This is a genomic window from Allobosea sp. FBZP-16, from assembly GCF_002831785.1.
Classification (GTDB): domain Bacteria; phylum Pseudomonadota; class Alphaproteobacteria; order Rhizobiales; family Beijerinckiaceae; genus Allobosea; species Allobosea lupini.
In genome coordinates this window covers 82,531-191,265 of the sequence record NZ_LNCQ01000048.1, presented here as the reverse complement: position 1 = coordinate 191,265, position 108,735 = coordinate 82,531, and the positions used below count along the sequence as shown (strand labels likewise).

The window sequence follows — 108,735 nt, the reverse complement described above, 5'->3', positions numbered from 1 at the left end:
GAGCGAGGTCTTGTAGCCGGCGAAGTCGGGCTCCTGCGGCAGATAGCGGATGGTCGCGCCGGGCTGGACGAACCGCTCGGCGCTGTCGGGCTCGACAATGCCGGCCACGATCTTGAGCAGGGTCGACTTGCCGGAGCCGTTGCGGCCGACCAGGCAGACCCGCTCGCCGGCCGAGACGGCGATTTCCGCGCCCTCCAGCAAGGGTTGGCCGCCGAAGGTGAGCGCGACGTCGCGAAGGTGGAGCAAAGGAGCCATGGCGGGCGGGATATCGCATCGGGCCGAAAAGTGGAAACCACTTTTCGGAAGAGCCCGATGCGAAACGAAATCGATAGATCACGGTTGCCGCGTCCGGTCGAACGCACGGCGATCTTTTGCGGCCGCCGCCTCTCACCCCGCCGGGGCTTGCGGTGCGACCAAGTTCGATCCACTATGAGATACGTTTTGTATCTCATATGAGATAATGGCCATGAGACAGCCGGCCCTGCGCAAGCCCAGAACCGCCCGCATCGGCGATAATGGCGGCCCGCCTCTGGAGGAGAAGAAGCGCAAGCCCGCGGCCGACAAAGGCGAGATCGGCCGCACGTTCGACTGGCGCTTCGCCCATCGCAAGGCCTGGAAGAAGCCGCGCGAGATCGCGCTCAGGCGCCAGGAGCGGGCCGAGGCCCTCGGCCTGACCTATGAGGAATATACCCTCGAAGTGCTGGAGCGCGGCTATTTCCCGCAGGCCGAGCACGTCGAAACGATCGTCGCCAAGCGGTCGCAGCGCCGGCGCGATGGCGGCGTGGTCGGGCAATCGCTGAAGGGGATGCGGTTGAAGAAAAAGTGAGCGTCATTCTCGGACGAAGCGAAGCGCAGATCCGAGAATCTCAGGACCAGCTAGCTGGTTTCCGAGATGGTTGGGTCAAGCCCGACCATGACGAGTCTAAGCCCGCAGCGCCCGCCTAAAAACCTTCGTCATCGGCCGCTCGAACCAATGGTAGACGGCCAGCGCCGCGAGCACGGCGGCGACCAGCGCAAGCACGATGAAGAGGCCGGTCGCGCTCGGTGCGAGATGGGCGAAGACTTCGCGCAGCGCCCGCATCGCGAAGGGATGGACCAGGTAGAGCGCATAGGAGGCATCTCCCAGTGCCGCCAGCGAACGCACCAGCGCCGAAGGGGCGGTGACATTGCGCCCGCAGGCGGCGGCTCCGACGAGGAGCAGTGCACCGGTACCACGCAGGACAACCGCGCCCCAGGAAGTCTGGGCCCAGCCATCGCCGGCGGCGAGTACGAAAACGACGATCCCCACTGCCGCCATCAGCCAACGCAGGCGGCCGTCGAGCCTGAGGCCGTTCTGGCGGAGCAGGCCGACCACCATGCCGGCGGCGAATTCGAGCACGATCGGCTGGCCCCAGAAGCCGAAGGGCAGGGGAAGCGGCCCGGCCAGCGCCTGGGCCCCGACCAGCCCGGCGAGCGCCACGGTCACCAGAGGCACGACCAGCCGCCCCGGCGCGAGCAAGGCCGCGCCGAACAGGACGTAGAACAGCATCTCGTAATTCAGCGTCCAGCCGAGCGAATAGACCGGCTGCAGCTCGCCCGCGGCATTCGCCGTGGGCCAGAACAGATAGGAGGCGGCGATCTGCTGGAGGTTCGGAGCACCGGAATTGAGCAGGGCTGGCGAGGCGAGGAGCACGACGAGGAAGAGCGTGGTCGCAGCCCAGTAGAGCGGCACAATCCGGGCGATGCGCCGGGCGATGAACAGGCGCGCTCCCCCGGGCTTGTCGAACAGACCGGCCGAGGAATGCACCATGATGAAGCCGGAGATGACGAAGAACAGGTCGACGCCGGCGTTCCAAGGCAAGGCATGCGAAGGGATGAAGACGGTGCCGGCCCTGGCTGCGAGAAAGCCGGCTTCGGCCTGGACGTGATGGACTGCGACCATCAGCGCCGCGAGGGCGCGCAGGACCTGGATGCCGTAGAGCTGGGGCAAGGCTGGGAATCGTCTTCGAATGAGGTCAGGCGAGCGCCGCTGCGCCTAGGCAAACCACAAGCGCGCGGGATCGTCGAGGCCGAAGCGGCCGGGAGCCGCGGCGATGGCGGCGAGTCCCTGTTCGGCTGGATCATCGGCGGTGATCACGTTGAGCGCGAAACGGGCGGCGAGATCCTCGACCGGCGGCTTGCCGGCGAAGACGGCGTGGATCGTGGCCTTGTCGGCGAGCGGCAGGATGCGCGGCGCGATTCCGCCAGCCAGGTAGACGCCGCCCGTCGCCTTGAAGCCGAGCGCGAGATCGCCGGCGACGCGGGCCAGCAGCCGCCAGAAGCAGACCACGGCCATCAGTGCGCCGGGGTTGCCGTCGAGCGCCAGCGCGCTCACGTCGGCGGCGCTGACATCAGGCTCGGCGACGTCGGACTGGCGCATCACCGCGCGATGGAAGCGGATGAGACCGCTGCCGCTGAGCAGTTCCTCGACGGTGACGCGCGCGAGCCCATCGGACAGAGCCGGCCACAGCTTCACCTCGGTCGGGTCCTCCGGGCCGATGCCGATATGGCCGGATTCGGTCGGCACCAGCATGCCGGTGTCGCCGCGCCGCAAGAGAGCTGCAGCGCCAAAGCCCGTGCCGGGACCGAGCACGAGGCGCGGGCCCTCGGGTTCCGGCTGGCCGCGGACGAGCTTGAACAGATCGCGATCCCTGAGCACGGCCAGCGACGCCGCGAGCGCTTCGAAATCATTGACCAGCAACCCCTGCTCGAAGCCGAGGGCGCGGCCGAGCTCCGGCCCATCGAAATGCCAGCTGGCATTGGTGAGCTGCGCCTTGCGCCCATCCAGCGGGCCGGCGACGGCGAGGATGGCCGAGCGCGGCTTCACCGTCAGCGTCGACAATACAGAGCCGAGCGCGGCTTCGGGCGTCGGGTGCGCGCCGGTGCTGATCCGGGCGAGCGGCTCGTGCAGGGCGCCGGGGGTCGGCACCAGCGAGAGCCGGCAATTGGTGCCGCCGATATCCGCGACGAGCACCGGATGGGGAAAGCCCGCGCTCACGCGTGCTTCTTCCAGGGCGAGAACCAGCCGAGGCCTTCGAGCGTGCCGGCACGCGGACGATACTCGCAGCCGACGAAGCCGGGATAGCCGAGCGAATCGAGCTGGGCGAACAGCGCGGGATAGTCGGGCCGCGTGCCGTCGGGCTCGTGCCGGCCCTCGGCATTGGCGATCTGGACATGGCCGACCAGCGGGTAGAGCGCCTCCAGCCGCGTGCCGACATCGCCATGGATCAGCTCGCAATGATACATGTCGAACTGCAGCTTGACGTTCGGCCGGCCGGATTCGCGGACATACGTCGCAGCCTGGTCGAAATCATTGAGGAAATAGCCCGGCATGTCCTTGCCGTTGATCGGCTCGAGCAGGAGGTCGATGCCGTGCTCGCCGAGCTTGTCGGCGGCATAGGCGAGCGAGGCGCGATAGGCCTTCTGCGCGGCGGGATCGTTCGGGTCGGTCAGGCCCGCCATCATATGCACGCGCTTGACGCCGGTCTCGTGGACATAGGCCAGCGCCGTCTCGATGCCGGCGCGGAACTCCTCCTCGCGGCCGGGGAGGGCGGCCATGCCGCGCTCGCCCTTGGCCCAGTCGCCGGGCGGCAGGTTGAACAGAGCCTGCTCCAACTCGCCGCCGGCAAGCGCCAGGCCGACCTTCTCCGGTGCATGCTCATAGGGGAACAGGAACTCGACCGATTCGAATCCTGCCTCGGCCGCCGCCTTGAAGCGGTCGAGGAACTCCCACTCGTTGAACATCATCGAAAGATTGGCGGCAAAACGCGGCATTGGTCGGTCTCGTCAGTCGGATCGAGGCAGCAGGCTAGCCCGTTAGGACGGGCCCGTCATCGTTAACCTGCGCGGCGGGTGGGGGTTCCGCTCAGTCAGCCGCCGAGCAGACGGGGCAAGGACGAGGCCAGCAGTGCGATTCCGGACAGCGTCAGCAGGCTGAGCACGATGCGGCGAAAGGCCTGCTCGCTGATGCCGATATAGAGCTTTGCACCCAGCAGCGAGGGAATCAGCATCGCCGGTGCGACGATGGCGAAGGCCGGCCACATCTCGCGCGTGACGTTCCCGGCCAGCACATAACCGAGCATGGTCGCGGCGAGCGTGGCGAGGTTGAAGTTCTGGACGATCGAGCGCTGCGCGTCCTTGTCCATGCGCCGCAGCGAGCACCACAGTGTCGGCAGCACACCGGTGAAGCCGCCGAAGCCGCCCATGACGCCTCCTATCAAGCCGATCGCGCCGTCCGCCAGGGACCCGCCAGAGCGGACCGGCGGCAGATGCGGCGCGAACAGCATGATCGGGCACCAGACGGCGAGCAGGATGCCGAGCCCTGCCTTGAACATATCGGGCTCGACCAGCGGCAGGAGCAGGACGCCGACCGGTATGCCTGCGATTCCGCCGAGCAGGAAGGGCCAGAGCCGGGCGAAGTCGAAGCCGCGGCGCACCGTCACGGCCGCAATGGTCTGGCCGGTCAGCCCGCCGAACACGGCCATGACCGCTGCGAGCCTGGGGTCGATGGTCCAGGCCCAGACCGACATGGCGACGAGGCTAAAGGCGAAGCCGGAGAGACCCTGCACGAAGCCGGCCAGGGCGGCGCCGAGGACGAGGCTGAGGATGGCGCTGGTATCCATGGCCGGGCCTGTTCTTCGCACGCCTCGTCTTCAAAGGCTCTGGTCGTCCCGGGCGGAGCAAAGCGCAGACCCGGGACCCATTCCGGAACGGTTCAGGCATGGATCCGGATCGGCGCCGCTTCGCGGCTTGTCCGGGATGACTCGCGAGTGGTTATAGCGAAAGGCTACTTCTTCGCCTCCGGCTTGGCCGGCGGGTTCGGGTCCTTCGAGAAGGCGCGGAAGACCATGTCCGGCGAGGAGGTGTTGTGGCGCGAATGGGTGGTGCGCCCCATCCAGACATCTGTCGCCTTGCCGCCGGTGAAGGGCATCAGCGCCTCCTCGCGCCAGCCCTTGGCGCCGGGCTCGCGGATGGCGATGCGGGCGACGTCGTTGTTGAACTCGGTGACGTACATCGAACGCAGCGCGGCGAAGGCCTTGCCGCCGGTCACCGGCCTGTCGAGCACGGCGTCGAGCACCATGCGATTCTCATCGACGCTGTCGAGCTTGAGCGTGCCGGAGGAGCCGTCCTTGAAGGCGAGGTTGAAGGAGAGCGTCTTGGGATCGAAGGCGATCTCCCTGATGTTCACCACCGGCCGGGCGCCATCCTGCTCGATCGGTCCGAACAGGAAGGAGGAGCCATAGGCGGCGGCCGAGAGCTGCTGCGGCGGCAGCGGCCGGACGCGCCAGTAGCCGTCCTGCGGATAGACGACGAGGACCTCGTAGGAGCCGGTCTTGCCGAGCTTCCAGAGCTGGACGAGATGCAGGCCCTTCTCGACGCGGTCACCGACGCGGAAGGTCGTCTCGGCCGGACGCCAGAAGCTCTCGAAGGTGTAGCCGACCAGCCAGTATTCGATGCTCTCGTAGAAGGTGATGCGCTGCGGCGGCACCGGCGCCTTGTGGACGGGATCGCCGCTCATGTCACAATCGGTCCAGTCGGCGTCCCAGTTGTCGCGCAGCAGGCCGGCGATATAGGCCGGGTGCGCCGCCTCGATGCGGAAGCGCCGGACCTCGGGCGAGATCGCCTTGATGGTGACGTTGTCCTTCTCGGCGCAGGCGACCTGCTCCGACTCGTTCCTGACCTCGACGGCGACGTCGCCGGCTGCCCGGGCGGCGAGGGCGGTCAGCAGAAGCGCCGCGGAGATGGCGAGGGGGCGAACGAGAGCGAGCATGGTCATCCTTGGCCGGTTGCCTTCGTGGTCAGCCTGGACAGCGCAAGATGAACGCAGGCTGAGCCGGGTCATAAAGCCGATGCGCCCGAGACGGAAGCGCGACACCGTGGCAGCTTCCGCAATCGCTGCGGACTGGGTCAGATTGCCGTTGCGTGAGGCGCGTCCTGCCCCTTCACGGGCATGGACTGCCTTCGATGCAAAGCTATCTGCTGGCCGCCGGCGTGCTGATGATCCTGATCGGCGTGGCCCACTCCGTCATCGGCGAGATCCTGATCTTCCGGCAATTGCGGGCAGGAACGATCGTGCCGCTGCTCGCGCCGGCGCCGCTGCGCGAACGGCACCTGCGAATCCTCTGGGCGAACTGGCACCTGTGCTCGGTGCTGGGATGGGGGCTGGCGGCACTGCTGATCGTGATCGCTGGGTCCCCCGAACTGCCGACATACGCGCTTAACATCCGCATCATCGCGATCGCGACGCTAGCCGGCTCGCTCCTCGTGCTCTACGCGACCAGGGGCCGGCATCCCGGCTGGCTCGGCCTGCTGGTCGCGGCCGGGCTTGCCTGGCTCGGTCAGAGCGCCGCGTAAGCAGAACTCAGCGCGACAGCAGGGCGTAGACGTCGCCCGAATTGGCATCATGCGGGAGGTCGCGGAGGTGACCGCGCATCGCGTCGCCGTCGACTGGCTCAGGGAAGGCAAGCTGCTGGCTCTCGCCGAGCGCGACATTGAAGCGATAGGTCCCGAGCGCTGCGAGCCGGGCGAGGCAGGCTTCGGCGACATCGCGCTGGATCGTGGTGAACTCGAAGGAGAGGGCGGCCGGCGTCTGCGACAGGCCGGCAAGGACATGCGCCTCGAAGCCCTCGACATCGATCTTGATGAAGGCGGGCAGGCCGTGCTTGGCGATCAGCGCATCGAGCGTGGTGCAGGGCACGGTGAGTTCGCGATCCCAGACCTGCTCGCGCCAGCCTTCCTGGCCGTGGGCGGCATCGACGAACTCGCCCGAAAGCGTCGAGACGGTGGGGTTGGCGGTGTTGATGCGGAGCGTCGCGGTGCCCTCCCTGTCGCCGCAGGCGGCCGCGATCAGCCTCACCTTGGGATCGCGGCCATGGATCAGGCGCAGGGCCCTGGCCGGGCCGGGTTGCGGTTCCAGCGCCACGACGCGGGCGCCCAGCCGGCGGAAGGAGGAGATGCGGTCGCCGACATGGGCGCCGATGTCGAAGGCGAGATCACCGGCTCTGAGGAAGCGGGCATAGAGCGAATCCATCGCGACCTTGCGGACATGGTCGCCATGATAGACGCGCAGCGAGCGCGACAGGCTTTTCGCCGTGCCCTTGGGATAGGCGACCGGCTTCATCGCGCTGCGCCGCCCTGGATCGCGACGATCTCGGCCGGCGGGTGGAAATCCTCGGGGATGCCGCAAAGGCCGGTGCGGACGAAGAAGGCGCCCAGTGCCGGCGCAGCGGTCAGCATGGCGAAGGGAATCGCCAAGATGTAGCCGGCGGTCAGCGGCAGCGACCAGATCAGCACGGTCGGCGACAGCACCAGGAGCGTGCCGACGATGTAGAGGCCGAACAGCAGATGCGGCCAGAGGCCGGCGAAGGCGGTCGCGAAGGAGAGGGCGTGGGCGTCGCGCGCCTGGCCGTTCCAGCCGATCTTCGCCTTGCCGAAGGCGAGGCCGATCATGAACAGTGTCGTCCGGAAGGTCGAGACCGCGCCCTGCAGGAAGGCGAAGACGATCTCGATCAGCGAGGAGACGATGAAGCGCGCCGTGCCGCCATAACGCTGCGTCCCGCCCCTGGTCATGAGGATGTCGGCAAAGCCGGCGAGCTTCGGCGAGAGATACATCGCGAAGAACAGCACATAGAGGAAGGCGGCGGAGCCGGCCGGGTAGTCGGCGATGCCGCGATCCTCCAGCACCTTCAGTGGCAGGAGCGCGATCATCAGCGTCCAGGCCGGCAGGCCGATGAACATCAGGATCGCCCAGGCCAGCTGGAAGCGGCTCATCGCCTTCAGGCCGGGGATGTCCATGATCTTCAGGTACTGCAGATTGCCGAGGCACCAGCGCAGGTCGCGCCGGGCGAATTCGAGCATGGTCGGCGGGTTCTCCTCCCAGCTGCCGGCCTCGACCGGCAGCACCCGGACCTCGTAGCCGGCGCGGCGCATCAAGGTCGCCTCGACCTGGTCATGGCTCATGATCGGACCACCGAGCGGCGGCCCGCCCGGCACGGCCGGCAAATGGCAGTGATCGCGGAAGGGCGCGATCCGCACCATGGCGTTATGGCCCCAGAACGGGCCGCAATCGCCGATCCACCAGGCAGAGCCCATGGTGTAGGGCCGCATGCCGTGGCGCATGCCGAACTGGAAGATGCGCGCAAACGCCGACTTGCTCGGCATGCCCACGACCAGGCTCTGCAGGATGCCGAGCCTGGGATAGGCCTGCATCATCCGGGCGAGGGCGAGGATGGCTTGCCCCGACATTACGGAGTCGGCGTCGAGCGGCAGCATCAGCTCGTAGCGATCGCCCCAGCGCTCGCAGAATTCGCGGACATTGCCGGCCTTGTAGCCGGCATTGTCGCTGCGGCGGCGATAGGTCAGGCGACCTTGTTCCCCGATGCGCGCGGCGAAGGCGGCGGCGAGCTCTGCTTCGGCCGCGGCAACGCCCGGGTCATTGGTGTCTGAGAGGACGAAATAGTCGAACCAGGCGCCCTGGCCGGTGGCGTCGAGGCTCTGCTTGACGATCTCGAGCCGGCGGAAGGCGCGTGCGGGATCCTCATTGCGCAGGGTCATCAGCACGGCGGTGCGGATCGCGAGCGGTGTATCGGCCTCGCCGGCGGCGGCGAAGGGCGCGACCTGATCGAGCCCGTCCTTGCTGCCGTGCAGCAGCCAGAGCCCGATCGCGGCGTTCCAGAAACCGAGCACGGTCCAGGGCGCGCCGAACAGGAAGGCGACGAAGATCGCGATATCCGCGAGGCTCCAGCCACCGGCCGAGAGCACATGAGCGAGGCCCCAGAGCAGGGCCGCCAGCGTCACGAGGTTCAGGCCGGCGACGAGCCCGCGCCGCACCCGCAAGGTCGAAACCGACTGCAGTCCTGCCGGCGTCAGCCGCAAGTCCTCTTGCGCCGCCGCCTGGAACGTGGTCGGAGCGGGGCGCTGGTTCATGGCGGTTTCCGTCATGGGCTCATCAGGCTGGCGGGGAACGGCGCGGAGGGCGATGCGTGGTAAAGCCGGCAATTGCGAACGAAGCAAGCGCACAGGCGACGGCGCTCTGGTATGCCGCCGCGGGTGAATGTGTCCTGAACACCGAAGAATTGCCGGCGCCGGGACCGGGCGAATGCCTGGTCCGCACGCTCTGGAGCGGCATCAGCCGCGGCACCGAGCGGCTGGTCTTCGAGGGGCGCGTGCCCGAGAGCGAATATGAGCGCATGCGGGCGCCTCTCCAGCAGGGCGCTTTTCCGTTTCCGGTGAAATACGGCTACTGCGCCGTCGGGACGGTGGATGCGGGGCCAGAACGGCTGCTTGGCCGTACGGTGTTCTGCCTGCATCCGCATCAGGACCGCTTCGTCGTGTCGGCCGATCGCGTGACCCCGCTGCCTGAGGGGCTTTCGGCACGGCGCGCCGTGCTCGCCGCCAATATGGAAACCGTGCTCAATGCGCATTGGGATGCCGGCTCCGGCCCGGCCGACCGCATCGTCGTGGTCGGCGGCGGCGTGCTCGGGCTGCTCGTGGCGTATATCGCGGCCAGGCTGCCGGGCGCGGAGGTAACGCTGGTCGATCTCGACGATGGCCGTGCCGGGCTCGCGCGGGCGCTCGGCTGCCGCTTCGCGCTGCCGGCGGACTGTCCGCAGGATGCCGATCTTGTCTTCCACGCCAGTGCGAGCGCCGCCGGCCTCGCCACCGCGATAGGCGCAGCCGGGTTCGAGGCGAGGATCGTCGAGCTCAGCTGGTATGGCGAAGGCCGCGTCGCGGCCCCGCTCGGCGGCGCCTTCCACGCCCGTCGGCTGCAGCTCATCTCTTCGCAGGTCGGGCAGGTCTCGCCCTCGCGGCGGGCGCGCTTCGACTATGCCCGCCGCATGCAGGCGGCGCTGGTACTGCTGGAGGATGAGCGGCTCGATGCGCTGATCACCGACGAGATCGCCTTCGAGGATGCGCCGACACGCCTGCCTGCGTTATTCGCCGGCGCGGGGCTGACCGCCGTCCTGCGCTATTGACGCCGCGCCCCGGCCTTCGCCAAGACTGCGGCCGCTGAAGGAGACCGCCCCATGTTTTCCGTCGAAGTCCGTGACCGCATCATGATCGGCCATTCGTTGCCCGATCCGTTCTTCGGCCCGGCGCAGGCGATGCACGGCGCGACCTTCGTCGTCGACGTCGCCTTCTTCCGCGAGAGCCTCACGCGCCAGAACGTCGTGGTCGACATCGGCGCGGCGCTGACCGTGCTGAACGAGACGCTGAAGCCGCTGAACTACAAGAACCTCGACACGCTGCCGCAGTTCGAGGGCGTGCTGACCACCACCGAATTCCTGTGCAAGTACATCTTCGACGCGATGGCATTGGCGGCCCGCACCGGCAAGCTCGGGACGGATGCGGCCGATCTCGCGAAGATCCGCGTCACGCTGCATGAGACCGATCTCGCCAGGGCTAGCTATGAGGGCGCGCTCGCGTGAGCGAGATCGTCTTCGCCATTCCCGGCGATCTTTCGCTGCCGACCGGTGGCTACGGCTATGATCGGCGGCTGCTGGCGGAATGGCGCGAGATGGGCGTCGCGGCGCGGCACCTGCCGCTGCCGGGGAGTTTTCCCAATCCGGACGAGGCCGATCTGGCAGAGACCGGCCGGGCGATCCTGTCGCAGCCCTATGACAGTGTGCTGCTGATCGACGGGCTCGCCTATGGCGCCTTCCCGGAGAGCGTCGCGGCCGGGCTTGCAGGGCGCGTCGTCGCGCTGGTGCATCATCCGCTCGGCCTCGAGACCGGACTGTCGCCGGTGCAGGCGGCGGAGTTCGTCAGGCGCGAGGCGGCAGCCTTGCGTTATGCGGCTGCGGTCATCGCTACCAGCGAGACGACCAAGCGGCTGCTCGTCGCCGACTTTGCCGTCCCGGCGGAGAAGATCACTGTGGCGGAACCGGGTGTCGATTCGGCCGCGAGGGCGACTGGCTCTGATGGTGAGACCATCGCGTTGCTGGCGGTTGGCTCGCTCGTGCCGCGCAAGGGCTACGACGTCCTGATCGCAGCGCTTGAGGGGGTGGCCGACAGGCCATGGCGCCTGACCATCGTCGGTGCCGATGATCGGGCTCCCGGGACCGCGGCCTCCTTGAAGGCGCAGATTGCCGCTGCCGGGCTGGCGGAGCGGGTCAGGCTCGCCGGAGCTTTTGGACAGGCCGAACTCGACGCGGCCTATGCCAAGGCCGACCTCTTCGTCATGCCCTCCCTGTTCGAGGGCTATGGCATGGTGCTGACCGAGGCATTGGCGCGCGGGCTGCCGATCCTGTGCACGACCGGCGGCGCGGCAGCGCAGACGGCGCCGGACGCGGCTGCGCTGAAGGTGCAGCCGGGCGATGTCGCGGCACTGCGTGCCGGGCTGGTACGGCTGTTGGATGACAAGCAGGAGCGCGTGCAGCGCTCTGATGCAGCCTGGCAGGCAGCCGGCACATTGCCGCGCTGGCGCGGGACTGCGACGATCGTTGCTGAAGTCTGTGCGAAGGTTATCCCATGAGCGGATTCTCCCCCGATTGGCTCGCCTTGCGCGAACCGGCCGACCATGTAGCCCGCAATCCGCAGGTTCTGGCGGCGGTGGGCTCGACCTTTGCCGGCCGGCAATCGCTGTCGATCATCGATCTCGGCTGCGGCACCGGTTCGAACCTGCGCGGCAGCTACAGCGCATTGCCGGTGCGCCAGCACTGGACACTGGTCGATGCCGACAGCCGCCTGCTGTCGGTGGCGCGGCGCAAGCTCGCGCAATGGGCCGACGAGGCGCAGGAGCAGGGCGAGGAGCTCGTCCTGCGCAAGGGGGACAAGACGCTGACGGTCGATTTCCGGCAGGCCGACCTCAATAAGGAGCTCGAATGGGTGCTCGGCTGGCAGCCCGACCTGGTCACGGCCGCCGCATTGTTCGACCTTTCCTCGGTGCGCTGGCTTGAGCGCTTCGTCGCCTCGCTCGTCAGCATGCGGCTGCCGCTCTATACGGTGCTGACCTATGACGGGCGCGAGAGCTGGCAGCCGGCGCATCCTGACGACCAGCGCATGCTCGCCGCCTTCAACCATCACCAGCACACCGACAAGGGCTTTGGCCCCGCGGCCGGGCCCGAGGCCACGGAGGCTCTGGCGCAAGCCTTTCGCAAGGCCGGCACGGCGGTGACGGTCGGCGAGAGCCCATGGCAGCTTGGCGTGGATCATGCCGATCTCGTTCGCGAACTGGCGGCCGGGATCGCCGCTGCCGTTGCCGAGACCGGGCATGTCGCGCCGGCGGCGATCGCGAGCTGGCTGGAGGCGAAGCGGAGCGCGACCTCCGTCAGCGTCGGCCATCAGGACCTCTGGGCGCGGCCGGTCTGAAGCCATTGCCAACCGCGCCGAATTCGGCCATGCCGCGATCCCGACCATGACTTCGCTTCCCCTCACCATCCGCCAGGAGCTGCCGGGCGACGCCGCGGCGATCGAGCGCCTGCACGAGCGTGCCTTCGGGCCGGGCCGCTATGCCCGCACCGCCTCGCGCCTGCGCGAAGGCGCGCCGCATGATCCGGCGCTGTCCTTCGCCAGCCATGTCGGCACCTTCCTGGTCGGTTCGGTCCGGGTGACGCCGATCCTCGCCGGTGGCGGGCCGGGGCTGACGCTTGGGCCGTTGACCGTCGATCCGGCCTTCGAGGGCCGCGGCATCGGCGCTGCGCTGATGAATGCCGCGATCGAGGCAGCGCGCGAACGCGGCCACGAGCTGATCCTGCTGGTGGGCGACGCGCCCTATTACGCCCGCTTCGGCTTCAAGCCAGTGAAGCCCGGCCATCTCGTATTGCCCGGCCCGGCCGATCCCGGGCGCTTCCTGGCGCTGGAGCTCAAGGACGGGGTGCTGGCGCAGCGCAAGGGCGCGGTGGTGGCGCTGCGCTGATCAAGCCTCGCGCTTGAATCTCCGCCCGCTCTCGCCGATCCAGCCAGCGACCAGTGCGCCGAAGAGGATGGCAAGGCCGATCAGCCCGACGAAGAGCGGCGAGATCGAGACGCCGCGGACGATGCCGGAATCGCTGATGCGCAGGCCGATCCAGTCGGCACCGGCGAACTGCCGCCCGGAGCGGACCGGCACGATGCGCGGGATGGTGACGCCCGAGCCGTTCTCCTGCCCGATCCGGCGCGAGGAGCCGCCGGTCGCCTCGGCCAACGCCTGAAGCTTGCCGGGATCGCTGACCACCTCCATCAGTTCGCGCGGGTTCTCCGGGCCGATGCTGGCGAAGGCGGTCAGGTTCTCGGTGGTGACCTTGTGCAGGCCGAACTCGCTCGCAGCGGTGCGGGCGACGAAGAGGCCGGGGCGGCCGGGCTCGAAGGGCACGGTGCGGGTCGAGCCGTCGGGCGCGGTGATGATCGCAGGCGCGGGATTGTCGCCGAGCGTCTGGCGCTCGATCTCGATATTGCGGCCCCGCGCGCTGGCGCGCAGTGCCTCCTCCTCGAGGTCCGGCTCCTTCATCAGCCAGTGGCCGAGCCGGCGCAGCAGATCGAGATGCGGGCCGCCGTCGCGGAAGCCGCGGGCCCAGAGCCAGGCATGGTCGGAGAGGAAGAGCGCGACGCGGCCCTTCTGCTCGCGCGCCAGCAGCAAGAGCGGACGATCGCCGGGGCCGGTCATCACGGTCGAACCCGAGCGGGCGCGGGAGCCGACGAGGCGCAGCCATTCGCCCCAGCGCGGCGGCTCGACCTCCGAGCCCGGCAGGTCGCGCGTGACGGGGTGGCGCTTGCCGGGCTCGCTGACCCTTGCGCGATAGGCTTCGTCGAAGACGCTGCCATCGGGCTGCGCCGGCAGGATCTGGCCGAGCGGGGTGCGCGCCAGCGACTGGGCGCCGGAATATTCCGGCCCGGCCGCGATCAGCAGCGCGCCGCCATCGCGGACATAGCGGACGATATTGTCGAAATAGACCAGCGGCAGGATCGACTGGTTGGCGTAGCGGTCGAAGATGATCAGGTCGAAATCCTTGATCTTGACCTGGAACAGCTCGCGCGTCGGGAAGGCGATCAGCGAGAGCTCGTTGATTGGCGTGCCGTCCTGCTTCTCCGGCGGGCGCAGGATGGTGAAATGGACGAGATCGACATTGGCGTCGGCCTTGAGCAGGTTGCGCCAGGTGCGTTCGCCCGGATGCGGCTCGCCCGAGACGAGCAGTACGCGCAGCTTGTCGCGGACGCCGTCGATGGTGATGACGGCGCGGTTGTTGGCGAGCGTCAGCTCGTTGTCGAGCGGGGCGGCCTCGATCTCGATGACGTTCGGTCCGCCGCGGTCGATGCGAACGGGCACCTGGACGGTCTCACCGGCGATCGCCTCGCGCCGCGCGATGATCTCGCCATCGCGGCGCACCGTTATCGCGGCCCGGCCTGGGCCGCCCTTCTCGACGACGCGCAGGCGGACATTCTGCTCCTTGCCGACGATGCCGAAGCGCGGGGAATCGACCAGCACGATGCGCCGATCGATCTCGCGCTCGCGGCCGGTGGTCAGCACATGAAACGGGGCGCGCAGGCCGAGCGCCTCGGCCGTGGCAGGCGCGTCATGGGCAAGGCCGTCGCTCAGCACGATCGCACCGGCGACGCGCTCGGACGGGACGTCGGCAAGGCCGGAGGCGAGCGCCTCGAACAGGCGGGTGCCGTCGCCGGCGCCCTGCTGGTCGGTGACCTCGATCGTGCGGGCCTCGACACCCGCGATGCCGCGCAATTGCCGCTCGACCTCGGCCTGGGCCGCTTGCATCTGCTGCGAGCGGTCGGCGAGGCGGTTCGAGGCGGATCTGTCGACGACGACGGCGACGACGTCCTTGACCGGCTCGCGATCCTCGAAGACGAGCGAGGGGTCGGCCAGGGCAATGGCGAGCACAGTGAGCGCGAGCGCACGCAAGATCGCGCTGCGTCCAGCCAGCACGAGCGCCATGCCGGCGGCGACTGCGGCGAGGGCGGCAAGGCCGATCAGCAGCGGCAGCGGGACAAGCGGGGCGAAGGTCAGGCTCCACATCGGGCGGGATTTCCTTCGCTACTGACCGAGGCGTTCGAGCAGGGCCGGGACATGGACCTGATCGGCCTTGTAGTTGCCGGTCAGCGCGTACATCACCAGGTTGACGCCGGCGCGCAGCGCCATCTCGCGCTGGCGCGGATCGGAGCCGGACATCGGCACGAGCGCCTCGCCGCGCCGCCCGACGGCCCAGGCGGCGGCGAGATCGTTCGAGGTGATCACGATCGGCGAGACGTTGTCGCCGGCGCGGGCCGGGCGGCGGCCGTCCTCGCTGGCGGGCGGCAGCACCTCGACCCAGGTCGTGCCGCTGTCATAGCGGCCGACGAAGCCGTCGAGGATGTAGAAGGTTTTCGTCAGGACGTGGTCGCGCGGGATCGGCTCCAGCTCGGGAATGTCGAGCGTCTGCAGCATGCGACGCAATTGATCGCCCTCGGGCGTGGTACCGCCGCCCGGCCGGGTGCTCATCGCGTCGCGGGTGTCGAAGATCACCAGCCCGCCGCCCTTCATATAGGCCTCGACCTTGCGCAGCGTCTCTGCCGGAGGGATCGGCCGGCCGGCGACCACGGGCCAATAGAGGATCGGGTAGAGAGCAAGCTCGTCGCGGGAGACGTCGACGCCGGCGGCCTCGCCCGGCTCCAGCGCGGTGCGGGCGCCCAGGACGATGTTGAGACCGGCCATGCCGGCCTTTGACATGTCGTCGACCGTCCTGTCGCCGGTCAGGACATAGGCGAGGCGGGTCGCGCTCGCGGCAGTGACGAGATCGCGCGGCACCGGCGGCCGCTGATCGGCCGGCGGGGCAGGCGGGGCCGGCTGCTGCGCCTGTGCGGTATCCGGACCGGGCAGGGTCGCGAGGGCGACAGCGAGGAGCAGCGCAGCGGGCGCCGCCCGTCGGAAGCGGGCGAGGTTCATCCGGCCTCCGAGCCAGAGCGTGGCCAGCGTGTCGACGACGAGGAGGAGCAATGCCAGCACGAGGAGCTGCGGGCGGATATCGCGGGCGACGGGCTGGTCGATCGGCAGCATCGGCGCTCCCAGCGCGGCGAGATCGAGCGCCGCCAGCGTGTCGGCAGGGGCGAGTGTGTTGACCGCCATGGCGCCGTCGGTCGGGCCATAGATGCCGGGCGGATGCGCGAGCGTGGCGCGGCCGGTGAAGTTGCGGGCGACGGGTTGTGCGGTCGCAGGAGGCGAGCGAAAGGCGCCCTGACCGTCGAGCACACGGGTCGGCGACAGGGTCTCGACCTTGATCTCGCCGCCCTGGCTCTCGGCGGAGCTCGTGCCGGACATGGCTACGACCTTGCGCAGCATTTCGACGAACAGGCCGGAGAGCGGCAGGTTCGACCAGGTCGTGTCGGCGGTGACATGGACCATGGCGAGCACGCCGTCGCCGCGGCGCTCGCCGGTGACGACCGGCGTGCCGTCCTCCAGAGCCGCCCAGGTCTTGCGGGCGAGGTCGGGCTCCGGCTCAGCCAGGATCTGGCGGGTGACGCGGACGTCCTCGGCGAGGGACGAGCCGAAGAAAGGGCTCTCGCGGGTGAAGGGCGCGAGCTTGCGCGGCGCTTCCCAGGAGAGGCCGCCGCCAAGGGTGCGGCCGCCGCGGCGCAGGCGCACCGGCGTCAGCTCGTCGGAGGAGGCGGCAAGTCGGGCTCCGGCGAAGCGCAGCAGCACGCCGCCGCGCTCGACGAAGGTCGAGACTTTGGCGGCGGTGTCGCCGTCGAGCGCGCCGATATCGGCAAGGATCAGCACGGAGAGATTCTGCGCCAGCAATTCGCCGACCGGGTCGGTCGAGCCGGCGCGGGGCTCACGGATCTCGGCGAAGGGCGACAGAGCCCGCGAGACGTAATAGGTCGGCGACAGCAGCGGCTGGGCGGTGTCGGCGGTGGCGCCCGAGACGATGCCGACGCGGCGGCGCTTGGCACGGTCGTCGAGCAGAGCGACGGCGCCGGCGCTGCGCTCGCCGGTAATCTCCAGCCGCGAGACAGCGTTGCGGACCTCGATCGGCAAGGTCAGCCGCGCGGTGGTTTCGAGCTCGTTGCCGCCGAAGACGAAAGGCGCGTCGCCAAGTGGCAGGCCCTTGAGGTCGAGCGCGCGGACCTGGCCGCTCGCCGCAGCATTCGTCGTCGGGCGCAGGACCTTGACGGTCAGCGCGCCGGCGAGGTTCTCGGGCGCGGCGAGGGCGCGCTGATCGGCCGGGCCGGCATGGATCGAGAGGCGGCTCGCGCCAGCTTCCTGCTTCAGCCTGGCCAGGAAATCGGCGTCACCGCCGCCGACGCCGAGCCCGTCTGCGACCCAGACCGTCTCGGCCTGGGGCTGGGCCCGCCAGAAGGCTTCGAGCCGCTGGAGATGGGCGCTGCGATCTGGCGCGTGCGGCTGTAGGGCGAGTGCACGCAAGCGTTCGAGGGCGCCCTGCGGCTCGGCCAAGGCTATCTCGCTTGGCGCTTCGGCAAGGCCGACGACCGCGACGGGCCGGCCTTCGCGCCCGGCGGCCATGATGCGGCTCTCGGCGATGGCCTGGCGTTCCAGCCAGTCGGTCGCGGCGCCGAAGCCGTTGTCGACCAGGAGAAGCAGCGGGCCGCGCAGAGCGGCGGCGTCGCGCACCGGATTCCAGACCGGGCCGGCGACGGCGAGGATCGCCAGCGCCGCCACGGCCATGCGCAGCGCCAGCAGCCACCAGGGCGTATGGGCCGGCGTCTCGCGCTGCGGGATCAGGTCGCGCACGATCTTCAGCGGTGGGAAGTCGATGCGCTTCGGCCGCGGCGGCGTTACCCGCAGGATCAGCCAGAGCACGGGCAGCACGGCCAGCGCGATCAGGGCCAGCGGCGCGGAGAAGGCGATCGGCAGCGATGAGAGCATCGTCCGTTCTCCCTCAACCCGCCGGGCCGCCGCGCGAGGCGGCGATCAGGCTGGCGATGCGCAGCACGCCTTCGCTGGCCGGTCGGTCGGTGCGGTGCAGGGTCAGCGTCCAGCCGGCATGGCGGCAGGCTTCGCGGATGGCGTCGCGATGGGCCTGCAGCCGCTCGCGATAATCCTCGCCCCATTTGCCGGCATCGCCGACCCGCAATGACAGGCCGTCCTCGAGGTCGAACAATTCGGCCTGGCCGGAGAACGGGAAGGTCTCCTCGATCGGATCGGCGATCAGCAGGATATGCCCCCTGGCGCCGCTGCTCGCCAGCGTGGCGATGCGCTTGGCGAGGGCCGCCGCCGGCGTCAGGCCATCGGTGATCAGAATCGCGTCGGCCAGGCGCGGCAGCGGCTCGTCCGGCGGCAGGTCGGCCTCGCCATTGCGGCGATCGGCCAGGATCGCCTGAGCCAGCATTTCGACGATGCGGCGCGAGGCCATCGGACGGGTCAGGCCGAGATGGCCGACGCGCTCGCCGCCCTCGACCAGTGTCTCGGCCAGGGCGAAGCCGGCGATCAAGGCGCGGTCGACCTTGCTGACCTGGGCGAGCGAGGAGGAAAAGCCCATCGAGGCCGAGCGGTCGATCCAGAGCCAGATCGCGTGCGAGGCTTCCCATTCGCGCTCCCTGACGAAGAGATGGCCGTCGCGTGCAGAGCGACGCCAGTCGATGCGCGAGGCGGATTCGCCTGTCACCAGCGGCCGGTATTGCCAGAAGGTCTCGCCCGGGCCGGAGCGCCGGCGGCCATGGATGCCGTGCACGCTGGCCGAGACCCGCCGCGCCTCCAGCACCAGCCTGGGCAGGCGGGCGGCGAGATCGAGCGATGCCTTGAGGACCGGCTGGCCCGGCTGGCGCTCGGATTGGCCAAGGACGCGGGTGCGCAGCATCAGAATGCCCTCAACCCAGACGCTCCACGAGCTTGGCGACGACACCCTCGACCGTCTCGCCATCGGCGCGGGCGGCGAAGGTCAGTGCGATGCGGTGTTTCAGGACAGGGGCGGCGAGTGCCGCGACGTCGTCGACCGACGGCGCGAGCCGGCCTTCGACGAGGGCGCGGGCGCGGGCGGCGAGGGTCAGCGCCTGGCTGGCGCGCGGGCCGGGGCCCCAGGCGAGCTTGTCGGTGATCGCCTTCTCGCCGTCGCCGGGGCGGGCCGAGCGGACGAGGTCGAGGATCGCGTCGACCACCGCCTCGCCGACCGGCAGGCGGCGGACCAGGCGCTGCGTCGACATCAGGGTCTCGGCCGTCATCGCCTGCACCGGCTTGTGCTCGGCGGCGCCGGTGGTCTCGAGCAGAATGCGGCGCTCGGCCTCTCGGTCGGGATAGCCGACATCGATCTCCAGGAGGAAGCGATCGAGCTGGGCTTCCGGCAGCGGATAGGTGCCTTCCTGCTCGATCGGGTTCTGGGTCGCGAGGACGTGGAAGGGCGCCGGCAGGTCGTGACGCTCGCCGGCGACGGTGACGTGATGCTCCTGCATCGCCTGCAGCAGGGCCGACTGGGTGCGCGGCGAGGCGCGGTTGATCTCGTCCGCCATCAGCAGCTGGGCGAAGACGGGGCCCTTGATGAAGCGGAAGTGGCGCTTGCCGCCCTCGCTCTCGTCGAGCACTTCGGAGCCGAGGATGTCGGAGGGCATCAGGTCGGGCGTGAACTGGACGCGCCTTGCCGAGAGGCCGAGCACGGTGCCCATCGCTTCGACCAGCTTGGTCTTGGCGAGGCCGGGCACGCCGACGAGCAGGCCATGGCCGCCGGCGAGAAGGGTGATCAGCGAGAGATCGACGACCTTCTGCTGGCCGAAGATGACCTGGCCGATCTCGGTGCGGGCGGCGCCGATGGCGGCGAGGGCCGCTTCCGCCGCCTCGACGATGCCGGTGTCGAGGTTGATCGGGGCGTTGGCATCACGGGCTTGCGCCACCATGTCGATCTCCTTCAGCCTCGCGCTCGCGGGCCTTCCTGTCCGATTCCAAACTGTGACCCTCGCGGGGAGCATGCTCAAGGGGCAGAGAGCGGCGGTGCACAACAGTCCGCTTCACGATTATGTAGAGTTCAAGGCGAGAGAGCGATGCAACCGGCATGCCGATGACGAAAGCGCGAGGTGACATGACTGCCGAGGCCGCAGGCGCGATGAATCGCCTGCTGAGCGCGCTCGGCTCGGGCCCTGCCCGCGGACTGCCGCCGGTGGAGCGCTGGAACCCGCCCTTCTGCGGCGATCTCGACATGCGCATCGCCGCAGACGGTACCTGGTTCTATCTGGGCACGCCGATCGGCCGGCCGGCGCTGGTCAAGCTGTTCTCCTCGGTGCTGAAGCGCGAGGGCGACGATTACTTTCTCGTGACCCCGGTCGAGAAGGTCGGGATCAAGGTCGAGGATGCGCCGCTCCAGGCCGTCGAGATGGCGGTGGAGGGCGAGGGCGACCGGCGCAGCATCGCCTTCCGGACCCGTACCGACGATCTGGTTACGGTCGGGCCGGACAATGTCTTGCGCTTCGAAAGGGCTGCGAACGCGGGCGTGAAGCCCTATGTGCATGTCCGGCGCGGGCTCTGGGCCCGGCTCACGCGGGCGCTGACCTATGATCTGCTGGCGCTCGGCGAGATCAGGGAGGGCGACGGAGAGGAGCGGTTCGGCATCGCGGCCGGCGGCGTTTTCCACGTGGTCGCGCCGGCCAGCGAGATCGAGGGACTCTGATGCAGCAACTTGCCAAGCGGCTTGCCGAGACGGCGTTCTGGAACGGTGGCGATCTCGAAGCGCTGCTGCTGCGCGCCTTGAGACCCGAGCCGCCTGCCCATGGCGACCTGATCGCGCGGCCGCGCGGCGATCACGATCTCCAATCCGAGCCGATCGACATTCCGGACGAGGCCAGCGCGATCGAGGCTGCCGTGCTGATCCCGATCGTGCTGCATCCGGGCGAGCCGACCGTGCTCCTGACCCAGCGCGCCGCGGCCTTGCGCAAGCATTCCGCGCAGATCGCCTTCCCGGGCGGGCGCGTCGATGAAACCGACGGCTCGCCCTTGGTGGCGGCCTTGCGCGAGGCGGAGGAAGAGGTCGGGCTGTCCCCCGGCAAGGTCAGGGCGGTCGGCTATCTCGACGCCTATCTCACCGGCACCGGCTATCGCGTCACGCCGGTGGTCGGGCTGGTCGAGCCGCCGCTGACGCTGACGATCAACCCGCACGAGGTCGACGAGGCCTTCGAGACGCCACTCGCCTTCCTGCTCGATCCGGCCAATCACCAGCGCCATGGCCGGGAATTTCGCGGGCGTTATCGGACCTACTATGCGATGCCACATGGCGATCGCTATATCTGGGGAGCGACGGCCGGCATGATCCGCAATCTCTACGAGCGGCTCGCCGGCTGAAACGAGAGGCCGGGACAGATCATCCAATGCTGCGCACGCTGATCGAGGAGTTCCTGCTCTTCGTCCTGCCGTTCTGCCTGTTCGCGGGCTATCTCGTGGTCCGGCGGCGCAATCCGTTCGATGTCGAGCACTGGAGCCGCCATCTGTTCTGGCTGTCGGTGGTCGGCATCGTGCTGGGGATCGGCTCCTTCGTCTATGCCGGCCTGGTCGCGCCGCGACATACCGGGCCGTTCGTGCCGCCGCATGTCGAAAACGGCAGGGTGGTCCCCGGCGAGTTCGACGACCGGCCGAAGCGATGACCGGTGCCGAGCGCGAGCGGCTTGCCGGACTGCTGGCGCGCGCCGATGTCGCCGCGCTGCTTTCCGCGCTGAACCGGGACGGGGAGGAGGCCCGCATCGTCGGCGGCGCCGTGCGCAATGCGCTGCTGGGCGAGCCCGTCGCCGATATCGACGTCGCCACGACCTGGCTGCCTGACGAGACGATGCGGCGGGTACGCGCCGCCGGCTTCAAGGCGGTGCCGACCGGGGTCGAGCACGGCACGGTCACCGTCGTGATCGACGGCACGCCTTTCGAGGTCACGACGCTGCGGCGCGATGTCGAGACGGATGGCCGCCATGCCGTCGTCGCCTTCGGTAGCGACTTCCGCGAGGATGCGTTGCGCCGCGATTTCACGATCAACGCGCTCGGGCTCGATGCTGCCGGCGGGCTGCACGACTATGCCGATGGGCTCGCTGATCTTGCTGTGCGGCGGGTGCGCTTCATCGGTGCGGCCGGCGAGCGGATCGCCGAGGACTATCTGCGCATCCTGCGCTTCTTCCGCTTCCATGCCCGCTATGGCGTCGGTGAGCCGGATAGGACAGCGCTCGCTGCCTGCGTCGCCGGCCGTGGCGGCCTGGAGGGGCTGTCGCGCGAGCGGGTCTGGGCGGAGCTGCGCAAGCTCCTCACTGCGCCGCGTGCGGCGGAAACCCTGCAGGCGATGGCAGGTGCCGGGCTGCTGATGCCGGTGGTCGGCGGCGTACCCCGTCTCGCGCGCTTCGCCGCAATCGCCGATGGGCCGGGGGCGGGCGTGTATCCCGCCTTCCGGCTGGCGGCCCTGGCGGTCGCGGTCGGCGAGGATGCGCTCAGGCTGCGCGAGCGGCTGCGGCTCTCAAATGCGGAGTTTGAGCGGGTTTCCGGCATTGCCGCGGCACTGGAGGGGTTGTCGGGCAGAGAGGCGCTGCCGCAGATCGCGACGTTGCGCCGACTGGCCCATCGCCTCGGGACGGATGCAGTCGCGGGCGGGCTGGTGCTGCTGGGCACGCAGGGCGGAGCGGTCGAGGTTCAGGGTGTGATCGCCGATCTGGCGCGGACGCCGCCCTTCCTGCCGACAGGCAAGGATGTGCTGGCGCTCGGTGTCGGCGCCGGTCCGAAGGTCGGGCAGGTGCTCGAAGCGGCGCGGGAGGCCTGGATCGAGGCGGGCTGTCCGGCAGGGCGGGACGAGCAGATGGCGCTGCTGGCGAAGGCCGCCGGCGCCGAGGTCAAGGCGCGAACAGGCGGGACACCTCGGCGCTGATCTTGTCCTGGCCGGCGGCGACGGCCCGGATGTGCGCAGGATCGGAAACACGATGTTTCCTGATCATCGGGATTTCGATGATCCTGTCGGAACTCAGAGAAAGCTCCCTGATCGTCCGGTCGTTCGCTTCCGTCAGCTCGTCGTCTGTCAGCCCCGGGATCGAGCCATGCACCTCAGTTCCCGGCAGAAGCCCCATGGCGTTGACGTTGGGCGGTTTGCCGCGGAGCACTTCGTGGCCGAGTTGCTGGAAGGTGTTGAGGGTTTTGACGGCATTGATCCTGCCCGGCGCCTTGATCCGGGCCGGCGACAGGCCGACCACGTCGCCATCCTCGACGAAGAAGGCGCCGTCGGCGATGCCGACGAAATCGATGCGGATACCGAGACCAGTCAGCTTGGCGGCGGTGTGCAAGGCCGAAAACCCACCGGCGCTGAAGGCGACGACGACCGTGACCCCCTTGGGCGCGCGGCTGCGCACGGCCCTGACTCTCTTGACGACCTCTGCGGTCGGATCCTGCCCGCCCCGGCCACCGAAGAAGGTGGCGATCATCGGCTTCTCGTGAGTATTGAGATAGGCCGGGGTCACGAATGTCCTCTGAAAGAGGTTGTCGGTGACATGGTCCCACGAGCCCGGGGCGATGCCTTTGCCGAAGCCGCTGTATTTGATGAAGATATCCATCGGCTTCGCAACCTGCGGTTCCGGAGCCGGAGCAGGCTTGGCATCGGCGAGGTTGAGATCCGCATCGAGCGAGCGGATCGTCTGGATGCCGACGACCTTGTCCACGCCTGCCTGCGCCGAGCGTCGGATGTCCCTGGCCTTCTTGTAGGCGTAGACCAGAGCGAGCGTGGACGGGCCATAGCTGCCGCGCTTCAGCTCGTCGGGCGAGATCGGCGGCGTCGCCTTCAGCGCCTTGATCATCGCGTTGAAGCTCTCGCCCTCGACTTCGTCGAGGTTGAGATCCGGGCTCGCCGCGGAAGCTTCACGCAGCTTCATCAGGGCTCTGTGAACGATGCGGACATGCGGCCCGGGCGGCTTGCCCTGATGGATATTGGCTCCGTCGTTGACGGCGCATTGCTCCAGACGGTCGGTGACGTTGAGCGTCTTGGCGCGAATCTGCTGCTTTGTCTCGTTGTCGACCGCCGCGTCGCCGAGGGTGATCTCATTGGCCCGGACGAAAAGCTGGTGTGTCAGTCTCGCCATATCGTTCCCGCCGTGATCGACCGCTCCGTCACCGTGGCCTAAGGCAGGATTCTCCCGGACGCGTCCTTCATTTGGCGGAGGACGCGCAACGGGCCGGCGCTCACGTCACGGCCACCTGACCGTCGGCGGCATCGAGGACAGGATCGAGGCGACGTTGCCGCCGGTCATCAGGCCGAAGATGGTGCCGCGGTCGTAGAGCAGGTTGAACTCGACATAGCGGCCGCGGCGGACCTGCTGCTCATGGCGCTCGGCATCCGTCCAGGGCGTTGCCAGATTGCCGCGCAGGATGCGCGGGTAGATGTCGAGGAAGGCCTCGCCGACCGCCTTGGTGAAGGCGAGGTCGGCTTCCGGATCGCCGGTCCAGACATAGTCGTAGAAGATGCCGCCGATGCCGCGCCGCTCGTTGCGATGCTTGAGGTGGAAGTACTCGTCGCACCAGGCCTTGAAGCGCTCGTAGTCGGCGACGCCGGCATGGGCCTCGCAGGGGTTGCGCATCGCGGCATGGAAGGCCTGCGCATCGGGGTCGTCCTGGCTGCGCCGGCGGTCGAGCACCGGAGTGAGGTCGGCGCCGCCGCCGAACCAGGGCTTGGTCGTCACGACGAAGCGGGTGTTCATGTGCACGGTCGGCGCGTGCGGGTTCCAGGGATGGGCGATCAGCGAGATGCCGGTGGCGTGGAAACGCGGGTCCTCGGCCGCGCCCGGGATCTGCGCGGCGAATTCCGGGGCGAAGCTGCCATGCACGGTCGAGACGTGGACGCCGACCTTTTCGAAGACGCGGCCCGACATCAGCGCCATCACGCCGCCGCCGCCCGGCGCGCCGTCATGGTTGCTGCGCTGCCAGGGCGTGCGGACGAAGCGGCCGGGCTTGTCGGTCTCAGGGGGAAAAGGGCCGGCAGCCTCCTCCTCGACCTGCTCGAAGGCGGCGCAGATGCGGTCGCGCAGGCTCTCGAACCAGGCGGCGGCGCGTGGCTTCAGGGCTTCGACGACAGCGGGATCGACGGCTGCGGGTTGCGTGGCTTGTGCGGTCATGTGCGGTCTCTTCGTCAGGCGTCAGCCGGCGTGGGATAGGCACGCAGCTGGCGCAGCGCCTCGCCCACTACCATCGCCCCGGCCATGGCGACATTGAGCGAGCGCAAATCGCGGCGCATCGGGATGTGTACGCTGGCCTGCGCCGCAGCATAGACCTCGGGCGGCACGCCCGCGCTCTCGCGGCCGACCATGACGATGTCACCCGGGCGAAAGGCGAAGTCGGTGTGGGCGCAGGCGCCGTCGGTCTCGGCCAGGACGAGGCGGTGGCCGCCCTGCCGCCGCCAGTCCTCGAATGCGCGAAAGGAATCATGCCGGGTCACCGCGGCCCGCTCGATGTAATCCATGCCGGAGCGGCGGAAGTTGCGGTCGGACACGTCGAAGGCGGCCGGTTCGACGATGTCGACGGCGATGCCGAGGCACGCCGCCAGGCGGATCATGGTGCCGGCGTTCTGCGGAATGTCGGGCTGGTAGAGGGCGAGGCGCAGCATGGCGGGGTCATGCTGTCTGCGCAGGGCGCACGTCAAGCGGCAGTTCGGCCATGCTCTGGCCTTCATTTAGCAGTCGACCCATATAACGAAGCGTCGTCATTGCCAGCTGCCCGAGGAGGGCCACCCTAACTCCATGTTCGCCCCGCTTTTCCGTTTCCTTGAAAGCCGCATCGACGTGTTCGCGCCCTTCGACGAGCGGCAGACGCCGCCGACCGGCGTGTTCCGCTTCATGTGGCACCACATCAAGGGCGTGAAGGGCTGGATGGCCCTGATCATGCTGACCGGCCTCGGCTTCTCCGGCATCGAGGCGGCGATGTACCTGATGGTCGGCTGGTTCGTCGATCTTCTGACCAAGAACTCACCGGAACAGGTTTTCAGCGAGCATGGCTGGCTGCTGATCGGCGCGGCGCTCGTGGTCACCGTGGCGCGGCCGCTTATCTATTTCGCCAACCACGCCATCGTCGACCAGGTGGTGGTGCCGCAAATCACCAACCAGATCCGCTGGCGCAACCATGTCTACACGCTCGGCCACGCGCTCTCCTATTTCCAGAACGATTTCGCCGGCCGGCTCTCGTCGCGGGTGATCCAGGCCGGGCAGGCGATCCGCGGCGCGACGATCGAGGTGATCGACGACCTCTGGTACGCGCTGATCTTCGCCTCGGTCGCGATCGGCTTCTTCGGCTCGACCAGCCTGTGGCTCGCTATGCCGGTGATCGTCTGGCTGGCGGCCTATGTCGCCCTGCTGATCTATTTCGTGCCGCGGGCCAAGAAGCGCTCGGAGGCGAATTCGCTCGGTCGCTCGAGCACGACCGGGCGCATCGTCGACGCCTATACGAACATTCTGACGGTGAAGCTCTTCGCCCGTGCCGACGCCGAGCGCTCGGCCGTGCGCGACTCGTTGACGCGCTGGAACGCCTCCTTCCTCAACCTGTCGCGGCTGATCACCGGCGTCAGCGTCATCCTGCAGACGATGAACAGCCTGCTGGTCGTGGCGACCGCCTGGCTCTGTCTGCACCTCTGGAGCCAAGGCGAGATGACGCCGGGCGCGGTCGCCGCCTCGATCGGCCTGGTGCTGCGCCTCGTGCAGATGTCGAGCTGGCTGATCCACCTGGTGCGCGGCATCTTCGAGAATATCGGCTCGGTGCAGGAGAGCATGGAGACGATCGCCAAGCCGCACGACCTGCCGGATGCGCCGGACGCGGTGCCGCTCCAGGTGACGCAGGGCGGGGTGCGCTTCGAGCATGTCCGTTTCAATTACGGCAAGCCGCAGGGGCTGTTCGAGAATCTCGACCTCGAGATCAAGCCGGGCGAGAAGATCGGGCTGGTCGGCCCGTCCGGAGCCGGCAAGTCGACGCTGGTCAACCTGCTGCTGCGGCTCTACCAGCTCGATTCGGGCCGCATCCTGGTCGACGGGCAGGACATCGCCCATGTCACGCAGGAATCGCTGCGCAGCCAGATCGGCATGGTGACGCAGGACAATTCGCTGCTGCATCGCTCGATCGGCGACAATATCGCCTATGGCCGGACCGGCGCGACGCAGGACGAGATCGCGGCGGCGGCCAAGCGGGCGGCGGCGCACGACTTCGTTCTCGGACTTTCCGACCAGGATGGGCGCCAGGGTTTCGATTCGCGTGTCGGTGAACGCGGCGTGAAGCTCTCCGGTGGCCAGCGCCAGCGCATCGCGATCGCTCGCGTGCTGCTCAAGGACGCGCCGATCCTGATCCTGGACGAGGCGACCTCTGCGCTCGATTCGGAGGTCGAGGCCGAAATTCAGGCCCAGCTTTCCACATTGATGGAAGGAAAGACCGTGATCGCGATCGCGCACCGGCTCTCGACCATCGCCGCGCTCGACCGGCTGATCGTGCTCGACAAGGGCCGGATCGTCGACATGGGCAGCCATGACGAGCTGGTGCGGCGCGGCGGGCTCTATGCCCGCCTATGGGCCCGGCAGTCCGGTGGCTTCCTCGCATTGGCCGACAGCGAGCGGATTCCGGCCTGAGCCGGCTGCACGGCGGCATTGCTGCGATGCAGTGGGCTGCGGCACGCGCGACAGTAGACTTCGTCAAAACTGCATGCCAAAGAGCGCGGCAGGCGACGCGCCGCCGCAAGGCGGGCTGTGTGCCCGCGCCCCTGTGGGGCGCTTGATTTGTTTCAGCCGGCCAGGCCGGCCGCCGAGCAGGGAACTGGATCGTGGCGCACGCGACCGATACGACTGGCACCGAACCCACCCGCCGCGATTTTCTGATGCTGACGACCGGCGCTTTCGGCGCCGTCGGCGCCGCCGCCCTCGTCGTGCCTTTGCTCGGCCAGCTGGCTCCCGACGCGCAGGTCGTTGCCGCCGGCGCTCCGATCGATCTCGACCTCGCCCCGATCGCGGAAGGCCAGGCGATCAAGCTCTTTTGGCGCGGCAAGCTGATCTTCGTGCGCAATCGCACCAAGAAGGAGATCGACGAGGCCAAGGCCGTCGATGTCGCGACGCTGCGCGATCCGCAGACCGACGAACAGCGCACCAAGGCGGGCCATGAGCGCTATCTCGTCGTCTACGGCAACTGCACCCATCTCGGCTGCGTGCCGCTCGGCAACGCCGCCGGCGAGCCGAAGGGCGAGTTCGATGGCTGGTTCTGCCCCTGCCACGGCTCGCACTACGATTCCTCCGGCCGCATCCGCAAGGGTCCCGCGCCGCTGAACCTGCCGGTGCCGCCCTACGCGTTCACCGCGGATACCAAGATCAAGATCGGCTGAGCCTCCTGAAGGCGAGGACGGCATCGAGCGGATTTGAGAGAGCTTGAGGCGAGCATGAGCGGTCACAGCACCTACCAACCGAAGACCGGGATCGAGCGCTGGCTCGATGCACGGCTGCCGATCGTGCGGCTGATGCACGATTCCGCGGTTTCCTATCCGGTGCCGCGCAATCTCAACCTGCTGTGGACCTTCGGCGGCATCCTGGTGTTCATGCTGGTGGCGCAGATCATCACCGGCGTGATCCTGGCGATGCACTACACGCCGAACGCGACCATGGCGTTCAACTCCGTCGAGCACATCATGCGCGACGTGAACTTCGGCTGGCTGCTGCGCTACCTGCACTCCAACGGCGCCTCGATGTTCTTCGTGGCGGTCTACATCCACATCTTCCGCGGCCTGTACTACGGCTCGTACAAGGCGCCGCGCGAGGTGCTCTGGATTCTCGGCGTCATCATCTTCCTGCTGATGATGGCCACGGCATTCATGGGCTACGTGCTGCCCTGGGGCCAGATGTCCTTCTGGGGCGCGACCGTCATCACCAACCTGTTCTCGGCGCTGCCGGTGATCGGCGAGACGATCGTGACCTTCCTGTGGGGTGGCTACTCGGTCGACAACCCGACGCTGAACCGCTTCTTCTCGCTGCACTTCCTGCTGCCGTTCATGATCGCGGGCGTCGTCGTCCTGCACATCTGGGCGCTGCACCATGTCGGCCAGAACAACCCGACCGGCGTCGAGGTCAAGGACGTCAAGAAGGACACCGTTCCCTTCACGCCCTATGCGACCATCAAGGACCTGTTCGGCATGGTCTGCTTTATGCTGGTCTTCGCCTGGTTCGTCTTCTACCAGCCGAACTTCATGGGCCACGCCGACAACTACATCCCGGCCAACCCGGCCTCGACGCCTGCCCACATCGTGCCGGAATGGTACTTCCTGCCGTTCTACGCGATCCTGCGTGCCATTCCCGACAAGCTCGGCGGCGTGCTGGCGATGGGCGGCGCGATCGTGATCCTCGCCTTCCTGCCCTGGATCGACACCTCCAAGGTCAAGTCGATGACTTACCGCCCGATCGCGCGCCAGTTCTTCTGGATGTTCGTCCTGGTCTGCATCGGCCTCGGCTATCTCGGCGCCATGCCGGCGGACGAGCCCTATGTGACGATCTCGCGCATCCTGACGGTGCTGTATTTCGGCTTCTTCGTGGCGCTGGCGCTGATCGGCATCTTCGAACGGCCGGCCCCGCTGCCGACCTCCATCGCCGACTCGGTGCTCGGCGGCTCGGGCGCGCGCCTCGGCCACGCCACCGCCGCGGCACCGCAGGCCAAGGGCTGAACGAGACCATGAGCAAGATGTCCCTCCGCCTGTCGCTCGCCGGTCTCGTCACTGGCCTGACCCTTGCCGTGTCCGCGCCTGTCCTGGCTGCCGAAGGCGCTCCGAAGCCGCCGGCGCAGAGCTGGTCGTTCGCCGGTCCGTTCGGCAAGTTCGACCAGGCCCAGCTGCAGCGCGGCTTCAAGGTCGCCAAGGAAGTCTGCGCCAACTGCCACGCGATGAACCTGATCCGGTTCCGCAACCTGTCGCAGCCGGGCGGCCCTGGCTTCACCCCGTCGCAGGTCGCGGCGCTCGCCGCGAGCTATACGAACATCAAGGACGGCCCGAACGACGCGGGTGAGATGTTCGAGCGCCCCGGCCGTCCGGCCGACGCCTTCCCGGCGCCGTTCGCGAACGAGCAGGCGGCTCGTGCCGCCAATGGCGGCGCCTATCCGCCGCCGATCGACATGCTGGCCAAGGCGCGCACCTATACGCGCGGCTTCCCCACCTTCATCTTCGACATCTTCACCCAGTATCAGGAGCAGGGGCCGGACTATATCGTCGCGCTCCTGACCGGCTATGCCGAGCCGCCGGCCGGCGTGACGCTGCTGCCGGGGCAGAACTACAACAACTACATGCCCGGCCACCTGATCGCGATGCCGAAGCCGCTGAGCGACGGCCAGGTCGAGTACCCGAAGGGTGCGGACGGCAAGTCGCCGGTGCCGGAGACAGTCGAGCAGTACTCCAAGGACGTCGCCGCCTTCATGGTCTGGATGGCGGAGCCGCATCTCGAGGCGCGCAAGCGCATGGGCTTCCAGGTGATGATCTTCCTGGCGCTCTTCGCCGGCCTGCTCTACTTCACCAAGAAGAAGATCTGGTCGCGCCTGCCCGACCACGCCTCGGCGCACTGAGCGAGATCTGAGTTCGAAAGGGCCCCGGAGACGGGGCCCTTTTCGTTTATCGGCCACATTCGATCGTCTGCGCCGCCGTGTTACGGCTGTCACGAATCTCGATCCTTATCCGGGCAATCATCGGAGGCTGAGGCATGGCTGAAGCGGTTCTGGGCATCATCGGCGGGTCCGGCATCTATGACCTGCCGGGCCTGACAGATCTGCGCGAGGAGCGGATCGAGAGCCCCTGGGGCGAACCGTCCGACGTGCTCCGGATCGGGCGGATGGGAGAGACGAAAATCGTCTTCCTGCCCCGCCATGGCCGCGGCCATGCGATCCCGCCCTCGGAGATCAACTACCGCGCCAATATCGACGTGCTGAAGCGGGCAGGGGTGACCGATCTCGTCTCGCTCTCGGCCTGCGGCTCCTACAAGGCCGAGCTCTATCCCGGCCTGTTCGTGCTGGTCGACCAGTTCGTCGATCGCACGGCAGGTCGCGCCAGCTCCTTCTTCGGCAAGGGTTGCGTCGCCCATGTCTCGGTGGCGCATCCGGTCGGCCCGGCCTTGCAGGGGCGGATCGCCGCTGCGGCGACGGCGGAGGACCTGCCGTTCGTCAAGGGCGGTACGCTCGTCACCATGGAAGGCCCGCAATTCTCGACGCTGGCGGAATCGCTGACCTACAAAGACCTCGGTTACGACCTGATCGGCATGACGGCGATGCCGGAGGCCAAGCTCGCACGCGAGGCCGAGATCACCTACGCCACCGTCGCGATGGTGACCGACTATGATTGCTGGCATGAGGAGCATGGAGTGGTCGACGTCGCCTCCGTGATCGCAGTGCTGCACGCCAATGCCGACAAGGCCCGCCGGCTGGTGGCGCGGCTCGCCGCCGACTTCCCGCGCGAGCGCGAAGCCTGCCCGGCCGGCTCGCACAATGCGCTGGACTTCGCCATCGTCACGGCGCCGGAGCATCGCGACCCCAACCTCGTGGCCAAGCTCGACGCGGTGGCCGGGCGCGTGCTGACGGCGCAGGGCTGACGCTGCGCCGGCTTTCCCGGACCGGCCACCTCGGGTTAAGAGGAGCCGCCCCAGCCGATGGACTTTGTCATGGACCGCAGCGCGCTCGACGATCTGAAGAATGCGATCCGGACGATCCCCGACTATCCGGCGCCGGGAATCCAGTTCCGCGACATCACCACGCTGCTCGGCGATGCCCGTGCCTTCCGTCGTGCCGTAGACGAACTGGTGCAGCCTTTCGCCGGGCTGAAGATCGCCAAGATCGCCGGGATCGAAGCGCGCGGCTTCATCCTCGGCGGCGCCGTGGCGCACCAGCTCTCGGCCGGCTTCGTGCCGGTGCGCAAGAAGGGCAAGCTGCCGCATGAGACGGTCGGCATGCCGTATTCGCTCGAATATGGCGACGACGAGATCGAGGTACACAGAGACGCGGTCTCGCGCGGCGAGCGCGTGCTGCTGGTCGACGACCTCGTCGCCACCGGCGGCACGGCCGAGGCGGCGGTGAAGCTGCTCTCTTCGCTCGGGGCCGAGGTCGTCGCCGCCTGCTTCATCATCGACCTGCCGGACCTCGGCGGCGCCGACAGGGTCAGGCGGCTCGGCGTGCCGGTGCGCACGCTGGTCTCCTTCGCGGGGCATTGAGGCGATGAAGATCCACGGGCGGCATTACCGCACCATCTGGCTCGACGAGGACGGCTGGGGCGTTGTCGTTATCGACCAGACGCGGCTGCCCTTCCATTTCGAGACGGTGAGGCTGGCGACGGCCGAAGAAGCCGCGCATGCGATCCGCCACATGACGGTGCGGGGCGCCCCCCTCATCGGCGCGACCGCGGCCTACGGCGTCGCGCTGGCTTTGCGCGTCGATGCCTCCGACGCCTGCCTGGAGCAGGCGCTTGCATTGCTCGGCGCGACCCGGCCGACGGCGGTCAACCTGCACTGGGCACTGGCGCGGATGCGCCGGCGCCTGACCGGCCTGCCGCAAGCCGAGCGCGTCGCTGCGGCCTATGCCGAGGCGGGGGCGATCTGCGACGAGGATGTCGCGCTCTGCCATGCCATCGGCGAGCATGGCCTCGGCGTGATCCGCGAGATCGCGGCGAGAAAGCCGGCAGGCGAGCCGGTCAACATCCTGACCCATTGCAATGCCGGCTGGCTCGCCACCGTCGACTGGGGCACGGCGCTGGCGCCGATCTATCTGGCTCACGATGCCGGCATCCCCGTCCATGTCTGGGTCGACGAGACCCGGCCGCGCAACCAGGGCGCGGCGCTGACAGCCTATGAGCTCGGCAGCCATGGCGTGCCACATGCGGTGATCGTCGACAATGCCGGCGGCCATCTGATGCAGCACGGGCAGGTCGACATGGTGATCGTCGGCACCGACCGGACGACCGCCAGCGGCGACGTCGCCAACAAGATCGGCACCTATCTCAAGGCGCTGGCGGCCAAGGACAACGGCGTGCCGTTCTATGTGGCGCTGCCCTCACCGACGATCGACTGGACGCTGCAGGACGGGCTGCGGGAGATCCCGATCGAGGAACGCAGCCAGCGCGAGGTCACGCATCTGTTCGGCCAGGCTGAGGATGGTCGCACCGGCTTCTTCCAGGTCGCGGCGCCGGGCAGCGCGGCCTGCAACCCGGCTTTCGACGTGACGCCAGCGCGGCTCGTCACCGGGCTGATCACCGAGCGTGGCATCGCGCCGGCGAGTGCCGAGGGCCTGGCCCGGCTGTTTCCGGACCTCGCACAGGGACAAGCGGCATGAGCGAACAGGCATTGCGCGAGGAAATCGTCGCGGTCGCGCAGGCGATCGACAAGGCTGGCTTCTGCCCGTCGAAATCCGGCAATGTCTCCGCCCGCTTCGGCGACGGATTCCTCCTGACGCCGTCGGGCCTGCCCTATGCGCGAACCAAGCCGGAGGACCTGATCCACGTCGCCCTCGACGGGACGGTCCTGAGCGGCAGCCGAAAGCCGTCATCGGAATGGCCGTTCCATGTCGCGATCTACAAGGCGCGACCTGATGCGCAGGCGATCGTCCACACCCATTCGCCGCGCGCCACGGCGCTGTCCTGCGCGCGGCGCGGCATCCCTGCCTTCCATTACATGATCGCGCTTTGCGGCGGCGCCGACGTCCGCTGCGCCGACTACGCGACCTTCGGCTCGCCGGAACTGGCGGAGAATGCGGTCAGGGCGCTGGAGGGACGCAAGGCGGTGCTGCTCGCCAATCACGGCGTGATCGCGCTGGGCGCGAGCCTGGCGGGGGCGCACACCATCGTCGCCGAGGTCGAGAACCTCGCGGGGCAGTATCTCGATCTGCTCGCCTCGGGGCTCGAGCCGGTCATCCTCGATGCGGCGGAGATGGAGCGCGTCTCGGCGAAGTTCGCAGGTTACGGCAAGGTCGGCTGATCTTAAGGGCCGATCTCACCGGTTGTTAACGGCTCTGCGCTATAGGGGGCCGGATGAAGCTCTCGCGCTATCTGCTCGACTCGCTTGACGCCCTCGGTATCGGCGTTTGCGAATACGATGGCGAGATGCGGGCGCTGTGCTGGAACCAGACCTTCCTGCAGATATTCCCCGAGGACGTGGGCGAGATCTATGTCGGCGAGCCTTATGCCGACAATCTTCAGCGCTTCTATCGGCTCCGTCTCTCGCCCGAGGAGATGCCGGAGATCGCGCGGCATGTCGCCGAAGGCGTGACCCGCCACGAGAACCAGACACAGCCCTTCGAGTTCATTCACAACGGCCGCAAGCTGCGCGCCTCCTCGCTGCGGGCTCCGGATGGCGGCCGCGTGCGGCTCTGGCAGACGCTCGATGTCGAGACGCCTTCCGAGGCAGCCCCCGAACTGGTGTTGCCGGTCATTGACGCGCTTCGCTTCATCCCCGACGGCGCCACCATCCTCGATGCGAAGCAGCGGGTGATCGCGACCAACAACGCCTTCCGGCGGCTCTACGACCTGCCCAGCGGCACCCCTGTGGTCGGCCGCACGCTGGACGACATCATCGCCTGGTGCTGGCGCGGCGCCTCGCCCATGGGCGCCTGGCGCGCGGCGATCAGCAACGGTCTGCGCTATGACGGCGTGCCCTTCGAAATCGAGTTGCCGGGCCAGCGTTGGCTCCGGCTGATCGCGCGGCATGGCAAGGGCGGCGTCAGCTTCTTCACCCATGCCGACATCACCGTCGCCAAGCGCCAGCAAATGGAACTGCTGGAAGCGCAAGAGGCGCTGCGCCGGGCCAATGCGGCGCTGGCGGAGCTGGCGGAAACCGACGGCCTGACCGGCCTCGCCAATCGCCGCCGCTTCGTGACCCGCCTCGCCGATGCTGCCGCCCGGCCGGAGCGGCTGGCGCTGATGATGATCGACGTCGACCACTTCAAGACGATCAATGATCGCTTCGGCCATCTCGTCGGAGACGCCTGCCTCAAGGCCATCGCCGAAGTCATCGCGGCCCAGGTCACCCAGGCTTCGGCGCTGGTCGCCCGGATCGGCGGCGAGGAATTCGGCGTCCTGCTCGGCGACGCGTCGATCGAGGCCGCGAAGGAGGTGGCGACGACCATCCGCCGCGCCCTGCGGCGCGTGCCCTGGCGCCTGCTTCATGACGAATTGACCGGCGTGACCGTCTCGATCGGTCTGTGCGCCGGGAGGGGGCCGCTGGACGGCACCAGCCTACACGCCAATGCCGACGAGGCGCTCTACGCCGCCAAGCGCAACGGCCGCGACCGCATCGAGCTGGCGAGCCCGCCGGCGGCCGCGGTTCCCCGGTGCATTGCCGGATAGAAGGGCGTCAGTCGGAGGGCCTCAGGCCGGCTTGCGTTCGATGAAGACGCAGCCGTCGAAGCTGAGCACCGTCTCGCCCTTCTGGTTGACGCCGGTGTTGTGGTGGAAGAACAGGCCCCAGTCCGGGCGCGAGACGCTCGGGCGCTTGTCGGCGACGGCCGAGTGATAGGTGATGCGGTCGCCGGCATAGACCGGTTTCAGCCAGCGCAGGTTCTTGAAGCCGGGCGAGGGGCCAAGCCGCGGGGCTGCGGCCGGCGCGAGCATGGCCTCCTGCCGGCGGCGGTGGCTGACCATCGCCGCCATCCAGCCCGCCGCCGTATGCCAGCCGGAGGCGCAGAGGCTGCCGAAGGAGCTTTTCTTCGCCGCCTCTTCGTCCATGTGGAAGGGCTGCGGGTCGAAGGAGCGGGCGAAGGCGACGATCTCCTGCGGGGTGAAGACGAGGTTGCCGAGCTCGTAGCTGTCGCCGATCACGAGCTCGTCGAAATAGCGGGGAGGGGCGGTGGGCTGCGCGGGTGGCTCGACCGCAGTGGTCAGCTCCGGTGCCTGATAGCTGGCGGGATGTGCCAGCCAGTCGCCGCGTGCCGCCTCGAAGCCTGAGCCGCGGCGGCCGAACATGACCCAGTTGGTCTGCTCGACCACCGGCTCGCCGCGCTGGTTGAGCAGCTCGAAACGGAACTTCACCAGCCCCATCTCCGGTCGCGAGCGCGATTCCTTGGTCTCGGCGACGGTCCAGCGCAGGCGCAGCGTGTCGCCGGGCTTGACCGGGCGCAGCCATTTGACCTCCTCGATGCCGGGCGAGCCCATCGAGGTCGCATCGAGGAGAAAGGCTTCCGCCACCAGCCGCATCAGCAGCGCGCAGCTGTGCCAGCCGGAGCCGATCAGCGAGCCGACGAAGCTCGCCTTCGCCTTCTCGGGATCGATGTGGAAGTCCTGCGCGTCGAAACGCTCCGCGAATGCGAGGATGTCGTCCTGCGAGACGGGAAGCGAGCCGTACTCGTTGACCGAGCCCGGGACGAAGTCCTCGAAGTAGAGCATCGCTAGTCCATCTCGTTGATCAGGCGCGCATCCTGCGCGGGAGCCCGCCGATGATCGAGTGGAAAACGCGCAAACTCCGAATGCTCACCGCACATGGCGCCGGAGCGGTTTCCGCTCCGGCGGTGCGCGCTCAATTGGCGAAGCGGAAATGCAGCACGTCGCCGTCGGCGACGACATACTCCTTGCCTTCAAGGCGGAACTTGCCGGCCTCGCGCGCGCCTGCCTCGCCCTTGTTGGCGATGTAATCCGGGTAGGCGATGGTCTCGGCGCGGATATAGCCCTTCTCGAAATCGGTATGGATCACGCCGGCGGCGGCGGGGCCCTTGGTGCCGTTCTCGATCGTCCAGGCACGGGCCTCCTTCGGCCCGACGGTGAAATAGGTGACGAGGTTGAGCAGGGCGTAGCCGGCGCGGATCACCCGGTTGAGGCCGGGCTCGTCGAGACCGACGGCTTCGAGATAATCCTTCTGGTCGGCGGCCGGCAGCACCGCGATCTCGCTCTCGATCTTGGCCGAGACGACGACGGCGACCGCGCCTTCCTCGGCGGCGCGCGCCTTGACCTGCTCGGAGAAGGCGTTGCCCTTGTCGGCGCTGGCTTCCTCGACATTGCAGACATAGAGCACCGGCTTGGACGAGAGCAGGCCGAGCATCTCGAACGCCTTGCGCTCATCGGCTGCGACCTGGACCAGACGGGCCGGCTTGCCCTCGCGCAGCAGCACGAGGCAGCGGTTCATCAGGTCGGCGGCTTCCTTGGCTTCCTTGTCGCCGGACTTGGCCTTCTTCTCCAGCGGCAGGACGCGCTTCTCGAGGCTTTCGAGATCGGCCAGCATCAGCTCGGTCTCGATGATCTCGATATCGTTGACGGGCGAGACCTTGCCCTCGACATGGGTGATGTCGCCATCCTCGAAGCAGCGCACGACATGGGCGATGGCGTCGCATTCACGGATATTGGCGAGGAACTGATTGCCGAGGCCTTCGCCCTTGGAGGCGCCGCGCACGAGCCCGGCGATGTCGACGAAGGTCAGCCGGGTCGGGATGATCTCCTTCGAGCCGGCGATCGCGGCGAGCTTCTCCAGCCGCTCATCGGGAACGGCGACGTCGCCTACATTCGGCTCGATGGTGCAGAAGGGATAGTTCGCCGCCTGCGCCGCCGCGGTCTGCGTCAGCGCGTTGAAGAGGGTCGACTTGCCGACATTCGGCAGGCCGACGATACCGCATTTGAAGCCCATGGTGCCCGTCCAGTGCATCGCGGCGGATTTCGTCGCCGCGGAAACGTATCTCGGTTCTCCCGGGCCTTATTGGGTGCAGAGCAGCAAAAGACAAGATGGCGGGTTGCGGCGCGGCTCACGCGAACGTGCATGGCGGCGCCTTTGCCGAGCGCGCACGAGTGGGCGCGACGGTCAAAAACCGGCTACCGGAGCTGCCCCATGCGCCTTGCCTCGCTCGCCCTGATCGGCCTCGTTACACTCTTCTCCGCCGGCGTGCAGGCGCAGACGCCGCAGACCCGCATACGCGGTACGGTCGAGCGGCTCGACGGCCAGTCGCTCACCGTCAAGACGCAGGAAGGCACGACGGCGGTCGCTCTTGCCTCGAACTATTCTGTCGGCGCGGTGGTGAAGGCCGGGATAGCCGACATCAAGAAGGGCAGCTTCATCGGCGTCGGCGCCCGCATGTTGCCCGGGGGCGGGCTGTCGGCCGTGCAGGTCTTCATCTTCCCCGAGGCGATGCGCGGCACGGGCGAGGGGCACCGGCCCTGGGCCGTGCTGCCAGAGGCGACGATGACGAACGCGACAGTGGCCGAAACGGTCTCGCGGGTCGACGGCGGCAGCGTCACGCTGACCTATCCGGGCGGCGAGCAGACGATCGCGATCACGCCCGAGGCCAACATCATCATGGCCGCGCCGGCGGAAGCTGCCGATCTCGTGGCGGGCGCGCAGGTGGTGCTGACGGCGAGCCGGCAAGCCGATGGCAGCCTGTCGAGCAACCGGGTGACGATCGCCAAGGCAGGCGCTCAGCTGCCGCTCTGAGGAGAGCCTTATTCGGACTTCTCGCCGAGGCGCTTCACTGCGCCATGGCCGCGCGCGTCCATGAAGAGGTGGACCTTGTTCTGGAAGCCGGCATCGTCATGGGCGGCGAGCAGGGCTGCATTGTCGGCGCAGGCCGTGCAGAGGTCCTCGACCCAGGGCTCCTCGGCCTTGCCGAAATCATTGAGCACGTAGGCATGGACCAGCGCCTTGTCGCCGGGATGGCCGATGCCCATCCGCACCCTGCGATAGTCGTTGCCGATCGCGGCCGTTGTCGAGCGCAGGCCGTTATGGCCGGCATTGCCGCCGCCGAGCTTCACCCGCAGCTTGGCAGGAGGAAGGTCCAGCTCGTCATGGAAGACGACGACGTCGGCGGGAGCGACCTTGAAGAAGCGCGCGGCTTCGCCGATCGCGCGGCCGGACTCGTTCATATAGGTCTGCGGCAGCAGCAGCAGAGCCTTCTCGCCGCCGATCGTCGCTTCGCAGGCGTAAGCCTGGAAGCGGGCGCGCCAGGGCGAGGCGTTGCAGGCGCGGGCGATCGCCGCGACCGCCATGAAGCCGATATTGTGGCGGTTGCGGGCATAGCGTTGGCCGGGATTGCCGAGGCCGGCGAAGATCAGCATCGTTCGGTTCCGCACCGGTTGTCATAGCAAAACGGCCGGGCATGCCCGGCCGTCCGCAAGCATAGTCCCGAAGGAGGCGCCAGGCTCAGGCCTTGGCGGCTTCGGCTTCGCCCTCGGCGGCGACGGGCTCCTCGTCCTCGACCGTCGGCGGAATGATCGTGACCAGGGTCAGATCCTTGGTCGAGGTCAGGCTGACGCCGGCCGGCAGCTTCAGCGCGTCGATGTGCAGCGTATCACCGACTTCGAGCCCGGCGACCGAGACCTCGATGAACTCGGGGATGCTCTCGGGAGCGACTTCGATCTCGAGCGAGTGCGCGACGATCTGGAGGGCGCCGCCGTTCTTCAGGCCCGGCGACTGCTCCTGGCCGACGACGTGCAGCGGAACCTCGACCTTGATGGTCTGGCCGGCGGCGACGCGCAGGAAGTCGACGTGGATCGGGAAATCCTTGACCGGGTCGAGCTGGTAGTCGCGCGGAATGGCGCGCGTCTTCTTGCCGGCGACGTCGATCTCGAACAGCGTGGTCAGGAAGTGACCAGCATAGATCATCTGGCGGGTCTTGTTGGCATCGAGCGCGATGGCGACGGGGGCTTCGCCCGCACCATAGATCACGGCGGGAGTGAGGCCCTGGCGACGAACTGCCCGGGCGGCCCCCTTGCCGACCTGGGCGCGCGCCGAAGCCTGAATCTGCTTCACGGCGGTCATGTGTCTGATCCTTAGTTCTTCAAAAGACATGGCCGCCTGCCGGCGGCCATTGCGGTTTGCGCCCCTGCCTCCAAGGGTGTCAGTGGGGCGCAGGCAGGCTCATAGGCGAAACCGGGGACAATCTCAAGTCCAGAGCCGGATTTCAGGCGGCGCTGGCGGACGGGCGCGCCGGCGAGTTCGACAGCGCGCGGCTGAAACTGCCGACGAAGGCGGGGACCGCCTCGGCCGGCATCGGCCGCGAATAATGATAGCCCTGGCCGAGGCAGCAGCCCATTGCGGCCAGGCGCCGGGCCTGGCCGTCGGTCTCGATGCCCTCGGCCACGATCCGCATGCCGAGCCGGCTGGCGACGCCGATCAGCGCCTCGACGATGGCGCTGTTCCTGGTTCCACCCTCGATGCCGGCGACGAAGGACTTGTCGATCTTGATCGTGTCGACCGGAAAATCGAGCAGGTGGGTGAGGGAGGCGAAGCCGGTGCCGAAATCGTCGAGCGCGACGAGGATGCCGCGTTCGCGCAGGGCTTCCATGGTCCGCGCGACCCCGTCTCGGCGCCCGCCCATGATCACCTGCTCGGTGATCTCGACGACGAGGTGCTCGAGCGGTACCTGCGCCCGTTCGAACGCCCTGACGATGCGCTGGACGAGATCGCCCTTCTGGAAGTCGGCGGAGGTCACGTTGAGCCCGACGAAGGGAATCGACAGGCCCTCGCGCCGCCAATGCGCCATGTCGCCGGCGATCGCGGGAAGCATCTGGTTGGAGATGCGATGGGCGAGCTTCGGATCGAGAAGGGCGTCCTGGAACTCGCCGGCGGCCACCACGCGCCCGTCGTCGAGACGCAAGCGCGCCAGCGCCTCCATGCCCCGGACCTCGCCGGTGTCGAGCCGGACGATCGGCTGGTAGTAGGGAATCAGGCGGCCGGCGCTGAGCGCGTCGCCGACGCTGCGGATCGTCTGGATGCGGCGGATCATCGAGGTCCGCAGGCCGCCCTTGAAGCGGACATAACCGCCGCGCCGCGTCTCCTTGGCGTGGTAGAGCGCGAAATCGGCATTCTGGCGCAAGGTGACGCTATCGGCACCGTCTTCCCCGGCGATGGCGCCGCCGATGGTGACGCTCGGGACGATACTCGTCCCCTCGCAATCGATCGGCAGATGCATTGCGGCGAGTATGGCACCAGCGACGCCGCGCAACTGCCCGGCCTTGTCGCAGCCCGGCACCAGCACGGCGAACTCGTCGCCGCCGATCCTGAAGGCGGTTCCCTTCGGTGCCACGCTGGCGAGGCGGGCGCCGACGACCTCGATCAGCCGATCGCCGACGGGGTGGCCCATCGTGTCGTTGACCGCCTTGAGGTGGTCGATGTCGATCAGGATAAGGCCGAAGCGCGACGAGGGCTGCCGTGTCGCCTGCGCGATCGCCTCGTTGAAGCGGGCCCGGTTCGGCAGGCCGGTCAACGTATCGAAATAGGCGAGGCGGTGATTGCGGGCGTTCACCTCCTCATGCTCGATCGCGATGGCGCAGAGATGCACGCAGGTCTCGACGATCCGGCGCTCGAACGGTGTCGCACCGCGTGGCTCGCCATAATAGAAGGCGAAGCTGCCGACGACGCGCCCGTCGCGCGCGGCGATCGGGCTCGACCAGCAGGCCCGCAGACCGAGCGGCAGCACGAGCGCGCGATAGCCCTCCCAGAGCGGGTCATTGGCGATGTCGGTCACCTCGACCGGGCTCTTGCGGTAGATCGCGGTGCCACAGGAGCCGACGCGAGGGCCGATCGGGATGCCGTTGATCGCTTCGCCATAGGATCGCGGCAGGCTCGGCGCTGCGAGCGGCCGCAGCTGGAAATCGGCGTCGATGGTGACGACCGAGCAGACGACGCCGGGAGCGAGCGCTTCGACCCGCTTGCACAGCGTGGCCATGATCGCCGCCAGTTCCTCACCGCGTGCGATCGATTCCAGGATGGCGTTTTGCAGGGATTGCAGACGCTCGACGGAATCGTGACGGCGCATCGGGACACTCGGCGGAACGGGAGGAGCCATCATGCCGCACGGGCATGAAATCGCCGTTTCCCGCTTAGGTCGAATTGTCGGTTTTTCGAACCTCAGGCGGGAGAGAGCCCGATCCGCTCGTCGCGCCGGCGCAGTAGATGCATCAGCGGCAACGCCAGCAGGACCATCCAGGCCTTGCCGATGATCTGGCCGGTCAGGAAGTCCAGGCTGCCGAAGGCGAGCCAGAGGAAGACCAGGCTGTCGACGACGAGGCCGAGCACGCTGGAGGCCGCGACGGCCGCGACGAAATGGCGGCGCTGCAGCGGCGTATAGACCGTAAAATCGGCGAGCTCGGAGAGCAGGAACGCCGTGGTCGAGGCCAGCACGATGGCCGGCGGGGCCAGCATGCCGGAGATCAGCGTGCCGATCGCGATCGCGCCGAGGCCGGCGAACGGGCCGAGGCGCCGCTGGACGATGTCGCGCAGCACGAGCGCGAGCCCGATCATCAGCACGCCGCTCGGCGCCTTGATGCCGGGCGCGACGGGCACGAGGCAGGGCCCGTCGGGCACGCAGACGGTGCCGACGTTTCCGATCATCCAGTTGGCGAGCGGAATGGTCAGGGTGAAGAGGGCGAGGGCGACGTAGCCCTCGATCTGGCGCTGCCGATCAATCGTCATGGTCACTAACAGCCTCTGGGTCCACTGTCGTCCGGCGCGGCCTCATAAGCCGCAAAGCCTCTGGCTCGCAAGTCGCATGCCGGGCAATGGCCGCAGCCATAACCCCAAGGATGGCGCTTGCTGCGGTCGCCGAGATAGCAGCTATGCGTGTCCTCGACCACCAGTTCGAGCAGGGGCTCGCCGCCAAGCTCCTTCGCCAGGGCGAAGGTCTGCGCCTTGTCGCGCCACATCAGCGGCGTATGCAGCACGAGCCTTCGGTCGAGCCCGAGTCCGAGCGCGACCTGCATCGCCTTGATCGTGTCGTCGCGGCAGTCGGGATAGCCGGAATAATCGGTCTCGCAGACGCCGAGCACGATGTGCTTGCAATCGCGGCGGTAGGCCAGCGCCGCGGCGAAGCTCAGGAAGATCAGGTTCCGGCCGGGAACGAAGGTGGTCGGCAGACCGGTCTCTGCGAAGGCGATCTCGCTCTCGCTGGTCAGCGCGGTGTCGGAGATCGCGCCCAGCGTCTTCAGGTCGAGCAGATGGTCCGGCCCGAGCCGGTCGGCGTAGACCGGCGCGAGGCCGGGCAGCCTTGCCCTGATCGTCTCGCGGCACTCCAATTCCACGCGATGGCGCTGGCCGTAGTCGAAACCGACGGTCTCGACGGCAGCGAATCGCTCCAGCGCCCAGGCCAGGGCGACAGTGGAATCCTGACCACCGGAGAAGAGGACGAGGGCACGCGAGGTCATGGCCGGTCCTTTCTCATCCTGCATCCAAGTCCGCGAGTCAGGCCGGGCGACCGGAGGGAGACCAGGCATCCGTTCCGGAGCCTTATTCGGAAAAGCTCCGGAATGGGTCCCGGATCTCGGCTTTGCTGGGTCCGGGATGACCCGCAAGGGTCAGTGAAACGTTGGAGAGAGGCAGCCTGCCGGCAGCTCGCTCAATCGAACAGGCTGGAGACGCTCGACTCGCTTGCGGTGCGCTCGATCGCCTCGCCCATCAGCCCGGCGATGGAGATGACGCGGATATTGCGCGCCACCTTCACCGCTTCGGTCGGCAGGATCGAATCGGTGATCACCAGCTCCTTGAGCTTGGAGGAGGCGATGCGCGCCACAGCCCCGCCGGAGAGCACGCCATGGGTGATGTAGGCGTAGACCTCGCGGGCGCCCTGGGCGAGCAGAGCCTCGGCCGCGTTCACCAGCGTGCCGCCGGAATCGACGATGTCGTCGAGCAGGATGCAGGAGCGGCCCTCGACCGTGCCGATGATGTTCATCACCTCGGACTCGCCCGGCCGGTCGCGGCGCTTGTCGACGATGGCGAGTGGCGCGTCGATGCGCTTGGCCAGCGCCCGCGCGCGCACCACGCCGCCGACGTCGGGCGAGACGACCATGGCGTTCTTCCACTCGAGCCGGTCCTTGATGTCGCGCGCCATCAGCGGGGCGCCGAACAGGTTGTCGGTCGGGATGTCGAAAAAGCCCTGGATCTGGCCGGCATGCAGGTCGAGCGTCAGCACGCGGTCGACGCCGGCATGGGCGATCAGGTTGGCGACGAGCTTGGCCGAGATCGGAGTACGGCCCGACGCGCGCCGGTCCTGCCGCGCATAGCCGAAATAGGGGATCACCGCCGTGATGCGCCTGGCCGAGGAGCGGCGCAGCGCGTCGGTGATGATCAGCAGCTCCATCAGGTGGTCATTGGTCGGGAACGAGGTCGACTGGATGATGAAGACATCCTGGCCGCGAACGTTCTCCTGGATCTCGACGAAGATTTCCATGTCTGCGAAGCGCCGCACCTGGGCCCGGGCGAGCGGGACGTCGAGATGGCCGCAGATGGCTTCGGCGAGCGGGCGATTGGAATTGCCGGCGACGACTTTGAAGGAGGAGGCCATGCCGGGTGCACCCGAAACGCAGATAAAGGTGAGCCGTCCGAACGGGGGCGGTCCAGTTTCGAAGGGCTCATAACAGTGTGATGACGCCGAGTCGACCAAAGAGGTGCGACATCCCCATGCAAATGCTGCACTGCAATGAGGCGCGGCGCACGTTTCACGGGAGGCCGAAGGGGCGTGCTTCGGAAGCGCGTCAGGTCCTCTTTCCCTAAACGGGGGAGAGCGGTGGCGCTACGGTCGATGAGCGTCGGCTCTTTCTCCTCCCAAACCCTCCCCCGTTCCGGGAGAGGGCTTCCGGGTAGCTCCGAGCTCCTAGCGCTTCTTCTCCGTATCCGCCTGAGCGGTGCGGGTCTTGCTCTTCGCGTCCGGCTTCGCTTCCGGGACCGGCGCGGTCGTCAGGAAGCCGGCGATCGCGTCGGCCGATTCGGACGCGGCCTTGGCGACGATGGTCTGGTCGATGCCGGCCCAGGGGTCACCGCCGCCGGCGCGGCGGCCGAGGCTCTCGCCCTGGACGCGCTGGGCGCGCTTCTTGCTCTCGTCATAGACGTCCCAGACGAAGGCGAGGGCGGTCTGGCCGTCCTCGGTGGGCTGGGCCGTGAGATAGCCGCGAACCCGGAAACGGGCCGGCTTGTCGCCGGGGACGATCTCCATCTTGCGCTCGGCCGCAGCTTCGCCGAGCAGGCCGGCGAAATGCGCCGTCACCTGGTCGGGCGCGCCCGAGATGCTCTGGACCGAGACCGGAACACCCGGCGCATCGACACGCGGCCGCGGCGCGGTCGCGGTGGTGGTTTCCTGGCAGCCCGCTAGCGCAAGCGCGGCGAGCGGCCCCAGAACGAGGCCGTTAAAACGTACCGACATGACGCCTCCCGCCCTTTGTTCGGGCTTGGATTGCTGGTCTTCCCTGCGGCGACCGTTTTAGGCGCAACGATCCCCAAGGTCCAGACAGGGCAGGCGAGGGCCCCGCCGGGCCGGTTGGGCCGCGGCGATTGCGCTACCGGCGCTCCTTCGCCATATCTCCCGGGAGGGCGCATGGAGCGCCTGCCGGAGAGTTCCGATGGTCAGCACGTCCAACCGTATCCTCGACGACATCGCCCGGCTGGCGACCGATGCCGCCGGCGCGGCGCAGGGCGTGCGTCGCGAGGTCGAGACCGTGGTCAAGACCCAGATCGAGCGGCTGCTGCGCGATCTCGACGTGGTGACACGCGAGGAATTCGAGGCGGTGCGCGAGATGGCGCTGCTGGTGCGTGAGGAGAACGACAAGCTCGCAGCCCGGCTGGCGGCGCTCGAGGCCAAGGCCGAGTCGAAGTAACTCCTCTGTCAAGTTTGGCCAGCGGCCAGCCAACAGCTTCGCGTTGTGGACAGTCCCGGTAAGGGATTGAGACCGGCGTCGAATCCGCAGAGCTTGCGTCGCGTACCGGGTGCCGACGGGCTCGATCAGAACCGCGCAGGTTCTGTTAGGGCTCCTGACTCGCCTGAGCTATCGTCGATGAAGAGAGGTGATTCGTCGGTAGGCTCTACTTGAGAGCCCGCCGATGAAGCGAAGATCATATCAGTGATCTTCTGGTCGGGTTGCGTGCCTTACGCTTTTCCAGTCGCCGTGTTCCCGTTCTTGAACAGGCCGCGCCTGCCGTCAGGGCCAGCGCCGGCTGTTGGACCCTGGGCATGATGGACCTTGATCTGGACGCTGAAACCGAACGCCCCTCCAACCCGCTCGATCTCGTCGAACGCCTCGCCGCACTGAACGACTGGAGCTTCGATCGCGACAGCGATGACGAACTCTCGGTTTCCGTTACCGGTGGCTGGGCCGACTACCATGTCGCGATCACCTGGCTCGGGGAAGTCGAGTCGCTGCACATCGCCTGTGCCTTCGACCTTCGGGTGCCGGACCGGCGCCGCAACGAGGTGATGACCCTCGTCAGCCTGGTCAACGAGCAGCTCTGGCTCGGGCATTTCGACCTGTGGAGCCGCGAGAATGTGGTGATGTACCGCCATGCGCTGCTGCTCTCGGGCGGGGCCGAGCCGACCGAGGAGCAGGCCGCGGGCCTGATCAAGGCGGCGATCGACGCCTGCGAGCGCTACTACCAGGCCTTCCAGTTCGTCGTCTGGGCCGGCAAGAACGCTCGCGAGGCGCTCGAGGGCGCGCTGCTGGAGACGGTCGGCGAGGCGTGAAAGCCAGCTGGTCCGGGCTTGACCGGAACCTTGCTTGGCGGTTCAGGTCCATGCGCAACCGCGCATCGACCGGAGACACGCCATGGCCAGCCCGCTTCCGCAGACCCTCACCCTTGTCGGCGCCGGCAAGATGGGCGGCGCCATGCTGGAGGGCTGGCTCAGCATAGGCGTGAACGGCGCGGGGATCACGCTGCTCGACCCGCATATCTCCGAGGAGATGCAGACGCTCGCCGCCACCCATGGCATGAGCGTCAACCCTGCCGCGCCGGCTCCCGCCGAGGTCGTGGTCCTGGCGACCAAGCCGCAAATGCTCGACACGGCCGCCCCTGCCGTGCAGGCGCTGATCGGCCCGAAGACGCTGCTGATCTCGATCCTCGCCGGCAAGACGCTCGGCGACCTCGCCGCCCGCCTGCCCAATGCGAACGCGATCGTGCGCGCCATGCCGAACCTGCCGGCTTCGGTCCGGCGCGGGATCACGGCCGCTGCGGCGGGCAAAGGCGTCAGCGAGGCGCAGCGGCAATTGGCCGATGCGCTGCTCGCCGGCGTCGGCAAGGTCGAGTGGCTCGGCGACGAGGGGCTGATCGACGCTGTCACCGCCGTTTCGGGCTCGGGGCCGGCCTATGTCTTCAACATGGTGGAATGCCTCGCGGCTGCCGGTGTCGCGGCAGGCCTGCCGGCCGAGATCGCCGAGCGCCTGGCGCGGGCGACGGTCGAGGGCGCCGGCGAGATGCTGTTCCAGTCGCCGCTGCCGCCGGCGACCTTGCGCCAGAACGTGACCTCGCCGGGGGGCACGACCGCGGCCGCGCTCGAAGTGCTGATGGCCGACAACGGCCTCGCACCGCTGATGCGACGCGCCGTCGCTGCCGCCAAACGCCGCGCCGAGGAGCTTTCCGGCTGACGCGGCCTTTCAACCGCCCATCTCACGCCTTAGCTTCTCTCGTATCAGCTCGCGACAGGAGAGACGTCGATGGCGCGCAAACCCGTTTCCCCCGAGGCCGATAAGCCGGCTGCGAAGCCTGAGCCGCGCCGTGCCGTCGTTGATGCACTGTTCCGGCTGGCGGCGGCGCAAGGTTGGGATGAGATCGAATTGCCGGCCATCGCCCGCGAGGCCGGTCTCAGCCTCGCCGAGCTCCGCGGGCTCTTCCCCTCCAAGCTCGCCATCCTCGGCGGCCTCGGCCGCATCCTCGACGATGCGGTGCTGGCCGGCAGCTCCGACGATCTCATGGAGGAATCCTATAGGGAGCGCGTCTTCGATCTGGTGATGCGCCGGCTCGATGCGCTCGCGCCCTACAAGGCCGGGCTCAAGGCGGTGATGCCGCATCTGCGCCGCCAGCCGCTGGCGCTCGCCGCACTCGGGCGCAATTCGCTAAACTCCTGGCGCTATCTACTGGCCTCGGCCGGCATCCCCACCGAGGACGATCTCGGCTCCGTCCGTGTCCGTGGCGCGACGCTGCTGATGGCGCGCGTACTCGACACCTGGCTGGAAGACGATGAGCCGGAGCTGTCGCGCACCATGGCCAAGCTCGACCGCGAGCTGAAGACAGCCGGGCAGATCATGGCGCGCGTCGAGGACGTCCACCGGCTGACGGCGCCGCTGCGCGGGCTGGCCCGCTCGCTCTGCTCGGGCGTGCGGCGCACACCGCGGCGCGAGCGTATGCGCAACGAGGAAAGCGACGACTACGCGGCGGCCATCTGATGCAATCTTCGGTTGTGGCCAGCAACTGCTGATTGTGGCAAAAAAGTGACAGCGTTAAGCAGCCATTAGCCACCTGTGGCGAATGTGAAGAATCACGTTCGCGAGGGGCGACATGTCTGCGTTGAAGAAGCTTACCGGGCTGTCGATCAGCCGTTCGTTCGGGCTGGTCGCCATTCTGGCCGCCGTCGTCACGGTTGCGAGCGTCGCGGTGACGCTCAATCAGGCCCGGATCGACATGCTCGATCTCAAGCGGTCCGAGGTGAAGAACGCAGTCGAGGCCGCCGCCTCCACGGTGAACGCCTATGTGGCGAAGGTGGAAAAGGGCGAACTCAAGGACGCCGACGCCCAGAAGCTCGCGCTCGACGCGATCGCCAACGCCCGCTTCGACGACGGCAACTACTTCTTCGTCATCCGCTATGACGGCTTCAACGTCGCCCACGCCAATCCGAAGCTGGTCGGCACCGACATGTCGCCGCTCAAGGACCCGACCGGCAAGTTCTTCGTCAAGGAACTGACGGACACGGCGCGGAACAAGGGGGCGGGCTTCGTCGACTACATGTGGGTGAAGCCCGGCGACAAGGAGCCGACGCCGAAAATCTCCTATGTCGTCGGCGTGCCGAAGTGGCAGTGGTCGATCGGCACCGGCATGCATGTCCACGCCGTCGAAGCCTCGTTCTACGGCCTGATCAAGGATGTCGCGGTCGTCCTGGTGCCGCTGGCGCTGCTGCTGCTCGGCCTCGTCGTCTTCCTGAGCCGCCGCGCCTCGGGGATGCTGCGCACGGTATCCGGCAATATGAGCACGCTGGCCGCCGGCGATCTCAAGGCGCCGATCGCCTATCAGGAGCGCCAGGACGAGGTCGGCAGCATGGCGCGCGCCCTCGTCGTCTTCCGCGACGCGGCGCTGACGAAGCAGCAGGTCGAGGCCGAGAAGGCGCAGGCCGAAGCCGATGCCGGCGAACAGCGCCGCGCAGCCGATACGCAGCGGAGCCTCAACGAGGCGCAGCGCGGCGAGGAGGCGAAGAAGCAGGCGGTTGTCGTCGACGCGCTCGGCGCCGGTCTGGAGCATTTGACCGAGGGCGACCTGACCTACCGGATCGAGGTTTCCTTCAGCGCCGAATACGCCAAGCTCAAGAACGACTTCAACGCCGCGATGGCGCATCTCGAAGAGACGATGCGTCAGATCGCGACCAATACCGAGAGCATGAAGGCGGGCGCCGGCGAGATCAGCCAGGCGGCCGACGACCTCGCCAGCCGCACCGAGCAGCAGGCTTCCTCCGTCGAGGAGACTGCGACGGCGCTCGACCAGCTGACCGCGACCGTGCGGCAGACCGCCGAGGGCGCGCGCCAGGCGAGCCACGCCACCACCCAGGTCAAGGGCGAGGCCGAGCAGTCCGGCCAGATCGTGCGCGAAGCCGTCGCCGCCATGAGCGGCATCGAGAAATCCTCCGAGGAGATCTCGCAGATCGTCGGCGTCATCGACGAGATCGCCTTCCAGACCAATCTCTTGGCGCTCAACGCCTCGGTCGAGGCGGCGCGCGCCGGCGATGCCGGCAAGGGCTTTGCGGTGGTCGCTTCCGAAGTGCGGGCGCTGGCGCAGCGCTCGGCGGATGCGGCCAAGGAGATCAAGGGCCTGATCACCGCCTCCAGCGTCGAGGTCGAGAAGGGTGTCGCGCTGGTCGGCCAGACCGGCACGGCGCTGGAGCGGATGTCGGGCGAGATCACCCGCGCCACCTCGCTGGTCGCCGAGATCGCCTCGGCCGCCCAGGAGCAGGCGACGGGGCTGCAGGAGGTCAACACCGCAGTCAACGAGATGGACCAGGCGACGCAGCAGAACGCCGCCATGGCCGAGCAGTCGACCGCCGCCTCGCAGGCCCTGGCCCAGGAAGCCGACAGGCTCGCCGCGCTGGTCGGGCGCTTCAGGCTCGGCGGCGACGTGGTTGCCTTGAAGGCGATGGCGGGCAAGATGGCGCAGGCTGCGGCGCCTGCGCCGCGCCCGGCGCGCGCCATGGCGGCCGCGCCTGCCTCGAACCATGGCAGGGCCGCGCGCAAGGTCGCCAATGGCGGCGATCGCGGCTGGGAGGAATTTTGAGTACGCCTAGCGAGATCGCCGCTGAGATCGGCTTCGACGATTTCCTCAAGGTCGACATCCGCGTCGGCACCATCGTCGAAGCCGCTCCCTTCCCCGAAGCGCGCAAGCCCGCAATCAAGCTGGTGATCGACTTCGGCGGCACGATCGGCCGCAAGAAGTCGTCCGCGCAGATCACCAGGCACTACCGGCCCGAGGACCTCACGGGCCGGCAGGTGCTGGCGGTGGTCAACTTCCCGCCGCGCCAGATCGGCAAGTTCATGTCGGAGGTGTTGACCCTGGGCGTTCCGGATGGCGATGGCGAGGTCGTGCTGATCGGCCCATCGCTCGAGGTGCCCGCCGGCGGGCGGCTGTACTGATTAGGACTAACGCCTTTGGGAGCGATTGCCCCGAAGAGGGCGGCCTCGACATCTCCCGTAGTGTCATCCCGGACAAGCCGCGCAGCGGCGCCGATCCGGGATCCATTCCTGAGCCTTTCCGATTGAGGTTCCGGAATGGGTCCCGGGTCTACGCTGCGCTCCGCCCGGGACAACCGCGCCTTCTTTAGTAAAGCAGGTAGAAGCCCGTTACTCGCTCAGGCGGCGCGATCCTGACGCCAGCTTCCCGTCGTAAGCGTGGTCGGCGCCGGTTCCGGCTCACTCCAGCGCAAAGGCAGGGTGGCCTTGCGCCGCCAGGCCCGCGTGACCTCGACCTTCAGCAGGCGCTTGGCGCCGTCAATGCCGGCCAGTTCCGGTCCGGTCCAAACGACCTCCGCCACGCCCTGCAGTTGCAGCAGGTCGCCCTTGGCGAAGTCGATGAAGAGCAGGGACGTCGCCGGCTCGCGCAGCAGATTGCCGAAGGTGTTGAAATAGCTGTTGCCGGCGAAGTCCGGCATGCTCAGCCGGTTGCCTGCGATCCGGACGAAGCCTGGCCTGCCCCCGCGATGCGACATATCAAGGCCGCTCTCCGAGCCGCTGGCGATGAAGAGCGTGTCCGCCTCCGTCATCAGGGCGCTGGCTGCCGGGTCGAGGCCGCCGAGTTCTTCGACTGCGGGAGCAGACGCTGATGCGGGCTCGTGCTGCCGGAGCTGGATGTATTTGGCGCAATTGCCGAAGCTCTGATCCACCGCGATCGTCAGGCCGTGTCCGTCACGCCCGCTGATCACACCATTGGCGCGGTTGCGCCTGCGGGTGCGCAGATCGAGCCCGAGGAGGCCGACCGATGCGCCCACACTCAGCGCGGCATCGGCCGGATCGCCCGAAGCGGGCAGGGCGGCGATCGCGAGTTCGTTCGGCGTCGGGCTGGTGACGAAGCCTTCCGGGCCGGTGAGGATCGTCGCGATCGGCTTGCCCTGAGCATCGCGCCCCGCCGCGAAGAGATAGGGCAGCAGCGCGAAGAAGTCGCGATGCTGGTCCGGCATGAAGTCGCGGATGCCGGTTCCGCGCGAACTCTCGCCGGCGAGCGCCTGCGCCTCCAGTTCGCCGTCATGGAAGGGCGAGGCGTCCATCGTCTCAGGCCTTCACTGGAATGGGCGAGGGCGGGATCGGCTTGAAGAAGGGCAGGGCCTCGACGCGCCTGAGCCAGGCCTGCACCGCCGGATAGGGATCGAGCGGGATGCCGCCCTCCGGGGCATGCGCGACATAGGAATAGCAGGCGAGGTCAGCGAGCGTTGGATGCTCGGCGGCGAGGAAGCTGCGACCCTTGAGATGTTCCTCCATGAACGCGAGCAACCGCGAGGCGACGCGCTCGGCCCTGACCGGATCGTCGTCGTATTTGAACTGCGCGATCAGCCGGGCGACCGCCGGGCCGTGCATGACCTCGCCGGCGGCAATCGAAAGCCAGCGCTGCACCTGCGCCGCTGCCACCGGCTCCTGCGGAAGCCAGTCGCTCTCCGGCGCGTAGCGCCTGGCCAGATACACCAGGATGGCGTTGCTGTCGGCCAAGGTGAGGTCGCCGTCCTGCAGGACCGGGATCTGGCCGAACGGGTTGAGCTTGCGGAAAGCATCGCTGCGACGGACGTCCGCTGGTGCCGGCACGACATCGAAGTCCAGCCCGAGCGCACGCAGCAGCAATTCCACACGGTGGGTATGGCCCGAGAGGGCAGTGCCGTGCAGCGTGATCTTGGCTTGGGTCATCAGGGCCTCGCGGTGGTGCTGCTCCAATCTGATTGTTTCAACTTGGCGTCGATAGCTGATAGGTTGGCAAATCAGAATTTCGAATGATGGAATGATCATGGATCGGCTCGACGAGCTCGCCATCTTCGTCGCGATCATCGACACCGGCAGCCTCGCCGGCGCGGCGCGCCAGCTCAGGCGTTCGCGTCCGGCGGTGACGCGGGCGCTGGCGGCGCTGGAGGAGCGGGCCGGCGTCAGGCTGATCGCGCGCACGACGCGGCAATTGATGGCGACCGAGGCGGGACGGGAGTTGGCCGCCGCGGCCCGCAACATCCTCGCGGAGTATGAGGCCTCGCTCTCGGGCGTGACGGCGGCACCGATGCGCGGCCTGATCCGGATCACGGCGCCGACCGCCTTCGGCCGGCGCCACGTCACGCCGGTGGTCGCCGAGTTCCTAGACCTGCATCCGGAGATCCAGATCGAGCTGGTGCTGGCAGACCGCAATCTCGACCTGATCGAGGAGGGGCTGCATCTGGCAGTCCGCATCGGCGCGCTGCCGAGCTCGCGGCTGGTCGCCCGCAAGGTCGGCGAGGTCAGACGCGTGCTGGTCGCGGCGCCGGCCTATCTGGAGCGCCGCGGCACGCCGCAGCGACCGGCCGACCTCGCCGGCCATGACACCATCGTCAGCATCGCCGCCGGCCAGAGCATGCTCTGGCGCTTCGCCGGCGATGCGCGCAGCGCGACAGTGCAGGTCACGCCGCGCCTGATCGTCAACGAGATCGAAGCGGTGCTGATCGCGGCGCGCTCCGGCCGCGGTCTGGCGCGGGCGCTATCCTATCAGGCCGCGCCCGATATCGCGGCCGGCACACTCGTGCGGGTCATGCGCGAATGGGAGCCTGCTGCCTCGCCGGTGCAACTCGTCGTGCCGAGCGGGCAGCACCTCCAGCCCAAGGTCCGAGCTTTCCTCGATTTCGCCGCGGCAAGGCTGCAGCAGCTTCCGGTGATCAGGCCCGGGAGCTGAGCTCAGGCTCAGCGCAGCGTCGCATGCTGGGCCGCCTCCTCATGGATCCAGCGGCGGAAGGCCGCGATCGCAGGCCGCTCTGCCACGGCCTCGGGGCACACGACATAGTACTGGTAAGCGCCGGGCAATTGCTGCGGGAAGGGGCGCACCAGGCGGCCGGCTTCGAGATAGTCGCCGATCAGGGCGCTGGTTGCGAGCGCGATGCCCTGGCCGGAAGAAGCAGCCTGCAGGGCAAGGAAGGTATGTGAGAAGCGGGGGCCGTGCGAGGCGTCGATATCGTCGACGCCGGCATAGGCGAGCCATTGCGGCCAGGTCACATATTTCGGGATGCCTTCGGCAAGCTCGTGCAGCAGGGTGTGGTGGCGCAGATCCGATGGTTCGCGCAGCGGCCGGTCGGGATCGTCGAGCAGGGCCGCATTGCAGACGGGGAAGAAAGTCTCCGTCATCAGCAGCTCGGAATGCAGCCCGGTATAGGCGCCTTCGCCATAGCGAATTGCGATGTCGACATCCTCGCGAGCGAAGTCGGTGAGATGCATCGATACCGAGATGCGCACCTCCAGCTCGGGGTGGCGCTGCTTGAGCACGCCGAGGCGCGGTATCAGCCAGCTCAGCGCGAAACTCGGCATGGTGCTGACCGTGAGGATGTTGGCGGTGTCGGGCCGCAAGGCTCGCGCGGTGGCCTCGTCGAGCTGATCGAGTATCTGCGAGATCGACGTCGCATAGCGCTGGCCGAGCGGCGTCAGCGCGATGCCCTTGCTCGGCAGCCGGGTGAAGAGCGGGCGCTGGAGCCAGGCCTCGAGGGTCTTGACCTGCTGGCCGACGGCGCTGGCGGTGACGGCGAGCTCGTCGCCCGCCCGCTCATAGTTGAGGTGCCGTGAGGCAGCCTCGAACGCGCGCAGCGACGTCAGGGGCGGCAGGTGGCGGCGGGACATTGGGTGGCCAAGTTTTGCTTGGGCTGAGGCAAAGAAGTTCTCATTTGCTTCCAAGGCCTGCAAGCCCCAAATTTCCTGCCAGTAACGAGATCAAAGGAGGCCGTCATGCCGGCCGGAGCCACCACAGAAAATCTTTCGCTTTCGACGTCGCACCATGCTCATGGGCTCGCCGGGCTGTTCCTGCGTTTCGAGGGTTGGCTGACGGCGCGGGCCAGCGCCCGGGCGCTCTACCGCATGGACGACGTGGCGCTTCACGACATCGCCCTCTCCCGCAGCGACGTCGAGCGGGTGAACAGCTGCGCCCGCAAGGCCTTGTGGAGCCACTGAACCACCGCCCGTCATTCCGGGGCACGCCGGAGGCGTGAGCCCGGGACCCGTGAACACGATGCTGCCGGAAGGGTGCGGTGACGGCCGCGTCCATATTGTGGTGGCAGGTGTTCATGGGTTCCGGGCTCTTTGCTGTGCAAAGCCCCGGAAAGACAGTGCGGTTACGCGAGCCGCCTGTGCAAGCCGCACGCTCAGACCGGCAGCCTGACCGTGGCGCGCAGGCCGCCGAGCGGCGACTCGCCCAGCATGATGTCGCCACCATGCGAGCGGGCGATGTCGCGCGCGATGGCGAGGCCAAGGCCGGTGCCGCCGCCGTCGACGTTGCGGGCCTCGTCGGCGCGGAAAAATGGCTTGAACACGTCTTCGCGCAACTCGGGCGGGATGCCCGGGCCGTCATCGTCGACCATGACGATCAGATAGCGCGCGTCATGGGTTGCGCGGATGGCGATGCGGTCGCCGAAGCGCGCGGCATTCGAAACCAGATTGGTGAGCAGGCGCCGGATCGCGTCGGGCCGGACGACGACAAGCGGGTCCCCGACCACGGTGAGCTCGGTCTGGTGATCCTGGCGTTCGGCATCGGCCTTGAGCGTCTCCAGCAAGGCGCGGATATCGGTCTCGACCGGTGCCTCGCCGGCATCGCCACGCGCGAAAGCGAGATAATCCTCGAGCATGCGGCTCATCTCGTCGACATCCTTCTCGAGCGCCTCGAGATCTGGCGACTTGTCGAGAAGGGCAAGAGAGAGCTTGAACCGCGTCAGGATGGTGCGCAGATCGTGGCTGACGCCGTTCAGCATCATGGTGCGCTCGCCGATCGAGCGTTCGACGCGCCGCTTCATCTCGATGAAGGCATTGCCGGCGCGGCGGACTTCGCGTGCGCCGCGCGGCCGGAAATCGGCGTCGCGGCCCTTGCCGAAGGCTTCGGCGGCGTCGGCTAGACGCAGGATCGGCCGGATCTGATTGCGCAGGAACAGCACTGCGATGGTGAGCAGGATCAGCGAGGTGCCGATCATCCAGAGCAGGAAGATGTGGCTGTTCGAGGCATAGGCCTGGCTGCGCCGGGTCAGCACCCGCATCACATCCTTGCCGATCTTGATCCGGATCTCGATCAGGCTCGAGCGGCCGACCGTGTCGAGCCAGAAGGGCCGCTTGACCTGTTGGGCGAGCTCGGCCGAGAGCGCACTGTCGAGCAGCGAGAAGAAGGGGCGGGTGCCGGGCGCTGGCAGGTCGGTATCGGGCAGGATCTCGACATCCATGCCGAGCCGCTCCTCGGCGATGCGGCCGATCACCGTCGCCTGGTCGTCCTGCGGATAGCTCTCATAGACGTCGATCAGCGTCGCGATCTCCGACGAGACGGCCGAGGACAGGCGCTGCGTCACCGTCTGCCAGTGCCGCTCCATGAAGACATATGCGATGACCGATTGCAGCAGCACCACCGGCGCGATGACGATGACGAGGGCGCGCGGATAGAGCCCCTTGGGCATGATGCGCGCGACCGGGCGCAGCCAGCGCTCCGGCAGGCGCCGGAGCGGCGTTATCGCGGCGGAGAGTGCCGACATGCCCTTGCCGCTGGCGATGCGCAGCTTCGCCAGCGTCCGCGCGGCGAGCGGGACGAGGCGACGCCTGAGCGAAGCGTCGGCCATGCCGGTCAGGTCCTGTCGACGACGAGGCGGTAGCCGATGCCGCGCACGGTCTGGAGATAAAGCGGGTCGGCGGGGTCGCGCTCGATCTTGCGGCGCAGCCGGTTGATCTGCACGTCGATGGTGCGGTCGTTGGCGGCGGAGCCCTGGTTGGCCAGCTGCTCGCGCGGCACATGCTCGCCGGCGCGTTCGGCCAATGTGGTCAGGATCTCACGCTCGCGCTCGGTCAGGCGGATCGACTCCTCGCCCTGGCGCAGTTCGCCGCGGGCGAGGCCGTAGATGAAGGGGCCGAAGCGGACATAGTCGGGCCGCATCGGCGCAGACGGCGCCTCGGGCTGGGCGTTGCGCTTGAGGACATTGCCGAGGCGCAGGATCAGCTCGCGCGGCTCGAAGGGCTTTGAGAGATAGTCGTCGACGCCGATCTCCAGGCCGTTGATGCGGTCGTTCGAATCGGCGCGGGCGGTCAACATCAGGATCGGCACCTGCGAGCTCTTGCGCAGGCGGCGGGCGAAGTCGAAGCCGTTCTCCCCGGGCATCATCACGTCGAGCACCATGGCGTCGAAGACGAGATGGCCGAGGCGATTATCGGCGTCAGCGGCGTTGGCAGCGGTGGTGACGCGGTAGCCATGGTCGCCGAGAAAGCGCGCCAACAGGTCGCGCAGGCGGCGATCGTCATCGACAACCAGGATATGAGGGGCCTCGTCAGGCACTGGCTTGAGCACGCTGGCCGCCATCTGAGCTCCTTTTTCCGCCTCCGGCACCGGCCGATGCGCCACTGCCTTCGCATCAGGATAGCATAGGCCGCCCGAACTCAGGCCCGCGCCTGGGGAGGTCCCGGATAACATTGTCTAACGTTCTGCAACGCGTATGGCGTGCCTGGCCTGCCGCCGGACGCGACCTGCTCTCACCGGCCGGCCTTGCCGAAGGTCACGCCCCGGTCGGTGACCTTGAGGCTGAAGCGGCCGCGGCCGGTCGGACTGGCGCGGGAATCGTTCGGGCCGAGGACCGTGCCGGTATAGGCGATGACGCCCTGGCCGAACTGGACCTGGCGGGGCTCCATGCCGACCGTCTCATCGACGCGGCCGACCGGCATCCAGCGGCCACCGGCCTCCCTGAACACGATCGCCATCTGGTTCATTGCGTTGCCGGTCTGGTCGTACTGATAGCTGACGAAGGCGACGGCATGGGGCGTCGGATCATTCTTGAAGCTGCCATGGAACAGGCTGGCATCGCTGGCAGTATCGATGATCCGGCAAGTCTCCTCGCCCTTCTGCGTATAGCAGGGGATGCGGGTCTGCTTGAGATAGCGGGTCACGCTCTCGGCGGCGGGGCCCTTGAGGTTGCCGGTCACGTCCTGCGCTGCCGCTGCTGTGACGAAGCCCGTCATGGCGGCGAAGCCGAAGAGAATCCTGCGCATCGTCATCCTGTGTCGTCGTCTCGTCACCGCGGCCCGGCGAGCGCGTCCTGCACCTTCCTGCGCTCGGATGGGTCGATCAAGCCCGCGAGGTAGCGTGCGACGATCTCGCCCGCCTCAGGTCCGACCTGGGCGAGCGCGCCGTTGATGCGCCTGCCCTGCAGCTGCGCCAGCCTGACGGCGAGCTCGCGGCCGGCCTGGGTGGCGTAGAGGTTGCGCTGGCGCTTGTCCTGCGTGCCCGTGCGCGACTCGACGAAGCCGGTCTCGACCAGCTCCTTCAGGACGCGGTTGAGGCTCTGCTTGGTGATCTGCAGGATGTCGAGGAGCTCGGCGATGGTCAGCCCCGGCCGGCGCTCGACGAAATGCAGCACGCGGTGATGGGCGCGGCCGAAGCCGTAATCGGCGAGGATGCGGTCGGGATCGCCGACGAAGTCGCGATAGGCGAAGAAGAACAGCTCGATCAACTCGTAAGGCACTGAGTTATCAGGCGCCTCGGATGGGACGGCAGACGCTGGATGCAATACGGGTGTGCTCACCATCACGCTCATTTTTTATGTCAGCCTTGTTGACATATCTCAGACGTAAGATTACCGGTCAAGCACGCGGGGCGACCGATTATGTCGCAAGTGCCGGTCTCGGCGCAGCATAGATACCGCGCTTGCACGCCTTTCCGGCCTGTGGCGGAGTGGCGGCAAGAAAAGCACCTGGAGGACTGTATCATGTCTGTCATTCCTTTCGACCAGCGCGACGGCGTCATCTGGTTCGACGGCAAGCTCGTGCCGTGGAAGGAGGCCAAGGTGCACGTACTCACCCATGGCCTGCACTATGGCTCCTGCGTTTTCGAGGGCGAGCGCGCCTATGACGGCGTGATCTACAAGTGCACCGAGCACTCGCAGCGCCTGCACAAGTCGGCCGAGATCATGGATTTCACGATCCCGTATTCGGTCGCGGAGATCGACGCCGCCAAGTATCTCTGCCTGAAGGAGAACGGCCTCAAGGACGCCTATCTGCGCCCGGTCGCCTGGCGCGGCTCGGAAATGATGGCGGTCTCGGGCATGAACAACACCATCCACACGGCGATCGCGGTGTGGGAGTGGCCGAGCATGTTCGACATGGCGCAGAAGCTGAAGGGCGTGCGGCTCGATCTCGCCGAATACCGCCGGCCCGATCCGGCCTGCGCGCCGGTCCACGCCAAGGCGGCGGGGCTCTACATGATCTGCTCGCTCTCCAAGCACAAGGCCGAGCGCGCCGGTTATGCCGATGCGATGATGCTCGACTGGGAAGGCAATGTCGCCGAGTGCACCGGCGCCAACATCTTCTTCATCAAGGACGGCGTGGTCCACACCCCGCTTGCCGACCGCTTCCTTAACGGCATCACCCGACAGTCGGTGATCGACCTGTGCCGGAAGCGCGGCTTCGAGGTGGTCGAGCGCCGCATCCGGCCGGAAGAGCTCGAAGGCTTCGCCGAGTGCTTTATCACCGGCTCGGCTGCCGAGGTGACGCTGGTCTCCGAGATCGGCCCCTACAAGTTTGTCACCGGCAATATGGGCAAGGTGATCATGGAAGACTATTCGGACGAGGTCCGGCAGGCTTCCAAGGTTGCGGCCTGAGTCATATCTCTTCATCGCCATGCTCGCCGTCCTGCGAGCATGGCGACTTCGCGACAGATCGCTGATACCGTGTCCGGGCTCCGCCCTGGCGGCGCATCCGGCACGATCGAAATACCACAGAGGCCGCTCGACAGGCGGTGCGAGCGCTCCGCCGCCTTGACCGGGACCGGCCCCGTCGCCATCGTGATGGCAGCTGACTCTTCCCCGCACGAGGCCCCCATGCGCCGGGTTTCCCTTCTCTCCACCCTTGCAGCCGCGCTCTGCCTGAGCGGCCTGTCCGCCCAAGCGGCAGGCGGACGTTACGTCCATCCCGCCGACCGGGCGGAAGAGCGCATCATCCCGATGTATGGCAATCTGCCGGCCTGCGAGGATCCGGCGGTGCTCGGCGAGATCACCAGCCGCTTCAATTCGCGCGAGGCCAAGTTCTGGGGCCCGTTGCAGGCGGTCACCTTCGACCGCGTCCAGCCGATCGCCTGGCGTCCCTGGGGCGATGATTTCATCCCGCGCCGCTTCTGTACCGCGCGCGTCCTGACCAATGACGGCGTGCTGCGGCGGGTCGACTATTCGGTGCGCGAAAATCTCGGCCTGTTCGGCTACACTTGGAACGTCAACTGGTGCGTCTCAGGGCTCGATCGCCACCGCTCCTATGCTCCCGATTGCAAGATGGCCCGTCCCTGATCAAAGCGCAGCTATGCGACTGAAGCGAATCGCCGCCGGCCTGCTTGCCTTCTGCGCGCTCGGCGGCACCGCCCTGGCGCAAGGCCGCCATGATCGCGGCGGTACACCGGGCGATTTCGATTTCTACGTCCTGGCCCTGTCCTGGTCGCCGGGCTTCTGCGAGATCGACGGCGGGCGCGGACGCAATCGCGAGCAATGCGCTCCCGGCGCCAATCTCGGCTTCGTCGTGCACGGCCTTTGGCCGCAATATGAGCGGGGATTTCCAAGCGATTGCGGCCCTTCCGGCCGAAGCCCGTCGCGCATGGCGATGGATCAGGCCGAGGGCCTGTTCCCGACCGAAAGTCTCGCGCGCTATCAGTGGCGCAAGCACGGCACCTGCTCCGGCTCAAGCCCGTCCGACTATTTCGCCGATGTCCGCCGCGCCCGGGAGAAGGTCAAGCTTCCGCCGGCGCTGGCGAGCGTCGACAGCGAGCGGAGCTGGACGGTGCTCGACCTCGAACGGGCCTTCGTCGACGCCAATCCTGGCTTGCGCACCGACATGATGTCGGTTTCCTGCCGGCGCGGCGTGCTGGAGGAGGTGCGCATCTGCTTCAGCAAGGACCTGCGCGGCTTCCGCAGCTGCGGCGAGGTCGATCGTTCCGGCTGCCGCGCCCGCGATTTCCGCGTCAACGCGATCCGCTGACGAGATGAACTACCGCCACGGTTTCCATGCCGGCAATTTCGCCGATGTGCTCAAGCATGTCGTGCTGATGCGCGTGCTCACGCATCTCAACGCCAAGGACAAGCCGTGGCGCGTGATCGACACCCATGCCGGTGCCGGCCGCTATGATCTCGGCTCCGAGGAGGCGCTGAAGACCCATGAATGGCGCGACGGCGTCGCGCGGCTCGACCAGGCGCCGCTCGCGCCGCAGGTTGAGGCACTGCTGAAACCCTGGCGCGAGGCGCTCTCGGCTGCACGCAGCCGGTACGGCGCTGAGACCTATCCGGGCTCGCCGTGGCTTTGCCGCCATGCCATGCGCGCGGATGACCGGCTGATCGCGGCCGAACTGCATGAGAATACCTTCCGCAAGCTGAGCCAGGCACTCGGCCGCGACGAGCGCTGCAAGGCGCTCGAGATCGACGGCTGGACCGCGCTGCGGGCCAATGTCCCGCCCAAGGAGCGGCGCGGCCTCGTCCTGATCGACCCGCCTTTCGAGGAGAAGGACGAGTTTGCGACGCTCGCCGCCGAGTTCATCGCGGCGCATCGCAAATGGCCGACCGGCATCTACGCGCTCTGGTATCCGATCAAGGAAGAGCGTGCAGTCGAAGGTCTGCTCGATTCGATGCTCGATGCTGGCATCGGCCGGCTGCTCCGGATGGAGATCGACGTCGATCGCCCCGACGCTGCCGGTGGCCTGAGCGCAACCGGGATGCTCCTGGTCAATCCGCCCTGGCTGCTGGCTCAGGAGGCGGAGATCCTGCTGCCGGCTCTGTGCGAACGCCTCGCGCAGGGGCCGCGCCCGCGCTATCGCTGCGAGGCGATTCGTCCCGACGGCTGACCGCTCGTCCTGCCAACCCGAAGGCTGCACCGATGCTGATCCTGCGCTCCTCCCCGACCTCGCCCTTCGGCCGCAAGGTCAAGATCGCCATTGCCGAGCTCGGGCTGGAGGGGCGGGTCGAGGTGGTGCCGGCCGACACCAACGATCCGGCGGAATCGCTGCGACGCCAGAATCCGCTCGGCAAGGTCCCGACCCTGGTGTTCGAGGATGGCTCGACGCTGTTCGATTCCCGGGTGATCATCGAATACCTCGATCACCTCGTCGGCGGCGACAGGCTCTTCCCGGCCGGGCAGGCGCGTTTCGCGCAACTGCGCCTGCAGGCGCTCGCCGACGGCATCTGCGATGCCGGGCTGCTGCAGGTCTACGAGGTTCGTCTGCGCCCGGCCGAGATGCGTAGCCAAGCCTGGACCGAGAACCAGGCCGGCAAGATCGCCCGGGCGCTGGCCACACTCGAAGCCGCGCCGCCCGCTTACGAGCGCCCACGCATCGGCGAGATCGCGCTCGCCTGCGCTCTCGGCTATCTCGATCTGCGCTTCGACGGAGCCTGGCGCGCCGATCATCCGGCTTTGGTCGCCTGGCTCGACGGCTTCGCCGCCAAGGTGCCGGCTTTCGAGACGACACGCTTCAAGGGCTAGCGCTCGCCTAATCAGCTTGTGTCGTGATTCCGGATCAGCGGCGGATCCGCGCAGCTCCGGAAATCTTCGTAGGTCGCTGAACCCCAGGATGGATTCTGGCGTTCCGTTTCGCTGCGGCTGAATTGGCCCTGCAGCTTACCCAGAACGATGTTCCAACGCGTCAAGACAACAAAAAACCCGGTGGCCTAGGCCACCGGGTTCGTTCCGTCTCCGGGAGGAGAAAATCAGAACTTGTAGCTGAGGCGGGCGCGGACCACCGAGAAGTCCGTGCTGACCTTGTCGCCGCCATTGAAGACGCGCTTGTCGCCGAGGTCGACGTAGAGGTACTCGACGCCGCCGACCAGGTTGTTGGTGAAGGCGTACTCGACGCCGCCGCCGACGGTCCAGCCGGTGTGGGTGTTCGAGTCCGAGTTCAGGCCGTTGATGGTCACGCCCGGGACAAGGGTGGTCTTCACGTTGCCGTAGGCAAGACCAGCGGTGACGTAGGGCAGGAACCGGTCGAAGGCGAAGCCGACGCGACCGCGGACGGTGCCGAACCACTCGGTCTTGCCTTCGCTGACGATGCCGAGGCCGGCGAAGCTCGGGCCAGCCTTCAGGTCAGCGCCCTGGAAGTCGGCTTCGACGCCGAGGACGATCTGGCCGAGCTGGTAGTTGTAGCCGATCTGGCCACCGCCGACGAAGCCGTCGAGATCGCCGAAGGCGCTGACGCCACGCGAGTCCATGTTGCCCCAGCCGTAGCCGGCGTTGGCACCGACGTAGAAGCCGGTCCAGGTGAAGGCAGGAACGTAAACCGGAGCAACGACCGGGCCCTTGCGGCTCGGCAGGTCGGCAGCGGAGGCAGCGCCGGCAGCGATGAGGCCGAGGGCCGCAACGCCCGAAAGCAGATACTTCTTCATGACAAACTCCTTAGTCATCGTATTCCCGGCGCTGGCCGGCGGGTGATTTCAGTAGCCTCGTTATAAGGCAGGTGACGGGCCGTGTCTGTTGCGGCGAGAACACATGTGCTGGTCAGACCGAGGCGAAATTGCGGCACGATCCGGAACAGGCAAGGCATATTGATCAATTTCGGTTAGTCTTTGTTAAGGCAGTGTGAATTGGCTAACCGAATACTAACGCAACGGCAGCGACTACGGGCCACGATCACATAATCGCCTGGATCGGCTTTTGGTTCCCTCGCAAGTGCAGCCCCGTCATGCGCCGACTGCTTGCAGGCCGCTCCGACCCATGCTTTAGCCGACTGGCCCCGCCTTTCCCGCCGAGACCTGCGTGCCACCGCTTTCGATCTTCATCATCGCGCGCGACGAAGCCGACCGCATCGGGCGCACGATCGCTGCCATCCGCGGCCTCAGCGACGACATCGTCGTGATCGATTCCGGCTCGACCGACGGCACCCAGGATATCGCCATGAATCTGGGCGCACGCGTGATCGAGCGTGGCTGGCCGGGCTATGGACCGCAGAAGCGCTTCGCCGAGGAGCAATGCCGCCATCCCTGGCTGCTCAACCTCGACGCCGATGAGGTGACGCCGCCGGAGCTCGTCGCAGAGATTGCCGCGCTGTTCGCCGAGGGCCAGCCGGCCTGCGACGCCTATCGCCTGCGCATCGCCGAGATCTTCCCGGGAGAGGGTGCGCCGCACCGCTTCGCCTATGCGCTCTCGCCGGTCCGTCTCTATCGGGCCGACAAGGGGCGCTATTCGCCGTCGCCGGTGCATGACCGTGTCGACCTTGCGCCAGGCGCGCGCGTCGGCAAGCTCAAGGGCACGATCCATCATTATTCGGTGCGTTCGCTCGGCGAGCAGATGCAGAAGCTCAATGCCTACAGCGATGCGCAGGCAGATGATCTCGACGCGCGCGGCGAGACGCTGTCCGTCTTCCGCCTGGTCGCGGAATTTCCAGCGAACTTCATCAAGGCCTATATCGGGCGGCGTCACATGCTGCGCGGGGTCTATGGCTTCATGACCGCGATGAACTACGCCTTCTACCGCTATCTGCGCGTCGCCAAGCATTGGGAGCGCCGGCTCCAGCGTCGCAGCGTCCGCGGCAACGGCAATGGAGGCCCCGGTGGCTGAGGTCGCCCTCGTCACCGGCGGGGCAAGGCGCATCGGCCGCGCCATTGTCCTGCGCCTGGCCAAGGCCGGCTATGCGGTCGCGGTCCACTGCAACAGCTCGCGCACCGAGGCGCTGGCACTGGTGGACGAGATCGGCGCGGCAGGCGGCCGGGCCCATGTCGTCGTCGCCGACCTCGTCGATCCCGCGGCGGTCGAGCGGATCGTGCCGGAGGCGGAAGCCGCGCTCGGTCCCGTCAGCCTGCTCGTCAACAGCGCCTCGAGTTTCCTGGTCGACGACCTCACGGCACTGGATGTGCCCACCTGGAATCGCCAGTTCTCGATCAATCTGCGGGCGCCCTCGGTTCTTGCCGGGGCAATGGCGAATCGCCTGCCGGCGGACTGCCTGGGCGCGATCGTCAACATCGTCGACCAGCGCGTCTGGAAGCTGACGCCGCAATATTATTCCTACACGCTGACCAAGGCGGCGCTGCTCACGGCGACGACGACGATGGCGCAGGCGCTGGCGCCGCGCATCCGGGTCAACGCGGTCGGGCCGGGCCCGACCTTCGCGAATCCGCATGACGGCGAAGCGCGGCTGGCGGCGGAGGTCGGCGGCACGCCGCTCGGGCGCAAGGTCGAGGGGGACGACGTCGCCGAGGCCGTGCTCTATCTGGCGCGCGCCAAAGCGATCACCGGCCAGATGATCGCGGTCGATGCCGGCCAGCACATTGCCTGGCGCACGCCCGACATCGTGGACTGATCCTGTCGCAAGGGGAGCCGCCGCCGGGGCGGCAGCTCCGAGGTGGAAGGATCAGGCCGCGGCCTTGTTCTCGATGGCGCCGATGATCGCGGTGAGGATGGCACCACCGGCGCCGCCGCTGATCAGGTTGGTGATGACGCCGCCGACGCTGAGATTGCCGCCCATCGCCGCAGCCGAAATCGCAGGCAACACGATGGGAATGAGCTGCCCGAGTACGCCGCCGCCAACCAGGCCGGCGATGGTGTTGCCGATGCTACCGATATCAAAGGTAGGAGAGGCCTTGCTGGCCGCATTGCCACCGATCGCGCCTGCGACCAGGTTCATCAGGATCTGTTCCATGTTCAACCCCTCAGCCAAGGTGGATGGCAAAGGGAGGATGCGCCTGCGCCAGAATGCATGCAACTCGAACTCGCCGGAAAGCCAATCCTGCAACGCGACGTTGCGGGGGGGCTTGGCCACCGGAATCGTCATCGGCTCTCTTTGACAGACCGGTTCGAGCGGGATTCAGCCGAGCGCGATCGCCGAGATCAGTCGCCCGTAATCGGCCTCCTGCCGGTGAGTCGTGCGGCGGTAGCTGTAGAAGCGCGCCTCGTCGCCATAGGTGCACAGGGCCATGTTGTAGAAGCGGCCGATACCCGCCTCCTGCGCGCGATGGGCGATGAAGGCCGGCAAATCGAACATTGCATGTGCCGGCCGCTCGGAAGCGTGGAAGAAGCGGGAGAAGGTCGCGTTCTCGCCCTTGAAGCGCTCGATGAACTCCGGGCCGACTTCGTAAGCCGCAGCGCTGATCGTCGGGCCGAGCACGGCGATGATCCGCTCGCGCCTGGCGCCGAGCTTCTCCATCTCGGTCACGGTGGCGCCGATCACGCCGGTGAAGGCGCCCTTCCAGCCGGAATGGGCGGCGCCGATCACGCCGGCTTCCGAGTCGGCGAACAGGATCGGGCCGCAATCGGCGGTGGAGATGCCGAGCGCGACGCCATGCGCGATCGTGACCATCGCATCGGCCTTGGGCCGCTCCCCTGGCCAGGGGCCGGTGACCACGGCCACATCCGGCGAATGCACCTGGTGGACGCTGACCAGCCGGTCGCGCTCGACGCCCATCTGCCTAGCCATGCGGGCGCGATTCTCGGCGATATGGGCCTGGTCGTCATTCGAGCCGAGCCCGCCGTTCAGCGAGGCGTAGATCCCGCCGGAAACGCCGCCCTCCCGGGTGAAGAAGGCGTGGCGAATACCGGGTTGTTGGGCGAGCTCGGGCGAGGTGATGAACATGGCGGTGCATCCATTCTCAGGGGCGGCCCTGCTCTGGCAGGCGATGAAGGTCAAATCCGGGCAGCAGCGGCAGTTTCGGGTCAGCCACCGCCAGCACCTTGAAGAGCTCGCCCATCGCCGCCGGCCCGGTCTCGATCAGACGTTCGATTCCGCTGGCGAGGGTCTCGAACTGTGCCGGCGTCGCGCGGCGGGACAGCGCCTCGAAGCGCTGCTGCAGCCCGAGCGCCAACAGGAAGTCGCGCTGCGTGACCGGGCCGTGCGCCGCCGCTCCGGCCGCGAGCCCCGTCTGCGCCATCCGGGCGAAGTCGACATGGACTGTGAGGTCGGCATCGCCCGGCTCGGCCAGCACGTCGACGAAGGCATGGCGCTTCAGCGCCTGCAGCGTATCGCCGAAGCCGGAGCGGGCCGGGCCGTAATCGATGAACAACCCGGTACCGCCTGCGGTTGCGACATGGCGGGCGATGGCCGCGACCGCTTCCAATGCGGCGGTGGGCTGTTCCAGCACGGAGCCGACCGGAGCAACGCCCGAAAGCGAGTTGTCGGTCTCTCCCGCCAAGCCGAATGCGAGCCCGCCTTCGTCATCCACCCCGACCAGCCGCTCGCGCCAGCCCTCCGGCGTGCGCACGAACTGGTCGAGCGGCAATGCGTCGAGGAACTCATTGGCGACGACGATCGCTGGGCCGTCCAGCGCCTGGTCGATCCGATCATGCCAGTGCGGCTGCGCTACGCTCGCAACCAGCGCCTCTCTTTGCCGCTCGCGCAGCACCGGGCTCATCTCGACCAGATGAACCGAGAGCGCTTCGCGAAAGGCCGGCAGCGCCCCCGCCGCCCGCAGCATGTCCTGCATCAGCGTGCCGCGCCCCGGCCCGAGCTCGACCAGGCGGATCGAGGCCGGCGCACCCATCGCCTGCCAGACGCTCGCGGCCCAGAGACCGATCAGTTCGCCGAAGACCTGGCTGATCTCGGGTGCGGTGGTGAAGTCCCCGGCGGCGCCGAACGGGTCCTGCTTCATATAGTAGCCGTGGCGGGGATGGCCGAGGCAGAACGCCATGTAGCGGGAGACGCCGAGCGGTCCCTCCTGGCGGATCAGCTCCGCGAGTTCCTGCGCCAGGAGGCTCACGCTTCAGCCGGCTCCTTGCGCCGCAGGACGAGGACGAGGCCGGCGAGGAAGAGCGGCGCCGACAGCACCATGCCCATGGTCAGCCAGCTCGTCCCGAACAGGAAGCCGAGCTGCGGATCGGGCTCGCGGAAGAACTCACAGGTGGTGCGGGCAATGCCATAGCCCATGCCGAAGAGCCCGGCGACGAGACCCGGCCGCCTCAACCCGCCCATCTTGACCACGATCATCAGCAGCACCAGCAGGAGCAGGCCTTCGCTGAACGCCTCGTAGAGCTGGCTCGGATGGCGTGGCACCGGGCCGCCATGCGGAAACACGATCGCCCAGGGCACGTCCGGCGCCGGCCGGCCCCAGAGTTCGCCATTGACGAAATTGGCGATGCGGCCGAGGAACAGGCCGATCGGCGCCACCGCAGCACCCAGATCGAGCGCCGAGAGCGGCGGGTAGCCGCGCCTGATGGCGAAGACCCACAGGCCGGCCGCAGCGCCGACGAGCCCGCCATGGAAGGACATGCCGCCCTTCCAGACCGCGAAGATCTCCAGCGGATTGGCGAGGTACTCGCCGAGATTATAGAACAGCACGAAGCCGAGCCGGCCACCGATCACGACGCCGAGCGCAGCGAACAGCAGGAAATCGTCGAGCGAATCGACCTCGGGCCGCCTGCGTCCTCCCCAGAGCGCCTCGGCCGCGGCGAGCTTGCGCGCATACCACCAGCCGCCGAGCAGGCCGACGACATAGGCGAGCCCGTACCATTTGATCGAGAGCGGGCCGAGCTGCAGCGCGACCGGGTCGATCACCGGAAAGGGGAGGGCGAAGACGGGCATGGGCGAGGGGTCCGGGTTGCGCGCTGCGGTGATGCAAGCGGCACGGCATCCCGGTCAAGAGGTCAGAGAGCCGCGCTCAGGCCCGGCCACGTGCCCGTGCCTCCGCCAGCATCGGCTCTCCGTCGAGTTCCGGCGAGGCCGGCGGCAAGTCCGTCGGCAGATGGTCCCGGATCATCAAGGCGAGCTCGTCGAAGCCGTTGTCATAGGTCGAGATGCGCAGGCGCGGCCCGTCGAAGGAGGAGATCCAGAGATAGCTCGACCAGTCCACACCGATCCGCGCAAGCTCGTTCCAACTCAGCGAGATCACTCGGCCGGTGACCGTCCGGCGCTCGACGCGCTCGCCGTTCCAGCGCACCTGCTCGATCAGGGCGCTGGCGGCGAGGAAGAGGGTGAGGCCGGCGGAGGCACTGGTGAAGAGCAGGCCGGAGGTCCGATCGACGCGCTCGCCCCAGACCACCAGTGTCGCGACGGCGGTGACGAGGAGGCCGGAGAACAGGCCGAGCCAGAGATACGGGCCGGGCGTCAGATAGCGCCATTCGCCATGCCGCCGCGCCCGCCGCCGCTGCAGACAGACGCAAAGCGCGGTGATCGCCATGAAGGCCGGGACGAACAATGCAGCCTTTACGAGCCAATCGACAGCCATGGTGTGATCTCGAAGGGAGCGAAGGCCTGCTTCTACCGCACCTTGCAGGTCACCCGAAGCGCAACCCTTCGGAATGGCGAATGAGACGTTGCCGAATTCCGCCGCGCTCCTGACATGACGAAGCGGCTGCGGCATCCTACATGCAGGTCATGAATCGCGAACGCCAAGAGCCACCGGAGCAAGAGCTGCCGGACGACGACTTCAAGGACGAGGAGGACATCCTTCCCCCGCCCGAAGCGGGGCTCGACCTCGGCGAAGCCGCCCCCAGCGCGCTCAAGGCCGGCATCGAGGTGATCGCCGACTTCGCCAAGCACCTGCCGAACCGGCCCGGCGTCTACCGGATGTTCGATCGCGCCGGCGAGGTGCTCTATGTCGGCAAGGCCAAGAGCCTGAAGAACCGGGTCACGGCTTATGCCCGCGGCATGGCGCACACCAATGCCGTGGCGCGCATGATCGCCGAGACGGCGAACATGGAGTTCGTCACCACCGGCACCGAGACCGAGGCGCTGCTGCTCGAATCGAACCTGATCAAGCAGCTGCGGCCGCGCTACAACGTGCTGCTGCGCGACGACAAATCCTTCCCCTACATCTTCCTGTCCGGCGACCATCCGGCGCCGCAGATCGCCAAGCATCGCGGCTCGCGCCAGCGCAAGGGCGACTATTTCGGCCCCTTCGCCTCGGTCTGGGCGGTCGAGCGCACGATCGACGCGCTGCAGAAGGCGTTTCTGCTGCGCTCCTGCTCGGACAGCTATTACGAGAACCGCACGCGGCCCTGTCTGCTCTTCCAGATCAAGCGCTGCTCCGGTCCCTGCACCGGCGAGATCTCGCACGGCGACTATCAGGGCCTCGCCGACCAGGCGCGCGCCTTCCTCTCCGGCCGCTCCTCGGCGGTGAAGGAATTGCTCTCCAGGCGCATGCAGGCGGCGGCCGAGGAGCTCGAATTCGAGAAGGCGGCGCGCTACCGCGACCGGCTGGCGGCGCTCTCGGCCGTGCAGGCCGGGCAGGACATCAACACGCAAGGGGTCGAGGAGGCCGACGTCTTCGCCATCGACGAGCAGGCGGGGCAGTTCTGCGTCGAGATCTTCTTCTTCCGCAACAAGCAGAACTGGGGCAATCGCGCGCTCTTCCCGCGCGCCGACAAGAGCCTGACCCCGGCCGAGGTGCTCGCTTCCGTCGTCACCCAGTTCTACGACGACAAGCCGCCGCCGAAGCTGGTGCTGCTCTCGCATGATTTGGCTGAGGCCGACCTGATCGCGCAGGCCCTGTGTGAGCGCGCCGGCCGCAAGGTCGAGCTAGCGACGCCCAAGCGCGGCGAGCGGCGCGATCTCGTCGCCCATGCCCAGAAGAACGCGCATGAGGCGCTCGCCCGCAAGCTCGCCGACAGCGCCGGCCAGCAGAGCCTGCTCAACGCGCTCGGCACCGCCTTCGGCCTCGAGAGAGCACCACGCCGCGTCGAGGTCTACGACAACTCGCACATCATGGGCACCAACGCTGTCGGCGGCATGGTCGTCGCCGGGCGGGACGGCTTCATGAAGAGCCATTACCGCACCTTCAATATCTCGTCCGACACCATCGCAGGCGACGATTTCGGCATGATGCGCGAGGTGCTGAAGCGGCGGTTCACACGGCTGGCGAAGGAGAGCGGGACGGCTTCGACCTTGCCGGACGAGGCGCGGGAGCCTTCTCCCCTTGTGGCAGAGGGGGGGATCGCACCCGCGAACGCTCCTGAGCCCAGCCCACCAGATGTCGAGGGTGGCATGCCCCCCTCTCTGGCTCTTCCCCGCAAGCAGGGAGAGGAAGCCCCTCTTTCGGCAGTATCAGAGCCCGTCGAACCCGACGACTCAACCTTCCCGTCGCGCCCCGACCTCGTCATCGTCGACGGCGGCAAGGGGCAGTTCGAGGCTGCCCGCAAGATCATGGCCGAATGCGGGGTTACTGACATCGCGCTCGTCGCCATCGCCAAGGGCGAAGACCGCAACGCCATGCGCGAGACCTTCTTCATGGCCGGCAAGGAGCCGTTCAAGCTGCCGCCGCGCGATCCGGCCCTGTTCTTCATCCAGCGCCTGCGCGACGAGGCCCACCGCTTCGCCATCGGAACGCATCGCGCCAAGCGCAAGCGCGACATCAAGACCAACCCGCTCGACGAGATTCCGGGCATCGGCCCGTCGCGCAAACGGGCACTGCTGCTGCATTTCGGCACGGTGAAGGCGATCCAGCGCGCCAAGCTCGACGACCTGATGCGGACCCCCGGCGTCAACGCCGCGACGGCGAAGGCGGTGCATGCCCACTTCCATGAGCATTGAGCGGAATGGCGGGGTCACACTCTTGCGTGTTGACGCTGTCATGAAGGGGCTGCTTTGGTGAGCGTCGTGACGAGTCTCAACGAAGCCATCCGCCGCCGGGGACCATGGTCCCTGCCGAACCTTCTCACCTACGGCCGGATCGTCGCGATTCCGGCGCTGGTTGCGCTGCTGTTCTGGCCCTGGGACGACTGGGCCCGCTGGACGGCGCTGGGAATCTATGTCGTCGCCGCTGTCACCGATTATCTCGACGGCTGGCTCGCCCGCAGCTGGGGCCAGCAATCGGCGATCGGGCGCATGCTCGATCCGATCGCCGACAAGCTTCTGGTCTGCGCCCTGCTGCTGATGCTGGTCCACACCGAGACGATCAAGGGCTGGGCGATCTGGGCGGCGATCGTCATCCTTTGCCGCGAAATCCTGGTTTCGGGCCTGCGCGAGTTCCTGGCCGAGCTGAAGGTCAGCGTTCCCGTCAGCAAGGTCGCCAAATACAAGACCACGGCGCAGTTGTTCGCGCTCGGCTTTCTCGTCGCCGGCCCGGCCGGGGACAAGGTCCTGCCGTACAACACCCAGATCGGGATCGTGATGCTGTGGGTCGCGGCGCTGCTGACGATCTATACCGGCTGGGACTACCTGAATTCCGGCATCCGCCATCTCGTCGAGGAGGACGAGCGCGCGTCATGACCATGGCAACCGCCGAACCCGCCAGCCTGAAGCTGGTCTATTTCGCCTGGGTGCGCGAGCGCGTCGGGCTCACCGATGAAACCGTGACGCCGCCCGCCGGCACGGCGACCATCGCCGACCTTGTGCGCTGGCTGAAAAGCCGCGGCGAGGGCTATGAGCTCGCCTTCGAGAACGAATCGATCGTGCGTGCAGCGATCGACCAGACTCATGCCAAGCCGGCCACGACCATCGCCGGCGCCCGCGAGATCGCCTTCTTCCCGCCGATGACCGGCGGCTGACCTTGCAGGGCCGGACATGACGCCGCTCGTCCGCATCCAGCGCGAGGATTTCGACATCGGCGCCGAGATGGCCGCGCTGACCTCAGACAATACGAATATCGGCGCTGTCGTCAGCTTCGCCGGCCTCTGCCGCGACGAGAGCGGCCGGCTCGCGGCGCTTGAGCTGGAACACTATCCGGGGATGGCCGAGGCCGAGATCGCCCGAGTCGCCGCCGAGGCGGCCGAGCGCTGGCCGCTCTCGGGTCTCGTCGCCATCCATCGCTATGGGCTGATCAGGCCGGGCGAGCAGATCGTGCTGGTCATCGCGGCCTCCAGCCATCGCCGCGAGGCCTTCGAGGCGGCCGATTTCCTGATGGATTATCTCAAGACCCGCGCCCCGTTCTGGAAGCGCGAGCATCTCGCCGACGGCACGCTCGGCGGCTGGGTCGAAGCCAAGGCGGATGACGACGATGCGGCACAGCGCTGGGAACAGGGTTCCTGATCGGGTGAGGGCGCTCGCTTCGGGGAGCGCGCTCGCCATGCTGCCGGCGCTGGCCTTGGCGGCTGTGCCTCAGCCGAAGGGCTTCCGCGACTGGATGGCCGGCTGCGACAATCTCAAGAGCTGCACGGCGCTGTCCGTGCCCTCCGACGGCACCGACACGATCGCCTATCTGCGTCTGGAGCGCCCGGCTGGGCCGGAAGGGGCTGCCAAATTGGTCCTGCGGCTGCGCGGGGAATGGCAGAAGCCGCCGCTCACCGTCGAGCTCAAGCTCGATGGCGCGGCCTTCCCGGCCGGCGGCAAATCCATGCCGGTCGCGGCCGATGCCGACCTGGCGACGGTGACCTTCCAGCCGGCGGAGACGACAGCATTCATCGATGCGGCGCGCAAGGCGACGAAACTGTCGGTCGCCGTTCCCGGCGCTACGGCCGAGGTTTCGCTCTCCGGCGCCGTCGCGACGCTGCTCTGGATCGACGAGCAGCAGGGCAGGCTCAGTACGCCCACGGCCCTGATCCGGAAGGGCAGCGTCGGAACTGCCCCGGCCGCTCCGGCGATGCCGGTGATCACGGCCAGGCCCGCCAGCGGTGCCCTCTCGGAGAAGGATGCCAAGGCGCTTGCGGCGGCCTTGCGCAGGCAGATCAAGCAGCGCGATCCCGACCAGTGCGAAGATGGCGAGATGACCACGAAGCAGGACATTGCCTGGCGGCTCGATGCCAGGCGCAGCCTGGTCTCGCTGACCTGCTCGCTCGGCGCCTACAATGCCTCCAACGCCTTCTGGATCGTCGAGAACGGTGCCGTGGCGAGCGCCCGGCCCGTCGAGTTCCCCTGGACCGACGACAGCGAGAAGAACACGCTGGTCAATGGCGCGTTCGAGCCGAAGACCGGCCGCATCGAGTATTTCGCCAAGGGGCGCGGCATCGGCGATTGCGGCGCCCTGGGCGGCTATGCCTGGACCGGCACCGGCTTCGCCCTGACCGGGTTCAGCATGATGGGCGAATGCCGCGGCATCGGCTCGGACGACTGGATCACGCTGTTTCGCAGCGAGGTCAGGACCGCGAAATAGGCGCTCGGACCTATTCCTTCGCCCTCGTCATTCCGGCGCTCCGCTTCGCTGCGACCGAGATGACGGAGCTCTTTTTTGAACAGGTAGCGCATAGGGGCTCGGCGCTGCAGGCCGCCCCGAATGACGGCGCGGTTCATCACCATGGGACGGCGCGTGGACTAGTCTGAAAAGATGGCGCCGAAGAGGGCAAGAAAAAAGGCCGGCGTCCCGAAGGAGCCGGCCTGAAAGTTTGAAACATCCAGCGCAAAAGCGCCAAACATCTCAGAGGGGAACGGCTGGAACGAACTCAACGCCGGGAGGAGATGCGGAGCCCGTTCCGAACAACCGTGGGCTGAATATCGGGCACTCCCTGCCTTCTCGCAATGCAGCATTGGGCGGGTCGGTTATGCGCTGGCGACATGACTCATTGCTATAATTCGTCACAATTCCCAGGAGACCGCGCGTGGTACGCATGCGCAGCCGGCATAGGGCAGGGCGCTGCCGCGATTTGCGGCAGCGCCCGCCTGTTTTTCAATAGGTCCAGCGCTGGGCCTTCTGGATCAGGAAATCGCGGAAGACCTGCACGCGGGCGACCGATTTCATCTCCTCGGGATAGACCAGATAGCTTTCGAGCTGCGGCATCTCGGTCTCGCGCATCAACTGCACGAGCGGGGAGCCGGCCTCGATCAGGTAGTCGGGCAGGATCGCGATGCCGGCACCCGAATCGACCGCACGCTTCATCGCCGTGATGTTGTTGACGGTGAGATGGATCGGACGCGGATTGCGCTGGTCGCGGCCAAGCGTGCCGAGCCAGTGCACTGCCGTCAGATAGGACGGCGAGGAGGCGCCGAAGGAGAGCAGCCGGTGGTTGTCGAGCTCCTCATAGGTCTTCGGTTCGCCGAAGCGCTTGATATAGGCCGGCGAGCCGTAGACATGGAAGTGCACGGTGAAGAGCCGGCGCTGAATCAGGTCGGGCTGCTGCGGCTGCCGCAGGCGAATCGCGATGTCGGCCTCGCGCATCGAGAGGTCGAGCTCCTCGTCGGTGAGGATCAGCTCCACCTTGATGTCGGGATAGAGGTCGAGGAACTCGGCCAAACGCGGTGTCAGCCAATGCCCACCGAGGCCGCGCGTCGCGGTGACCTTGAGCTCGCCGGAGGGATGCTCGCGCGTCTCCGAGAGCTGGGCGCGTGTCCGCTCCAGGCGTTGCGTCATCTCGCGCGCGGCGCGCCAGAGCAGTTCGCCCTGCTCGGTGAGAATGAGGCCGCGCGTATGCCGATGGAACAAAGGCGCGCGTAATTCGCGCTCCAGCGCACCGATCTGGCGGCTCACAGCCGATTGGCTGAGGCCGAGCCCGTCTCCGGCCTTGGTGAAGCTTCCCGATTCAGCAACCGTGTAGAAGATTCGGATGCGGTCCCAATCCACCGCGTTCCCCCCGTGTTATGCGTTCAACGCATGATGGGGGGATAGCAGTGTCCGGTCAACGACTCCTTTGCCGGGACCGTTGATTTTCGCCCTTAATATCGTGCTGGAACTGATCAATTCCAGTGATGGGTTCTGCTTCCCGCTATTCCGCCGCTTCGCGCACGCCCAACTCCTGGGCCATCAGCCAGCGCTCGGCGTCGAGAGCCGCCATGCAACCGAGGCCGGCCGCGGTCACGGCCTGTCGGTAATGCTCGTCGGTGACGTCGCCGGCGGCGAAGACGCCGGGCACATTGGTCTGGGTCGTGCCGGGCGTGACCTCGAGATAGCCGGAATCGCGCATGGCGAGCTGGCCGACGAAGAGCTCCGTCGCCGGCTTGTGGCCGATGGCGACGAAGACGCCGTCGGTCGGCAGGTCCTGCACCGCGCCGCTCTTCAGGTTGCGCAGGCGCACATGGGTCACGGAGGGCGGCTGCGTCCCACCGAGGATTTCCGCGACCTCCGAATCCCAGATCACCTCGATCTTCGGATGCTTGAACAGCCGCTCCTGCATCACCTTCTCGGCGCGCAGCGAATCGCGCCGGTGCACAAGCGTGACCTTGGACGCGAGATTGGCGAGATAGAGCGCTTCCTCGACCGCGGTGTTGCCGCCGCCGATCACCACGACCTGCTTGTTGCGGAAGAAAAAGCCGTCGCAGGTGGCGCAGGCCGAGACGCCGAAGCCCTGGAAGGCCTGTTCCGAGGGCAGGCCGAGCCATTTGGCCTGGGCGCCGGTCGAGACGATCAGCGAATCGCAGGAATAGGTGTCGCCGCCATCGCCCCAGAGCCGGAACGGGCGCTGCGAGAGGTCGACGCGGGCGATGTGGTCGGAGACCATCTTCGTGCCCATGTGCTGAGCCTGGGCCTGCATCTGCTCCATCAGCCAGGGGCCCTGGATTACGTCGGCGAAGCCTGGATAGTTCTCGACATCGGTGGTGATCATCAGCTGGCCACCGGCCTGCAGGCCGGAAATCAGCACCGGCTCAAGCATGGCGCGGGCGGCATAGATCGCGGCGGTGTAGCCGGCCGGGCCGGAACCGATGATCATCACCTTGGCGTGGATATGAGCCATGTCTTTGCTTCCTGAGCCGGAACGAGCCGGTGATATCGGTATCGGGGCGGCCTTACGCCAGCCCCATCGCTGCCTTGTGACGCCGCCAGCCGTCGAGCACCGCTGCGGCGATCGTTCCGGTCGAATCTAGCGGTTCGTAGCGGGAGCCATCAAGCTTGCCCTGGAAGTGATGCACAGCGCCGTAGCGCTTCAGTGCCTCCAGGAACCTGGCGAGCTTGCCATGCCCGCCATGCGGCTCGAAGACGAGGATCGGCGCGCCGGTCGCAGCCGCCTCGCCGATCATGTTGGTGGAATCGGCGGTGACGACGATGGCGTCGGCATTGGCGAGCAGCGGCACATAGGGGTTGGCGCCCGAGCCGTCCCACCACCAGCCGCCATGACGACGGAAGACCTCGCCGATCGCGACGTCGAGCGCCGGCGACGTCCGGCGCGAGCGCGAGCCCATCAGTGCAACACCCGAGCTGGCGAGCGCATCGAGCTCGCGGGCGAAGCGTTCGATATCTTCCGGCCGGAAGCTATGGTGGCGGCTGTCGCCGCCGACCAGCACCGCGGCGCGTGGCGAGCGTAGCGCGGCGATCGCCGGCGGCGGGGCAGCCCGAGCGGCGGCAAGGGCATCCGGCGCCAGCCGATGCGGCGAAGTGATCGTCACCAGGACGTTGTCGCCACGCAAGCGGTCATGCTCGGAAACCCAGATCAGGTCGGCGGCACTCGTCCCGATGCGGGGATCCTTGAGGAAGACGGTGAAGCTCGCTCCGTTCGAGGCCTTCCTGACGGCGCGCAGATAGGCGACGGCGCGGCGGCCCGAGGCGATGGCAATGTCGGGGAAGGGTGGCCGGATCGGGCTGCCTGGCCGGTCGGGCGCCTCGCGCGGATCGATCGGCCCGCGCGGCATCAGCCAGCTCCAGGGCTTGCCGGGATTGATGCGGCGGATTTCCGGGACGACGCCCATGCGTTCGGCGACGCCGAGGCACTGCACCTCGTCGCCGGCCTTGCCGTCGGTCAAAACCCAGAGGGATGGCATCTTTTCTGTCGGCACGGCGGTTTGGCCCGGGATTGGCGTGGGTCGATGCCTTGTAACGCTTCGATGGCCCGTCTACACCTGCGCGGCTCTTTTTCAGGAGGATTTGTGCGCGCCAAACTCGACGAGATCGATCTCCGCATCCTTACGGAGCTGCAGAGTGACGGGCGCATGACCAATGTCGAGCTCGCGAGCCGGGTCGGCATCTCGCCGCCGCCTTGCCTCAGGCGCGTTCGCGCGCTCGAAGAAGCCGGCGTGATCACCGGCTATCGCGCGTTGCTCGACGAGCGCAAGCTCGGCATCGAGGTCGTCTGCTTCGCCTTCGTCCATCTCGCCAGCCAGGCCGAAGCCGATCTCGCCGTCTTCCAGGAGCGCATCCGCAGCTGGTCGCTGGTGCGCGAATGCTGGACGCTGTCGGGTGACATCGATTTCATCCTGAAATGCGTCGCGACCGACCTCAAGGCCTTCCAGGACTTCGTCGCCGACCTGACGGCATTGCCGAATGTGCGCAATGTCCGCACCGCGCTGGCGCTCGACCGCGTCAAGGACGCGCCGATCGCGCCGCTTTAGCGCGGTCGCTTAACGCCCGAGCGCCCGCCTGATCCATTGAGCGTTGTTCGCGACCAGGGCGTCGATCCGCCGCTGGTTGATATCCGGCAGATACCAGGCGCCGCTGAAGCTCGGCGCCATGATGGACATCACGGGATAGCGGGCAAGCTCGCGGCCGTCGGTGCCGACCAGCACCGCTTCGCTTTCGAGCGTGTCGTTGCCGAGGGTGGCGGACTGCCCTCCGGCATAGCTCGTCAGGTAAAGCCCGGTGACGGTGACGTGCAGGGTCGCGCTGTGCCTTGCTGCGCTGCGCAGGCTGGCGAGCTCGCGCTCCAGCATCGGCCTGATTGCGGCCGCGGTGGCGCTCTGTCCCTTTGCCGCAAGTGGCCCGGTATCGACACGGATCGCGCCGATCGCAACGGGGGAGGCGGTCTGCACGGCCGTCTGGCAGCCAGCCAGCAGAGCTGCGGCAAGACCAGTCAGGATGGTGCGGCGTGCGAGCATAGCCTCAGGCGCCGAGATATCGGCGAATCCATTGGGCGTTGTTTTCGAGCAGCGCGGCGATGCGGCGCTGGTCAACATCGGGGCGATACCAGGCGCCGCCGGAGCTGGATGGCAGCATCGAGCGGATCTCGCGGCTGACCAGCGGGCGGCCGCGATCGGCGACCTCGATGATGCTCACCATGTTGTCGTCGCTACCGCCGCTGCCGTCGCCGGGCATGCCGCCGCCGACACCCGCGCCGAGCCAGAGCCAGCGCACCGTCACGTGCAAGGTCGGGCCACCGCGGCGACGCAACGGCAGAAGTTCGCTGGCGAGCCGGCTTTCGAAGGCTCGGCCGATCCGCGGGGCGTTCTCGCCCCAGCCGAGCGGGCCGAGGCTGCGGGCATCGACCTTGATCGCGCCGATCGAGACGGGCTGAGCGAAAGCCGAAAACGAAACGAGCCCGCTAGCGGCGAGCGTGGCGGACCCGGTGAGAAATGCGCGACGCGTGGTCATGGCGTGATCTCCGGCAGGCAGTTCCCTAATCTAGGAGCTGCCGCCGGGCTGGCCAAGTCACAAGCGCCGCTCAGAGCCCGTTCCGATCAACTTGCACCGCAAGTCGATCGGTAACCCGGTCTCCAATTCAAAGTGAGAGACGGATTCACCGATCCGATTGAGTCGATCTGATCGGGTCCGGCTCTAGCGGAAGGCGACGCTGACGACCTCGTAGGACTTGCCGCCGCCCGGCGTGTTGACATGGACGGAATCGCCGACCTTCTTGCCGATCAAAGCGCGCGCGATCGGCGAGCCGATCGAGACCTTGCCGGACTTCACGTCCGATTCCGGCTCGCCGACGATCTGATAGAGCTTCTTCTCTTCGGTATCGTCATCGATCAGCGTGACGGTGGCGCCGAACTTGATCGTGTCGCCGCCGAGCTTGCTGATATCGATGATATCGGCGCGGCCGATCAGCGATTCCAGCTCCATGATCCGGCCCTCGTTGAGCGACTGGGCCTCCTTGGCAGCATGGTATTCGGCATTCTCCGACAGGTCGCCCAGCGCGCGCGCCTCGGCGATCGCCTGGATGATGCGCGGGCGCTCGACCTGCTGGCGCTGCTTCAACTCGACTTCGAGGGCGGCGAAACCGCCGGCCGTCATGGGAACCTTGTCCATCGTTCCGTCCCAGTTATGAAAAGCGATGACGACCGCGCCAGCTTTTGCCAACGCGCCCGCACCGCTCCCGATCGTCGAAAAACTACTTCGCCGCGCGGCCGGTCAGGCGGCGCGGGCGAAATAGGATTGCAGCGACCTCACTTCGAGATCGCCGCTGCAATAGGCCTTGATGCCCTCCGCCGCGGCGATCGCTCCGGCCAAGGTGGTATAATAGGGCACCTTGTGCAAGAGGGCCGCGCGGCGCAGCGAGCGCGAGTCCGCCAAGGCCTGTGGACCGTCGGTGGTGTTGAAGACGAGCTGGATCTCGCCGTTCTTGATCGCGTCGACGACGTGCGGGCGGCCTTCCAGCACCTTGTTGATCTTGCTGGCGCGGATGCCGTTCTCCTGGAGCAGGCGCAGCGTGCCGCCGGTCGCGACGATCTGGAAGCCGAGCTCGGCCAGGACCGCGATCGAGGGCAGGATGCGCGGCTTGTCCTCGTCACGGACCGAGACGAAGACCGTGCCCTTGACCGGGACCTTCGAGCCGGCGCCGAGCTGGCTCTTGGCGAAGGCGACGTCGAAGGAGCGGTCGAGGCCGATGACCTCGCCGGTCGAGCGCATCTCCGGTCCGAGCAGGACGTCGACGCCAGGGAAGCGGGCGAAGGGGAACACCGCCTCCTTCACGCCGACATGCTCGAGCTTCTCCTGCTTCAGGCCGAAGCTCGCGAGCTTCTCGCCGGCCATCAGCCGCGCTGCGATCTTGGCGATCGGCTGGCCGATCACCTTGGCGACGAAGGGCACGGTGCGCGAGGCCCGCGGATTGACCTCGAGCACATAGATCTCGCCGTCCTTGATGGCGTACTGCACGTTCATCAGGCCGCCGACGTCGAGGGCGAGCGCCATCGCCTTGCTCTGGCGCTCCAGTTCGGCGATCAGCTCCGGCGAGAGCGAGCGCGGCGGCAGCGAACAGGCCGAATCGCCGGAATGGATGCCGGCCTCCTCGATATGCTCCATGATGCCGGCGATGAAGGCGTCCTTGCCGTCGCAGAGGCAGTCGACATCGACCTCGATCGCGTCCGAGAGATAGCGGTCGAACAGCAGCGGATTCTTGCCGAGGACGGTGTTGATCTGGCCGGTCTTGTCGTTCGGGTACTTCGCCTTGACCTCGGAGGGGATCAGCGAGGGCAGGGTGCCGAGCAGGTAATCCTCGAACATCACCTCATCGCGGATGATCGCCATGGCGCGGCCGCCGAGCACATAGGACGGGCGCACCACGAAGGGCAGGCCGAGCTCGGCTGCGATCAGGCGCGACTGCTCGACCGAGTAGGCGATGCCGTTCTTGGGCTGCTTGAGATGCAGCTTGTCGAGCAGGCGCTTGAAGCGGTCGCGGTCCTCGGCGAGGTCGATCGCGTCGGGGGTGGTGCCCAGGATCGGGATGCCGGCCTGCTCCAGCGCATGGGCGAGCTTCAGCGGGGTCTGGCCGCCGAACTGGACGATGACGCCGTGCAGCGTGCCGGCCTGCTTCTCGGTTTCGAGGATCTCGAGCACGTCCTCGGCCGTCAGCGGCTCGAAATAGAGCCGGTCCGAGGTGTCGTAGTCGGTCGAGACCGTCTCGGGATTGCAGTTGACCATGATGGTCTCATAGCCGGCATCGCGCAGCGCGTAGCAGGCATGGCAGCAGCAATAGTCGAACTCGATGCCCTGGCCGATGCGGTTCGGCCCACCGCCGAGGATGACGACCTTCCTGGCGTCCGACGGCTTGGCCTCGTCGGCCGGCGCGCCGGCGAACGGCATGGCGTAGGTCGAGTACATATAGGCGGTCGGCGAGGCGAACTCGGCGGCGCAGGTGTCGATGCGCTTGAACACCGGACGCACCTTGAGCGAGCGGCGCAGGGCCTTGACCTCGGTCTCGCTCTTGCCGGCGACGGCCGCGAGGCGCTTGTCGGAGAAACCCATCGCCTTGAGCTGGCGGAAGGCGATCGGCGTCTGCGGCAGGCCGTATTTGCGGACCTTCTCCTCGGCGTCGACGATCCCGCGCATCTGCTCCAGGAACCAGGGGTCGATCTTGCAGCTCTCATGGATCTGCTCGTCGGTGAAGCCGGCGCGCATCGCCTGGGCGACCTGCAGGATGCGGTCCGGCGTCGGCGTCGAGAGTGCTGCCTTGATCGCGTTCCTGTCGTCGCCCTGGCCGATCCCCTCGATCTCGATCTCGTCGAGGCCGTCGAGGCCGGTCTCCAGCGAGCGCAGCGCCTTCTGCAGCGACTCCTGGAAGGTCCGGCCGATCGCCATGGCTTCGCCGACCGACTTCATCGCGGTGGTCAGCGTCGGTTCGGCGCCCGGGAACTTCTCGAAGGCGAAGCGCGGGATCTTGGTGACGACATAGTCGATCGTCGGCTCGAACGAGGCCGGTGTCGCACCGCCGGTGATGTCGTTCTCGATCTCGTCGAGCGTGTAGCCGACGGCAAGCCGCGCCGCGACCTTCGCGATCGGGAAGCCGGTGGCCTTGGATGCCAGGGCCGACGACCTCGACACGCGCGGGTTCATCTCGATGACGATCATCCGGCCCGTCTCGGGATCGACGGCAAACTGAACATTGCTGCCGCCGGTCTCGACGCCGATCTCGCGCAGCACCGCCAGCGAGGCGTCGCGCATGATCTGGTATTCCTTGTCGGTCAGCGTCAGCGCCGGGGCGACGGTGATCGAATCGCCGGTGTGGACGCCCATCGGGTCGATGTTCTCGATCGAGCAGACGATGATGCAGTTGTCCGCCTTGTCGCGGACGACCTCCATCTCGTACTCCTTCCAGCCGAGCACACTCTCCTCGATCAGCACCTCGCTGGTCGGCGAGGCGTCCATGCCGCGCTCGACGATGTCGATGAACTCGCCCTTGTTGTAGGCGATGCCGCCGCCCGTGCCGCCCATGGTGAAGGACGGCCGGATGATCGCCGGCAGGCCGATATCCTCCAGCGCGTCGAGTGCGGCGCCAAGCGTCTTGACGTGGTGCGAGCGCGGCGTCGAGAGGCCGATCTTGGTCATCGCCTCGCGGAAGCGCTCGCGGTCCTCGGCCTTGTCGATGGCATCGGCGGTGGCGCCGATCATCTCGACGTCGAACTTCTCCAGCACACCCAACTTCTGCAGCGAGAGCGCGCAGTTGAGCGCGGTCTGGCCGCCCATCGTGGGCAGCAGGGCGAAGCCGCCGGGCAGGACGTTGCGCTCCTTCTCGATGATCTTGGCGACGATCTCCGGCGTGATCGGCTCGACGTAGGTCGCATCGGCCAGCTCCGGATCGGTCATGATCGTCGCCGGGTTCGAGTTGACCAGGACGATGCGGTAGCCCTCGGCCTTCAGCGTCTTGCAGGCCTGGGTGCCCGAATAGTCGAACTCGCAGGCCTGGCCGATGATGATGGGGCCCGCACCGATGATCAGGATCGTCTTGATGTCTGTGCGCTTGGGCATGGTCTCGACCGGTTCCGTGCGGGCGCGCATGACCCGTCCGATCGAAAGGAGCGGAGGCCGGCGATCGCCCAAAGATGAATGCTAGGCGCTCGCTATAGACGGGGGAGGCGGCGGGGGGAAGCGGAAAGCGCTGCTTCCTGTCATGCGCACACAGGTCATGCGCGCAAAGGTGGCGCGTTTCGCCCTTTGCGCAGTTGAGTGGTGACCGGCGGGGTATAGCATCGGCTTCCGCGATGGCGTCGAGCCGGTTCGCGTGAGGCCCGGCCACGCCCTCCCCAACCAGAGGAGCTTGGCCATGCGTGAATCCGACCCGCAAAAGCTGGATGCCTTGGTGGGACGTCTCGTCGGGGACGTCGGAGCCTGCGTCACCGGCTCGCTCATCGTCCTCGGCGACCAGCTCGGGCTCTACAAGGCGATGGCCGACGGCAAAGCGGTGACGGCGGCGGAACTCGCCAGCCGGACCGGGCTGAAGGAACGCTATGTCCGCGAATGGCTCTCGGCCCAGGCGGCGGCCGAGTACATCGACTATGACGAGGGCAGCGATAGCTTCAGCCTGTCTCCGGAGCAGGCTATGGCCTTTGCCGAGGAGAGCAGCCCGGCCTTCTTCGCCGGGGCCTTCGAGGTGGTGCAGTCGATGTGGGTCGACGAGCCCAAGGTCGAAGAGGCCTTCCGGACCGGCGCCGGACTGGGCTGGCACGAGCACAGCAACTGCCTGTTCCGCGGCACCGAGCGCTTCTTCCGGCCGGGCTACAACACCAATCTGGTCAGCAGCTGGATTCCGGCGCTGGACGGCGTCAAGGCCAAGCTCGAGGCGGGCGCGGTCGTCGCCGATGTCGGCTGCGGCCATGGTGCCTCGACCATCTTGATGGCGCAGGCCTATCCGAAATCGCGCTTTTACGCCTTCGACTATCACGGCCCCTCGATCGAGAAGGGCAGGGAAGCGGCTGACAAGGCCGGCGTCGGCGACCGCATCGTTTTCGAGCGGGCCAGCGCCAAGGACTTCCCGGCGGCGAGCTACGACCTCGTCGCGATGTTCGACTGCCTGCACGACATGGGCGATCCGGTCGGGGCCGGCCGTCATGTCAGGGAGACGCTGGCGCAGGGCGGCACCTGGATGATCGTCGAGCCCTTTGCTCACGACAATCTCAAGCAGAACCTCAACCCGGTCGGCCGGATCTTCTACGGGGCCTCGACGATGATCTGCACGCCGGCTTCACTGTCGCAGGAGGTCGGGCTCGGGCTCGGCGCGCAGGCCGGCGAGATGCGTTTGCGCAAGGTCGCGCTCGACGCCGGCTTCACTTGGTTCCGCCGCGCCACCGAGACGCCGTTCAACATGGTGTTCGAGGTCAGGGCCTGAGACCGGCTACGACTGATGAGCAGAACCCGCCCGCCGTGACGGCGAGCGGGCTGAGTGGTCGGTCAGCCAAGGCTCATCAGTGCGCGGAGGGCGCGACCGCGACCTCACTGACGCGGGCGGCCTCGCGCGCCGCCGCCTTGCGCCGCTGCGTCGCGATCAGCAGCAGGCCGAGTGCGCCGAGCTCGCAGGCCGCCCCGACGAAGCCGAGCTCCCAGGTCGCGCCGTGGCGCAGCACCTGCTGGCCGAGGGCGGCGCCGGCGGCGATGCCGATATAGAGCGCCGAGGCGTTGAGCGAGAGCGCGACGACGACCGCATCGGGCGCCATCGAGGCGAGCCGCGACATCTGCGAGGGATGCCCGGCCCAGCCGGCGCCGCTCCAGACCATCAGGATCACCGGCAGGACGAAGATCGCCATCGCCGGCGGCAGCGTCACTGCGACGAGCGAGGCGGCCGCGAGCGAGGCTGCGAGCAGGGTCAGGACGAAGGTCAGCGTCGGCACCGGGCCGAAGCGGTCGCTGGCCTGGCCGCCGAGCTGGTTGCCCAGTGCCGAGCCGATGCCGGTCAGCACCAGGGTCGCGCTCAGCCAATGGCCGGAGATGCCGGCATGGGCCGAGAGGAAGGGCGCGACATAGGTGTAGAGCGTGAAGGCGCCGGTGGTCCAAAGCGCGGTGGTGCCGAGTGCGAGCAGCACGTCGCCGCGGCGCGCGACCTGCAGCCGCTCGGCGAGCGTGTTGGCACCGCGCGGCAGGCCGGCCGGCATCTTGACCACGAGGCCGGCGAGGGCGAGCGCGCCGAACAGCGCCACGACCAGGAAGGCGAAGTGCCAGCCGAGCGTGGCGACGGCGGTGCCGAGCGGCACGCCGAGGATCAGCGAGACGGTCATGCCGCCGGTGACGAGCGCGATCGCGCGCGCCCGGCGCTCCGGCGGGACGAGCGCCACCGCAACGGCGTTCGCCGCCGGCATGAACACGCCCGAACCGAGCGCCATGACGATGCGCGCCAGCATCAGCCAGGCGAAGTCGCTGGTGAAGGCGGCGAGGAGATTGGCGAGGGTGAAGACCGTCAGCGAGCCCACCAGCACGAGCTTGCGGTCGAGATTGCCGAACAGGGTCGAGAGCACCGGCGAGCCGATGGCGTAGGCGATGGCGAAGATCGAGATCAGCAGGCCGGCGGTGTCGACGCTGACGCCGAAGGCCGCGGCGAGGTTCGGCAGGATGCCGGTGATGACGAGGCTGCCCGTGCCGATGGCGAAGGCGCCGCCGGCCAGCAGAAGGAGACGGATGTCCATGGCAGAGCGCTCCGTGGGGAGTTGCCGACTATTTCAATGATCGTTGAATCATGGGCGTCGGCCGACCATGAGTCAATCCTAAATTCAAGGATCATTGAAACTTGTCAGGAGCGGGCGATGCAATTAAGCCGGAGGTGATGAAGCAGCTCTTCCACCCAGAGATCGAGGACGTCGTGCCGGCCGACGTGTTCGCAGCGCTCGGCGACCCGATCCGGCTCGGCATCCTGGTCTCGCTCGCCGATTGCGACGAGGTCGACAAGGCGCGCTGCGGCGCCTTCACCGAGCTCGCTTCGCCCTCGCTGCTCTCCTACCATTTCGCCAAATTGCGCGAGGCGGGGATCACCCGCTCGCGGGCGGAGGGGACGGTGCGCTTCCTCAGCATCCGCCGCGAGGAGTTCAACCGGCGCTTCCCCGGCCTGCTCGACAGCGTGATCGAGACGGCGCGGCGCGACCCGTCGGTGCCGCGGATCAAGATCGACGTCTGATCCGCGGCCCGCCCGAGGGGCGGCGTTATGGGATGAGGATCGTCGAGCCGGAGGTTCTGCGGGCCTCGAGATCGCGATGCGCCTGGGCGGCATCGGCGAGTGGATAGGATTGCAGCGCCGCGATCTTGACCGTGCCATCGGCGACGACGGCGAACAATGCGTTGGCAGCGGCTTCGAGGTCCTCGCGCCTGGCCATGTAGGTCGCGAGCGTCGGCCGCGTCACGAACAGCGAGCCCTTGCTGGCAAGCTGGCCGACGGCGAAGGGCGGCACGGCTCCCGAGGCGTTGCCATAGCTCACCATCAGGCCGAGTGGGCTCAGGCTGTCGAGGGACGCCTCCCAGGTGTCCTTGCCGACCGAATCGAACACGACCGGAACGCCGGCACCATTCGTGATGTCGCGGACCCGCTGGGCGATGTTCTCGTCGCGATAAAGGATCGTATGGGCGCAGCCATGGGCGCGCGCCAGCGCCGCCTTCTCCTCGCTGCCGACGGTGCCGATCACGGTGACGCCGAGCGCGCTGAGCCATTGGCAGGCGATCAGCCCGACGCCGCCGGCCGCGGCGTGCAGGAGCACGGTGTCGCCGAGCTTTGCGCGATAGGTCCGATGGATCAGGTAATAGGCGGTGAGGCCCTGCAGCATCATCGCCGCGGCCTGCTCGTCCTTGATTGCGTCCGGCAGCTTGACCAGCGGGCCGGCCGGCATGACGCGCGCGTCTGCATAGGCGCCGGGCGGGCCGCCGGCATAGGCGATGCGGTCGCCGGGCCGCAGATCGGCGACACCGTCGCCGACCGCCTCGACGATGCCCGCCGCCTCCAGCCCGATGCCGCTGGGCAGCGGCAGCGGATAGAGCCCGCTGCGCTGGTAGACGTCGATGAAGTTGAGGCCGACGGCCGTCTGGCGCAGGCGGACCTGGCCTGGGCCGGGGGCGCCGAGCGTGGCGTCCTCATAGCGCAGCACGTCGGGGCCGCCAGTCTCGTGGATGCGGATCTGCTTGGTCATTGCGATGTCTCGTGATGGAGGCGGCTGACATGCCGCTGGTTTGCTGAAGTGGGCGGTGGCGCGGTCAGACCTCGCCGGCGGCCTCGATGTCCTTGAGATGCTGGCGGAAGCCGTAGGCCGGGTTCTGCGCCCGCGTCGCCAGGTACTGTTCGAAACGGGTCTGGCTGCGATAGCTGCGGCCATTGCGCATCGCCGCGAGCTGGCGCGCCTCGGTCTCGCGATAGCCGATCGCTGCCGCGACGATGTCCTCGATCCGGCTTTCGGGCAGAAACAGCACGCCATTGCTGTCGGCGGCGACGTAGTCGGTCTCGGCGATGGCGTGCTGGCCGACCAGCGCCTGACGGAAGAGGTCGTGTGGACGCGGATGCAGGCGCTGCGGCCCGGTCGGCAGCGCGCCGAGGCTGAAGACGGGCAGGCCGAGCTCGGCAAGCTCGCGGTTGTCGCGATGCAGGCCCCAGATCACGAAGCCGGCGATGCCGGCGGCTTTGGCCTCGATCGCGACGATGTCGCCGATGCAGGCCTCGTCGAGGCGGCCGCCATTGTCGATGACGATCACCTCGCTCGGCGCGGCATGCTCGAGCAGCTCGAAGAAGACGTCGATGCTGCCGACATGGCGCACGGGGCGGGCGCGGCCGCGTACCTCCATGTCCGGCGCGAGCGGTCGCAAACCGGCGGGCGCGAAACGGATCGGCACGCCGCAGCGCAGGCAGCCATCCGCCAGATGCGGGGTCGTGAGCGTCTTCAGTTGCGCGATCAGATCGGGATTCATGCGCTGTCCTCCATGGTCTGGTCCGGCCGCAAGGCCGCTGGACAGGACGCTAGCAATGCTAGATCATTCCGAATAACGAAATGATCGTAAGTCCGACTTCAGGAATTCGGGTAGATGTCGGCGAATTTCGATATGGACGCACTGCGGGCGATGGTGGTCGGGGTCGAACTCGGCAGCTTCGCCCGCGCCGCCACGCAACTCGGCCGATCGCAATCGGCGATCAGCATGCAGCTCAAGAAGCTGGAGGAGCAGGCGCGGCGTCCGCTGTTCCGGCGGGACGGGCGCGGTCTGGTGCCGACCGAGGCCGGCGAGGCGCTGCTGAGCTACGCCCGCCAGATCATCGCGCTGAACGACGAGGCCGCCGCGGCTGTCGGCAACAGTGCAGGGGCTGCGACCGTGCGTCTCGGCCTGCCGCAGGACTTCTTCGAGGATGTGATGCCGGAGGTGCTGGGGCTGTTCTCGCAGCAACGTCCGAACTCCCATCTCGAAGTGAGAGCCGGCCGCAACTACGCGCTGGAGGAGGAGGTCCAGGCCGGCCGGCTCGACGTCGCGCTTGCCTTCTTCAAGGCGGGGTCATCGACGGCCGGCACGCATGTCGCGACGCTGCCACTGGTCTGGCTTGCCGCCGAGACCATGCGGCGGCCAGGCGCTGCCGAACTGCCGCTCGTGCTGTTCGACCATCCCTGCCTGTTCCGGCAGACCGCGCTCCAGACCCTCGACCGGCAGCGCCTGCGCTGGCGGCTGGCGCTGACGACGCCGAGCCTGCCGGGTCTGTGGGCGGCTCTGGGGGCGGGACATGGCGTCTCGGTCCGGAGCCGCCACCGCCTGCCGGACACTGTTCGCGATGTCGGGGTCGAGCATGATCTGCCGGACCTGCCGCCGATCGAGGTGCGCCTGCTGGCATCGGGAGCGCGGACGCCGGCGGCCGGGGCTCTGCTCGACATCGCGACGGACGTTGTTCGCAGGCTGATCGCCGAACCGGCGGCTGCCGCCGGCTAGATCAGCCGCAGCAGGGGCATCCCGGCCCGAACACCGCCTGGCTGCCGAGCGCCGCCAGCTTGCCGCGCCAGCCGGGTACTTTCTCCCTGATCCGCGCCATCGTCCGTTCGCGGTCGAGGCGGGTCGGGCGGCCATCCTCCACGACCACAGTCCCATCGACGATGCTGGTCACCACGTCGCTCGCCCTCGCATAGTAGACCAGCGCGGCATAGTCGCCGTAATAGGGCTGCAGGTGCGGCCGGTCGATGTCGACCATGATCAGGTCGGCCTTCTTGCCCCGTTCCAGCGAGCCGATCTCGTCCTGAAGTCCCATGACGCGCGCGGCGCCGATCGTGTGTAGTTCCAGCGCCTGGGCACAGGAGAGAGCAGTCGGGCTTCCCAAGCGCAGTCGCATCGCGTTGAGGGCGTTGCGCATGCCCTCGAACGGGTCGTTCAGCATCCAGTCGGTGGCGAAGCCGGTCGGAATACCGCGCGCCATGATGTCTTCGAGCGGCGGATAGCGGCCGCGGCGCGGATAGATCGTCGGGCAATGCGCGTAGGCCGCACCGCTCTCCTCCACCGCGTCGAGATCGCCAGTGCCGGCGAAGACGAGATGGGCGAGCACGACATCCGGGCCGAGCATGCCGACATCCCTGAGGAACTCGAGCGGGCCGCAGCCATGGACCGCCCTGATCTGCTCGACCTCGGCGATGCTCTGGGCGGCATGGATATGCATGCCGACGCCGAGCCGGTCAGCTTCGGCGCGAGCCGTCCGCAGCAGTTCGGCCGAGCAGGTGTCGGTGGCGTGCGTGCCGATGCGCGCGGTGATGCGGCCCTCGGCGGCGCCGTGCCAGCGCTCGGCGAAGGCGATGCCGTCGCGGAGGCGTTCCTCGCCGATGTCGGGATGGTGGGTGTAGTCGCCACGCCAGAGCTCGTGCAGGCGGACATCGAACACTTTGTGGGCGATCTGGGCGCGCAGGCCGCAGGCCTCGACCGTGTCGGCGAGCCGGTGCGGCGCGTACCAAATGTCGTTGATCGTGGTGATCCCGGCCTGGAGCATGTCGGCGCAGCCAGCCTCCGCCAGCAGCGCCCACTCATCTTCCGTGATGTCCTTTTCCATCCGGAAGGCGACTTCGAGCAGCGCCGCCTTGGCGGCGTGGTCGTCGGTCTGGCTGCGGAACACCAATGACGCCGCATGCGAATGGCAGTTGACGAAGCCGGGCAGAACCGCCCGCCCGGTGCCGTCGAGGGTGCGGGCCGGTGCCCAATGTCCCTCGGGTTGACGCGGGCCGGCATGGAGGATGCGCCCGCCGGCGATAGCGACCTCGCCATCGGGGATGACCGGCAGGCCGGGGCTGACCGGATAGAGGAATTCGGCGCGGACCAGCAGGTCGATCTCGGTCATGGCGCGGGCTCCTCCATCAGCGCGGGAGGGTGAGCTTAGGGCGCGTGCTGTGGAAGGCCAGCGACGCGCCTGCACGGCAGCCTTGCGTCAGCAATTTGCTCTCGCTATGAAATGTTACAACGTAACAAAATATGAGCTCCGATATGGACTCCCGCCTTCCCGTCACCGTGCTCTCCGGCTTTCTCGGCGCCGGCAAGACGACGCTGCTCAACCACGTCCTCAACAACCGCGAAGGCCGCAAGGTCGCGGTCATCGTCAACGACATGAGCGAGGTGAACATCGACGCCGACCTCGTTCGGGCCGGCGGCGGCGATCTCTCGCGCACCGACGAGAAGCTGGTCGAGATGAGCAATGGCTGCATCTGCTGCACCTTGCGCGACGATCTCCTCGCCGAGGTCGGCCGCCTCGCCCGCGACGGGCGCTTCGACTACCTCCTGATCGAGGGCACAGGCATCGCCGAGCCGCTGCCGATCGCCGCGACCTTCGAGTTCCGCGACGAGGAGGGTTTCTCGCTCTCCGACCTCGCCCGGCTCGACACCATGGTCACGGTGGTCGATGCGGTGAACCTGCTCAAGGACTACGGCTCGCGCGATTTCCTGCGCGAGCGCGGCGAGACGGCCGGCGAGGGCGACGAGCGCACGCTGGTCGATCTCCTGGTCGAGCAGATCGAGTTCGCCGATGTCGTCGTGCTCAACAAGGTCGGCGATGCCGGGCCGGAGGCGGTGGCGCAGGCGAAATTGGTGATCCGGGCGCTCAATCCGGATGCGGGATTGATCGAGGCCGATTTCGGCCGCGCGCCGTTGGACGCGATCCTCGATACCGGCCTGTTCGACCATGAGAAGGCGCAGGAGCACCCGCTCTGGCACAAGGAACTCTACGGCTTCAAGGACCATGTGCCGGAGACCGAGGAGTACGGCATTTCCTCCTTCGTCTACCGGGCGCGCCGGCCCTTCCACCCCGAGAAATTCAACGCCTTCCTAGAGCAGAGCTGGCCAGGTCTGATCCGGGCCAAGGGCCATTTCTGGCTGGCGACGCGGCCCGAATGGGTCGGCGAGATGTCGCTTGCCGGCGCGATCTGCCGGACCGAGGCGATGGGCTTCTGGTGGGCCGCCGTGCCGCGCCCGCGCTGGCCCGACCATCCGGAATGGAAGGCGATCCTGAACCGGCACTGGCACTCGGTGTGGGGCGATCGCCGGCAGGAACTCGTCTTCATCGGAGCAGGGATGGACGAGCGTGCCATCCGCAGCGGGCTCGATGCCTGCCTCCTCGGCGAGACGCCGACCATCGCCTTCAAGCCCGAGCGCTATCGCGATCTGCCCGATCCGTTCCCGGCCTGGCGCCGGGCCGATGCCGCTTGAGACCTCGCCCTTTTCCGTCGTTCGCTTTGGAGCCCAGAATGCATCCGCTTTCCCTGTTGTCCGCGCTCGCCATGTCGGCCTTGCTGTCGAGCCTGCCGGCGCTCGCCCATGACCATGCCGTGCTGCGCGGCCGTCTGGTCTTCGCCGACCACGAGAAACCTGTCGTGCGCGTGCTCGATCTCGACAGCGGCGAGGTCACGCACAGCTTCGACGTGCCCAAGGCCAATCCCGGCTTCGCCACCGCGCAGGGCGGCCGCTTCGTGGTGATCAAGACCGGCGACGATGCCGGCACGCTCCGCTTCCTCGACACCGGCCTGACGATCGAATCGCATGGCGACCACAACGACATCGAGAAGGGGCCGGTGAAGCTCATCGACCTCGTGCTGACCGGCCAGAAGCCGGCCCATGTCATCTCGGGCCATGGCCAGCTCGCGCTGTTCTATGACGGCATCCGCCCCTGGGACGGGCAAAGCACGGCCAAGGCGGTGCTGGTCGCGATCAACGACCTTTCCAAGGAAAAGCCGGCGCTGACGGAATGGCCGAGCCCGGGGCCGCAGCACGGCATCGTCGTGCCGCTCGGCGAGGGACGCTGGCTGATGTCGGTGCCGAACCCGGTCTATGTGAAGGGCGAGGATCGCAGCGCTTCGTCACGGCCCGACGGGTTCGAGATTCTCGATCGGACGAAGGGTGGCTGGACCAGGCTCGCCAGCTTCAACGATCCGGCCAAGCCCGACGCCTCCTGCAAGCTCTATCACGGCCATGCCGCCGCCGATGGCCGCCATGTCTTCGGCTGCGCCGAAGGCGAGGGCGGCGGCATGCTGGTGCTGTCGCAGGCCAGGGCGAAATTCAGCGCGCACAAGCTCGGCTACCCCGACGAGCGCCGGATCAGCGCGATCAAGGCGAAGGCGGGCGCCAGGTTCATGGTCGCCAATTACGGCAAGACCTCGCCCTATGACGGCCTGCTCAGGGTCGACCCGACCGCCAAATCGCTGACGACGGCGGATGTCCTGCCGGTGCCGGGCGGCCAGTCGACCTGCCAGTTCGAGCTCTCCGCCAATGGCCGGCGGCTCGCCAATCTGACGCCGGATGGCAAGCTCAGGGTCTATGATGTCGCCGCCTGGAAGGAGCTCGCCAGCTTCGACGCGGTGCCGGCCTTCGACTGCCAGTACGGCGCCAAGACGCCGACGCCCTCGCTCGCGGTGGTCGGCGGCAGCGCCTATGTCAGCGACCCCACCAACGGCCGCATTCGCGAATACAATCTCGAGACGCTGAAGCAGGCGCTCGACCTGCCGGTCGAAGGCATGCCGGCCAATCTCGCCGGCAGCGATGCGGGCTGATTGGCCGTAGGCTTCCGTTCAGCATCCGGGGTATAGGCATTTCCGGATGCTGCACCGTCTTCCCCGCCAAACGCGCCAGGTCATCGCCTATGCCTTTTCGGGCGTGATGGCGGCGGTCGCGCATTACGGATTGCTGATCGGCCTGGTCGAGCTCGGCCGGGCCGATCCGGTTGCCGCCTCACTCGCCGGCTTCGTGCTCGGCGGCGTCGTCTCCTACGCGCTGAACCGCTGGCTGACCTTCGAGGCGACGCGCAGCCATGGCGAGGCGAGCTGGCGCTTCGGCCTGATCGCCTTCGGCGGCTTCCTGCTCACCGGCGTGCTGATGCACTTCTTCGTCAAGGTTGCCGGTCTGCCCTATCTGCCGATGCAGGTGGTCACCACGCTGATCGTGATGGTCTTCACCTTCGCCGGGCACAAGTTCTTCTCCTTCGCCGATCGGGCGCAGTGAACGGCGGCTCCAGGGTCTAGAGATCACTCAGTGTCTTGCGCCCCGCCGCCAGATCGGCGAGCAGCGCGACATGGACATCCAGTGCGTCGACGACCCGATATCCCGGATCCTGCCCGTCAAAAGCCAGGTTGAGATCGGTTCCGGCAAGGACGATGGCGTCGGCTCCGGCCGCGATCATGCGACGCCCGGCATCGAGAAACAGAACCTGCTGCGAGGCCGAGCAGGTGCCGGCCACGGCAACCTCCTGGTAGGCTTGGCCGAGGGTCTCGATCTCGTCGTCCAGCGCCAAGGCCTCGGTATGTGCGAGCTGGCCGTAAAGGCGGGTACGCATCACCACCCGCGTGCCGAGCAGCCCGACGCGCTTGATGCCCTGCTCGACGAAATAGGCGTCGAGCGGCGTGACGGCGGAGACCAATGGCAAGGGCGACAGCGCCGCGAGCTCGTCGAAGCAGAAATGCGCGCCGAGTGAGGATAGGGCGGCGCAATCGCAACCTGCATCCTCCAGGCGCGTGACCAGCGGAAGAAAGGCCTGCGCCTGCTCGGCCTTGCGGTCGGCCAGATTGTTGCGGATCAGCTCGTGAATCTCGCCATGGACGATCGTCAGGTCGAGCCTGGGCACGCCGCGTGCCGCCGCGGCCGCGGTCAGGCGCTGGTAATAGACCACCGTCGCCGCGACGCCGATGCCGCCGATCAGGCCGATATGCATTGATCTCGTTCTCCGTGATCAGGCCTGGCCGGCGGCGTAGAGCGCCCAGCCGACCAGCAGCAGGCTCGCAAAGCTCGCGATCGTGCGGACATGGTTCCACAGCGTCCACGGACGGGAATAGTCCTGCCACAGCGTCCGCGCCTGCTCGGGATCGGCCGGGATCGTGGCGATGGCAAGCGCCTCGTTCATCGGCACGTTGGCGACGATGGTGACGAGGAAGGTACCGACCAGATAGACGATGGCGGCGAGCGCGAGCAGCAGTGCGACCTGTCCGGCGCCCTGCTTCCACCATAGGCCAGCCGCGACCAGCGCGACCACCGGCGTCCCGAAGAAGGCCGGGAAGAAGATGGCGTTGCGGACGACGATGTTGATGCTCTGCATCGCGGCGATCGCGGCTTTCGGATCGACCGCATCCAGAGCCCACATCACCGACATCGAATAGGCGTAGAAGAAGCCGGCCATGGCACCGGCCAGAGCCAAGGTGACGATGGTGAGTGCGAGCGCGAGCGAGGTCATCGCGTCGGAACTTCCGCCGCCAGCGGCTTCCTAGCCGAGAATGCCATGCGGTGCGGGTTATGGCCGAAATTCGTAATGCGCGTGACGCCGGTGAAGCCCGCGGCCTCGATGAGCGCGGTGATGCCGACGGCGCTGTAGGTCGAGAGGCCGTATTGCGCTCGCAGCTTGCGGTAGTCCGAGAAGACGGTGCGGACGAGGCCGCCGAGCGCCGCGACGAGGAAGCCGCCGCGCCAGGCGAAGCCGAGCAGCTCGGTCGCATCGGTCAAGGCCGAGAGGTCAGGCGGGATCACGTCGGCGAGGATCAGCTCGCCGCCGGGCTTCAGCTTGGCGAGCCAGGTGGCCAGCGCTCGCTTCAGTTCGTCTTCGCTTAGATACTGGATGAGCGAATTGGCGACGACGAGGTCGAGCGAATCATCCGGCAGGGCCTCAACCTCTTCCGGCGAGACCACCGAGAGATTGGCGAGCCTGCCGAAGCGGGCCCTCAGTTTCTCGCGGACGGTCGGAGCAGCTTCGCACAGGATCAGCCTGCCGCTCGCCGCGGCGACAAGATCGGCCGAGAGCGCTTCGCCGCAGCCGACATCGAGCACGCTTGCGTCCTTTGAGGGCACTGCGGCGGCGATATCCTGCGCGATGCGGCGGTAATGCAGGGCCTTGTGACGATCCGAAACGTAGATCGCATGCTCGCCATTCCAGAAATCACGCCAGGACATCGGGTCTCCGTTTCGAGGGTCGCCTTCGCGGCTAGCCCTTAGCATGGCTGCGCCGCGCGTGCAGAGCAGGTTGATTGCCTGCGGGGTTTACGGCACGGCTGCTGAGCCAATAGCTTGCGCGCGACCGACCGGAGCCTGCCCGACCATGCTGCTGTTGCCGAAACTCCTGAAGCGCTCGATCCGCAAGGGCCGGTTGACCGTGATCGCGCCGGACGGAACGCGGCATGTCTTCGGGCCGGGGCGGACTGAGTTCACCTTCGCCGGCAAGCCGGTCGTCGCCGGCGAGGTGACGGTGCGCTTCAAGGATACCAAGATCGAGCGCGAGCTCTTCCTCAATCCCGAGCTGGCATTGGCCGAAGGCTACATGGACCAGCGGATCGAGTTCGAGGACGGCTCGACCATCCACGACCTGCTGACGCTGTTCTGGATCCAGCGCAGCGAACTGCGCAAGCACCCGCTGCAGGCGGCGATCCGCAAGATCCGCTTCAAGATCCGGCGCTGGCGGATGCACAATCCGCTCGGCATCGCCGGCAAGAAGGTCAAGCACCACTACGACATCCCGACCGAGTTCTACCGGCTCTGGCTCGACGAGACGATGACCTATTCCTGCGCTTACTGGCATTCTCCGGACGTCGGCCTGGAGAACGCGCAGAAGGCCAAGCTCCGGCATCTCGCCGCCAAGCTGAAGATCGAGCCGGGCATGAAGGTGCTCGATATCGGCTCGGGCTGGGGCGAGCTCTCGATCTATCTCGCCAAGGCCTGCGGCGCGAAGGTGACCGGCCTCAACGTCTCGCCCGACCAGATGGCGGCGGCGCAGAAGCGGGCGGAAGCCGCCGGCGTCGGCGATGCCGTCAGCTTCATCAACAAGGATTATCGCGAGCTGACCGGGACGTTCGACCGCGTCGTCTCGGTCGGCATGATGGAGCATGTCGGCGTCGCGCATTACCTCGAATATTTCGAGAAGATCCGCGACCTGCTGACCCCCGACGGGATCGCGCTGGTCCACTGCATCGGCCGGGTCGGCCCACCCGGCTTCACCGGCCCGTTCTTCGACAAGTACATCTTCCCCGGCGGCTATGCCCCGGCCCTGTCGGAGGTGTTTGCCGCCGTCGAGCAGACCGGCCTCTGGCATTCCGACTGCGAGTTCTGGCGCCGGCACTATCACTGGACGCTGGAAGCCTGGCGCGAGCGCTTCATGGCGCACCGGCCCGAGGTGGTGACCATGCTGGGCGAGCGCTTCGCGCGGATGTGGGAGTTCTACCTCTCCGCCTGCTCGATCTCCTTCGACATCGGCGGCGACATGGTGTTCCAACTGCTGCTCGGCCCGCACAAGAGCGCCGTGCCGGTGATCCGGGACTACATCACCGAGGCAGAAGCCGAGCTGGAACAGCGGGGCTTCTGACGATGGCGAGGCAGGAGCTGATCCAGCCGGTCTGCGACCTGCTGCACGAGGTCGCGGCCGAGGTGGTGATGCCGCGCTTCCGCAAGCTGGCGGAAGCCGAGGTCCGGGTGAAATCGCCGGGCGAGGAGGTCACGATCGCGGACGAAGAGGCCGAGCGTCTGCTCACTCTCCGGCTGCCGGCGCTGCTGCCCGGATCGCGGGTGATCGGCGAGGAGGCGGTCTCGGCGCAGCCGGAGCTGCTGCAGGGGCTGGGCGAGGGCACTGTCTTCGTCGTCGACCCCGTCGATGGGACCTCGAACTTCGTCAAGGGCAGCCCGTGCTTCTCGATGATGGTGGCGCTGCTGCGCGAGGGCGAGCCGGTCGCCTCGTGGATGCTCAGCCCGGCGACCGGGACCATCCATGTCGCCGAGCGCGGCGGCGGCGCCTGGGTCGATGGGAAACGCGTCCGGGTGGGACAGCCGCCGCAATGGACCGGGCTGCGCGGCGGCGTGCTCACCCGCTTCCTGCCGGCGGAGATGACGGCGCGGGTGCAGGCCAATGGCCGGGACCTTGCCGCCATCCTGCCCGGCATGCATTGCGCCGGCGAGGACTATCCGGCGATCGTGCGCGGCGAGCAGCATTTCGTGATGTTCTGGCGTGGCCTGCCCTGGGACCATGCGCCGGGCACGCTTTTCCTGGAAGAGGCCGGCGGCCGAGCGGCGCGCTTCGACGGGCGCCCCTACAGGCCGGCCGAGCCGGGCTTCGGCATCCTGGCGGCGCAGACGCCGCAGCTGTGGGACGAACTGCAGCGGCGGCTGTTGGCTGATTGAGGCGAGCCGGCTCTCGGCAAGCACAACCGTCCCGGCGGCTTGTCACCGCAGGCCTTTTGAACCGTCATTCAAGAAAGGAAACGGGGCGGGGCTGCATTGCATCCTGCAACTGCCTGGCCAATGCCGAGGCCGCGCGATGGGCCAGTGCCCATCGAGGGCCGGAATGCCCGCCCCCGGTAGCCGATCAGGCCGGGACGATCTTGCGGCGTGTCTTGGACTTGGCTGGGGAGAGAGCCTGGGCCTCGCGGTCGAGTGCTTCCTTATGCAACCGCAGCTGCCTCAGCTTCGCAGTATTCGCGTCTCGGGCCTGAGCGATGCTGTCTGCCTCGGAGATGATCCGATTGCGGGCCAGCGCCTGTGTCTGCACCTTCAGGAAATTGTTGTCGGCATCGGTGCGTTGCCTTGAATGTTCAGCCAAATTGGCCTCCGTTTGGTTTTGATCGCCGGGTCAGGCACATAAAAAAGGCCAAGCATTCGCTTGGCCTTTCCTCGGAAATCGTTCCAGTCAGTGGTGCCGGTACATCCATGGTCACCGCGACGAATGATGACCGGATCACGCAGCCTGAAGCTGCTCGGCAGCCATCTTGCCAGACCGATTGTCGCGAGCGACCTCGAAACCGATCTTCTGGCCTTCCTGAAGATCGCGCATGCCAGCCCGCTCGACGGCGGAGATATGCACGAAGACGTCCTGGCTGCCATCGTCAGGCTGAATAAAGCCGAAGCCTTTGGTGGAATTGAACCATTTCACTGTGCCGGTGGTCATTGAAGAACCCTCCTGTTGGCAAGACCTGTCGTCCGCCATGCGAATGCTCGGCGGATTCAGAACGATTTTGAAAGGGGAGTTCGTCAGAAACGCGCCGAAGCGCGAAAATAAAACTAACCGTCCGAGCAAATATCGACGAAAATACTTCTAGGATTCTATGAGGTTCATGTCAATTCATTTGTTCGTTTATTTTTATCTCGAATGTAAAAATTTCGAGCGTTTTTTGGATTTTGCTGAAAAGAAACCTGCTTTCCGGATCAGTTTTGGTGAAAATCTACTGCTTTTTCTGTCGGCTTTTTCGTGCGGAACGCCGCGAGGTGCAGCCGCTGGCGCGTGTCGAGGCGCGTCGATTTGGCGGCCGCCTCGCCCAGCGGTGACTTCCATCAGGTTGATGCGTGATCACCACCCGACCGAGCCCGAGATGGGTCGTCATCGGCCAGCTGAAACTGGGCAAACTCGAGTGGCTGCAAATGACGCTCCGTGGCTGCAGCCACTCGCCCGTTCAGTCCAGCCGCAAAGAGCAAGAACTTCCCGGAATTGTCCTTGGGCGCGCTATGCTCTTCACCATCGCACGGTCGCTGTTCGCGACAGGCTGCCTGCCGGTTTGTCGAGGCAGGGCGTGACGGACGGGCAGGGCGCTTTCGACGCCCGCGACATCGCTCGGGCCAACCCGGCCCATGTAGTGCTCGGCGGCGCGGCTAAACCGCCGGCATCGCTGTCATGTCGGCGAAGACGGCTTCGAAGGTGTGGCCGTCGGCGTCCTCGAAGGCGCGGTTGTAGAGCCAGCCCAAATCGGTCGCCGGCCGCGGATCGGCCTTGCCGCCTGCTGCCGCTGCCGCCGCGACCATGGCGTCGACCTCGGCGCGGCTCGCCAGCGTGAGCGCCAGCAGCACCTGCGCCCCGGCTTGGGCGTCGGCGACGGGCTTGCTGACGAACGTCGCGAAATAGTCGCGGGTCAGCAGCTGGAAGGTGATCGTCTCGGACCAGACCATGCTCGACGACTGGTGATCGCTGAAATCCGGGTTCTGCCTGCAGCCGATCGCCTCGTAGACGCGCGTCGCGGCGCCGATGTCGGCGACGGGCAGGTTGACGAAGATCATCTTGGACATGGTCAGTCTCCTTGCTGAGCGATTTCACAGGTTCTGCTGCAGGATTCGCCCGTTCGGGTGGACGCAGATCAGTTCGAGCCGGCCGTCGCCGACATTCTCGAAGCGATGCGGGATGTCGGCCGCAGCGACGACGACGTCGCGGGGATAGCCGCGCGTCGTTTCGCCGCCGACAGTGAACTCGGCCTCGCCCTTGCGGACGATCCAGGTCTCTGAATAGGGGTGGACGTGCAGCATCGAGCCCTGGCCCGGCTCGGCGTCGACGATGAAGAACGAAACCGGGCCGCCGAGCTTCTCACCCTCGAAGCGCACGGTGCGGTTGGCGCCGCGCTGCTGATCTTCGGACCGAAGGACGTTGAACATAGCTGCCTCCCTGGGCTGATCGCGGACTGAGTTATCTTGACGGAAAGATATCTAACTGAGGGGTATCTTTCTGTCAAGATAATTATCTTTGCGCCAAGATATCTCGGCGAGCGAACGCTGGGAGGGGGCGACCGCCTGCGCCGGCAATGATCCTGGGATCGACGCGAGCTGAGCAATAGCGCAGGGCGATCAATGAAGGCAGGTCGTGCCCGAGCTTGACCTACGGCTGTCCGGTCGAGCGCTGGACGAGCCGCGTATCCCTTCTCTCCTTGCAGGAGAAGGTGGCCCGCAAGGTCGGATGCGAGGTCGCGCGGGTCCTGACAGTCAACGAAATACGACGCCGGACTTGCGATCAGCGTCGCGCGACCGCTCACGCTAACCCTCTCCCGCAAGGGGAGAGGGGATCGCGTGAGCGCTGTGCGCCGCCCGAGAATGACGATGAGGTTCAGCGCTTCAGGTTGACGAGGACTACTCCAGCCAGGGCCATGGCGCCGCCGATCAGGCCGAGCGCGGTCGGGACCTCGCCGAGCCAGAGAAAGCTGATCAGCATCGCCGCCGGCGGCACGCAGTACTGGAAGTTGGCGGCGCGGGCGGCCGGCAGGCGCGACAGGGTGATCGCCCAGGTGCCGTAGGCGACGACGCTGGAGACCAGAGCGAGCCAGATTACCGACCAGATCGCCTGCGCCGGGGCCGCCGGCAACTGCTCCAGCGCGCCGGGCAGGAACGGCGTCAGGGCAAGGCCGCCGATCGCCATGTTCCAGGCCGCGACGGTGAGCGGCTTGTGGCGGGCAAAGAGCGGCTTCTGCACCACGGTCGAGACCGAGTTGCACAGGGCAGCACCGAGGATCAGCAGGACGCTGACGCCGATATTGAGGTCGAGCCCGTTGCCAATCGCGATGACGCCGATGCCGGCGAAGGCGAGCGCGGTGCCGGTCCAGGCGAGGGCGCTGAAGCGCTCGTTCAGGACCAGCATGGCGAGCGCCGCCGTCATGATCGGGTTGGTGTTGATGATGAAGCTCGCCGCGCCCGCCGGAACGACGCGCTGGCCGAGATTGAGGAAGATCGCATAGAGCGCGATGAAGACGATGCCGCCGGTGAGGAAGCGCCAGATATCGGCGCGCTCGGGCAGCTTCGGCCGCGTCACGATCAGGAAGAGCGCGGCGAACACGCCGGCGATGGCGAAGCGCAGCGCCGCCAGCTCGAGTGCGCCGAAGCCGGAAAGGCCGGCCCGGATCGCGGGGAAGGAGGAGGCCCAGGCGATCACGGTGAAGGGGATGGTGAAGAGCAGCATGGCGTCGAGGGTGGAGCCGGGCCGGGAGGACGCGGCGGAGGGGACGGTTGTCATGGCAGGCCTCAAAGGCTGGTGACGGTTCGCCTTCGGATAAGCGCCTCGGTGAGCTGATTGACAAACGAGTAATTCGATGGCGAGCTGTGAACATGGATCACAGCTCGCCACTTCCGCCGCTGGACACGCTACGCGCCTTCGAGGCCGCCGCCCGCTCGGGCAGCTTCTCGGCTGCGGCCGAGGCGCTGAACCTGACCCATGGCGCGATCTCCCGGCAGGTCGCCAAGCTCGAGCATTGGCTCGGCCTGCGCGTGTTCGAGCGCCAGGCGCGCGGCGTCGCGCTGACGCCGGAGGGGCAGCGGCTGTTCCAGCGCACGCAGGAGGCATTCTCGGTCTTCGCCGACTCATCCGACCGTTGGAGCGAACCGCGCGGGACGGCGGTGGTGCGCTTCAGTGCGACGCCTTCCGTCTGCTCGCTCTGGCTGATGCCGCGCTGGCAGCTTCTGGAGAGCGGCGATCCCGCCGTGCGGATCATGCTGCAGGTCGATCACCGCAAGGTCGACCTCGAGGAGGAGGGCATCGACCTCGCCATTCGCTGCGGCCGCGGCGGCACGCCGGGCCGGGTCTCGGTGCAGCTCTTCGAGGAGTGGTGCTACCCCGTCGCCTCGCCGGAGCTGGCCAGGGCGATCGGCGAGGGCAGGCCGGAGCGCTTTCTCGACCAGCCGCTGATCCACGATTCGGATGCTGCCGGCTGGCGCGCCTGGTTCAATGCCCAGGGGCTCGATTTCCGGCCGCGCCAGCAGGACCGGCGCTTCGAGGACTACAATCTCGTGCTCGACGCCGCTGCCAGCGGGCTCGGCGTCGCCTTGTCGCGCCCGCCTCTGGCGCAGGCGCAGGTCGATGCCGGGCGGATCGCCAGGGTCGATCAGCGCACGGCGCTCAACCCGGTCTCCTACTGGCTCGACCGGCCTATGGGGCAGCCACGGCCGGCGGCGGTCGCGCTGGCGACAAGGATCGCGCATCAGGCCGGGCTGTCGGCAGGCAAGCTCGCGGGCTTCCTGAGGACCGAGGCGAAAGCGGCCTAGCCATCGTCGGCAGGAAAGAGCGCGGGGAACCCTCTCCTGGAAGGAGAGGGCAGGGTGAAGTGTAGGCTGTTGGACCAGTGACACGAGCGGTCAACGCGCGGTCAGGTTCAAGCCAACGTTTTCAGTCCGAACACCTCACCCAACCCTCTCCTTCCAGGAGAGGGCTCCCGCGTCCCGCTGGTCGAAGCACGAAGCGGCATCCCGGTCGAGATGCGCCCGCATCTCCTCGGCGAGCGCGAAGAAGCGGTCGCGCACCGGCCGTGCATGCGGGTTGGCCTGCTCGATGGCGAGGAAGACGGCCGGGCTGTCATGGCGGACCATCTCGGTTGCGCGCATCAGCAGGTCGAAGCTCGCGGTTGTCATGCGCCGCGGCAGCGGCTCCATCGCGACCAGGATCTTGGCGATGAGATGGGTCAGGCCCTGGACCATGGCGGCCTCGCGGTCATGCGCCTCCGGCGTCGTCATAATCACCTTGAGACCAAGCATGCGGCGCAGGAAGGCCGCTATGCGCCAGGCGCTGGCGCCGCGGATCGGGCAGATCGCGATCTTGAGGCCGGCAATGCCGTTGCGGCCGCTCTGCGGGCCGAAAAGCGGATGGGTACCGACGATTTCGACATCCGCGGGCAGCTCGGCGAGCATGCTCATGGCTGGGCCGATCTTGACCGAGCCGACATCGACGACGATCGCGCCGGCGCGCAGATGCGGCCGCAAGGTCGCGATCGCCTCGGAGAGCGACGCGACCGGCACGGCGAGGATCACGATGTCACAGGCGGCGATCTCGGCGGGATCGGCGGCGATGATGCCACCGGCGGCCGCATCGGCCGGCAGCGCTGGATCGAATGCGATCAGATGGCAATGCGGGCGGAGATGGCGGGCGATCAGGCGGCCGAAGGCGCCAAAGCCCATCAGGCCGACGGAGGGAGTGGTGATATTCGGGAAAAACATCGCGTGATCCTCTGGAGGGGCCGCGATGCCGGGTGACTGCCTGATTTCAACCGCCAGCGCGGCGGTTGAGACATGAAAATGCCACCGCCTCTATGAGGACGGGGCGTAATAGTTGCGGGCGAGCAGGCAGGCAAAGGTCATGGCGCGCATAAAGCGCGCGCGCAGGGGCCTGTCAATCCTGGGAGCTTTATGAACCAGCTCCGTGTCATCCCGGCCGTAGCGCAGCGAAGAGCCGGGATCCATTCCTGAACCGTTCCGGAATGGATCCCGGGTCTCCCTTCCGTCGCCCGGGATGACCGTGCAACCTTGATATCAGCTGCGGAAAACGGGCCGCCTCAAGCGGCCTTCTTCGCCTTCTCCGTCTCCATCAGCTCGACGAAGCGGGTGAAGAGGTAATGGCTGTCCTGCGGGCCGGGTGAGGCTTCCGGATGGTGCTGGACGCTGAAGGCCGGGCGGTCGGTCAGGGCGAGGCCGCAGTTCGAACCGTCGAAGAGCGAGACATGGGTCTCGGTCGCGTTGGCCGGCAGCGTCGCCGGATCGACGGCGAAACCGTGGTTCATCGAGACGATCTCGACCTTGCCCGTGGTCTTGTCCTGGACCGGATGATTGGCGCCGTGATGGCCCTGCTTCATCTTCATGGTCTGGCCGCCGATGGCGAGCGCCAGCATCTGGTGGCCGAGGCAGATGCCGAAGGTCGGGATCTTGCGGTCGAGCAGTTCCCTGATCACCGGCACGGCATATTCGCCGGTCGCGGCCGGGTCGCCCGGGCCGTTCGACAGGAAGACGCCGTCGGGGTTGAGGGCGAGGATGTCCTTGGCCGATGCGGTCGAGGGCACGACCTCGACCTCGCAGCCGGCCTTGGCCAGCAGGCGCAGGATGTTGCGCTTGACGCCGTAGTCGATGGCGACGACGCGATGCGCCGCGCTCTCGCGCTTGCCGTAGCCGCGCGGCCAGAGCCAGGGCGTCTCGTTCCAGTCATAGCGCTGGGTCGCGGCAACGAGCGGCACGAGGTCGAGCCCGGCCATGTCGGGGAGGGCGGCGGCCTCCTTCTTCAGGGCCTCGATGTCGAAATTACCGGCCGGATCATGGGCGATGACGGCGTTGGGCATGCCGTTCTCGCGGATCAGGGCGGTCAGGGCGCGGGTGTCGACGCCGCTGATGCCGACGATGTTGCGGGCCTTGAGCCAGGCGTCGAGATGCTTGGCGGCGCGCCAGTTCGAGGGCTGGGTGACCTCGGCATGCAGCACGATGCCACGCACGCCGGAGGAGGCGGCGGCGTTGACCGTCTCGGTGTCCTCCTCGTTGACGCCGACATTGCCGATATGCGGGAAGGTGAAGGTGATGATCTGCCCGGCATAGGACGGGTCGGTCAGGATTTCCTGATAGCCGGTCATCGCCGTGTTGAAGCAGACCTCGCCGGCCGCCTGCGCGATCGCGCCGAGGCCGAAGCCTTCGAGCACCGTGCCGTCGGCCAGCACCAGCACGGCAGTCGCGCGCGGCTCGACCCAGCCCTCTTGCCCGCCTTGCGCGGCGGGGTTTCCTTCGTGAGCGGTCATGTCTATGTCTCGTCCAGGCCGCTGGAAGCTGCGGCAAGCGTGAAGGCTGCGCGAAATGGCGCTGCCGGTCTGGAGCGCGAGCCTTAATCAGGCGGCCGCGCCCCGTCAATGAATGAAGAAGGTTCGTACCATCATGTCCACTCTGCGCGAGCAGTTCACTGCCGACCTCAAGACCGCGATGAAGGCCGGCGAGAAGGGCAAGGTCGCTGCCATCCGCTTGATCCAGTCGGCGCTGAAGGACAAGGACATCGAGGCGCGCGGCGCCGGCAAGGGCGAGGCGACGCCGGACGAAATCCTCGCCTTGCTGCAGAAGATGATCAAGCAGCGCCAGGAATCGATCGCGATCTACGACGCCAATGGCCGGCCCGAGCTCGCCGAGGGCGAGCGCGCCGAGGTCGCGGTGATCTCGTCCTACCTGCCCAAGCAGATGAGCGACGAGGAGATCAAGGCGGCGATCGAGGAGGTCATCGCCGAGACCGGCGCATCCGCCGTCAAGGACATGGGCAAGGTCATCGGCGCGCTGCGCGCGGCTTACGCCGGCCAGATGGACTTCGCCAAGGTCTCGCCTATGGTGAAGCAGTTGCTGGGCGGCTGATCCGCGGGCGGCATTTTCGCCAGATCGACGGACAGCGTTTCGGCAAAGGAGGCTTCCGATGTCGAAACGATCGATCGCTATCCTGACGCTCGGTCTGACCCTGCATGGCTCGGCTGCTCTGGCTCAATCCGAAGGCTGGGGTACCGGCTACCAGATGGGCACCTCCTATGCCGGGGTGAACGGTGCCGACGGGACGCGGCTCACCTTCTATTGCGGCGCTGCGGCGGCGGCCCGCGCCAATCCGGCGATTGCGGGCGGCCCCTATCTGATCGCCGTCCTGCCCAAGACGCAGCTCAAGGACGCCCTGCCGTCGGCGATCGAGATCGTGGCCGACGGCAAGGCGACGCGGGTGCCGGTCACGGCGCAGGCGGGCATCGACGAGGTCGAACTGACCTGGAAACCCGACGGCAGTTTCGGCGCTGCGCAGATGAAGCCGGTGGTGGCAGCCTTGCGCGATGCGACGCGCATTGAATTGCGGGCCGGCGACGCCGCTGTCCTGCTGCCGACCGAGGGCGTGGCGAAAGCCCTGGCGGACGACCCGCTGCAGTGTCCTTAGAGAGGCGTCTGCTCAGGGCGAATAGCTCGTGCGCTGCATCACGCGCTCCTCGATTCCGCCGACCAGGCGGCCGTGCTCGGCCGAGGTGCGCTCCTTGATCGCAGACCATTCCGCGTCCTGCATGAAGCTGGCCCAGGTCTGGCGCATGGTCGCCTCGTCGGGCCAGCGCAGGACGTAGATGAATTCCGTGCGGTCCTTGGTCCTGGCCTCCCACATCGCGGCGATGTCGAAGCCATAGGTTTTCATGATGCGGGCGGCGTGGTCGCGGAAGCGGGCGTGAAACGCCTCCTTGTTGCTCTCGAAGATCTCGTAGATGCGCAATTGCTCGATCATGGTCACTCGTTCGGTTGCCGAGGTCGGGGTGGTGAAAAGGGCGGCCGCGGCCAGGGCCGCGCCGATCAGGCCCCATCGTCGCAAGTGGCGTGGCATGGCAAAGACCCTCCTGCTGTTGCTGTCGAGGAGAGGCTGCCAGCCGCGATGATCGCGGTAAAATATATTGTTTGTTCTAGTTTGATATGAATTGCATATCGCGGGCCACGTGCCTGAGCACGGCTAGGAAGTTGTCGCGGGCCAGCGAATGGCGCGTCGCATCCCAGGCCGCGATCAGCTCGATATTGGTCATCTCCGGCGGCGCCTCGACGGCGATCGGCCGGAAGGCGACCCCGGCGCGCGGCATCAGCGCCAGCGAGGCCGGGATCAGCGAGACGCCGAGGCCGCTCGCGACCAGGCTGGCGATGGTCTGCATCTGGCGCGCTTCCTGAACGATGCGCGGCGAGAAGCCGGCGAGGCGGCAGAGCCCGATGATCTGGTCGTGGAAGCCGATGCCGAGCTGGCGCGGCGTGCCGATGAACTCGGTGCCGGCGAGGGCGGCGAGAGGGATGCTCTCCTCTCCGGCGAGGGGGTGGTCATCCGGCAGTGCGGCGAGAATCGGCTCGCGCAGCAGGGTTTCGCTGGCGAGCTGAGCCACCATGATGCCGGGCTGGCGCATCAGGCCGATATCGGCCTCGCCCGCGGTGATCGCTGCGAGCTGCTCGCCCGTGGTCGCCTCGCGCAGGACGAGCTCGATGCCGGGGAATTGCGCGCGGAAGCGGCGCAGCGCCAGAGGCAGCAGGTCATGGGCCGTGCCGACGAAGCTGATCGCGAGCCGGCCGGCCTGGCCGGCGGCGACGGCCTGCGCTTCGCGGATGCCCTCATCGAGCTGGGCGAGGATGTGCCGGGCGCTGACGAGGAAGGCCGCGCCGGCGGGCGTCAGCGCGACGCTGCGGTTGCTGCGCTCGAACAGAGATAAGCCAAGCGTGTCCTCGAGCTTGCGGATGGCCTGGCTCAGCGGCGGCTGCGCCATGTGCAGCCGTTCGGCCGCGCGGTGGAAGTTCAATTCCTCGGCGACGGCGATGAACTGGCGCAGCAGCCGTGTCTCGACCGCTGGCGGCATCAGGCCCGCTCGATGTCGGTCTGCGTGAAATCCTCGCCCTTGTAGAGCAGCGGCCAGCCGCGCGACCTGGCCAAAGCGTAGGCCGCGCAGTCACCCATGTTCAGCTTGGCGGGATGGCGGCCCTTGCCGTAGCGGCGATAGGCGTCGAAGGCGAATTCGATGCCTTCCTTATCGAACGGCACGATCTCGATCTGCCACCGGGACAGGAGATTGTTCAACAGAATCGATTCGAGACCACGGCCGAGTTCGAGGACGAGCCGTGCTTCCAACAAGTTGGTGGCCGAAATGCAGCGATGTGGTGCGAGGGCGATGCGTTCGAGCAGGGCCTGAGCGTCGTGCTCACCGGTTATGATCGCGACGACTGCCGAGGCGTCGATAACGATCATCCCCACATTCCGTTCTCGTCATAGCCGACGATATCGTCCATCTCCTCCTTGGTCATGGAACGCTCGGCCGGCTTGATGCCGTACTTCTTGTAGAACTCCTTCATCCAGGCATGCGCCGCCGTCACCCGCCGCGCCTTCTCCTCCTCGGACAATTCGTCCTTGTCGAGCTCGCTCCTGACGGCCATGCGCACGGCCTCTGTCAGGCTGAGGCCGCGCCGGCGCGCCAGCTGGCGCACCGCTTTCTCCGTCTCCGGGTCCTTGATGTTGAGCGCCACGGCTTTCTTCCTTTTTCGCGATTTTCTTTATCATATGGGGCTTGCTGTGGATATGGACCATAAGCCCGACAAGGGCGCCTTCAGGAGTTGGCAAGCGGGCTCGCAGCGGCCAGATAGGGAGCCATGAAGTTCCCGCCCTCCGTCCTCGAGGAGATCAAGGCGCGGCTGCCTGTTTCGGCGGTCGTGGGCAAGCGCGTGCGCCTCGCCAAGGCCGGCCGCGAATGGAAGGGGCTTTCGCCCTTCAATGCCGAGAAGACGCCGTCCTTCTTTGTCAACGACCAGAAGGGCTCCTTCTTCGATTTCTCCTCCGGCAAGAACGGCGACATCTTCAAGTTCGTGATGGAGACCGAGGGGCTGTCCTTCCCTGAAGCGGTCGAAAAGCTCGCCTCGGAAGCCGGCGTCACCCTGCCGAAGGTCTCCTTCGAGGCGCAGGTCCAGGAGGAGAAGCGCAAGGGGCTGCACGAGGTCGTCGAGCTGGCGGCGCGCTTCTTCGAGGCCGAGCTGCAATCGGAGCGCGGCGGGCTGGCGCGGCGCTATCTCTCGGGGCGCGGGTTGGAAGGGCAGGCGCGCCAGCTCTTCCGCATCGGCTATGCCCCGCCGGACCGCTTCGCGCTGCGCGACCATCTCGCGGCTAAGGGCGTCGGCGCCGATGCGATGATGGAGACGGGGCTGCTGGTGCATGGCGAGGAGATCGCCGTGCCCTATGACCGCTTCCGCGATCGGATCATGTTCCCGATCCACGATGCGCGCGGTCGCGTCGTCGCCTTCGGCGGCCGGGCGATGAGCGCCGATGTCCCGGCCAAGTATCTGAACTCGCCTGAGACGCCGCTCTTCCACAAGGGCGCGCTGCTGTTCAACCACCACAATGCCCGCAAAGCCGCGCACGACACCGGCCAGGTCATCGTGGTCGAGGGCTATGTCGACGTCATCGCCATGACGATGGCCGGCTTCCCGCAGGTGGTGGCACCGCTCGGCACGGCGCTGACCGAGGACCAGCTTTCGCTGCTCTGGCGCATGGCGGGCGAACCGGTGATCTGCCTCGACGGCGACAAGGCCGGCCGCAAGGCGGCGGGCCGGGCGATCGACCTCGCGCTGCCCTTGTTGGAGCCGGGGCGCTCGCTCTCCTTCGCGCTTTTGCCGGAAGGGCAGGATCCGGATGATCTCGCCCGCTCGGGTGGCAAGCCCGCGGTCGCCGAGGTGATCGGTTCGGCCAAGCCGCTCGTCGACATGCTCTGGGCCCGTGAATTCGAGGCGAGCCAGCTCGACACGCCCGAGCGGCGCGCCGC

Annotated in this window: 116 protein-coding genes (1 of these 116 only partly in view); 54 read left to right on the top strand and 62 right to left on the bottom strand. The window is 67.5% G+C overall.

All coding sequences use genetic code 11. The annotated features are described in order from the left end of the window. Nucleotides 1-255, bottom strand: partial view of an ABC-F family ATP-binding cassette domain-containing protein gene (locus CXY91_RS24645; protein WP_100964173.1) — the beginning only. The gene continues 1,557 nt to the left of window position 1, outside the view; the window shows 255 of its 1,812 coding nt (coding positions 1-255); the start codon lies at nucleotides 253-255; its stop codon lies off the left edge, out of view. A gap of 211 nt (nucleotides 256-466) precedes the next feature. Between CXY91_RS24645 and CXY91_RS24640 the strand changes: the two genes are divergently transcribed. Then, on the top strand, nucleotides 467-826 hold the full coding sequence (locus CXY91_RS24640; RefSeq protein WP_100964282.1) for a hypothetical protein: 360 nt from the start codon (nucleotides 467-469) through the stop codon (nucleotides 824-826). Between the two features lie 96 nt (nucleotides 827-922). Here the strand turns inward: CXY91_RS24640 and CXY91_RS24635 are convergent, their stop codons facing one another. The 5 genes from CXY91_RS24635 to CXY91_RS24615 form a co-directional block, all read right to left on the bottom strand. Beyond that, nucleotides 923-1,969 (bottom strand): acyltransferase family protein, encoded by a 1,047-nt coding sequence (locus tag CXY91_RS24635; RefSeq protein ID WP_248307620.1) that lies wholly within the window; start codon nucleotides 1,967-1,969, stop codon nucleotides 923-925. Between the two features lie 45 nt (nucleotides 1,970-2,014). Further along, on the bottom strand, nucleotides 2,015-3,016 hold the full coding sequence (locus CXY91_RS24630) for a glucokinase (RefSeq protein WP_158673573.1): 1,002 nt from the start codon (nucleotides 3,014-3,016) through the stop codon (nucleotides 2,015-2,017). Next, nucleotides 3,013-3,792: a 2-oxo-tetronate isomerase gene (gene otnI / locus CXY91_RS24625; RefSeq protein WP_100964171.1), complete on the bottom strand. Its 780-nt coding sequence runs from the start codon at nucleotides 3,790-3,792 to the stop codon at nucleotides 3,013-3,015. Before otnI ends, CXY91_RS24630 begins: the two co-directional genes overlap by 4 nt. 95 nt (nucleotides 3,793-3,887) lie before the next feature. Continuing rightward, on the bottom strand, nucleotides 3,888-4,640 hold the full coding sequence (locus CXY91_RS24620; RefSeq protein ID WP_100964169.1) for a sulfite exporter TauE/SafE family protein: 753 nt from the start codon (nucleotides 4,638-4,640) through the stop codon (nucleotides 3,888-3,890). Nucleotides 4,641-4,804: 164 nt separating this feature from the next. After that, nucleotides 4,805-5,788, bottom strand: a complete 984-nt coding sequence (locus CXY91_RS24615) for a hypothetical protein (protein WP_100964276.1) — start codon at nucleotides 5,786-5,788, stop codon at nucleotides 4,805-4,807. 194 nt (nucleotides 5,789-5,982) lie between these two features. On the opposite strand from CXY91_RS24615, the gene CXY91_RS24610 reads away from it, so the two are divergent. Next, nucleotides 5,983-6,372, top strand: a complete 390-nt coding sequence (locus tag CXY91_RS24610) for a hypothetical protein (RefSeq protein WP_199777553.1) — start codon at nucleotides 5,983-5,985, stop codon at nucleotides 6,370-6,372. Between the two features lie 7 nt (nucleotides 6,373-6,379). Here CXY91_RS24610 and CXY91_RS24605 read toward each other — a convergent pair whose 3' ends face one another. Beyond that, nucleotides 6,380-7,138, bottom strand: coding sequence for an FkbM family methyltransferase (locus CXY91_RS24605; protein ID WP_100964167.1), 759 nt, complete (start codon nucleotides 7,136-7,138; stop codon nucleotides 6,380-6,382). After that, nucleotides 7,135-8,943 (bottom strand): glucans biosynthesis glucosyltransferase MdoH, encoded by a 1,809-nt coding sequence (mdoH, locus tag CXY91_RS24600; protein ID WP_248307619.1) that lies wholly within the window; start codon nucleotides 8,941-8,943, stop codon nucleotides 7,135-7,137. Before mdoH ends, CXY91_RS24605 begins: the two co-directional genes overlap by 4 nt. A 56-nt stretch (nucleotides 8,944-8,999) precedes the next feature. On the opposite strand from mdoH, the gene CXY91_RS24595 reads away from it, so the two are divergent. The 5 genes from CXY91_RS24595 to CXY91_RS24575 are packed head-to-tail and all read left to right on the top strand — an operon-like array spanning nucleotide 9,000 to nucleotide 12,874. Next, on the top strand, nucleotides 9,000-9,992 hold the full coding sequence (locus CXY91_RS24595; protein ID WP_465246890.1) for a zinc-dependent alcohol dehydrogenase: 993 nt from the start codon (nucleotides 9,000-9,002) through the stop codon (nucleotides 9,990-9,992). Nucleotides 9,993-10,043: 51 nt separating this feature from the next. Beyond that, nucleotides 10,044-10,445, top strand: coding sequence for a 6-pyruvoyl trahydropterin synthase family protein (locus CXY91_RS24590; protein ID WP_100964163.1), 402 nt, complete (start codon nucleotides 10,044-10,046; stop codon nucleotides 10,443-10,445). After that, nucleotides 10,442-11,491 (top strand): glycosyltransferase family 4 protein, encoded by a 1,050-nt coding sequence (locus CXY91_RS24585; protein WP_100964161.1) that lies wholly within the window; start codon nucleotides 10,442-10,444, stop codon nucleotides 11,489-11,491. The genes CXY91_RS24590 and CXY91_RS24585 overlap by 4 nt, the downstream gene beginning before the upstream one ends. Further along, on the top strand, nucleotides 11,488-12,327 hold the full coding sequence (locus tag CXY91_RS24580) for a class I SAM-dependent methyltransferase (RefSeq protein ID WP_100964158.1): 840 nt from the start codon (nucleotides 11,488-11,490) through the stop codon (nucleotides 12,325-12,327). Before CXY91_RS24585 ends, CXY91_RS24580 begins: the two co-directional genes overlap by 4 nt. Before the next feature lie 46 nt (nucleotides 12,328-12,373). After that, entirely contained in the window at nucleotides 12,374-12,874 is a 501-nt protein-coding gene (locus CXY91_RS24575) for a GNAT family N-acetyltransferase (protein WP_100964156.1), read from the top strand. On the opposite strand, the gene CXY91_RS24570 is transcribed toward CXY91_RS24575, so the two are convergent. The 4 genes from CXY91_RS24570 to CXY91_RS24555 are packed head-to-tail and all read right to left on the bottom strand — an operon-like array spanning nucleotide 12,875 to nucleotide 19,764. Further along, on the bottom strand, nucleotides 12,875-14,962 hold the full coding sequence (locus CXY91_RS24570; RefSeq protein WP_100964154.1) for a hypothetical protein: 2,088 nt from the start codon (nucleotides 14,960-14,962) through the stop codon (nucleotides 12,875-12,877). It lies immediately after the preceding gene. An 18-nt stretch (nucleotides 14,963-14,980) separates the two neighbouring features. After that, nucleotides 14,981-17,806 carry a DUF4159 domain-containing protein gene (locus tag CXY91_RS24565; protein ID WP_100964152.1) on the bottom strand — a complete coding sequence of 942 codons (2,826 nt, stop codon included), beginning with the start codon at nucleotides 17,804-17,806 and terminating at the stop codon, nucleotides 14,981-14,983. Nucleotides 17,807-17,819: 13 nt separating this feature from the next. After that, nucleotides 17,820-18,737, bottom strand: a complete 918-nt coding sequence (locus CXY91_RS24560) for a DUF58 domain-containing protein (protein WP_100964150.1) — start codon at nucleotides 18,735-18,737, stop codon at nucleotides 17,820-17,822. A 10-nt stretch (nucleotides 18,738-18,747) separates the two neighbouring features. Continuing rightward, nucleotides 18,748-19,764 (bottom strand): AAA family ATPase, encoded by a 1,017-nt coding sequence (locus tag CXY91_RS24555; protein ID WP_100964148.1) that lies wholly within the window; start codon nucleotides 19,762-19,764, stop codon nucleotides 18,748-18,750. Between the two features lie 182 nt (nucleotides 19,765-19,946). On the opposite strand from CXY91_RS24555, the gene CXY91_RS24550 reads away from it, so the two are divergent. Genes CXY91_RS24550 through CXY91_RS24535 form a run of 4 tightly spaced genes read left to right on the top strand, consistent with a single transcriptional unit; the run spans nucleotide 19,947 to nucleotide 22,751 of the window. After that, complete coding sequence (locus CXY91_RS24550) at nucleotides 19,947-20,531, top strand: DUF1285 domain-containing protein (RefSeq protein ID WP_465246889.1); 585 nt, start codon at nucleotides 19,947-19,949, stop codon at nucleotides 20,529-20,531. Then, complete coding sequence (locus CXY91_RS24545; RefSeq protein ID WP_100964146.1) at nucleotides 20,531-21,199, top strand: CoA pyrophosphatase; 669 nt, start codon at nucleotides 20,531-20,533, stop codon at nucleotides 21,197-21,199. Before CXY91_RS24550 ends, CXY91_RS24545 begins: the two co-directional genes overlap by 1 nt. A gap of 26 nt (nucleotides 21,200-21,225) precedes the next feature. Beyond that, nucleotides 21,226-21,498 (top strand): DUF6111 family protein, encoded by a 273-nt coding sequence (locus tag CXY91_RS24540; protein ID WP_091839239.1) that lies wholly within the window; start codon nucleotides 21,226-21,228, stop codon nucleotides 21,496-21,498. Further along, the gene (locus CXY91_RS24535; protein WP_100964144.1) at nucleotides 21,495-22,751 is read left to right on the top strand and encodes a CCA tRNA nucleotidyltransferase; all 1,257 of its coding nucleotides are present in this window, start codon (nucleotides 21,495-21,497) and stop codon (nucleotides 22,749-22,751) included. Before CXY91_RS24540 ends, CXY91_RS24535 begins: the two co-directional genes overlap by 4 nt. On the opposite strand, the gene CXY91_RS24530 is transcribed toward CXY91_RS24535, so the two are convergent. The 3 genes from CXY91_RS24530 to CXY91_RS24520 all read right to left on the bottom strand — a co-directional run bounded on the left by CXY91_RS24530 (nucleotide 22,717) and on the right by CXY91_RS24520 (nucleotide 25,466). Then, nucleotides 22,717-23,949: a hypothetical protein gene (locus CXY91_RS24530; RefSeq protein WP_100964141.1), complete on the bottom strand. Its 1,233-nt coding sequence runs from the start codon at nucleotides 23,947-23,949 to the stop codon at nucleotides 22,717-22,719. The genes CXY91_RS24535 and CXY91_RS24530 overlap by 35 nt on opposite strands. Nucleotides 23,950-24,054: 105 nt before the next feature. After that, nucleotides 24,055-24,978: an oxygen-dependent coproporphyrinogen oxidase gene (gene hemF / locus CXY91_RS24525; protein ID WP_100964139.1), complete on the bottom strand. Its 924-nt coding sequence runs from the start codon at nucleotides 24,976-24,978 to the stop codon at nucleotides 24,055-24,057. Between the two features lie 14 nt (nucleotides 24,979-24,992). Beyond that, nucleotides 24,993-25,466: a tRNA (cytidine(34)-2'-O)-methyltransferase gene (locus tag CXY91_RS24520; RefSeq protein WP_100964138.1), complete on the bottom strand. Its 474-nt coding sequence runs from the start codon at nucleotides 25,464-25,466 to the stop codon at nucleotides 24,993-24,995. Nucleotides 25,467-25,599: 133 nt separating this feature from the next. Between CXY91_RS24520 and CXY91_RS24515 the strand changes: the two genes are divergently transcribed. The 9 genes from CXY91_RS24515 to CXY91_RS24475 all read left to right on the top strand — a co-directional run bounded on the left by CXY91_RS24515 (nucleotide 25,600) and on the right by CXY91_RS24475 (nucleotide 35,174). Next, entirely contained in the window at nucleotides 25,600-27,465 is a 1,866-nt protein-coding gene (locus tag CXY91_RS24515; RefSeq protein ID WP_100964136.1) for an ABC transporter ATP-binding protein, read from the top strand. Nucleotides 27,466-27,656: 191 nt separating this feature from the next. After that, complete coding sequence (gene petA, locus CXY91_RS24510) at nucleotides 27,657-28,208, top strand: ubiquinol-cytochrome c reductase iron-sulfur subunit (protein ID WP_280141487.1); 552 nt, start codon at nucleotides 27,657-27,659, stop codon at nucleotides 28,206-28,208. A gap of 54 nt (nucleotides 28,209-28,262) precedes the next feature. After that, entirely contained in the window at nucleotides 28,263-29,534 is a 1,272-nt protein-coding gene (locus tag CXY91_RS24505; RefSeq protein ID WP_091839256.1) for a cytochrome b, read from the top strand. Between the two features lie 8 nt (nucleotides 29,535-29,542). Beyond that, complete coding sequence (locus CXY91_RS24500) at nucleotides 29,543-30,421, top strand: cytochrome c1 (protein ID WP_091839259.1); 879 nt, start codon at nucleotides 29,543-29,545, stop codon at nucleotides 30,419-30,421. Between the two features lie 134 nt (nucleotides 30,422-30,555). Further along, a complete protein-coding gene (locus CXY91_RS24495) occupies nucleotides 30,556-31,437 on the top strand; it encodes an S-methyl-5'-thioadenosine phosphorylase (protein ID WP_100964134.1) in 882 nt (293 codons plus the stop codon). A gap of 69 nt (nucleotides 31,438-31,506) precedes the next feature. Continuing rightward, on the top strand, nucleotides 31,507-32,052 hold the full coding sequence (locus CXY91_RS24490) for an adenine phosphoribosyltransferase (RefSeq protein ID WP_091839483.1): 546 nt from the start codon (nucleotides 31,507-31,509) through the stop codon (nucleotides 32,050-32,052). A 4-nt stretch (nucleotides 32,053-32,056) separates the two neighbouring features. Continuing rightward, the gene (gene mtnA, locus CXY91_RS24485; protein WP_100964132.1) at nucleotides 32,057-33,166 is read left to right on the top strand and encodes an S-methyl-5-thioribose-1-phosphate isomerase; all 1,110 of its coding nucleotides are present in this window, start codon (nucleotides 32,057-32,059) and stop codon (nucleotides 33,164-33,166) included. Beyond that, nucleotides 33,163-33,807, top strand: a complete 645-nt coding sequence (locus tag CXY91_RS24480; protein WP_100964130.1) for a class II aldolase/adducin family protein — start codon at nucleotides 33,163-33,165, stop codon at nucleotides 33,805-33,807. Before mtnA ends, CXY91_RS24480 begins: the two co-directional genes overlap by 4 nt. Nucleotides 33,808-33,860: 53 nt before the next feature. Beyond that, complete coding sequence (locus CXY91_RS24475) at nucleotides 33,861-35,174, top strand: GGDEF domain-containing protein (RefSeq protein ID WP_100964128.1); 1,314 nt, start codon at nucleotides 33,861-33,863, stop codon at nucleotides 35,172-35,174. Nucleotides 35,175-35,195: 21 nt separating this feature from the next. Here CXY91_RS24475 and CXY91_RS24470 read toward each other — a convergent pair whose 3' ends face one another. Together CXY91_RS24470 and ychF are read right to left on the bottom strand one after the other, a co-directional pair. Then, nucleotides 35,196-36,209, bottom strand: a complete 1,014-nt coding sequence (locus tag CXY91_RS24470; RefSeq protein ID WP_100964126.1) for a MaoC family dehydratase — start codon at nucleotides 36,207-36,209, stop codon at nucleotides 35,196-35,198. 130 nt (nucleotides 36,210-36,339) lie between these two features. After that, nucleotides 36,340-37,437 (bottom strand): redox-regulated ATPase YchF, encoded by a 1,098-nt coding sequence (gene ychF, locus CXY91_RS24465; RefSeq protein ID WP_091839282.1) that lies wholly within the window; start codon nucleotides 37,435-37,437, stop codon nucleotides 36,340-36,342. A 198-nt stretch (nucleotides 37,438-37,635) separates the two neighbouring features. Here ychF and CXY91_RS24460 point away from each other — a divergent pair, with 198 nt between their 5' ends. After that, entirely contained in the window at nucleotides 37,636-38,235 is a 600-nt protein-coding gene (locus CXY91_RS24460) for a hypothetical protein (RefSeq protein ID WP_091839287.1), read from the top strand. An 8-nt stretch (nucleotides 38,236-38,243) separates the two neighbouring features. Here the strand turns inward: CXY91_RS24460 and pth are convergent, their stop codons facing one another. From pth to CXY91_RS24425, 7 genes are all read right to left on the bottom strand, one after another. Further along, nucleotides 38,244-38,855, bottom strand: a complete 612-nt coding sequence (pth, locus tag CXY91_RS24455; RefSeq protein WP_091839291.1) for an aminoacyl-tRNA hydrolase — start codon at nucleotides 38,853-38,855, stop codon at nucleotides 38,244-38,246. 85 nt (nucleotides 38,856-38,940) lie between these two features. Further along, the gene (locus CXY91_RS24450) at nucleotides 38,941-39,558 is read right to left on the bottom strand and encodes a 50S ribosomal protein L25/general stress protein Ctc (RefSeq protein ID WP_091839295.1); all 618 of its coding nucleotides are present in this window, start codon (nucleotides 39,556-39,558) and stop codon (nucleotides 38,941-38,943) included. Between the two features lie 142 nt (nucleotides 39,559-39,700). Then, entirely contained in the window at nucleotides 39,701-41,557 is a 1,857-nt protein-coding gene (locus CXY91_RS24445) for a putative bifunctional diguanylate cyclase/phosphodiesterase (RefSeq protein WP_158673572.1), read from the bottom strand. 92 nt (nucleotides 41,558-41,649) lie between these two features. Continuing rightward, nucleotides 41,650-42,213, bottom strand: a complete 564-nt coding sequence (locus CXY91_RS24440; protein ID WP_100964269.1) for a VUT family protein — start codon at nucleotides 42,211-42,213, stop codon at nucleotides 41,650-41,652. 5 nt (nucleotides 42,214-42,218) lie between these two features. Beyond that, nucleotides 42,219-42,941 (bottom strand): 7-cyano-7-deazaguanine synthase QueC, encoded by a 723-nt coding sequence (gene queC, locus CXY91_RS24435; RefSeq protein ID WP_100964122.1) that lies wholly within the window; start codon nucleotides 42,939-42,941, stop codon nucleotides 42,219-42,221. Between the two features lie 191 nt (nucleotides 42,942-43,132). Further along, nucleotides 43,133-44,077: a ribose-phosphate pyrophosphokinase gene (locus CXY91_RS24430; RefSeq protein WP_091839305.1), complete on the bottom strand. Its 945-nt coding sequence runs from the start codon at nucleotides 44,075-44,077 to the stop codon at nucleotides 43,133-43,135. A gap of 309 nt (nucleotides 44,078-44,386) precedes the next feature. Further along, nucleotides 44,387-44,932, bottom strand: a complete 546-nt coding sequence (locus CXY91_RS24425) for a hypothetical protein (protein WP_100964120.1) — start codon at nucleotides 44,930-44,932, stop codon at nucleotides 44,387-44,389. 196 nt (nucleotides 44,933-45,128) lie between these two features. On the opposite strand from CXY91_RS24425, the gene CXY91_RS24420 reads away from it, so the two are divergent. The 6 genes from CXY91_RS24420 (at nucleotide 45,129) to CXY91_RS24395 (ending at nucleotide 50,384) form a co-directional block, all read left to right on the top strand. Further along, the gene (locus CXY91_RS24420; protein ID WP_100964118.1) at nucleotides 45,129-45,383 is read left to right on the top strand and encodes an accessory factor UbiK family protein; all 255 of its coding nucleotides are present in this window, start codon (nucleotides 45,129-45,131) and stop codon (nucleotides 45,381-45,383) included. A gap of 353 nt (nucleotides 45,384-45,736) precedes the next feature. Further along, on the top strand, nucleotides 45,737-46,243 hold the full coding sequence (locus CXY91_RS24415) for a type III secretion system chaperone family protein (RefSeq protein ID WP_091839316.1): 507 nt from the start codon (nucleotides 45,737-45,739) through the stop codon (nucleotides 46,241-46,243). Between the two features lie 82 nt (nucleotides 46,244-46,325). Next, nucleotides 46,326-47,141: a pyrroline-5-carboxylate reductase gene (gene proC, locus CXY91_RS24410; RefSeq protein ID WP_100964116.1), complete on the top strand. Its 816-nt coding sequence runs from the start codon at nucleotides 46,326-46,328 to the stop codon at nucleotides 47,139-47,141. Nucleotides 47,142-47,210: 69 nt separating this feature from the next. Next, nucleotides 47,211-47,939: a TetR family transcriptional regulator gene (locus CXY91_RS24405; protein ID WP_100964114.1), complete on the top strand. Its 729-nt coding sequence runs from the start codon at nucleotides 47,211-47,213 to the stop codon at nucleotides 47,937-47,939. A gap of 112 nt (nucleotides 47,940-48,051) precedes the next feature. Then, on the top strand, nucleotides 48,052-50,028 hold the full coding sequence (locus CXY91_RS24400; protein WP_158673571.1) for a methyl-accepting chemotaxis protein: 1,977 nt from the start codon (nucleotides 48,052-48,054) through the stop codon (nucleotides 50,026-50,028). Next, nucleotides 50,025-50,384: a tRNA-binding protein gene (locus CXY91_RS24395; RefSeq protein WP_100964112.1), complete on the top strand. Its 360-nt coding sequence runs from the start codon at nucleotides 50,025-50,027 to the stop codon at nucleotides 50,382-50,384. The genes CXY91_RS24400 and CXY91_RS24395 overlap by 4 nt, the downstream gene beginning before the upstream one ends. A 215-nt stretch (nucleotides 50,385-50,599) precedes the next feature. Here the strand turns inward: CXY91_RS24395 and CXY91_RS24390 are convergent, their stop codons facing one another. Both CXY91_RS24390 and CXY91_RS24385 read right to left on the bottom strand, forming a co-directional pair. Beyond that, nucleotides 50,600-51,511 carry a pyridoxamine 5'-phosphate oxidase family protein gene (locus tag CXY91_RS24390; RefSeq protein WP_100964110.1) on the bottom strand — a complete coding sequence of 304 codons (912 nt, stop codon included), beginning with the start codon at nucleotides 51,509-51,511 and terminating at the stop codon, nucleotides 50,600-50,602. A 4-nt stretch (nucleotides 51,512-51,515) separates the two neighbouring features. Then, on the bottom strand, nucleotides 51,516-52,139 hold the full coding sequence (locus CXY91_RS24385) for a glutathione S-transferase family protein (RefSeq protein WP_091839336.1): 624 nt from the start codon (nucleotides 52,137-52,139) through the stop codon (nucleotides 51,516-51,518). 97 nt (nucleotides 52,140-52,236) lie between these two features. On the opposite strand from CXY91_RS24385, the gene CXY91_RS24380 reads away from it, so the two are divergent. Continuing rightward, a complete protein-coding gene (locus tag CXY91_RS24380) occupies nucleotides 52,237-53,139 on the top strand; it encodes a LysR family transcriptional regulator (protein WP_100964265.1) in 903 nt (300 codons plus the stop codon). An 8-nt stretch (nucleotides 53,140-53,147) separates the two neighbouring features. On the opposite strand, the gene CXY91_RS24375 is transcribed toward CXY91_RS24380, so the two are convergent. Next, nucleotides 53,148-54,071, bottom strand: coding sequence for a transcriptional regulator GcvA (locus CXY91_RS24375; protein ID WP_091839340.1), 924 nt, complete (start codon nucleotides 54,069-54,071; stop codon nucleotides 53,148-53,150). A 105-nt stretch (nucleotides 54,072-54,176) separates the two neighbouring features. Between CXY91_RS24375 and CXY91_RS24370 the strand changes: the two genes are divergently transcribed. Further along, on the top strand, nucleotides 54,177-54,398 hold the full coding sequence (locus CXY91_RS24370) for a DUF1127 domain-containing protein (protein WP_100964108.1): 222 nt from the start codon (nucleotides 54,177-54,179) through the stop codon (nucleotides 54,396-54,398). Between the two features lie 191 nt (nucleotides 54,399-54,589). Here CXY91_RS24370 and CXY91_RS24365 read toward each other — a convergent pair whose 3' ends face one another. The 4 genes from CXY91_RS24365 to CXY91_RS24350 form a co-directional block, all read right to left on the bottom strand. Next, entirely contained in the window at nucleotides 54,590-55,954 is a 1,365-nt protein-coding gene (locus CXY91_RS24365) for an ATP-binding protein (RefSeq protein ID WP_100964264.1), read from the bottom strand. An 89-nt stretch (nucleotides 55,955-56,043) separates the two neighbouring features. Then, nucleotides 56,044-56,769, bottom strand: coding sequence for a response regulator (locus CXY91_RS24360; protein WP_091839347.1), 726 nt, complete (start codon nucleotides 56,767-56,769; stop codon nucleotides 56,044-56,046). Between the two features lie 170 nt (nucleotides 56,770-56,939). Further along, entirely contained in the window at nucleotides 56,940-57,452 is a 513-nt protein-coding gene (locus CXY91_RS24355) for a hypothetical protein (RefSeq protein WP_158673570.1), read from the bottom strand. 23 nt (nucleotides 57,453-57,475) lie between these two features. Further along, a complete protein-coding gene (locus CXY91_RS24350) occupies nucleotides 57,476-57,988 on the bottom strand; it encodes a MarR family winged helix-turn-helix transcriptional regulator (RefSeq protein WP_465246893.1) in 513 nt (170 codons plus the stop codon). A 180-nt stretch (nucleotides 57,989-58,168) separates the two neighbouring features. Between CXY91_RS24350 and CXY91_RS24345 the strand changes: the two genes are divergently transcribed. From CXY91_RS24345 to CXY91_RS24325, 5 genes are all read left to right on the top strand, one after another. After that, the gene (locus tag CXY91_RS24345) at nucleotides 58,169-59,059 is read left to right on the top strand and encodes a branched-chain amino acid aminotransferase (protein WP_100964102.1); all 891 of its coding nucleotides are present in this window, start codon (nucleotides 58,169-58,171) and stop codon (nucleotides 59,057-59,059) included. A gap of 219 nt (nucleotides 59,060-59,278) precedes the next feature. Further along, nucleotides 59,279-59,737 (top strand): hypothetical protein, encoded by a 459-nt coding sequence (locus CXY91_RS24340; protein ID WP_100964100.1) that lies wholly within the window; start codon nucleotides 59,279-59,281, stop codon nucleotides 59,735-59,737. 13 nt (nucleotides 59,738-59,750) lie between these two features. Then, entirely contained in the window at nucleotides 59,751-60,419 is a 669-nt protein-coding gene (locus CXY91_RS24335; RefSeq protein ID WP_100964097.1) for a ribonuclease T2 family protein, read from the top strand. A gap of 4 nt (nucleotides 60,420-60,423) precedes the next feature. Next, a complete protein-coding gene (locus CXY91_RS24330; protein ID WP_100964095.1) occupies nucleotides 60,424-61,275 on the top strand; it encodes a 23S rRNA (adenine(2030)-N(6))-methyltransferase RlmJ in 852 nt (283 codons plus the stop codon). 32 nt (nucleotides 61,276-61,307) lie between these two features. Further along, nucleotides 61,308-61,910: a glutathione S-transferase gene (locus CXY91_RS24325; RefSeq protein WP_199777551.1), complete on the top strand. Its 603-nt coding sequence runs from the start codon at nucleotides 61,308-61,310 to the stop codon at nucleotides 61,908-61,910. 224 nt (nucleotides 61,911-62,134) lie between these two features. Here the strand turns inward: CXY91_RS24325 and CXY91_RS24320 are convergent, their stop codons facing one another. Beyond that, the gene (locus CXY91_RS24320; RefSeq protein WP_100964093.1) at nucleotides 62,135-62,806 is read right to left on the bottom strand and encodes an outer membrane protein; all 672 of its coding nucleotides are present in this window, start codon (nucleotides 62,804-62,806) and stop codon (nucleotides 62,135-62,137) included. Between the two features lie 370 nt (nucleotides 62,807-63,176). Here CXY91_RS24320 and CXY91_RS24315 point away from each other — a divergent pair, with 370 nt between their 5' ends. Both CXY91_RS24315 and CXY91_RS24310 read left to right on the top strand, forming a co-directional pair. Further along, nucleotides 63,177-63,977, top strand: coding sequence for a glycosyltransferase family 2 protein (locus CXY91_RS24315; protein ID WP_100964091.1), 801 nt, complete (start codon nucleotides 63,177-63,179; stop codon nucleotides 63,975-63,977). Next, nucleotides 63,970-64,716, top strand: coding sequence for an SDR family oxidoreductase (locus tag CXY91_RS24310; protein WP_248307618.1), 747 nt, complete (start codon nucleotides 63,970-63,972; stop codon nucleotides 64,714-64,716). Before CXY91_RS24315 ends, CXY91_RS24310 begins: the two co-directional genes overlap by 8 nt. 51 nt (nucleotides 64,717-64,767) lie before the next feature. Here CXY91_RS24310 and CXY91_RS24305 read toward each other — a convergent pair whose 3' ends face one another. From CXY91_RS24305 to CXY91_RS24285, 5 genes are all read right to left on the bottom strand, one after another. Next, complete coding sequence (locus CXY91_RS24305; RefSeq protein WP_100964260.1) at nucleotides 64,768-65,055, bottom strand: hypothetical protein; 288 nt, start codon at nucleotides 65,053-65,055, stop codon at nucleotides 64,768-64,770. A 165-nt stretch (nucleotides 65,056-65,220) separates the two neighbouring features. Continuing rightward, nucleotides 65,221-65,985, bottom strand: a complete 765-nt coding sequence (gene pgeF, locus CXY91_RS24300; protein ID WP_100964087.1) for a peptidoglycan editing factor PgeF — start codon at nucleotides 65,983-65,985, stop codon at nucleotides 65,221-65,223. A 16-nt stretch (nucleotides 65,986-66,001) separates the two neighbouring features. Beyond that, nucleotides 66,002-67,105 (bottom strand): class I SAM-dependent methyltransferase, encoded by a 1,104-nt coding sequence (locus CXY91_RS24295; protein WP_199777550.1) that lies wholly within the window; start codon nucleotides 67,103-67,105, stop codon nucleotides 66,002-66,004. Further along, nucleotides 67,102-67,926, bottom strand: coding sequence for a prolipoprotein diacylglyceryl transferase (lgt, locus tag CXY91_RS24290; RefSeq protein WP_100964085.1), 825 nt, complete (start codon nucleotides 67,924-67,926; stop codon nucleotides 67,102-67,104). Before lgt ends, CXY91_RS24295 begins: the two co-directional genes overlap by 4 nt. 76 nt (nucleotides 67,927-68,002) lie before the next feature. Beyond that, nucleotides 68,003-68,569, bottom strand: coding sequence for a hypothetical protein (locus CXY91_RS24285; RefSeq protein WP_100964083.1), 567 nt, complete (start codon nucleotides 68,567-68,569; stop codon nucleotides 68,003-68,005). 149 nt (nucleotides 68,570-68,718) lie between these two features. On the opposite strand from CXY91_RS24285, the gene uvrC reads away from it, so the two are divergent. From uvrC to CXY91_RS24260, 5 genes are read left to right on the top strand one after another with little or no spacing between them, the layout of a single operon-like run. Beyond that, a complete protein-coding gene (gene uvrC, locus CXY91_RS24280; protein ID WP_100964256.1) occupies nucleotides 68,719-70,872 on the top strand; it encodes an excinuclease ABC subunit UvrC in 2,154 nt (717 codons plus the stop codon). Nucleotides 70,873-70,929: 57 nt separating this feature from the next. Continuing rightward, on the top strand, nucleotides 70,930-71,550 hold the full coding sequence (gene pgsA, locus CXY91_RS24275; RefSeq protein ID WP_244544068.1) for a CDP-diacylglycerol--glycerol-3-phosphate 3-phosphatidyltransferase: 621 nt from the start codon (nucleotides 70,930-70,932) through the stop codon (nucleotides 71,548-71,550). A gap of 26 nt (nucleotides 71,551-71,576) precedes the next feature. Then, nucleotides 71,577-71,828 carry a molybdopterin converting factor subunit 1 gene (gene moaD / locus CXY91_RS24270; RefSeq protein WP_091842978.1) on the top strand — a complete coding sequence of 84 codons (252 nt, stop codon included), beginning with the start codon at nucleotides 71,577-71,579 and terminating at the stop codon, nucleotides 71,826-71,828. A gap of 16 nt (nucleotides 71,829-71,844) precedes the next feature. Then, nucleotides 71,845-72,309, top strand: a complete 465-nt coding sequence (locus CXY91_RS24265; RefSeq protein WP_100964081.1) for a molybdenum cofactor biosynthesis protein MoaE — start codon at nucleotides 71,845-71,847, stop codon at nucleotides 72,307-72,309. Nucleotides 72,310-72,346: 37 nt separating this feature from the next. Beyond that, complete coding sequence (locus CXY91_RS24260; protein WP_158673569.1) at nucleotides 72,347-73,369, top strand: DUF1176 domain-containing protein; 1,023 nt, start codon at nucleotides 72,347-72,349, stop codon at nucleotides 73,367-73,369. A gap of 510 nt (nucleotides 73,370-73,879) precedes the next feature. On the opposite strand, the gene CXY91_RS24255 is transcribed toward CXY91_RS24260, so the two are convergent. From CXY91_RS24255 to CXY91_RS24245, 3 genes are all read right to left on the bottom strand, one after another. Beyond that, nucleotides 73,880-74,770 (bottom strand): LysR family transcriptional regulator, encoded by an 891-nt coding sequence (locus CXY91_RS24255; protein ID WP_091842916.1) that lies wholly within the window; start codon nucleotides 74,768-74,770, stop codon nucleotides 73,880-73,882. Between the two features lie 142 nt (nucleotides 74,771-74,912). Further along, nucleotides 74,913-75,878: a thioredoxin-disulfide reductase gene (gene trxB, locus CXY91_RS24250; RefSeq protein ID WP_091842912.1), complete on the bottom strand. Its 966-nt coding sequence runs from the start codon at nucleotides 75,876-75,878 to the stop codon at nucleotides 74,913-74,915. 52 nt (nucleotides 75,879-75,930) lie between these two features. Then, nucleotides 75,931-76,899 carry a mitochondrial fission ELM1 family protein gene (locus CXY91_RS24245; protein ID WP_091842909.1) on the bottom strand — a complete coding sequence of 323 codons (969 nt, stop codon included), beginning with the start codon at nucleotides 76,897-76,899 and terminating at the stop codon, nucleotides 75,931-75,933. Between the two features lie 105 nt (nucleotides 76,900-77,004). On the opposite strand from CXY91_RS24245, the gene CXY91_RS24240 reads away from it, so the two are divergent. Continuing rightward, nucleotides 77,005-77,466 (top strand): Lrp/AsnC family transcriptional regulator, encoded by a 462-nt coding sequence (locus CXY91_RS24240; RefSeq protein ID WP_100964077.1) that lies wholly within the window; start codon nucleotides 77,005-77,007, stop codon nucleotides 77,464-77,466. A gap of 9 nt (nucleotides 77,467-77,475) precedes the next feature. Here the strand turns inward: CXY91_RS24240 and CXY91_RS24235 are convergent, their stop codons facing one another. From CXY91_RS24235 to carB, 4 genes are all read right to left on the bottom strand, one after another. Continuing rightward, on the bottom strand, nucleotides 77,476-77,949 hold the full coding sequence (locus CXY91_RS24235; protein ID WP_100964075.1) for a hypothetical protein: 474 nt from the start codon (nucleotides 77,947-77,949) through the stop codon (nucleotides 77,476-77,478). Nucleotides 77,950-77,953: 4 nt separating this feature from the next. Further along, the gene (locus tag CXY91_RS24230) at nucleotides 77,954-78,442 is read right to left on the bottom strand and encodes a hypothetical protein (RefSeq protein ID WP_100964073.1); all 489 of its coding nucleotides are present in this window, start codon (nucleotides 78,440-78,442) and stop codon (nucleotides 77,954-77,956) included. 183 nt (nucleotides 78,443-78,625) lie between these two features. Next, nucleotides 78,626-79,099 (bottom strand): transcription elongation factor GreA, encoded by a 474-nt coding sequence (greA, locus tag CXY91_RS24225; protein ID WP_091842894.1) that lies wholly within the window; start codon nucleotides 79,097-79,099, stop codon nucleotides 78,626-78,628. Between the two features lie 102 nt (nucleotides 79,100-79,201). After that, nucleotides 79,202-82,534: a carbamoyl-phosphate synthase large subunit gene (gene carB, locus CXY91_RS24220; RefSeq protein ID WP_100964254.1), complete on the bottom strand. Its 3,333-nt coding sequence runs from the start codon at nucleotides 82,532-82,534 to the stop codon at nucleotides 79,202-79,204. Between the two features lie 295 nt (nucleotides 82,535-82,829). Between carB and CXY91_RS24215 the strand changes: the two genes are divergently transcribed. Next, a complete protein-coding gene (locus CXY91_RS24215) occupies nucleotides 82,830-83,891 on the top strand; it encodes a class I SAM-dependent methyltransferase (RefSeq protein WP_100964071.1) in 1,062 nt (353 codons plus the stop codon). 76 nt (nucleotides 83,892-83,967) lie between these two features. Here CXY91_RS24215 and CXY91_RS24210 read toward each other — a convergent pair whose 3' ends face one another. After that, nucleotides 83,968-85,179, bottom strand: a complete 1,212-nt coding sequence (locus CXY91_RS24210) for an MFS transporter (protein WP_100964069.1) — start codon at nucleotides 85,177-85,179, stop codon at nucleotides 83,968-83,970. A 101-nt stretch (nucleotides 85,180-85,280) separates the two neighbouring features. Here CXY91_RS24210 and CXY91_RS24205 point away from each other — a divergent pair, with 101 nt between their 5' ends. Beyond that, nucleotides 85,281-85,664 (top strand): ArsR/SmtB family transcription factor, encoded by a 384-nt coding sequence (locus CXY91_RS24205; RefSeq protein WP_248307617.1) that lies wholly within the window; start codon nucleotides 85,281-85,283, stop codon nucleotides 85,662-85,664. A gap of 25 nt (nucleotides 85,665-85,689) precedes the next feature. Here the strand turns inward: CXY91_RS24205 and CXY91_RS24200 are convergent, their stop codons facing one another. Continuing rightward, nucleotides 85,690-86,664: a quinone oxidoreductase family protein gene (locus CXY91_RS24200; protein ID WP_100964067.1), complete on the bottom strand. Its 975-nt coding sequence runs from the start codon at nucleotides 86,662-86,664 to the stop codon at nucleotides 85,690-85,692. Nucleotides 86,665-86,728: 64 nt separating this feature from the next. Further along, nucleotides 86,729-87,433, bottom strand: a complete 705-nt coding sequence (locus tag CXY91_RS24195; protein WP_100964065.1) for an RraA family protein — start codon at nucleotides 87,431-87,433, stop codon at nucleotides 86,729-86,731. Nucleotides 87,434-87,547: 114 nt separating this feature from the next. Here CXY91_RS24195 and CXY91_RS24190 point away from each other — a divergent pair, with 114 nt between their 5' ends. After that, nucleotides 87,548-88,432 carry a LysR substrate-binding domain-containing protein gene (locus CXY91_RS24190; protein ID WP_091842871.1) on the top strand — a complete coding sequence of 295 codons (885 nt, stop codon included), beginning with the start codon at nucleotides 87,548-87,550 and terminating at the stop codon, nucleotides 88,430-88,432. A 1-nt stretch (nucleotide 88,433) separates the two neighbouring features. Here CXY91_RS24190 and CXY91_RS24185 read toward each other — a convergent pair whose 3' ends face one another. Then, the gene (locus tag CXY91_RS24185; protein ID WP_100964063.1) at nucleotides 88,434-89,816 is read right to left on the bottom strand and encodes an amidohydrolase family protein; all 1,383 of its coding nucleotides are present in this window, start codon (nucleotides 89,814-89,816) and stop codon (nucleotides 88,434-88,436) included. A 143-nt stretch (nucleotides 89,817-89,959) separates the two neighbouring features. Here CXY91_RS24185 and zigA point away from each other — a divergent pair, with 143 nt between their 5' ends. The 3 genes from zigA to CXY91_RS24170 are packed head-to-tail and all read left to right on the top strand — an operon-like array spanning nucleotide 89,960 to nucleotide 92,959. Next, on the top strand, nucleotides 89,960-91,174 hold the full coding sequence (gene zigA, locus CXY91_RS24180) for a zinc metallochaperone GTPase ZigA (protein ID WP_248307616.1): 1,215 nt from the start codon (nucleotides 89,960-89,962) through the stop codon (nucleotides 91,172-91,174). Nucleotides 91,175-91,212: 38 nt separating this feature from the next. Then, the gene (locus CXY91_RS24175; RefSeq protein WP_100964059.1) at nucleotides 91,213-92,511 is read left to right on the top strand and encodes a YncE family protein; all 1,299 of its coding nucleotides are present in this window, start codon (nucleotides 91,213-91,215) and stop codon (nucleotides 92,509-92,511) included. A 46-nt stretch (nucleotides 92,512-92,557) separates the two neighbouring features. Then, nucleotides 92,558-92,959 carry a GtrA family protein gene (locus CXY91_RS24170; protein WP_091842862.1) on the top strand — a complete coding sequence of 134 codons (402 nt, stop codon included), beginning with the start codon at nucleotides 92,558-92,560 and terminating at the stop codon, nucleotides 92,957-92,959. Nucleotides 92,960-92,975: 16 nt separating this feature from the next. Here the strand turns inward: CXY91_RS24170 and CXY91_RS24165 are convergent, their stop codons facing one another. The 3 genes from CXY91_RS24165 to CXY91_RS24155 are packed head-to-tail and all read right to left on the bottom strand — an operon-like array spanning nucleotide 92,976 to nucleotide 94,891. Continuing rightward, nucleotides 92,976-93,665: an aspartate/glutamate racemase family protein gene (locus CXY91_RS24165; RefSeq protein WP_100964057.1), complete on the bottom strand. Its 690-nt coding sequence runs from the start codon at nucleotides 93,663-93,665 to the stop codon at nucleotides 92,976-92,978. An 18-nt stretch (nucleotides 93,666-93,683) separates the two neighbouring features. Continuing rightward, nucleotides 93,684-94,181 (bottom strand): anthrone oxygenase family protein, encoded by a 498-nt coding sequence (locus CXY91_RS24160; RefSeq protein ID WP_100964055.1) that lies wholly within the window; start codon nucleotides 94,179-94,181, stop codon nucleotides 93,684-93,686. Continuing rightward, the gene (locus tag CXY91_RS24155; protein ID WP_100964052.1) at nucleotides 94,178-94,891 is read right to left on the bottom strand and encodes a class I SAM-dependent methyltransferase; all 714 of its coding nucleotides are present in this window, start codon (nucleotides 94,889-94,891) and stop codon (nucleotides 94,178-94,180) included. The genes CXY91_RS24160 and CXY91_RS24155 overlap by 4 nt, the downstream gene beginning before the upstream one ends. 145 nt (nucleotides 94,892-95,036) lie before the next feature. On the opposite strand from CXY91_RS24155, the gene CXY91_RS24150 reads away from it, so the two are divergent. Both CXY91_RS24150 and CXY91_RS24145 read left to right on the top strand, forming a co-directional pair. Then, a complete protein-coding gene (locus CXY91_RS24150; protein ID WP_100964050.1) occupies nucleotides 95,037-96,293 on the top strand; it encodes an SAM-dependent methyltransferase in 1,257 nt (418 codons plus the stop codon). A gap of 2 nt (nucleotides 96,294-96,295) precedes the next feature. After that, nucleotides 96,296-97,102 (top strand): inositol monophosphatase family protein, encoded by an 807-nt coding sequence (locus tag CXY91_RS24145; RefSeq protein WP_100964048.1) that lies wholly within the window; start codon nucleotides 96,296-96,298, stop codon nucleotides 97,100-97,102. Between the two features lie 184 nt (nucleotides 97,103-97,286). Here CXY91_RS24145 and CXY91_RS24140 read toward each other — a convergent pair whose 3' ends face one another. The 5 genes from CXY91_RS24140 to CXY91_RS24120 form a co-directional block, all read right to left on the bottom strand. Continuing rightward, nucleotides 97,287-97,520: a hypothetical protein gene (locus CXY91_RS24140; RefSeq protein WP_100964046.1), complete on the bottom strand. Its 234-nt coding sequence runs from the start codon at nucleotides 97,518-97,520 to the stop codon at nucleotides 97,287-97,289. Between the two features lie 135 nt (nucleotides 97,521-97,655). Beyond that, entirely contained in the window at nucleotides 97,656-97,865 is a 210-nt protein-coding gene (locus CXY91_RS24135; RefSeq protein WP_076441136.1) for a cold-shock protein, read from the bottom strand. Between the two features lie 698 nt (nucleotides 97,866-98,563). Continuing rightward, nucleotides 98,564-98,974, bottom strand: a complete 411-nt coding sequence (locus CXY91_RS24130) for a VOC family protein (RefSeq protein ID WP_100964044.1) — start codon at nucleotides 98,972-98,974, stop codon at nucleotides 98,564-98,566. A 24-nt stretch (nucleotides 98,975-98,998) separates the two neighbouring features. Continuing rightward, nucleotides 98,999-99,334, bottom strand: a complete 336-nt coding sequence (locus tag CXY91_RS24125) for a cupin domain-containing protein (protein WP_100964042.1) — start codon at nucleotides 99,332-99,334, stop codon at nucleotides 98,999-99,001. Between the two features lie 445 nt (nucleotides 99,335-99,779). Next, nucleotides 99,780-100,679: a DMT family transporter gene (locus tag CXY91_RS24120; RefSeq protein WP_244544066.1), complete on the bottom strand. Its 900-nt coding sequence runs from the start codon at nucleotides 100,677-100,679 to the stop codon at nucleotides 99,780-99,782. Between the two features lie 92 nt (nucleotides 100,680-100,771). Between CXY91_RS24120 and CXY91_RS24115 the strand changes: the two genes are divergently transcribed. Beyond that, a complete protein-coding gene (locus tag CXY91_RS24115; RefSeq protein WP_100964040.1) occupies nucleotides 100,772-101,704 on the top strand; it encodes a LysR substrate-binding domain-containing protein in 933 nt (310 codons plus the stop codon). 135 nt (nucleotides 101,705-101,839) lie between these two features. Here CXY91_RS24115 and CXY91_RS24110 read toward each other — a convergent pair whose 3' ends face one another. Both CXY91_RS24110 and carA read right to left on the bottom strand, forming a co-directional pair. Continuing rightward, nucleotides 101,840-102,649, bottom strand: a complete 810-nt coding sequence (locus CXY91_RS24110) for a prephenate dehydrogenase (protein ID WP_100964038.1) — start codon at nucleotides 102,647-102,649, stop codon at nucleotides 101,840-101,842. A 335-nt stretch (nucleotides 102,650-102,984) separates the two neighbouring features. Continuing rightward, nucleotides 102,985-104,205 carry a glutamine-hydrolyzing carbamoyl-phosphate synthase small subunit gene (gene carA / locus CXY91_RS24105; RefSeq protein WP_100964036.1) on the bottom strand — a complete coding sequence of 407 codons (1,221 nt, stop codon included), beginning with the start codon at nucleotides 104,203-104,205 and terminating at the stop codon, nucleotides 102,985-102,987. A gap of 133 nt (nucleotides 104,206-104,338) precedes the next feature. On the opposite strand from carA, the gene CXY91_RS24100 reads away from it, so the two are divergent. Together CXY91_RS24100 and CXY91_RS24095 are read left to right on the top strand one after the other, a co-directional pair. After that, entirely contained in the window at nucleotides 104,339-104,800 is a 462-nt protein-coding gene (locus tag CXY91_RS24100; protein WP_091842965.1) for a GatB/YqeY domain-containing protein, read from the top strand. A 58-nt stretch (nucleotides 104,801-104,858) separates the two neighbouring features. Further along, nucleotides 104,859-105,356 (top strand): hypothetical protein, encoded by a 498-nt coding sequence (locus tag CXY91_RS24095; RefSeq protein WP_100964034.1) that lies wholly within the window; start codon nucleotides 104,859-104,861, stop codon nucleotides 105,354-105,356. Nucleotides 105,357-105,368: 12 nt separating this feature from the next. Here CXY91_RS24095 and CXY91_RS24090 read toward each other — a convergent pair whose 3' ends face one another. The 4 genes from CXY91_RS24090 to CXY91_RS24075 all read right to left on the bottom strand — a co-directional run bounded on the left by CXY91_RS24090 (nucleotide 105,369) and on the right by CXY91_RS24075 (nucleotide 107,449). Beyond that, the gene (locus tag CXY91_RS24090) at nucleotides 105,369-105,785 is read right to left on the bottom strand and encodes an NIPSNAP family protein (RefSeq protein ID WP_248307615.1); all 417 of its coding nucleotides are present in this window, start codon (nucleotides 105,783-105,785) and stop codon (nucleotides 105,369-105,371) included. A 76-nt stretch (nucleotides 105,786-105,861) separates the two neighbouring features. Continuing rightward, a complete protein-coding gene (locus CXY91_RS24085) occupies nucleotides 105,862-106,788 on the bottom strand; it encodes a LysR family transcriptional regulator (RefSeq protein ID WP_100964032.1) in 927 nt (308 codons plus the stop codon). Next, entirely contained in the window at nucleotides 106,788-107,174 is a 387-nt protein-coding gene (locus CXY91_RS24080; RefSeq protein WP_349236606.1) for a type II toxin-antitoxin system VapC family toxin, read from the bottom strand. The genes CXY91_RS24085 and CXY91_RS24080 overlap by 1 nt, the downstream gene beginning before the upstream one ends. Next, entirely contained in the window at nucleotides 107,171-107,449 is a 279-nt protein-coding gene (locus CXY91_RS24075; RefSeq protein ID WP_100964030.1) for a type II toxin-antitoxin system VapB family antitoxin, read from the bottom strand. Before CXY91_RS24075 ends, CXY91_RS24080 begins: the two co-directional genes overlap by 4 nt. Before the next feature lie 123 nt (nucleotides 107,450-107,572). On the opposite strand from CXY91_RS24075, the gene dnaG reads away from it, so the two are divergent. Continuing rightward, on the top strand, nucleotides 107,573-108,735 hold a 1,163-nt coding region (dnaG, locus tag CXY91_RS24070), incomplete at its 3' end, for a DNA primase (RefSeq protein WP_100964028.1).

Coding starts and splice junctions, on each gene's coding strand:
- CXY91_RS24215 (WP_100964071.1), top strand. CDS start 82,830: ATGCGTGAATCCGACCCGCAAAAGCTGGATGCCTTGGTGGGACGTCTC.
- zigA (WP_248307616.1), top strand. CDS start 89,960: ATGGACTCCCGCCTTCCCGTCACCGTGCTCTCCGGCTTTCTCGGCGCC.
- CXY91_RS24535 (WP_100964144.1), top strand. CDS start 21,495: ATGACCGGTGCCGAGCGCGAGCGGCTTGCCGGACTGCTGGCGCGCGCC.
- CXY91_RS24495 (WP_100964134.1), top strand. CDS start 30,556: ATGGCTGAAGCGGTTCTGGGCATCATCGGCGGGTCCGGCATCTATGAC.
- CXY91_RS24375 (WP_091839340.1), bottom strand. CDS start 54,071: ATGTCCCGCCGCCACCTGCCGCCCCTGACGTCGCTGCGCGCGTTCGAG.
- CXY91_RS24135 (WP_076441136.1), bottom strand. CDS start 97,865: ATGACCACCGGCACAGTGAAATGGTTCAATTCCACCAAAGGCTTCGGC.
- CXY91_RS24570 (WP_100964154.1), bottom strand. CDS start 14,962: ATGTGGAGCCTGACCTTCGCCCCGCTTGTCCCGCTGCCGCTGCTGATC.
- CXY91_RS24245 (WP_091842909.1), bottom strand. CDS start 76,899: ATGCCATCCCTCTGGGTTTTGACCGACGGCAAGGCCGGCGACGAGGTG.
- CXY91_RS24165 (WP_100964057.1), bottom strand. CDS start 93,665: ATGCATATCGGCCTGATCGGCGGCATCGGCGTCGCGGCGACGGTGGTC.
- mtnA (WP_100964132.1), top strand. CDS start 32,057: ATGAAGATCCACGGGCGGCATTACCGCACCATCTGGCTCGACGAGGAC.
- CXY91_RS24425 (WP_100964120.1), bottom strand. CDS start 44,932: ATGTCGGTACGTTTTAACGGCCTCGTTCTGGGGCCGCTCGCCGCGCTT.
- CXY91_RS24430 (WP_091839305.1), bottom strand. CDS start 44,077: ATGGCCTCCTCCTTCAAAGTCGTCGCCGGCAATTCCAATCGCCCGCTC.
- CXY91_RS24445 (WP_158673572.1), bottom strand. CDS start 41,557: ATGCGCCGTCACGATTCCGTCGAGCGTCTGCAATCCCTGCAAAACGCC.
- CXY91_RS24085 (WP_100964032.1), bottom strand. CDS start 106,788: ATGCCGCCAGCGGTCGAGACACGGCTGCTGCGCCAGTTCATCGCCGTC.
- CXY91_RS24155 (WP_100964052.1), bottom strand. CDS start 94,891: ATGTCCTGGCGTGATTTCTGGAATGGCGAGCATGCGATCTACGTTTCG.
- CXY91_RS24110 (WP_100964038.1), bottom strand. CDS start 102,649: ATGTTTTTCCCGAATATCACCACTCCCTCCGTCGGCCTGATGGGCTTT.
- CXY91_RS24505 (WP_091839256.1), top strand. CDS start 28,263: ATGAGCGGTCACAGCACCTACCAACCGAAGACCGGGATCGAGCGCTGG.
- CXY91_RS24095 (WP_100964034.1), top strand. CDS start 104,859: ATGTCGAAACGATCGATCGCTATCCTGACGCTCGGTCTGACCCTGCAT.
- CXY91_RS24545 (WP_100964146.1), top strand. CDS start 20,531: ATGCAGCAACTTGCCAAGCGGCTTGCCGAGACGGCGTTCTGGAACGGT.
- CXY91_RS24320 (WP_100964093.1), bottom strand. CDS start 62,806: ATGAAGAAGTATCTGCTTTCGGGCGTTGCGGCCCTCGGCCTCATCGCT.
- otnI (WP_100964171.1), bottom strand. CDS start 3,792: ATGCCGCGTTTTGCCGCCAATCTTTCGATGATGTTCAACGAGTGGGAG.
- pgeF (WP_100964087.1), bottom strand. CDS start 65,985: ATGTTCATCACCTCGCCCGAGCTCGCCCAACAACCCGGTATTCGCCAC.
- CXY91_RS24335 (WP_100964097.1), top strand. CDS start 59,751: ATGCGACTGAAGCGAATCGCCGCCGGCCTGCTTGCCTTCTGCGCGCTC.
- CXY91_RS24355 (WP_158673570.1), bottom strand. CDS start 57,452: ATGCGCAGGATTCTCTTCGGCTTCGCCGCCATGACGGGCTTCGTCACA.
- CXY91_RS24340 (WP_100964100.1), top strand. CDS start 59,279: ATGCGCCGGGTTTCCCTTCTCTCCACCCTTGCAGCCGCGCTCTGCCTG.
- CXY91_RS24620 (WP_100964169.1), bottom strand. CDS start 4,640: ATGGATACCAGCGCCATCCTCAGCCTCGTCCTCGGCGCCGCCCTGGCC.
- CXY91_RS24330 (WP_100964095.1), top strand. CDS start 60,424: ATGAACTACCGCCACGGTTTCCATGCCGGCAATTTCGCCGATGTGCTC.
- CXY91_RS24365 (WP_100964264.1), bottom strand. CDS start 55,954: ATGTCGGCACTCTCCGCCGCGATAACGCCGCTCCGGCGCCTGCCGGAG.
- CXY91_RS24120 (WP_244544066.1), bottom strand. CDS start 100,679: ATGACAACCGTCCCCTCCGCCGCGTCCTCCCGGCCCGGCTCCACCCTC.
- greA (WP_091842894.1), bottom strand. CDS start 79,099: ATGGACAAGGTTCCCATGACGGCCGGCGGTTTCGCCGCCCTCGAAGTC.
- CXY91_RS24115 (WP_100964040.1), top strand. CDS start 100,772: ATGGATCACAGCTCGCCACTTCCGCCGCTGGACACGCTACGCGCCTTC.
- ychF (WP_091839282.1), bottom strand. CDS start 37,437: ATGGGCTTCAAATGCGGTATCGTCGGCCTGCCGAATGTCGGCAAGTCG.
- CXY91_RS24470 (WP_100964126.1), bottom strand. CDS start 36,209: ATGCTCTACTTCGAGGACTTCGTCCCGGGCTCGGTCAACGAGTACGGC.
- lgt (WP_100964085.1), bottom strand. CDS start 67,926: ATGCCCGTCTTCGCCCTCCCCTTTCCGGTGATCGACCCGGTCGCGCTG.
- CXY91_RS24540 (WP_091839239.1), top strand. CDS start 21,226: ATGCTGCGCACGCTGATCGAGGAGTTCCTGCTCTTCGTCCTGCCGTTC.
- CXY91_RS24210 (WP_100964069.1), bottom strand. CDS start 85,179: ATGGACATCCGTCTCCTTCTGCTGGCCGGCGGCGCCTTCGCCATCGGC.
- CXY91_RS24195 (WP_100964065.1), bottom strand. CDS start 87,433: ATGAATCCCGATCTGATCGCGCAACTGAAGACGCTCACGACCCCGCAT.
- CXY91_RS24480 (WP_100964130.1), top strand. CDS start 33,163: ATGAGCGAACAGGCATTGCGCGAGGAAATCGTCGCGGTCGCGCAGGCG.
- CXY91_RS24175 (WP_100964059.1), top strand. CDS start 91,213: ATGCATCCGCTTTCCCTGTTGTCCGCGCTCGCCATGTCGGCCTTGCTG.
- pth (WP_091839291.1), bottom strand. CDS start 38,855: ATGCTGATCTTCGCCGGCCTCGGCAATCCCGGCCAACGCTATGCCCGC.
- uvrC (WP_100964256.1), top strand. CDS start 68,719: ATGAATCGCGAACGCCAAGAGCCACCGGAGCAAGAGCTGCCGGACGAC.
- CXY91_RS24325 (WP_199777551.1), top strand. CDS start 61,308: ATGCTGATCCTGCGCTCCTCCCCGACCTCGCCCTTCGGCCGCAAGGTC.
- CXY91_RS24405 (WP_100964114.1), top strand. CDS start 47,211: ATGGCGCGCAAACCCGTTTCCCCCGAGGCCGATAAGCCGGCTGCGAAG.
- CXY91_RS24305 (WP_100964260.1), bottom strand. CDS start 65,055: ATGGAACAGATCCTGATGAACCTGGTCGCAGGCGCGATCGGTGGCAAT.
- CXY91_RS24380 (WP_100964265.1), top strand. CDS start 52,237: ATGGATCGGCTCGACGAGCTCGCCATCTTCGTCGCGATCATCGACACC.
- CXY91_RS24360 (WP_091839347.1), bottom strand. CDS start 56,769: ATGGCGGCCAGCGTGCTCAAGCCAGTGCCTGACGAGGCCCCTCATATC.
- CXY91_RS24385 (WP_091839336.1), bottom strand. CDS start 52,139: ATGACCCAAGCCAAGATCACGCTGCACGGCACTGCCCTCTCGGGCCAT.
- queC (WP_100964122.1), bottom strand. CDS start 42,941: ATGACCTCGCGTGCCCTCGTCCTCTTCTCCGGTGGTCAGGATTCCACT.
- CXY91_RS24350 (WP_465246893.1), bottom strand. CDS start 57,988: ATGGTGAGCACACCCGTATTGCATCCAGCGTCTGCCGTCCCATCCGAG.
- CXY91_RS24610 (WP_199777553.1), top strand. CDS start 5,983: ATGCAAAGCTATCTGCTGGCCGCCGGCGTGCTGATGATCCTGATCGGC.
- CXY91_RS24615 (WP_100964276.1), bottom strand. CDS start 5,788: ATGCTCGCTCTCGTTCGCCCCCTCGCCATCTCCGCGGCGCTTCTGCTG.
- CXY91_RS24170 (WP_091842862.1), top strand. CDS start 92,558: ATGCTGCACCGTCTTCCCCGCCAAACGCGCCAGGTCATCGCCTATGCC.
- CXY91_RS24550 (WP_465246889.1), top strand. CDS start 19,947: ATGACTGCCGAGGCCGCAGGCGCGATGAATCGCCTGCTGAGCGCGCTC.
- CXY91_RS24560 (WP_100964150.1), bottom strand. CDS start 18,737: ATGCTGCGCACCCGCGTCCTTGGCCAATCCGAGCGCCAGCCGGGCCAG.
- CXY91_RS24450 (WP_091839295.1), bottom strand. CDS start 39,558: ATGACCGCCGTGAAGCAGATTCAGGCTTCGGCGCGCGCCCAGGTCGGC.
- CXY91_RS24265 (WP_100964081.1), top strand. CDS start 71,845: ATGACGCCGCTCGTCCGCATCCAGCGCGAGGATTTCGACATCGGCGCC.
- CXY91_RS24190 (WP_091842871.1), top strand. CDS start 87,548: ATGTCGGCGAATTTCGATATGGACGCACTGCGGGCGATGGTGGTCGGG.
- CXY91_RS24415 (WP_091839316.1), top strand. CDS start 45,737: ATGATGGACCTTGATCTGGACGCTGAAACCGAACGCCCCTCCAACCCG.
- CXY91_RS24590 (WP_100964163.1), top strand. CDS start 10,044: ATGTTTTCCGTCGAAGTCCGTGACCGCATCATGATCGGCCATTCGTTG.
- CXY91_RS24475 (WP_100964128.1), top strand. CDS start 33,861: ATGAAGCTCTCGCGCTATCTGCTCGACTCGCTTGACGCCCTCGGTATC.
- CXY91_RS24345 (WP_100964102.1), top strand. CDS start 58,169: ATGTCTGTCATTCCTTTCGACCAGCGCGACGGCGTCATCTGGTTCGAC.
- CXY91_RS24575 (WP_100964156.1), top strand. CDS start 12,374: ATGACTTCGCTTCCCCTCACCATCCGCCAGGAGCTGCCGGGCGACGCC.
- CXY91_RS24580 (WP_100964158.1), top strand. CDS start 11,488: ATGAGCGGATTCTCCCCCGATTGGCTCGCCTTGCGCGAACCGGCCGAC.
- mdoH (WP_248307619.1), bottom strand. CDS start 8,943: ATGAACCAGCGCCCCGCTCCGACCACGTTCCAGGCGGCGGCGCAAGAG.
- CXY91_RS24605 (WP_100964167.1), bottom strand. CDS start 7,138: ATGAAGCCGGTCGCCTATCCCAAGGGCACGGCGAAAAGCCTGTCGCGC.
- CXY91_RS24125 (WP_100964042.1), bottom strand. CDS start 99,334: ATGTTCAACGTCCTTCGGTCCGAAGATCAGCAGCGCGGCGCCAACCGC.
- CXY91_RS24420 (WP_100964118.1), top strand. CDS start 45,129: ATGGTCAGCACGTCCAACCGTATCCTCGACGACATCGCCCGGCTGGCG.
- CXY91_RS24100 (WP_091842965.1), top strand. CDS start 104,339: ATGTCCACTCTGCGCGAGCAGTTCACTGCCGACCTCAAGACCGCGATG.
- CXY91_RS24160 (WP_100964055.1), bottom strand. CDS start 94,181: ATGACCTCGCTCGCGCTCGCACTCACCATCGTCACCTTGGCTCTGGCC.
- CXY91_RS24440 (WP_100964269.1), bottom strand. CDS start 42,213: ATGACGATTGATCGGCAGCGCCAGATCGAGGGCTACGTCGCCCTCGCC.
- trxB (WP_091842912.1), bottom strand. CDS start 75,878: ATGGCTCATATCCACGCCAAGGTGATGATCATCGGTTCCGGCCCGGCC.
- CXY91_RS24565 (WP_100964152.1), bottom strand. CDS start 17,806: ATGCTCTCATCGCTGCCGATCGCCTTCTCCGCGCCGCTGGCCCTGATC.
- CXY91_RS24500 (WP_091839259.1), top strand. CDS start 29,543: ATGAGCAAGATGTCCCTCCGCCTGTCGCTCGCCGGTCTCGTCACTGGC.
- CXY91_RS24640 (WP_100964282.1), top strand. CDS start 467: ATGAGACAGCCGGCCCTGCGCAAGCCCAGAACCGCCCGCATCGGCGAT.
- CXY91_RS24230 (WP_100964073.1), bottom strand. CDS start 78,442: ATGACCACGCGTCGCGCATTTCTCACCGGGTCCGCCACGCTCGCCGCT.
- CXY91_RS24370 (WP_100964108.1), top strand. CDS start 54,177: ATGCCGGCCGGAGCCACCACAGAAAATCTTTCGCTTTCGACGTCGCAC.
- CXY91_RS24090 (WP_248307615.1), bottom strand. CDS start 105,785: ATGCCACGCCACTTGCGACGATGGGGCCTGATCGGCGCGGCCCTGGCC.
- CXY91_RS24460 (WP_091839287.1), top strand. CDS start 37,636: ATGCGCCTTGCCTCGCTCGCCCTGATCGGCCTCGTTACACTCTTCTCC.
- CXY91_RS24145 (WP_100964048.1), top strand. CDS start 96,296: ATGGCGAGGCAGGAGCTGATCCAGCCGGTCTGCGACCTGCTGCACGAG.
- CXY91_RS24185 (WP_100964063.1), bottom strand. CDS start 89,816: ATGACCGAGATCGACCTGCTGGTCCGCGCCGAATTCCTCTATCCGGTC.
- CXY91_RS24490 (WP_091839483.1), top strand. CDS start 31,507: ATGGACCGCAGCGCGCTCGACGATCTGAAGAATGCGATCCGGACGATC.
- CXY91_RS24200 (WP_100964067.1), bottom strand. CDS start 86,664: ATGACCAAGCAGATCCGCATCCACGAGACTGGCGGCCCCGACGTGCTG.
- CXY91_RS24260 (WP_158673569.1), top strand. CDS start 72,347: ATGCTGCCGGCGCTGGCCTTGGCGGCTGTGCCTCAGCCGAAGGGCTTC.
- CXY91_RS24400 (WP_158673571.1), top strand. CDS start 48,052: ATGTCTGCGTTGAAGAAGCTTACCGGGCTGTCGATCAGCCGTTCGTTC.
- hemF (WP_100964139.1), bottom strand. CDS start 24,978: ATGACCGCACAAGCCACGCAACCCGCAGCCGTCGATCCCGCTGTCGTC.
- CXY91_RS24390 (WP_100964110.1), bottom strand. CDS start 51,511: ATGGACGCCTCGCCCTTCCATGACGGCGAACTGGAGGCGCAGGCGCTC.
- CXY91_RS24130 (WP_100964044.1), bottom strand. CDS start 98,974: ATGTCCAAGATGATCTTCGTCAACCTGCCCGTCGCCGACATCGGCGCC.
- proC (WP_100964116.1), top strand. CDS start 46,326: ATGGCCAGCCCGCTTCCGCAGACCCTCACCCTTGTCGGCGCCGGCAAG.
- CXY91_RS24515 (WP_100964136.1), top strand. CDS start 25,600: ATGTTCGCCCCGCTTTTCCGTTTCCTTGAAAGCCGCATCGACGTGTTC.
- CXY91_RS24520 (WP_100964138.1), bottom strand. CDS start 25,466: ATGCTGCGCCTCGCCCTCTACCAGCCCGACATTCCGCAGAACGCCGGC.
- CXY91_RS24150 (WP_100964050.1), top strand. CDS start 95,037: ATGCTGCTGTTGCCGAAACTCCTGAAGCGCTCGATCCGCAAGGGCCGG.
- CXY91_RS24530 (WP_100964141.1), bottom strand. CDS start 23,949: ATGGCGAGACTGACACACCAGCTTTTCGTCCGGGCCAATGAGATCACC.
- CXY91_RS24235 (WP_100964075.1), bottom strand. CDS start 77,949: ATGCTCGCACGCCGCACCATCCTGACTGGTCTTGCCGCAGCTCTGCTG.
- carB (WP_100964254.1), bottom strand. CDS start 82,534: ATGCCCAAGCGCACAGACATCAAGACGATCCTGATCATCGGTGCGGGC.
- CXY91_RS24080 (WP_349236606.1), bottom strand. CDS start 107,174: ATGATCGTTATCGACGCCTCGGCAGTCGTCGCGATCATAACCGGTGAG.
- CXY91_RS24285 (WP_100964083.1), bottom strand. CDS start 68,569: ATGGCTGTCGATTGGCTCGTAAAGGCTGCATTGTTCGTCCCGGCCTTC.
- CXY91_RS24555 (WP_100964148.1), bottom strand. CDS start 19,764: ATGGTGGCGCAAGCCCGTGATGCCAACGCCCCGATCAACCTCGACACC.
- carA (WP_100964036.1), bottom strand. CDS start 104,205: ATGACCGCTCACGAAGGAAACCCCGCCGCGCAAGGCGGGCAAGAGGGC.